At 52.8% G+C, this 115,343-nt stretch carries 120 protein-coding genes, 7 tRNA genes, 1 pseudogene and 1 riboswitch (1 of these 129 running past the window's edge); of the genes and pseudogenes, 99 read left to right on the plus strand and 29 right to left on the minus strand.

Translation table 11 applies throughout. The features are described from left to right. Positions 1–81: 81 nt before the first annotated feature. Entirely contained in the window at positions 82–1,098 is a 1,017-nt protein-coding gene (locus AYW79_RS02460; RefSeq protein ID WP_067561185.1) for a YaaC family protein, read from the minus strand. Between the two features lie 90 nt (positions 1,099–1,188). Here AYW79_RS02460 and guaB point away from each other — a divergent pair, with 90 nt between their 5' ends. The 7 genes from guaB (at position 1,189) to AYW79_RS02495 (ending at position 7,493) form a co-directional block, all read left to right on the plus strand. Continuing rightward, complete coding sequence (gene guaB, locus AYW79_RS02465; RefSeq protein WP_067561187.1) at positions 1,189–2,652, plus strand: IMP dehydrogenase; 1,464 nt, start codon at positions 1,189–1,191, stop codon at positions 2,650–2,652. Between the two features lie 67 nt (positions 2,653–2,719). Continuing rightward, a complete protein-coding gene (locus tag AYW79_RS02470; RefSeq protein WP_067561189.1) occupies positions 2,720–3,448 on the plus strand; it encodes a glycerophosphodiester phosphodiesterase family protein in 729 nt (242 codons plus the stop codon). A 79-nt stretch (positions 3,449–3,527) separates the two neighbouring features. Further along, the gene (gene pdxS / locus AYW79_RS02475; protein ID WP_067561191.1) at positions 3,528–4,412 is read left to right on the plus strand and encodes a pyridoxal 5'-phosphate synthase lyase subunit PdxS; all 885 of its coding nucleotides are present in this window, start codon (positions 3,528–3,530) and stop codon (positions 4,410–4,412) included. Positions 4,413–4,419: 7 nt separating this feature from the next. After that, the gene (gene pdxT, locus AYW79_RS02480; RefSeq protein WP_067561386.1) at positions 4,420–5,007 is read left to right on the plus strand and encodes a pyridoxal 5'-phosphate synthase glutaminase subunit PdxT; all 588 of its coding nucleotides are present in this window, start codon (positions 4,420–4,422) and stop codon (positions 5,005–5,007) included. A 131-nt stretch (positions 5,008–5,138) separates the two neighbouring features. Beyond that, positions 5,139–6,437 carry a serine--tRNA ligase gene (gene serS, locus AYW79_RS02485; RefSeq protein WP_067561193.1) on the plus strand — a complete coding sequence of 433 codons (1,299 nt, stop codon included), beginning with the start codon at positions 5,139–5,141 and terminating at the stop codon, positions 6,435–6,437. Beyond that, positions 6,438–6,737: a hypothetical protein gene (locus AYW79_RS02490; protein ID WP_067561195.1), complete on the plus strand. Its 300-nt coding sequence runs from the start codon at positions 6,438–6,440 to the stop codon at positions 6,735–6,737. It abuts the gene before it with no gap. A 93-nt stretch (positions 6,738–6,830) separates the two neighbouring features. Further along, positions 6,831–7,493, plus strand: coding sequence for a GNAT family N-acetyltransferase (locus tag AYW79_RS02495; protein ID WP_067561197.1), 663 nt, complete (start codon positions 6,831–6,833; stop codon positions 7,491–7,493). A 51-nt stretch (positions 7,494–7,544) separates the two neighbouring features. On the opposite strand, the gene AYW79_RS02500 is transcribed toward AYW79_RS02495, so the two are convergent. Next, positions 7,545–7,850 (minus strand): hypothetical protein, encoded by a 306-nt coding sequence (locus tag AYW79_RS02500; protein ID WP_067561199.1) that lies wholly within the window; start codon positions 7,848–7,850, stop codon positions 7,545–7,547. A gap of 197 nt (positions 7,851–8,047) precedes the next feature. On the opposite strand from AYW79_RS02500, the gene AYW79_RS02505 reads away from it, so the two are divergent. Continuing rightward, positions 8,048–8,126 (plus strand) — tRNA-Arg (locus tag AYW79_RS02505). Between the two features lie 72 nt (positions 8,127–8,198). Here the strand turns inward: AYW79_RS02505 and AYW79_RS02510 are convergent. Next, positions 8,199–8,864: a class II aldolase/adducin family protein gene (locus tag AYW79_RS02510; protein ID WP_067561201.1), complete on the minus strand. Its 666-nt coding sequence runs from the start codon at positions 8,862–8,864 to the stop codon at positions 8,199–8,201. Between the two features lie 235 nt (positions 8,865–9,099). Here AYW79_RS02510 and AYW79_RS02515 point away from each other — a divergent pair, with 235 nt between their 5' ends. Further along, positions 9,100–10,815: a methyl-accepting chemotaxis protein gene (locus AYW79_RS02515; protein ID WP_067561203.1), complete on the plus strand. Its 1,716-nt coding sequence runs from the start codon at positions 9,100–9,102 to the stop codon at positions 10,813–10,815. A gap of 22 nt (positions 10,816–10,837) precedes the next feature. Then, entirely contained in the window at positions 10,838–11,278 is a 441-nt protein-coding gene (locus AYW79_RS02520; protein ID WP_067561205.1) for a DinB family protein, read from the plus strand. 52 nt (positions 11,279–11,330) lie between these two features. Here the strand turns inward: AYW79_RS02520 and AYW79_RS02525 are convergent, their stop codons facing one another. Next, entirely contained in the window at positions 11,331–11,591 is a 261-nt protein-coding gene (locus AYW79_RS02525) for a metal-sensitive transcriptional regulator (RefSeq protein ID WP_067561207.1), read from the minus strand. A gap of 176 nt (positions 11,592–11,767) precedes the next feature. Between AYW79_RS02525 and AYW79_RS02530 the strand changes: the two genes are divergently transcribed. The 7 genes from AYW79_RS02530 (at position 11,768) to AYW79_RS02560 (ending at position 15,369) form a co-directional block, all read left to right on the plus strand. Next, positions 11,768–12,148: a rhodanese-like domain-containing protein gene (locus AYW79_RS02530; RefSeq protein WP_197460882.1), complete on the plus strand. Its 381-nt coding sequence runs from the start codon at positions 11,768–11,770 to the stop codon at positions 12,146–12,148. Between the two features lie 48 nt (positions 12,149–12,196). After that, the gene (locus tag AYW79_RS02535) at positions 12,197–13,000 is read left to right on the plus strand and encodes a sulfite exporter TauE/SafE family protein (RefSeq protein WP_156481738.1); all 804 of its coding nucleotides are present in this window, start codon (positions 12,197–12,199) and stop codon (positions 12,998–13,000) included. A 149-nt stretch (positions 13,001–13,149) separates the two neighbouring features. Beyond that, positions 13,150–13,545, plus strand: a complete 396-nt coding sequence (locus AYW79_RS02540) for a DsrE/DsrF/DrsH-like family protein (protein WP_067561209.1) — start codon at positions 13,150–13,152, stop codon at positions 13,543–13,545. A 22-nt stretch (positions 13,546–13,567) separates the two neighbouring features. Continuing rightward, the gene (locus AYW79_RS02545) at positions 13,568–14,146 is read left to right on the plus strand and encodes a sulfurtransferase TusA family protein (RefSeq protein WP_269449011.1); all 579 of its coding nucleotides are present in this window, start codon (positions 13,568–13,570) and stop codon (positions 14,144–14,146) included. Positions 14,147–14,255: 109 nt separating this feature from the next. Continuing rightward, positions 14,256–14,573, plus strand: a complete 318-nt coding sequence (gene trxA / locus AYW79_RS02550) for a thioredoxin (protein ID WP_067561211.1) — start codon at positions 14,256–14,258, stop codon at positions 14,571–14,573. A 69-nt stretch (positions 14,574–14,642) separates the two neighbouring features. Next, complete coding sequence (locus AYW79_RS02555) at positions 14,643–14,987, plus strand: DsrE/DsrF/DrsH-like family protein (RefSeq protein WP_067561213.1); 345 nt, start codon at positions 14,643–14,645, stop codon at positions 14,985–14,987. Position 14,988: 1 nt separating this feature from the next. Then, on the plus strand, positions 14,989–15,369 hold the full coding sequence (locus AYW79_RS02560) for a DsrE/DsrF/DrsH-like family protein (RefSeq protein WP_231877727.1): 381 nt from the start codon (positions 14,989–14,991) through the stop codon (positions 15,367–15,369). On the opposite strand, the gene AYW79_RS02565 is transcribed toward AYW79_RS02560, so the two are convergent. The 4 genes from AYW79_RS02565 to AYW79_RS02580 form a co-directional block, all read right to left on the minus strand. Continuing rightward, entirely contained in the window at positions 15,366–15,734 is a 369-nt protein-coding gene (locus AYW79_RS02565; protein ID WP_156481739.1) for a hypothetical protein, read from the minus strand. The genes AYW79_RS02560 and AYW79_RS02565 overlap by 4 nt on opposite strands. Before the next feature lie 101 nt (positions 15,735–15,835). Beyond that, positions 15,836–16,243 carry a penicillin acylase family protein gene (locus tag AYW79_RS16345; protein WP_067561219.1) on the minus strand — a complete coding sequence of 136 codons (408 nt, stop codon included), beginning with the start codon at positions 16,241–16,243 and terminating at the stop codon, positions 15,836–15,838. Beyond that, entirely contained in the window at positions 16,240–18,315 is a 2,076-nt protein-coding gene (locus tag AYW79_RS02575) for a penicillin acylase family protein (protein WP_082806567.1), read from the minus strand. The genes AYW79_RS16345 and AYW79_RS02575 overlap by 4 nt, the downstream gene beginning before the upstream one ends. Before the next feature lie 75 nt (positions 18,316–18,390). Then, the gene (locus AYW79_RS02580) at positions 18,391–18,975 is read right to left on the minus strand and encodes a GNAT family N-acetyltransferase (protein ID WP_156481740.1); all 585 of its coding nucleotides are present in this window, start codon (positions 18,973–18,975) and stop codon (positions 18,391–18,393) included. 322 nt (positions 18,976–19,297) lie between these two features. Here AYW79_RS02580 and AYW79_RS02585 point away from each other — a divergent pair, with 322 nt between their 5' ends. The 15 genes from AYW79_RS02585 to rlmH all read left to right on the plus strand — a co-directional run bounded on the left by AYW79_RS02585 (position 19,298) and on the right by rlmH (position 35,040). Further along, complete coding sequence (locus AYW79_RS02585) at positions 19,298–20,959, plus strand: ABC transporter substrate-binding protein (protein ID WP_067561225.1); 1,662 nt, start codon at positions 19,298–19,300, stop codon at positions 20,957–20,959. A gap of 116 nt (positions 20,960–21,075) precedes the next feature. Next, positions 21,076–22,065 (plus strand): ABC transporter permease, encoded by a 990-nt coding sequence (locus AYW79_RS02590; protein WP_067561227.1) that lies wholly within the window; start codon positions 21,076–21,078, stop codon positions 22,063–22,065. Continuing rightward, positions 22,062–22,988 (plus strand): ABC transporter permease, encoded by a 927-nt coding sequence (locus AYW79_RS02595; protein ID WP_231877722.1) that lies wholly within the window; start codon positions 22,062–22,064, stop codon positions 22,986–22,988. The genes AYW79_RS02590 and AYW79_RS02595 overlap by 4 nt, the downstream gene beginning before the upstream one ends. Next, positions 22,975–23,967: an ABC transporter ATP-binding protein gene (locus tag AYW79_RS02600; protein ID WP_067561229.1), complete on the plus strand. Its 993-nt coding sequence runs from the start codon at positions 22,975–22,977 to the stop codon at positions 23,965–23,967. Before AYW79_RS02595 ends, AYW79_RS02600 begins: the two co-directional genes overlap by 14 nt. Beyond that, positions 23,960–24,925 carry an ABC transporter ATP-binding protein gene (locus AYW79_RS02605; RefSeq protein ID WP_067561231.1) on the plus strand — a complete coding sequence of 322 codons (966 nt, stop codon included), beginning with the start codon at positions 23,960–23,962 and terminating at the stop codon, positions 24,923–24,925. Before AYW79_RS02600 ends, AYW79_RS02605 begins: the two co-directional genes overlap by 8 nt. Positions 24,926–24,967: 42 nt before the next feature. Further along, a complete protein-coding gene (locus AYW79_RS02610; RefSeq protein ID WP_067561233.1) occupies positions 24,968–25,978 on the plus strand; it encodes a LacI family DNA-binding transcriptional regulator in 1,011 nt (336 codons plus the stop codon). A gap of 56 nt (positions 25,979–26,034) precedes the next feature. After that, positions 26,035–27,390 (plus strand): GH1 family beta-glucosidase, encoded by a 1,356-nt coding sequence (locus tag AYW79_RS02615; RefSeq protein ID WP_231877723.1) that lies wholly within the window; start codon positions 26,035–26,037, stop codon positions 27,388–27,390. A gap of 69 nt (positions 27,391–27,459) precedes the next feature. Next, positions 27,460–27,536 (plus strand) — tRNA-Asp (locus AYW79_RS02620). Between the two features lie 63 nt (positions 27,537–27,599). Next, positions 27,600–28,295, plus strand: a complete 696-nt coding sequence (locus AYW79_RS02625) for a response regulator (RefSeq protein ID WP_067561235.1) — start codon at positions 27,600–27,602, stop codon at positions 28,293–28,295. 17 nt (positions 28,296–28,312) lie between these two features. Continuing rightward, a complete protein-coding gene (locus tag AYW79_RS02630) occupies positions 28,313–30,142 on the plus strand; it encodes an ATP-binding protein (RefSeq protein WP_197460884.1) in 1,830 nt (609 codons plus the stop codon). Beyond that, positions 30,129–31,475, plus strand: a complete 1,347-nt coding sequence (locus AYW79_RS02635; RefSeq protein ID WP_067561237.1) for a two-component system activity regulator YycH — start codon at positions 30,129–30,131, stop codon at positions 31,473–31,475. Before AYW79_RS02630 ends, AYW79_RS02635 begins: the two co-directional genes overlap by 14 nt. After that, positions 31,457–32,311 (plus strand): two-component system regulatory protein YycI, encoded by an 855-nt coding sequence (gene yycI / locus AYW79_RS02640; protein WP_067561239.1) that lies wholly within the window; start codon positions 31,457–31,459, stop codon positions 32,309–32,311. Before AYW79_RS02635 ends, yycI begins: the two co-directional genes overlap by 19 nt. Next, positions 32,308–33,105 (plus strand): MBL fold metallo-hydrolase, encoded by a 798-nt coding sequence (locus tag AYW79_RS02645; RefSeq protein ID WP_067561241.1) that lies wholly within the window; start codon positions 32,308–32,310, stop codon positions 33,103–33,105. The genes yycI and AYW79_RS02645 overlap by 4 nt, the downstream gene beginning before the upstream one ends. Positions 33,106–33,200: 95 nt before the next feature. After that, on the plus strand, positions 33,201–34,502 hold the full coding sequence (locus AYW79_RS02650; RefSeq protein WP_067561243.1) for a S1C family serine protease: 1,302 nt from the start codon (positions 33,201–33,203) through the stop codon (positions 34,500–34,502). Between the two features lie 73 nt (positions 34,503–34,575). After that, positions 34,576–35,040, plus strand: coding sequence for a 23S rRNA (pseudouridine(1915)-N(3))-methyltransferase RlmH (gene rlmH, locus AYW79_RS02655; RefSeq protein WP_067561245.1), 465 nt, complete (start codon positions 34,576–34,578; stop codon positions 35,038–35,040). A 22-nt stretch (positions 35,041–35,062) separates the two neighbouring features. On the opposite strand, the gene AYW79_RS02660 is transcribed toward rlmH, so the two are convergent. Then, the gene (locus tag AYW79_RS02660) at positions 35,063–36,016 is read right to left on the minus strand and encodes an alpha/beta fold hydrolase (RefSeq protein ID WP_067561247.1); all 954 of its coding nucleotides are present in this window, start codon (positions 36,014–36,016) and stop codon (positions 35,063–35,065) included. Between the two features lie 13 nt (positions 36,017–36,029). Further along, on the minus strand, positions 36,030–36,614 hold the full coding sequence (locus AYW79_RS02665; RefSeq protein WP_231877724.1) for a Uma2 family endonuclease: 585 nt from the start codon (positions 36,612–36,614) through the stop codon (positions 36,030–36,032). Positions 36,615–37,018: 404 nt separating this feature from the next. Here AYW79_RS02665 and AYW79_RS02670 point away from each other — a divergent pair, with 404 nt between their 5' ends. The 11 genes from AYW79_RS02670 to AYW79_RS02720 all read left to right on the plus strand — a co-directional run bounded on the left by AYW79_RS02670 (position 37,019) and on the right by AYW79_RS02720 (position 45,589). Beyond that, complete coding sequence (locus AYW79_RS02670; RefSeq protein ID WP_067561249.1) at positions 37,019–37,873, plus strand: DMT family transporter; 855 nt, start codon at positions 37,019–37,021, stop codon at positions 37,871–37,873. A 78-nt stretch (positions 37,874–37,951) separates the two neighbouring features. Continuing rightward, positions 37,952–38,320 (plus strand): VOC family protein, encoded by a 369-nt coding sequence (locus AYW79_RS02675; protein WP_067561251.1) that lies wholly within the window; start codon positions 37,952–37,954, stop codon positions 38,318–38,320. A gap of 15 nt (positions 38,321–38,335) precedes the next feature. Beyond that, positions 38,336–39,838 carry a carboxypeptidase M32 gene (locus AYW79_RS02680; RefSeq protein WP_067561253.1) on the plus strand — a complete coding sequence of 501 codons (1,503 nt, stop codon included), beginning with the start codon at positions 38,336–38,338 and terminating at the stop codon, positions 39,836–39,838. A 79-nt stretch (positions 39,839–39,917) separates the two neighbouring features. Next, a complete protein-coding gene (locus tag AYW79_RS02685; protein ID WP_067561256.1) occupies positions 39,918–41,579 on the plus strand; it encodes a putative polysaccharide biosynthesis protein in 1,662 nt (553 codons plus the stop codon). A gap of 20 nt (positions 41,580–41,599) precedes the next feature. Further along, the gene (gene yabN / locus AYW79_RS02690) at positions 41,600–43,093 is read left to right on the plus strand and encodes a bifunctional methyltransferase/pyrophosphohydrolase YabN (protein ID WP_067952583.1); all 1,494 of its coding nucleotides are present in this window, start codon (positions 41,600–41,602) and stop codon (positions 43,091–43,093) included. Positions 43,094–43,135: 42 nt separating this feature from the next. Then, positions 43,136–43,411, plus strand: a complete 276-nt coding sequence (locus AYW79_RS02695; RefSeq protein WP_067561260.1) for an HU family DNA-binding protein — start codon at positions 43,136–43,138, stop codon at positions 43,409–43,411. After that, positions 43,408–43,692, plus strand: a complete 285-nt coding sequence (locus tag AYW79_RS02700; protein ID WP_067561262.1) for an RNA-binding S4 domain-containing protein — start codon at positions 43,408–43,410, stop codon at positions 43,690–43,692. Before AYW79_RS02695 ends, AYW79_RS02700 begins: the two co-directional genes overlap by 4 nt. A 118-nt stretch (positions 43,693–43,810) precedes the next feature. Then, on the plus strand, positions 43,811–44,107 hold the full coding sequence (gene yabP / locus AYW79_RS02705; RefSeq protein ID WP_067561264.1) for a sporulation protein YabP: 297 nt from the start codon (positions 43,811–43,813) through the stop codon (positions 44,105–44,107). A 6-nt stretch (positions 44,108–44,113) separates the two neighbouring features. Continuing rightward, a complete protein-coding gene (gene yabQ, locus AYW79_RS02710) occupies positions 44,114–44,749 on the plus strand; it encodes a spore cortex biosynthesis protein YabQ (protein ID WP_067561266.1) in 636 nt (211 codons plus the stop codon). Between the two features lie 11 nt (positions 44,750–44,760). Continuing rightward, entirely contained in the window at positions 44,761–45,096 is a 336-nt protein-coding gene (locus tag AYW79_RS15750) for an FtsB family cell division protein (RefSeq protein WP_067561267.1), read from the plus strand. Positions 45,097–45,181: 85 nt separating this feature from the next. After that, positions 45,182–45,589, plus strand: a complete 408-nt coding sequence (locus AYW79_RS02720; RefSeq protein WP_067561269.1) for a S1 domain-containing RNA-binding protein — start codon at positions 45,182–45,184, stop codon at positions 45,587–45,589. Positions 45,590–45,654: 65 nt separating this feature from the next. Here AYW79_RS02720 and cmpA read toward each other — a convergent pair whose 3' ends face one another. Further along, entirely contained in the window at positions 45,655–45,783 is a 129-nt protein-coding gene (gene cmpA / locus AYW79_RS15430; RefSeq protein ID WP_143216269.1) for a cortex morphogenetic protein CmpA, read from the minus strand. Between the two features lie 31 nt (positions 45,784–45,814). Continuing rightward, a complete protein-coding gene (locus AYW79_RS02725; protein WP_335339609.1) occupies positions 45,815–46,258 on the minus strand; it encodes a deoxycytidylate deaminase in 444 nt (147 codons plus the stop codon). Between the two features lie 178 nt (positions 46,259–46,436). Between AYW79_RS02725 and spoIIE the strand changes: the two genes are divergently transcribed. The 22 genes and pseudogenes from spoIIE to AYW79_RS02835 form a co-directional block, all read left to right on the plus strand. Beyond that, positions 46,437–49,013, plus strand: coding sequence for a stage II sporulation protein E (spoIIE, locus tag AYW79_RS02730; RefSeq protein WP_067561273.1), 2,577 nt, complete (start codon positions 46,437–46,439; stop codon positions 49,011–49,013). Between the two features lie 62 nt (positions 49,014–49,075). Continuing rightward, complete coding sequence (locus AYW79_RS02735) at positions 49,076–49,810, plus strand: vWA domain-containing protein (protein WP_067561275.1); 735 nt, start codon at positions 49,076–49,078, stop codon at positions 49,808–49,810. After that, positions 49,800–50,780, plus strand: a complete 981-nt coding sequence (locus tag AYW79_RS02740; RefSeq protein WP_067561277.1) for a protein kinase domain-containing protein — start codon at positions 49,800–49,802, stop codon at positions 50,778–50,780. Before AYW79_RS02735 ends, AYW79_RS02740 begins: the two co-directional genes overlap by 11 nt. Positions 50,781–50,879: 99 nt before the next feature. Continuing rightward, the gene (locus AYW79_RS02745; protein ID WP_067561278.1) at positions 50,880–51,644 is read left to right on the plus strand and encodes a threonine/serine exporter family protein; all 765 of its coding nucleotides are present in this window, start codon (positions 50,880–50,882) and stop codon (positions 51,642–51,644) included. 56 nt (positions 51,645–51,700) lie between these two features. Continuing rightward, positions 51,701–52,135, plus strand: coding sequence for a threonine/serine exporter family protein (locus AYW79_RS15755; protein WP_067561280.1), 435 nt, complete (start codon positions 51,701–51,703; stop codon positions 52,133–52,135). After that, on the plus strand, positions 52,119–53,501 hold the full coding sequence (tilS, locus tag AYW79_RS02755) for a tRNA lysidine(34) synthetase TilS (RefSeq protein WP_067561282.1): 1,383 nt from the start codon (positions 52,119–52,121) through the stop codon (positions 53,499–53,501). Before AYW79_RS15755 ends, tilS begins: the two co-directional genes overlap by 17 nt. Positions 53,502–53,542: 41 nt before the next feature. Further along, positions 53,543–54,091 (plus strand): hypoxanthine phosphoribosyltransferase, encoded by a 549-nt coding sequence (hpt, locus tag AYW79_RS02760; RefSeq protein WP_067561408.1) that lies wholly within the window; start codon positions 53,543–53,545, stop codon positions 54,089–54,091. Positions 54,092–54,189: 98 nt separating this feature from the next. After that, complete coding sequence (gene ftsH / locus AYW79_RS02765) at positions 54,190–56,073, plus strand: ATP-dependent zinc metalloprotease FtsH (protein ID WP_067561284.1); 1,884 nt, start codon at positions 54,190–54,192, stop codon at positions 56,071–56,073. A 97-nt stretch (positions 56,074–56,170) separates the two neighbouring features. Then, a complete protein-coding gene (locus AYW79_RS02770; protein WP_067561415.1) occupies positions 56,171–56,959 on the plus strand; it encodes a type III pantothenate kinase in 789 nt (262 codons plus the stop codon). Then, the gene (hslO, locus tag AYW79_RS02775) at positions 56,959–57,843 is read left to right on the plus strand and encodes an Hsp33 family molecular chaperone HslO (protein ID WP_231877725.1); all 885 of its coding nucleotides are present in this window, start codon (positions 56,959–56,961) and stop codon (positions 57,841–57,843) included. The genes AYW79_RS02770 and hslO overlap by 1 nt, the downstream gene beginning before the upstream one ends. Before the next feature lie 76 nt (positions 57,844–57,919). Continuing rightward, positions 57,920–58,885 (plus strand): cysteine synthase A, encoded by a 966-nt coding sequence (gene cysK, locus AYW79_RS02780; RefSeq protein ID WP_067561419.1) that lies wholly within the window; start codon positions 57,920–57,922, stop codon positions 58,883–58,885. Between the two features lie 16 nt (positions 58,886–58,901). Then, positions 58,902–59,735: a dihydropteroate synthase gene (folP, locus tag AYW79_RS02785; protein ID WP_231877726.1), complete on the plus strand. Its 834-nt coding sequence runs from the start codon at positions 58,902–58,904 to the stop codon at positions 59,733–59,735. Next, positions 59,735–60,244 (plus strand): 2-amino-4-hydroxy-6-hydroxymethyldihydropteridine diphosphokinase, encoded by a 510-nt coding sequence (gene folK, locus AYW79_RS02790; protein ID WP_067561288.1) that lies wholly within the window; start codon positions 59,735–59,737, stop codon positions 60,242–60,244. Before folP ends, folK begins: the two co-directional genes overlap by 1 nt. 82 nt (positions 60,245–60,326) lie before the next feature. Continuing rightward, on the plus strand, positions 60,327–61,334 hold the full coding sequence (gene dusB / locus AYW79_RS02795; protein ID WP_067561290.1) for a tRNA dihydrouridine synthase DusB: 1,008 nt from the start codon (positions 60,327–60,329) through the stop codon (positions 61,332–61,334). Between the two features lie 335 nt (positions 61,335–61,669). Then, positions 61,670–62,146: a transcription elongation factor GreA gene (gene greA / locus AYW79_RS02800; protein WP_067561292.1), complete on the plus strand. Its 477-nt coding sequence runs from the start codon at positions 61,670–61,672 to the stop codon at positions 62,144–62,146. 137 nt (positions 62,147–62,283) lie between these two features. Continuing rightward, positions 62,284–63,789, plus strand: a complete 1,506-nt coding sequence (lysS, locus tag AYW79_RS02805) for a lysine--tRNA ligase (protein ID WP_067561426.1) — start codon at positions 62,284–62,286, stop codon at positions 63,787–63,789. Positions 63,790–63,798: 9 nt separating this feature from the next. Then, complete coding sequence (locus AYW79_RS02810) at positions 63,799–65,127, plus strand: hypothetical protein (RefSeq protein ID WP_067561293.1); 1,329 nt, start codon at positions 63,799–63,801, stop codon at positions 65,125–65,127. Positions 65,128–65,222: 95 nt separating this feature from the next. Then, a tRNA-Gly gene (locus AYW79_RS02815) sits at positions 65,223–65,297 on the plus strand. A gap of 5 nt (positions 65,298–65,302) precedes the next feature. Further along, positions 65,303–65,379: transfer RNA gene (locus tag AYW79_RS02820), tRNA-Ile, on the plus strand. Positions 65,380–65,388: 9 nt separating this feature from the next. Next, a tRNA-Arg gene (locus AYW79_RS02825) sits at positions 65,389–65,465 on the plus strand. 9 nt (positions 65,466–65,474) lie between these two features. Beyond that, positions 65,475–65,548, plus strand: a tRNA-Gly gene (locus AYW79_RS02830). A gap of 163 nt (positions 65,549–65,711) precedes the next feature. Next, positions 65,712–66,002, plus strand: a pseudogene (locus AYW79_RS02835) (nucleotidyltransferase domain-containing protein); the annotation flags it as partial. A gap of 88 nt (positions 66,003–66,090) precedes the next feature. Here AYW79_RS02835 and AYW79_RS02840 read toward each other — a convergent pair. Then, on the minus strand, positions 66,091–66,303 hold the full coding sequence (locus AYW79_RS02840; RefSeq protein WP_079291778.1) for a glycine zipper domain-containing protein: 213 nt from the start codon (positions 66,301–66,303) through the stop codon (positions 66,091–66,093). Between the two features lie 699 nt (positions 66,304–67,002). On the opposite strand from AYW79_RS02840, the gene AYW79_RS02845 reads away from it, so the two are divergent. The 3 genes from AYW79_RS02845 (at position 67,003) to AYW79_RS02855 (ending at position 70,495) form a co-directional block, all read left to right on the plus strand. Beyond that, positions 67,003–67,743, plus strand: a complete 741-nt coding sequence (locus AYW79_RS02845; protein WP_067561301.1) for an SDR family oxidoreductase — start codon at positions 67,003–67,005, stop codon at positions 67,741–67,743. A gap of 72 nt (positions 67,744–67,815) precedes the next feature. After that, complete coding sequence (locus tag AYW79_RS02850; protein WP_067561303.1) at positions 67,816–68,535, plus strand: 3-ketoacyl-ACP reductase; 720 nt, start codon at positions 67,816–67,818, stop codon at positions 68,533–68,535. 295 nt (positions 68,536–68,830) lie between these two features. Further along, a complete protein-coding gene (locus tag AYW79_RS02855) occupies positions 68,831–70,495 on the plus strand; it encodes a long-chain fatty acid--CoA ligase (RefSeq protein ID WP_067561305.1) in 1,665 nt (554 codons plus the stop codon). A 97-nt stretch (positions 70,496–70,592) separates the two neighbouring features. Here AYW79_RS02855 and AYW79_RS02860 read toward each other — a convergent pair whose 3' ends face one another. The 5 genes from AYW79_RS02860 to AYW79_RS02880 form a co-directional block, all read right to left on the minus strand. Further along, the gene (locus tag AYW79_RS02860) at positions 70,593–71,336 is read right to left on the minus strand and encodes an ABC transporter permease (RefSeq protein WP_067561306.1); all 744 of its coding nucleotides are present in this window, start codon (positions 71,334–71,336) and stop codon (positions 70,593–70,595) included. Further along, positions 71,333–72,232, minus strand: coding sequence for an ABC transporter ATP-binding protein (locus AYW79_RS02865; RefSeq protein WP_067561310.1), 900 nt, complete (start codon positions 72,230–72,232; stop codon positions 71,333–71,335). Before AYW79_RS02865 ends, AYW79_RS02860 begins: the two co-directional genes overlap by 4 nt. 142 nt (positions 72,233–72,374) lie before the next feature. Next, the gene (locus tag AYW79_RS02870; protein ID WP_067561312.1) at positions 72,375–73,103 is read right to left on the minus strand and encodes a response regulator transcription factor; all 729 of its coding nucleotides are present in this window, start codon (positions 73,101–73,103) and stop codon (positions 72,375–72,377) included. Further along, on the minus strand, positions 73,066–74,298 hold the full coding sequence (locus AYW79_RS02875) for a sensor histidine kinase (protein ID WP_156481774.1): 1,233 nt from the start codon (positions 74,296–74,298) through the stop codon (positions 73,066–73,068). The genes AYW79_RS02870 and AYW79_RS02875 overlap by 38 nt, the downstream gene beginning before the upstream one ends. A gap of 196 nt (positions 74,299–74,494) precedes the next feature. After that, positions 74,495–75,475 carry an aldo/keto reductase gene (locus tag AYW79_RS02880; RefSeq protein ID WP_067561316.1) on the minus strand — a complete coding sequence of 327 codons (981 nt, stop codon included), beginning with the start codon at positions 75,473–75,475 and terminating at the stop codon, positions 74,495–74,497. A 118-nt stretch (positions 75,476–75,593) separates the two neighbouring features. On the opposite strand from AYW79_RS02880, the gene AYW79_RS02885 reads away from it, so the two are divergent. From AYW79_RS02885 to AYW79_RS02915, 7 genes are all read left to right on the plus strand, one after another. Further along, on the plus strand, positions 75,594–77,648 hold the full coding sequence (locus tag AYW79_RS02885) for a S9 family peptidase (RefSeq protein ID WP_067561317.1): 2,055 nt from the start codon (positions 75,594–75,596) through the stop codon (positions 77,646–77,648). Positions 77,649–77,854: 206 nt separating this feature from the next. Next, positions 77,855–79,063, plus strand: a complete 1,209-nt coding sequence (locus AYW79_RS02890) for an MFS transporter (protein ID WP_067561319.1) — start codon at positions 77,855–77,857, stop codon at positions 79,061–79,063. A 94-nt stretch (positions 79,064–79,157) separates the two neighbouring features. Next, complete coding sequence (locus tag AYW79_RS02895; RefSeq protein ID WP_067561322.1) at positions 79,158–80,402, plus strand: aminopeptidase; 1,245 nt, start codon at positions 79,158–79,160, stop codon at positions 80,400–80,402. A 173-nt stretch (positions 80,403–80,575) separates the two neighbouring features. Then, entirely contained in the window at positions 80,576–81,181 is a 606-nt protein-coding gene (gene cysC, locus AYW79_RS02900; protein WP_067561326.1) for an adenylyl-sulfate kinase, read from the plus strand. An 88-nt stretch (positions 81,182–81,269) separates the two neighbouring features. Beyond that, entirely contained in the window at positions 81,270–82,292 is a 1,023-nt protein-coding gene (locus tag AYW79_RS02905; protein ID WP_067561328.1) for a DHH family phosphoesterase, read from the plus strand. Next, complete coding sequence (locus AYW79_RS02910) at positions 82,289–83,185, plus strand: sulfotransferase family protein (protein WP_067561332.1); 897 nt, start codon at positions 82,289–82,291, stop codon at positions 83,183–83,185. Before AYW79_RS02905 ends, AYW79_RS02910 begins: the two co-directional genes overlap by 4 nt. Positions 83,186–83,221: 36 nt before the next feature. Continuing rightward, on the plus strand, positions 83,222–84,409 hold the full coding sequence (locus tag AYW79_RS02915; RefSeq protein ID WP_067952738.1) for a glycosyltransferase family protein: 1,188 nt from the start codon (positions 83,222–83,224) through the stop codon (positions 84,407–84,409). A gap of 67 nt (positions 84,410–84,476) precedes the next feature. Here the strand turns inward: AYW79_RS02915 and AYW79_RS02920 are convergent, their stop codons facing one another. Genes AYW79_RS02920 through AYW79_RS02930 form a run of 3 tightly spaced genes read right to left on the minus strand, consistent with a single transcriptional unit; the run spans position 84,477 to position 86,425 of the window. Continuing rightward, entirely contained in the window at positions 84,477–84,701 is a 225-nt protein-coding gene (locus AYW79_RS02920) for a hypothetical protein (RefSeq protein ID WP_067561334.1), read from the minus strand. 27 nt (positions 84,702–84,728) lie between these two features. After that, positions 84,729–85,814 (minus strand): hypothetical protein, encoded by a 1,086-nt coding sequence (locus AYW79_RS02925; protein WP_067561336.1) that lies wholly within the window; start codon positions 85,812–85,814, stop codon positions 84,729–84,731. Beyond that, positions 85,811–86,425, minus strand: a complete 615-nt coding sequence (locus AYW79_RS02930; protein ID WP_067561338.1) for a cytochrome b N-terminal domain-containing protein — start codon at positions 86,423–86,425, stop codon at positions 85,811–85,813. The genes AYW79_RS02925 and AYW79_RS02930 overlap by 4 nt, the downstream gene beginning before the upstream one ends. A gap of 368 nt (positions 86,426–86,793) precedes the next feature. Between AYW79_RS02930 and AYW79_RS02935 the strand changes: the two genes are divergently transcribed. From AYW79_RS02935 to AYW79_RS02945, 3 genes are all read left to right on the plus strand, one after another. Continuing rightward, on the plus strand, positions 86,794–87,924 hold the full coding sequence (locus AYW79_RS02935) for a glycosyltransferase (protein WP_231877753.1): 1,131 nt from the start codon (positions 86,794–86,796) through the stop codon (positions 87,922–87,924). An 11-nt stretch (positions 87,925–87,935) separates the two neighbouring features. Continuing rightward, positions 87,936–89,303, plus strand: a complete 1,368-nt coding sequence (locus AYW79_RS02940) for a sugar phosphate nucleotidyltransferase (protein WP_067561340.1) — start codon at positions 87,936–87,938, stop codon at positions 89,301–89,303. A 137-nt stretch (positions 89,304–89,440) separates the two neighbouring features. Then, positions 89,441–90,865, plus strand: a complete 1,425-nt coding sequence (locus AYW79_RS02945) for an NAD(P)/FAD-dependent oxidoreductase (protein WP_067561343.1) — start codon at positions 89,441–89,443, stop codon at positions 90,863–90,865. 60 nt (positions 90,866–90,925) lie between these two features. Here the strand turns inward: AYW79_RS02945 and AYW79_RS02950 are convergent, their stop codons facing one another. Continuing rightward, complete coding sequence (locus AYW79_RS02950) at positions 90,926–91,372, minus strand: hypothetical protein (protein WP_067561344.1); 447 nt, start codon at positions 91,370–91,372, stop codon at positions 90,926–90,928. A gap of 41 nt (positions 91,373–91,413) precedes the next feature. Between AYW79_RS02950 and AYW79_RS02955 the strand changes: the two genes are divergently transcribed. After that, positions 91,414–91,737: a thioredoxin family protein gene (locus AYW79_RS02955; protein WP_067561347.1), complete on the plus strand. Its 324-nt coding sequence runs from the start codon at positions 91,414–91,416 to the stop codon at positions 91,735–91,737. Positions 91,738–91,869: 132 nt separating this feature from the next. Here the strand turns inward: AYW79_RS02955 and AYW79_RS15760 are convergent, their stop codons facing one another. The 3 genes from AYW79_RS15760 to AYW79_RS02965 all read right to left on the minus strand — a co-directional run bounded on the left by AYW79_RS15760 (position 91,870) and on the right by AYW79_RS02965 (position 95,119). Continuing rightward, positions 91,870–92,043 carry a hypothetical protein gene (locus tag AYW79_RS15760; protein ID WP_179123200.1) on the minus strand — a complete coding sequence of 58 codons (174 nt, stop codon included), beginning with the start codon at positions 92,041–92,043 and terminating at the stop codon, positions 91,870–91,872. Between the two features lie 30 nt (positions 92,044–92,073). After that, complete coding sequence (locus AYW79_RS02960; RefSeq protein WP_082806609.1) at positions 92,074–93,420, minus strand: NRAMP family divalent metal transporter; 1,347 nt, start codon at positions 93,418–93,420, stop codon at positions 92,074–92,076. Positions 93,421–93,624: 204 nt separating this feature from the next. Next, a riboswitch (M-box (ykoK) riboswitch) is annotated at positions 93,625–93,790 on the minus strand. Between the two features lie 135 nt (positions 93,791–93,925). Continuing rightward, on the minus strand, positions 93,926–95,119 hold the full coding sequence (locus AYW79_RS02965; protein WP_067561348.1) for an MFS transporter: 1,194 nt from the start codon (positions 95,117–95,119) through the stop codon (positions 93,926–93,928). 97 nt (positions 95,120–95,216) lie between these two features. On the opposite strand from AYW79_RS02965, the gene AYW79_RS02970 reads away from it, so the two are divergent. The 6 genes from AYW79_RS02970 (at position 95,217) to pepF (ending at position 102,385) form a co-directional block, all read left to right on the plus strand. Beyond that, positions 95,217–96,293, plus strand: a complete 1,077-nt coding sequence (locus AYW79_RS02970; RefSeq protein ID WP_067561349.1) for a M42 family metallopeptidase — start codon at positions 95,217–95,219, stop codon at positions 96,291–96,293. 29 nt (positions 96,294–96,322) lie between these two features. After that, positions 96,323–97,546, plus strand: coding sequence for a CCA tRNA nucleotidyltransferase (locus tag AYW79_RS02975; RefSeq protein ID WP_067561350.1), 1,224 nt, complete (start codon positions 96,323–96,325; stop codon positions 97,544–97,546). A 126-nt stretch (positions 97,547–97,672) separates the two neighbouring features. Then, entirely contained in the window at positions 97,673–99,334 is a 1,662-nt protein-coding gene (locus AYW79_RS02980) for an ABC1 kinase family protein (protein WP_067561351.1), read from the plus strand. A gap of 2 nt (positions 99,335–99,336) precedes the next feature. Beyond that, positions 99,337–99,600 carry a hypothetical protein gene (locus AYW79_RS02985; protein ID WP_067561352.1) on the plus strand — a complete coding sequence of 88 codons (264 nt, stop codon included), beginning with the start codon at positions 99,337–99,339 and terminating at the stop codon, positions 99,598–99,600. 68 nt (positions 99,601–99,668) lie between these two features. Then, positions 99,669–100,490 carry a Cof-type HAD-IIB family hydrolase gene (locus AYW79_RS02990; RefSeq protein WP_067561354.1) on the plus strand — a complete coding sequence of 274 codons (822 nt, stop codon included), beginning with the start codon at positions 99,669–99,671 and terminating at the stop codon, positions 100,488–100,490. 86 nt (positions 100,491–100,576) lie between these two features. Continuing rightward, positions 100,577–102,385, plus strand: coding sequence for an oligoendopeptidase F (gene pepF, locus AYW79_RS02995; RefSeq protein WP_067561356.1), 1,809 nt, complete (start codon positions 100,577–100,579; stop codon positions 102,383–102,385). Here pepF and AYW79_RS03000 read toward each other — a convergent pair. The 3 genes from AYW79_RS03000 to AYW79_RS03010 all read right to left on the minus strand — a co-directional run bounded on the left by AYW79_RS03000 (position 102,371) and on the right by AYW79_RS03010 (position 105,039). Next, positions 102,371–102,799, minus strand: coding sequence for a helix-turn-helix domain-containing protein (locus AYW79_RS03000; protein ID WP_067561358.1), 429 nt, complete (start codon positions 102,797–102,799; stop codon positions 102,371–102,373). The genes pepF and AYW79_RS03000 overlap by 15 nt on opposite strands. Before the next feature lie 142 nt (positions 102,800–102,941). After that, on the minus strand, positions 102,942–104,390 hold the full coding sequence (proS, locus tag AYW79_RS03005; RefSeq protein ID WP_067561359.1) for a proline--tRNA ligase: 1,449 nt from the start codon (positions 104,388–104,390) through the stop codon (positions 102,942–102,944). 61 nt (positions 104,391–104,451) lie between these two features. Then, a complete protein-coding gene (locus tag AYW79_RS03010) occupies positions 104,452–105,039 on the minus strand; it encodes a GNAT family N-acetyltransferase (protein WP_067561360.1) in 588 nt (195 codons plus the stop codon). 103 nt (positions 105,040–105,142) lie between these two features. On the opposite strand from AYW79_RS03010, the gene AYW79_RS03015 reads away from it, so the two are divergent. From AYW79_RS03015 to AYW79_RS03035, 5 genes are all read left to right on the plus strand, one after another. Then, positions 105,143–105,352 carry a helix-turn-helix domain-containing protein gene (locus tag AYW79_RS03015; RefSeq protein ID WP_231877754.1) on the plus strand — a complete coding sequence of 70 codons (210 nt, stop codon included), beginning with the start codon at positions 105,143–105,145 and terminating at the stop codon, positions 105,350–105,352. Between the two features lie 102 nt (positions 105,353–105,454). Further along, on the plus strand, positions 105,455–105,898 hold the full coding sequence (locus tag AYW79_RS03020) for a Fur family transcriptional regulator (protein WP_067561361.1): 444 nt from the start codon (positions 105,455–105,457) through the stop codon (positions 105,896–105,898). Positions 105,899–105,918: 20 nt separating this feature from the next. Beyond that, positions 105,919–106,209 carry a YerC/YecD family TrpR-related protein gene (locus tag AYW79_RS03025; protein ID WP_067561362.1) on the plus strand — a complete coding sequence of 97 codons (291 nt, stop codon included), beginning with the start codon at positions 105,919–105,921 and terminating at the stop codon, positions 106,207–106,209. Between the two features lie 29 nt (positions 106,210–106,238). Beyond that, positions 106,239–106,919, plus strand: coding sequence for a geranylgeranylglyceryl/heptaprenylglyceryl phosphate synthase (locus tag AYW79_RS03030; protein WP_067561432.1), 681 nt, complete (start codon positions 106,239–106,241; stop codon positions 106,917–106,919). A 143-nt stretch (positions 106,920–107,062) separates the two neighbouring features. Beyond that, positions 107,063–107,833 carry an SIMPL domain-containing protein gene (locus AYW79_RS03035; RefSeq protein ID WP_067561367.1) on the plus strand — a complete coding sequence of 257 codons (771 nt, stop codon included), beginning with the start codon at positions 107,063–107,065 and terminating at the stop codon, positions 107,831–107,833. 87 nt (positions 107,834–107,920) lie between these two features. On the opposite strand, the gene AYW79_RS03040 is transcribed toward AYW79_RS03035, so the two are convergent. Further along, the gene (locus AYW79_RS03040) at positions 107,921–108,742 is read right to left on the minus strand and encodes an ABC transporter permease subunit (RefSeq protein WP_067952744.1); all 822 of its coding nucleotides are present in this window, start codon (positions 108,740–108,742) and stop codon (positions 107,921–107,923) included. A 239-nt stretch (positions 108,743–108,981) separates the two neighbouring features. Between AYW79_RS03040 and AYW79_RS03045 the strand changes: the two genes are divergently transcribed. The 9 genes from AYW79_RS03045 to pcrA all read left to right on the plus strand — a co-directional run. Further along, positions 108,982–109,623, plus strand: coding sequence for an alpha/beta family hydrolase (locus AYW79_RS03045; protein ID WP_067561369.1), 642 nt, complete (start codon positions 108,982–108,984; stop codon positions 109,621–109,623). Between the two features lie 3 nt (positions 109,624–109,626). Then, entirely contained in the window at positions 109,627–110,241 is a 615-nt protein-coding gene (locus AYW79_RS03050; RefSeq protein ID WP_067561370.1) for a class I SAM-dependent methyltransferase, read from the plus strand. Positions 110,242–110,304: 63 nt separating this feature from the next. Next, a complete protein-coding gene (locus AYW79_RS03055) occupies positions 110,305–110,847 on the plus strand; it encodes a GNAT family N-acetyltransferase (protein WP_067561374.1) in 543 nt (180 codons plus the stop codon). Positions 110,848–110,955: 108 nt separating this feature from the next. Continuing rightward, the gene (locus AYW79_RS03060) at positions 110,956–112,209 is read left to right on the plus strand and encodes an MFS transporter (RefSeq protein WP_067561436.1); all 1,254 of its coding nucleotides are present in this window, start codon (positions 110,956–110,958) and stop codon (positions 112,207–112,209) included. A 56-nt stretch (positions 112,210–112,265) separates the two neighbouring features. Continuing rightward, a tRNA-Pro gene (locus tag AYW79_RS03065) sits at positions 112,266–112,342 on the plus strand. 84 nt (positions 112,343–112,426) lie between these two features. After that, positions 112,427–112,948 carry a 5-(carboxyamino)imidazole ribonucleotide mutase gene (gene purE / locus AYW79_RS03070; protein WP_269449031.1) on the plus strand — a complete coding sequence of 174 codons (522 nt, stop codon included), beginning with the start codon at positions 112,427–112,429 and terminating at the stop codon, positions 112,946–112,948. Continuing rightward, positions 112,945–114,135, plus strand: a complete 1,191-nt coding sequence (locus AYW79_RS03075; protein ID WP_067561379.1) for a 5-(carboxyamino)imidazole ribonucleotide synthase — start codon at positions 112,945–112,947, stop codon at positions 114,133–114,135. The genes purE and AYW79_RS03075 overlap by 4 nt, the downstream gene beginning before the upstream one ends. Next, on the plus strand, positions 114,132–114,593 hold the full coding sequence (locus AYW79_RS03080) for a hypothetical protein (protein WP_067561380.1): 462 nt from the start codon (positions 114,132–114,134) through the stop codon (positions 114,591–114,593). The genes AYW79_RS03075 and AYW79_RS03080 overlap by 4 nt, the downstream gene beginning before the upstream one ends. Before the next feature lie 5 nt (positions 114,594–114,598). After that, positions 114,599–115,343: the 5' end (the start) of a DNA helicase PcrA gene (gene pcrA, locus AYW79_RS03085; RefSeq protein ID WP_067561447.1), read on the plus strand. The gene runs 1,469 nt beyond the window's last position; the window shows 745 of its 2,214 coding nt (coding positions 1–745); it begins with the start codon at positions 114,599–114,601; the stop codon falls past the right edge of the window.

A 115,343-nucleotide genomic window follows, 5' to 3' on the forward strand; every position in this document is an offset into this window, starting at 1 on the left:
CAGTTAAGCCCTCCAGCGCCGATGGTACTTGGACCGCAGGGTCCTGGGAGAGTAGGACGTTGCCAGACAACGCGCGACACCTCACGGTGTCGCTTTTTTCATATGGATGCACCCAAGGATCTGGTTAGCCAGATAATTTGGAAACTCGTGCAGGACTAATGTACATAATCGCTTCATCATCAGAGTTTCAACTGATGATTCTTCTCCGACGAGAGAAATCCATTCTTCTGCTTCATAGCGAGCGATCATGCTTGCGTGAAAAAGTAAACACGTCCAGATGAATGGTTCTGGTAGAAGGGGAATTTCATGGTGAATTGCCGGTGGGATAAATACGAAGTTGATCGTTTTTGTATCCCCGTCTGTTCGCTTACAACGTAGCGGGTGATCCATCATCCGTAACGTGGGCTCTCCCGTCATCCATACGTTTTGCACGAACTGAACTTCTGTCTGAGGCGTTTCACATCGTTCGCTGGTTCGGTCTTGTGTAAAAAGTATCTTAATTTCCTCGTGAGTCATCTGGCACCGTCTAGGCAAATCTGCGGCGAGGTTTAACTTGGTTTGAGAGACAGTACACTTCGATGTTCGCCGAGAACGGTTCATGATTAGTTGTAAATCGTCCACCTCTGGAATACAACCCCACAATTCATCGATTTTAAAGGAGTAATCTTGGTCAAATCTTGAGAGATGTTTCAGATTTTCCGGATTAAAGGTCATCAGCCAATCAAGCATGGCTCCTCTGCGCTTTAAATAAATGCGATCACGCCAATACTCATGGTTTGTTGATTTCTTTCGCGCTGTACTTAAACCGTGTTGCGTGGAGTTTGTTGTTTTCGTTGTTCTGTGATGGAGTAGAACAAGGACTTTTGTATAGTTGAGAATTCCGTAGTAGAGAAGCAGTGGCCGAAGCGCGAGTGTCCCCCTCTCTGCTTGGACAAAATAGGTTCTGCCCATCCTTAGCAAAGAGGACAGACGATAAGATACATCCATGCGCTCTTCAGGTTTAATACGTTCATTATCTTTTAAAAATGCACGGGCGCCTGCAGGCAACTCCAAGGTAGAAAGCAGATCGGGAAGCTCGTAAGGAACATTTGAATTCATACGGTTGACACCACTCCATACGCTCGTTAGACTTACTCGTAATATCCGCCAGTGTACGCGTGTGGTATACAAAGAATAGGGGGGTTTCGTGTGCCATTTGACGCACAAAAGTTTGCCATAGAAGGACTGACGTTCGATGACGTGTTACTTCGACCTGCTAAGTCGGATGTTCTTCCGCGAGATGTCGATACATCCACACAGTTGACACGCAAGATTCGTTTAAATATTCCTCTCATGAGTGCCAGTATGGATACTGTCACAGAATCAAAATTGGCGATTGCCATTGCGCGCGAAGGCGGAATTGGCATCATCCATAAGAACCTGACGATTGAGCAGCAGGCTGAAGAAATTGACAGAGTGAAGCGTTCAGAGAGTGGCGTGATTACGGATCCGATCTATCTAACGGCTGATCATCAGATTCACGACGCTGAAGAGATTATGGCGAAATATCGGATTTCTGGGGTTCCTATTGTCGATGAGAAGATGAAACTGGTGGGGATTCTCACCAACCGCGATTTAAGATTTGAAAAGAACTTTTCCCGGCTCATTGGAGATGTGATGACGCGAGATCGTCTCGTAACCGCTTCAGTAGGGACTACGCTTGAGCAGGCAAAAGATATTCTCCAACTCCACAAAGTTGAAAAACTCCCTATTGTTGATGAACATAACACCTTAAAAGGACTTATTACGATCAAGGACATTGAAAAGGCAAAACAGTTCCCGCTCGCGGCGAAAGACGGTCATGGACGATTGTTGGTTGGTGCAGCCGTCTCAACCGGGTCTGACACGTTTGAGCGCGTGAGGGCGCTACTGAAGGCGGGCGCGGATGTCATTATTGTGGACACAGCTCACGGACACTCCACAGGTGTTCTGGAACTTGTTCGCAAGATGCGAGCAGAGTTTCCAGAGATGAATTTGATTGCGGGAAATGTAGCGACTGCTGACGCAACGCGCGATTTAATTGAGGCAGGGGCGGATGCGATCAAAGTCGGTATTGGTCCGGGATCAATCTGCACCACACGTGTTGTGGCGGGAATCGGCGTTCCACAAGTCACTGCAATTTATGAGTGTGCACAAGTTGCTCGCTCGTATCACATTCCGGTCATCGCAGACGGTGGTATAAAGTACTCGGGAGACATTACAAAGGCGATTGCTGCAGGAGCGAGTGTCGTGATGCTCGGGAGTCTCTTTGCAGGAACTGAAGAGAGCCCTGGCGACCTGGAAATCTTTCAGGGACGGAGTTTTAAAGTTTACCGTGGCATGGGCTCAATCGGTGCGATGAAATCTGGTAGCTCAGATCGCTATTTCCAGGATCAGCAAAAGAAGCTCGTTCCCGAAGGAATCGAAGGTCGTGTTCCTTATCGCGGTCCGCTCACGGATACGGTATATCAATTAGTCGGTGGATTACGAGCAGGGATGGGCTATTGCGGAACGCGCACCATTGAAGAGTTGCAAACAAATACTCAGTTTATTCGTATCACCAGTGCGGCTTTGCGCGAGAGTCACCCGCACGATGTGCATATTACAAAAGAGGCTCCAAATTACAGCGTTTAGTCATCTGAGGAGCAGATCGGCGTATTCTACATTATTGTTATGATGAAACGTAACAGGGGCGTGTAGAATGGAGATCTTTGCACACCGAGGGGCGAGCGCGCATGCGCCTGAAAATACGATGGCCGCATTTGTGGCAGCCTATGATCAACGCGCAGATGCTATCGAACTGGATGTTCACGTTGCGGCGGATGGGACAATCGTTGTCATTCACGATGACACGGTTCAGCGTACGACGCAAGGAACAGGCGCTGTTGCGCAACTCACCTATGATCAGTTAAGGCGATTGGATGCAGGTTCTATCTTTGGAGCGTCCTTTCGCGGTGAACGCATTCCGACACTCGCAGAAGTACTTGACTTTGTCAGGAGCACCTCGATGCGAGTAAATATTGAAGTAAAGGGAGCGAATTTGTCAGAGGAGCGGTTGCTTCAACTGATTCGCGATCACGATATGATAGAGCGCACGATCGTCTCATCGTTTTCCTGGAATGTGTTGCGAAAGATGCAGGCTGTTGATTCGGGTGTACAGGTTGCGCCTCTTTGTACCGAGTTTCACGTTTTGACGCCAGATGAGGCGTATGCGCGAGGTTTTCAGGCGATTCATCCCCATCTCCGCAGTCTGTCTCCTATGTACATTCGCAGGGCCATTGATCTGGGAGTATCGCTTCGTCCGTATACGGTCAATCGCACAGAAGATGTGTCTGCACTGTTTCGCCTGGGGACGCATGCGATTATTACGGATGATCCGTTGAGGGCGCGCCGTATCGTTCAACAGATGCGCTCCGGAGACCGTAGATGATGTGCTATACTCTAGTCAATGGGTTGCACCAAAGAGATAATGGAAGAAATAAAAGTTGACGGAGAGGTAGGAATTACTTATGACTGTAATTGGATCAGATCGCGTCAAGCGAGGAATGGCGCAAATGCAAAAAAACGGCGTCATTATGGACGTCATCAACGCGGAACAGGCGCGCATTGCTGAGGCGGCGGGGGCAGTTGCCGTCATGGCGTTGGAGCGGGTTCCGAGTGACATTCGCGCTGCAGGTGGAGTCGCTCGCATGGCGGATCCGACCATCGTTGAAGAGGTCATGAAGTCAGTTTCGATTCCCGTCATGGCAAAGTGTCGCATTGGGCATATCGTCGAGGCGCGCATTCTTGAAGCGATGGCCGTTGACTACATTGACGAGAGTGAAGTTTTGACACCGGCTGATGACAAATTTCATATCAATAAGCGAGATTTCACGGTTCCATTTGTCTGTGGCGCGCGCGATCTTGGTGAAGCGTTACGACGAATTGCAGAAGGGGCCTCGATGCTTCGTACAAAAGGCGAACCCGGTACGGGGAATATCATTGAAGCAGTGAAACACATTCGCACGATGCGCGCTCAAATTCGCAAAGTAACCGCGATGTCAGAAGATGAACTCGTTGCCGAATCTAAAGCGATCGGTGCACCTTATGAACTCTTGCTTGAGATTCATCAAACGGGTGAGCTCCCTGTCGTGAATTTTGCGGCGGGCGGCGTTGCAACACCGGCAGATGCAGCGCTCATGATGGAGCTTGGGTCGGATGGCGTATTTGTCGGTTCCGGAATTTTCAAATCGGAGAACCCCGAGAAATTTGCGCGTGCCGTGGTTGAGGCGACGATGAATTTCCAGGATTACGACCTTCTTGTGCGTCTCTCAAAGGATCTTGGAACACCGATGAAGGGGATCGAATTGTCTACGCTTGCTAATAATGAGCGTATGGCTGAACGCGGTTGGTGATTGCCTGATGGAACGTGTAGGAGTACTAAACGTGCAAGGAGCGGTTCGCGAACACGCGGATCATCTACGACGTGTAGGCAGTGAGGTTGTGCTTGTCAAACATCCAGAAGACCTTCAGGTGATTGATGGGCTGATTATTCCGGGTGGAGAAAGCACGACGATTGGTAAGCTGATTCGCAAATATGAGCTCTATGACGGCATTCGGGAACGCATCGAAGATGGGATGCCGGTCTTTGGGACATGTGCGGGATTGATTCTTCTAGCAAAGAAGATTGAGGGCAGCGATGAAGCGCATCTCGCCGTGATGGACACGGTGGTTGATCGCAATAGTTTCGGGCGGCAGCGAGAGTCGTTTGAGGCGAATCTGCCGATTTCTGAGATTGATGGGGAGGCGTTTCCATGCGTCTTCATTCGGGCACCTCATATTGTTTCGGCAGGATCTGACGTGAGCGTGCTGGCCACATACGGAGAAAAAATCGTGGCGGCACGCCAAGGCAATCGACTGGCAACTGCGTTTCACCCGGAACTCTCCGATGATTTGCGCATGCACGCGTATTTTCTAGATATGGTTCGGGGATCAAGCCAACCTGATTAAGCTATAAAGAAGAGTAGAGAATAGCGATGAAGAGGCAGCCGTGAGGCTGCCTCTTTGGCGGGAATTGCCCGTCACCCGGGAGTATGGTATCTTTTGGGCATTGGATATTGATAAACATGGGAGTGGTTTTTGTGTTGGATGCGAAGCTTTTGCGACAAAACCCGGATCGAATGCGACAGGCATTGTCAAGAAGGCGCGAGTCACAGGAAACCATCGATATGTTTGAGCAATTTTTAGATGAAGATCGAAAATGGCGAGAATATGTTGCGGAAACAGAACAGCTAAAGGCAAATCGAAATGCGGTTACTCAACAGGTGGCACAAGCAAAAAGAAATGGTGAAGATGCACAGTCGTTGATTGAAAAGATGCGTTTGGTGGGCGATCAAATTCAGGCGTTGGATGCGCAAATTCGGGAATCAGAGCAAGTCATTGAGGACTGTCTCTTGAGATTGCCCAATCTCCCCCATGACAGTGTCCCAGAAGGCGCAAGTGAAGAGGAGAATCCCGAACTTCGTCGACACGGTGAGGCTCCAGTTTTTTCATTTGAACCAAAGAACCACTGGGATCTTGGTCAACTTTTAGGCATTCTCGACTTTGAGCGTGCGGCAAAGGTGAGTGGTTCTCGTTTCGTTATCTATAAAGGATTGGGAGCGCGTTTAGAGCGTGCTCTGATGAATTTCATGATTGACATGCAGGCGGGGCGCGGTTATGAAGAAGTGTGGCCGCCTTATCTGGTCAATCGTGCAAGCATGGTTGGGACGGGAAATTTGCCGAAGTTTGAAGACGATGTTTTTCGCGTCGCGGATGAGGACTTTTACCTCATTCCAACAGCCGAAGTTCCTGTGACGAACCTCCACCGGGATGAGATTCTTGCGCTGGAAATGCTGCCGATTAACTATGCTGGATTCAGTTCGAGCTTTCGCTCAGAGGCAGGTTCATCTGGTCGCGACACACGTGGGCTTATTCGGCTGCACCAATTTCAAAAAGTCGAACTGGTGAAATTTACGACCCCTGAGAGCTCTTATGATGCGCTTGAGGCGATCGTAGAGGATGCAGAAGCCGTGCTGCGCGCGCTTCGACTCCCTTATCGCGTGATCGAAATTTGCACAGGTGATCTAGGTTTTAAAGAGACAAAAAAGTACGATCTTGAGGTGTGGCTCCCTGGAGCAAAGATGTATCGCGAAATTTCTTCCTGTAGTAATTTCGAAGATTTTCAGGCGCGAAGAGCAAACATTCGCTTTCGCCGAACGGAGAAGAGCAAGCCTGAGTTTGTTCACACGTTAAACGGATCAGCGCTAGCGCTTGGGCGAACCATGGCGGCGATTCTTGAGAACTATCAGGAAGCAGATGGAACGATCCGCGTACCAGAGGTATTGATTCCTTATATGGGCGGCGTGACGCGTATGGGCTACGCCAATGAGCGTATCTAGATGAATACGGCGTTCGCGCTCTGGGTGGCGGCTGATGGGGTGCTTCTCGTGTGTTTGTGGATACAGCACCAGGTGATGGCTGTGTCCGCCTTTCAACGTTCGGCAATCATCAGCGGTTTTTTTTTCCTCGTTTCTATGATTGGATTGCTCGCTATGCCTGCTCGTTCAGGTATAGCGATCGCAGTTGTCTTCCAGTCACTGGGATGGATCTTTACGTTTGCCATCACGTTGCGTGCACTAAAGCAGCGGCGTAAAGGATCAGGTTCATCTGTCAAGACAGGAAAAGGTTTGAATAGGTAGGCGCGGATTCTTTCCTTGAGTCATATAGTGTCGTATCGAGACGGATTCGCTTTGTGCTGACCGTCTACGCACAGATCAAGGGGAGACGCAACCGTGCCAGAAGATCGCAAGCTCCGCGTTAATTCAACAAAATCCTCTCAAAAACAACCTGTGACGCTGGCGGCTGGCACCAAGAAACAGCCAGCCAAAAAACGTCGCCCGCGCCCACACGCGACGCGTGCGGATCACGTTACAGCAGCGTCTACGGATGTGGCCGAACCGATGCAAATGGAATCTCCTGCCGCAACCCGCTTGACGCTTCGCATGATGTTGCCGGAGGATGAAGCTGTCGTCACGCGTGTCACTCAGGAAGAACTAAGCGGCATTTATCGAGAGAGTTATGGAAACGATCTCGATATGAGCATGGTGATGCAATACATCCAAAGCGCGCAGACGCGCATGATTTTGGTGAATGACCAGGTCGCGGGCTATGTAAGCTACGTCGCGGATGATTTTGGGCGCATGAATGTTGGCTCACTTGTCATTGGCAAAGGGCACCAAGGCCACGGGTACGGTACGCGCATCATGAAATATTTGGAGCAAGAGGCGCGCGCGATGGGGATGAATGAGATCGAAGTGTTCATCCAAGGAACGAACACGCGCAGTCAAGCGTTTGTGCAACGATTGGGTTATGTACAAGTTCAGTCGAATCAACCGCAGACGATTGTAATGATAAAGACATTACGTACTACGGGTGAAGCACAACCACCACAGTGAAAATGTGCGTTGGGTAAAGGTTAGGCACGTTAAGGTGCCTAACCTTTATTTTTACCAGTACCACCAAGGGCTGAGAGCTGAGATTGCGAGGAATGGCAGGAAGAAAAACGGCCAGAAGACTTGCTCAAATGATTCTGACTCACCGTGATGGATTGCGCTTACAGCGTCTGCGGATGGTAAATTATCCTGATCATTTTGACGGATTGAAACGGTGCGAGCGCCGTTTGTATTCATCTGACGTAGGTGGATACCGTCTGCCGTCACATGATGGATGACCCCATAATGAGCCCGTCCGTAGGCGTGAACGCAAACGGGTTGGCCGTAGAGTGAACGCGCTTGATGATACAGCGGATGCATGCGTATAACACCTCCCCATGCGAATTGAACGTCTTACACCGTCAATCAATGCGACATTCGGGGCAAATGGAAGGTACAAACGCTGATTCATTGCGAACTCGATGTTGATTTGCAAGTGCATGGGCTGTGAGTGGGACTGGTTGAAAGTGTATTTTGAGGTTGAATTGAACTGTGGTATTCTAAGATTTATGGAACATGCACCCGTAGCTCAGGTGGATAGAGCGGTGGTTTCCTAAACCACGTCTTGCGGGGGTTCGAGTCCCTCCGGGTGCGCCAAAAAGTACAATAAAAGCGGCTTCCAGAGATCTGGGTAGCCGCTTTTATTAATTTTACTCCCGAAAAAAGTGATTAAGCTTTGGCAGATGCAAATTCACGTTTGCGCTCTTCGATTTGTCTGAAGGCTTGCTCTGGCAAAGGCTTCTCGCCACCAATAAGGCGAGCGTGAAGAATCAACTCTGCCGCTTCATCGAGCGTAGCTAGCAATTGCGCAGTTTCTGAAGGCGTGTTGCTAAAGGCGAGTACGCCGTGGTTGGCTAGAAGAACGGCTGAAACGCCAGAATTTTTTTCGACGGCGTTGACAATTCCTTGTACAGAGGCGTCAGAACCCCGCGGAGCCCAGGCGATGACAGGTGTAGGTTCGGTCACGCCAAAGCGCATGAGTGGTTCGTAGACCACGGGAATGGGTTCGTGTGCGATCGCAAATGCGGTAGCGTGCGGTGCGTGGGTGTGGATGATTCCGCCCACAGTTGGACGGGCTCGATAAACAGCGGCATGCATTTGAATGATTTCCGCCTGTGTGGGCATAACTTCGCCTTCGAGAACCGTACCGTCTGTTCGAATGACAGCAAAACTATCCTCATCGAGACTGGCAACATTACCGCCGCGTGTCATCAACATGGTATCTTCACTTAGACGAGCAGACAGATTGGCGTGGTGACCGCGAAACATCAGCCCAGCATCCCTCAACGAAATGGCCGCTTGAATAATCGCTTGTTTTGCTTCTTTGACATCCATCGTTAAACACCCCCGTAGGTATTGTGGATCTATACTGTATTATACAGCATAATGCGTTTGACGCAAGAGGTTGGAAAACCGCGGGCGGGAACATTCGGGATTTTGGAATAGAGCACAGGGTATAGTTTATGAGTGTGCCTTTGTCGTATTATGTCGAAATTGGTTGTATCACATACAACCGTATGCTATGTTAACTTTATATCTATTTTAAATATAAAGTAAGGGGTTACATAGTGTGAATCGAATCCGTCATAGTTTCGTGGGCAAGCTCATGTTGTTGCTGGGCATCATTGTCACTGCCGTAATTATCATGATTATTGTATCGTTTCAACATTCGCAGAGGGTAATCCAGGCAACCAACCTCCTTCGCAATACGGGTATTCGCATCAATCAATATTCACATCAAGCTTATACTTCCTTTTTAACTATGGATGATCAATCGAACATGTGGGTCGGGCTAAACGGTTTTGGAAATCAGACACTTAGACAAGCCACCTTTAATCAAATCAAGGTGGCAGAAGCCAGCCTCAATCAATCCCTACAGAATCTCGCGCCGCTCATGGCAAGTGCAACTGACCAATCCTTGTTACGTCGCGCGATGCGCGATGCGACAGGTTATGAAGGTTACTTTTCGCAAGTTGAGAAACTGAACGTGACGGATCACAAAGCGGCCCAACAGATTATGTATATTACCAATAGTGCAGTTTCAAACGCCCTTACCACGGATTTGATCAATCTTGAGGATATTGGAAAAGTGATTGTTGAACAAAACGCGAAGAGCACCTTGATGGATGCAAAGAGTCAGGAACAAATTGTTCTATTCGGCGGCGTGATCATCGTCCTCTTTGCGCTTAGCATCATGTTTTTTGTGTACATCCTCTTAAAGCCACTCACCCTCATTGTGAAAAGAGTACATCAGATCGCGGACGGAGACTTTAGTGTCGAGGCGCTTCGTGTGAAAAATAAAGACGAGATCGGCGTTCTTGCTGAATCTTATAATGAAATGGTCAACCGTTTGCGTGGGATTTTAATGAGTGTGAGCGATAGCGCGCAGCACGTCGTTGCAGCCTCTCAGGAACTGATGGCAAACGCTTCGCAAACGAGTGTCGCCACGGAACGCATTGCAGAAAATATTCAAGAGGTTGCGTCAGGCGCTGAACTGCAATCGTCGAGCACAAACGCGGCAGTTACCACCATCTCTGAGATTGGCGCTTCCGCACAAGAGATTTCCAAGCGCACAAAGAGTGTCGCCGCGACTTCGGTTGATGCAACCGCACTCTCCAATCAAGGGTTAATTGCGATTCAACAGGTTTATGATGCGATGGTTGGAATTCAATCTCAGGTTCGCATCCTTGCGTCAAATGTTAGCGCATTAGAAAATCACTCACAGCACATAGGCGAAATTGTCAATGTGATCAGCGAAATCTCGGGGCAAACGAACCTGCTCGCGTTAAACGCAGCGATCGAAGCGGCGCGGGCTGGGGAGTATGGAAGGGGCTTTGCGGTTGTTGCAGAAGAAGTGAGGAAGTTGGCAGAAGAGTCGGCTGCGTCATCAAAACAAATTGCCGATCGCATTCACTCGATTCAAACAGAAATGTCTGCCACCGTGGATCTGACATCCTCTGTGCAGCAGAAAGTAGAAAATGGGATGAATGATGTTCAAACGGCAGGCTCTGCGTTTACAAACATTCAACGCGGGATTCAAGAAGTGTCGCAACAAATCGCCGAGGTCTCATCTGTTGTAGAGCGAATGTCTGAGGGTACGGTTGACGCTAACCAATCCATGCAAAACGTGTCGAATCTAACCTCCGGGGCGTTCACGAGCACAAGAAATGTGTCGGAGGCAGCTCAAGAGCAGTTGGCATCCATGGAAGACATTGCGGCGTCGGCGACAGAACTCTCAAGTATGGCGGAAGCATTGCAAGAAAAACTGTCACACTTTAAAGTATAGGTAAAATCGGGGAGGTAATGACATGATTCAAGAGGTATCCGATCTTTATGCGCTCCTTACGGCAGTCCATGAAAGTATTGACAACATGCTGAACGATTTGACGGATGGACAGTGGTTAAAAAAACCGTTTCCCAATTTCAACAATGTCGCGTCCGTGGTGGATCATATTACTCGCGTTGAGAAAAAATTTCTCTCGGGTATTGAAGGGGCGTTACTTGAAACCAATCCGGGAGAGCCGTTTAAGGTTGAGCAGTGGGACTTGTTTGCCATTCGTCAGGCGTGGGCTGCGTCACTTCCCTATGCGAGGCAGGTTTTGACAAAGGTCACCTTGGAGGACTTGACCGACCCGGGAATGAAACTAGGCATTGGCGAGTTAAACAAGCGCCAGCTCATCAGTTACACAATTGCGCACGCCACCCATCACCGAGGACAGATTCCACTTATTAAGAAGTTACTCGGTTGATCGCCGATCGGATAGAGCTTCGCTCACGAAAGCGGTGACGGAGCTTTATCCGTTATCTGCTTTTTAACAGAAGATTCATTGCTTGTTGCACTGCGTCGTGTGTAGAAATCTCGTTCTCCATATCCATGCGAATGCACTTCTCTAAATTGTCAACGACAATCGCAGCAATCGCTTTATCCACTGCGCTGCGAATCGCAGAGAGTTGAGTCACGACATCTTTACAATCCCTTTCTTTTTCCATCATTTCCAAAACACCGCGAATTTGACCTTCTACACGCTTAAGCCGATTGAACATTTTATCTGTATACTCCATGCATCTCGCTCCTTTATAAAGGATATTCTATACCTTTAAGGGTATTATAATCTTGTCCTGTTTGGCGTCAATACGAAAAGATTGGAGAGAGGGGAGCACGCGTCTCACTTGACATATATACCCCGATAGGTATATAAATACCCTATCTCGTAGATGTGATAGAGGGGGTACGTTCATTGAATTATACATGGTTGATCTTGGTTTTGGTGATTGTGGCCTATTTTTTTTGGAGCCGTAAACGTGGTTCCGGAGTTTCACAAATCAGTTCTGCAACCTTGCAGGAAAGATTAAAGAGTGATGCTTCATCTCTGGAGATCGTGGATGTGCGTGAGCCTTCTGAGTTTAAAAGTGGGCACATTGCAAAGGCGAGAAATATCCCTCTTGGAACATTGGATCGGATGCTAGCTGAAATCCCGAAGGATAAAGATGTCGTATTTGTATGCAGGAGTGGTGCGCGCAGTTCCATGGCGGCGCGTAAAGCACAAAAGGGTGGATTGAAAGCGATTTATAATCTGACCGGCGGTATGTCCAGTTGGAGCGGTCCTGTAAAAAAATAGTGTAAGCAAAGACAAGTCTTTCATCTTGAATGTCTTGAGTGAATCTGAATGGATGGGGTGATGGCCATACTTACGGTCTCGCAGACAATTCTCGCTATTGTATCCGGCGGTGTGGTCGGTTTTACATTAGGCTTACTTGGTGGCGGTGGCTCCATTCTTGCGGTTCCACTGCTACTCTACGTCGTTGGGTTACGTGACCCGCACGTGGTGATTGGAAGCACTGCGCTCGCAGTCTCTGTAAATGCATATATCAACCTGATTTCGCACGCACGCAAGAAGAATGTATGGTGGAAGCCGGCGATCGTCTTTTCGCTTCCCGGGATTGCCGGTGCATATCTAGGGACAGTTTTGGGAAAATTGGTTCCAGATAAGCAGCTTCTTTTTTTGTTTGCAATTCTCATGATAGTGATAGCGGTCCTTATGCTTCGTCCTAAAAAAGCAACATCTGGACAAACGTTTGACAGAAGCAACATTCGCTGGCTGAGAATTATCATCGCAGGGCTGTTGGTCGGACTTTTGTCAGGGTTCTTTGGCATTGGCGGCGGGTTCTTGATTGTTCCTGGATTGATCTTTAGTACCGGGATGCCCATGATTCTGGCGATTGGCAGTTCACTCTTCTCTGTCGGGACGTTCGGATTAACGACAGCGATCAGTTATGCAGTATCTGGGTTGATCGATTGGTGGGTCGTGCTCATGTATGTTGTCGGGGGAATCGTTGGTGGCGTATTTGGGTCGTGGGCAGCTACAAAATTGAGTGCAAAACGCAAGACCCTAAATTATATCTTCTCGTCGATTATCATCGTTGTGGCAATCTACATGCTAATCATCAACTTCCAAGCCATGCATTTATAGAAAACAATGGTTGTTTCTCGGTTGACATGGAGGATGACATCATCGTACTATACCCTCTATGGTATACGCCGTTGGCGTAGCTCAGGAGAAGGCGTAAGGGTTGAACTCTGCGCCATCTCAAACTTAATTCATTTATTGGAGGGAAATCGATGGCGAAGCGCGTGGCGATTATCGCATCAAACGGTGGGCTAGAGGCTGCCTACAAAGTCTTAAACATTGCTACGGCGGCAGCGGCCACCGATGCGGAAGTTGGAATTTTTTTTACGTTTGAAGGATTGTCGATCATTCACAAACAATCCGAAACAATGCTCAAGCTTCGTCCTGAGAATGAGCACTTTTCGGAAGGGTTTAAACGCGCGAATGTCCCGACGGTAAGCGAATTACTCGAAATTGCGCAGGACAGCGGTGTAAAAATGATTGCTTGTCAGATGACCGTAGATGTTATGGGTTTAAGTAAAGACGATTTTATCGATGGAATTGAAGTGGGCGGAGCGGTCGCCTTTTTGGATTTCGCCTACGATGCAGACGTGTCAGTGACATTTTAAGGTTAAAGGGGGAGCATCGAAAGTGACGCAGCAACTTGTTAATTTGACAATTGATTGCAAAGGGCTTTCGTGCCCAATGCCCATAGTAAAAACGAAAAAGGCGATTGATCAAGTGAGTCCTGGCCAAGTGTTGGAAGTGCTCGCAACTGATCCAGGTTCGGTTGCTGATATCAAGAGTTGGGCGACGCGCACGGGACATCAGTTTATTGGAACAACGAAAGATGGAAATGTTTTCAAACACTACATCCGTCGGACCGATCCGAACGAGGTGAGGCCAGAGAGTCGGCACGCGGACGTGATCAGCAATGAGGAACTCCAAGCATTGCTATCTCAAAATCCGGTGATTCTGGACGTTCGTGAACCCATGGAGTATACTTTTGGACATATTCCTGGAGCGAAACATGTGCCTCTGGGACAACTCGAAGAGGAACTTGAATCACTTCGCAACTTTGCCGATCAAGTGATCCATGTTGTGTGTCGAAGCGGCAATCGTAGTGATACGGCGTGTCAAATTCTATCCGAGCACGGCTTTCCACATGTGAAAAATGTAGTGCCTGGCATGTCTGAGTGGACTTTTGATCTCGAACAAAGTCAGTCGTAATTTGGATGATGTAGAAAACCTGCCTGTTGTGCGAGTTTTCTACATCGTGCATCGCTGTGCTGGGAACGATAGGATTGAGATCAGACGGTTTGAGAGAGAGGGTATGAAGATGGCGACGACTGCAATTACAGACGCAACGTTTCGTGATTTTATCAATTCGGATAAACCTGTCTTGGTTGATTTTTGGGCAACGTGGTGTGGTCCCTGCAAGATGATGGCTCCTGTTCTTGAAGAGGTGTCCCATGAGTATGCCGCTAAACTCAAAGTTGGTAAGCTCGATGTTGACCAGAACCCACAGATGTCACAGCAATACCGTATTATGAGCATTCCAACGATCATCGTGTTTCAACAAGGTAAGCCGGTAAAGCAAATCGTAGGATTTGTACCCAAAGCTCAATTGATCTCTCAATTGACTGGGATCATTTGATCTCGGAAAAATCGTTGCGGGTGCGCGCCGAGCGAATGCGAGAAAATACGTCGCAATGGAGAGTGCTCCGTGAAGACAAGACACATCGTCTATTTTATCGCGCGCAGCGAGCGCGTCCCGCAAGTTTTAAAGGATGCGCTGCAGAGAATCTCAACACACGAGATTGACCTTTTCTTTGATTTGGATGGAACGCATGCGCTGGATAAGCGGTATGCGAATCATCTTTCCAAGGAACTGGGCATTGATCTTTTGGCACTGTTCGAACAGGCGATTCAAGCGGGCATCCATTTATACGCATGCCAAATGAATGTCATGAATTCTTGTCACCTTCACTGTATCGATGGTGTTGAACCGGCTGGTGTGGTCACATTTCTTGAATGCGCATACCGAGCTGACGCTGTCTTCAGCTATTGAGGTGATCGCGTTGGAATCTAAAAAAGTGGTACTCTTCGTTTTACATAGTGAATTAGAGTCTGCGTATCCACCGTTGAATATTGCGGTCGGCGCTGTTTCGTCGGGTGCTGAAGTGATTTTGGCATTTGGGCGAGACGGAGTCGATATCTTGCGCTCTGACTATATACCGATTCCCTCGAAAGGAGGCGCCTATCTCGCGAATGGTCTTTATGATTTTGGCGCGCCGAGCATTATGGAGCTCTTAGAGATTGCGTCAGAGATGGGCGTTCGTTTTGTTGTCATTGATGAAGACCACGTTCCGACGAAGTGGTTGATTGAGCGAAAGGAACTCCGCTGGATCCTCAATGAATCGGCAGATGCGGATCTTTTTGTCCACTTTTAGGATGAACGTGACGTCCGAAACTGCTGTCCAATCGAGCTCCCAAACCAAGCCCCAAACAAGCCGAGAAAAATTCCCCACACAACGGTTATCGCGAGGAGAATGAATCCCGCGGCACTGCCAATTCCCATGATGTCTGTAATGGTGTTCGCGGCCTTCATTAGCGGTCCCGTGATCGCGTCAAATGCAAGTTGCCCGCCCCATGAACAAGCTCCTATTAAAAGCCCTGAGAGTAATGCGTCCCGTCGATAAACGGTAACGAATCCGAGCATTGCGCTAATCACCCAGGTACCGTACCATAATCCGGTTCGGAGTGTGACGAGGCTAAGAATCATTCCGATAAGTGTGAGAATGACAATACGACGCATCTGCTTCGTTCGCAACGCACGTTGCGAGGAATAGGAATCGATATAAGCGTGTGAATATTTTATACGTGTCAAACCCTTCCGTTTAGGATATTAAACGAAAATCAGGTTGTGGGTATCAACTTCCACGTCATTGTCGCAGGAGAATGGATGACTTGGTTTCGTGAAAGCATAGGTTCATACAATCCATTCCACCACGGAGGAAGGAAGTTTTCATACCAAGGAGAGAGTGGATTTTCACTCTGTCCACCGGGATAAATACCATATCCTTGGTCACTCGCCAGATTCATCACGAATCGCCAACTCGGGCCAGCTGTTGCATTTGGAAATCCATCAGCTGCGTCAACGGTCCAGCTGTCGCCGCTACCGGGGCGTGGCCCATAGCCTAATGAGGCTACCTGTGTTAACGAGGGGACTGCGCGAAAATGTATGCGACCCCACGTCCAAGAAGAAACGGGTCCTGCCAAGTGGCTGTGGAGTGTGGAGACCGCTTGTAAAAACGAGATTTTCATAACCTGTGCGGAATCCCTTTTCGTACTTCCCGGAGGTGAGAACGCTGCGTTGGTTGGTTCATCGTCCAGAATTGCAGATCCTCGTCTAATGGAGCATTCCCGGGAGTTATCGCCAGATTGGCATCGGCATTCACGTTGACGTGATCCACTTTCCACCAAGGGGAAAACGTGTTTTTCAGATAATCTGTCCAAAATGTCCACCAGAGTGTTGCGGCCGCGGAGTTCACACTCATGTGATCATTCCAGCGCGACAAGATCATTCGCGCTTGAGCAGGTTGTGACGGGAGATTGGTTCCGTTTAGGGTATGAAGCAGAATCGGTACAATCTGTTCTGCCAGAATGTCTCTCGTGTCATTTTGGAGGGTTTCCATGTCTTTGACGGTGAGATGCTTCGCGTTATGTAGTGTTTTATAGATTTCGTCTGCCCGATACCCATTCGAGAAAAAATCGGCGGACGTACCGATATAGTAGGGATAGTTTGCACTGACGACGCGTTGATTGGCTGAAAAGACGATTCCGCTTGGCGGGTTGTAAACGTGGGGGATATCTTGATAAGGAATTGTTCCAACAATCTTTGCAGTTCCGTTCCCAGGGAGGGGTAGCCAAGGATCTGGAGTGTTTACAATTGGATAGTATCCGGCAGAAATCATGCCGATGTTTCCGGCACGGTCTGCATAGACGAAATTTTGGGTGGGGGCATGCCAGTTGCGCAAGGCGGATTGGAAATCGGGAAAATTTTTGGCGCGCACCACATCAAGCATACTTTGAAGATCAGGGCTTGGGAGATTACCCATCCAATCGACAGCTAGAGTCATTCCGGATTGTGTAAGCACAGGCCCTTGTTTTGCAATTTGCACGATGAGCGATACGGGTGCTTTTCCTTTGACGGGTATTTGATAGCGCACGCGCTGAAATGGAATGTATCGATTTTTATAAAGATATTGGCCAGGATACTTTGGATTGGTGTACTCGTGGTAAAAAAATGTTGATTGATTCTGTACATCGGTCAGGCTCCAGCTTATGGAGCGATTGTGACCAATGAGAATGATTGGAAGGCCGGGAACACTCACCCCGCTAAAATGAAAACTTGGTGATGACCCGCTAACTTGGTACCAAATGGAGGGGAGTGTCAGATTGAGGTGAGGATCGCCCGCCATGAGTGGCTTTCCGGAAGCTGTACGGAATCCCGAGACTGCCCAATTGTTGCTGTTTGAGTAAGTGTGAATAAGCCCTTTTGGTAATTGTTCGAATTCATGCGCCAAAACGTTTGCGGCGTGCGCCTCGCCCACTGTGACAGACTGCTCAAAGGATATGGGAACGGCGGCGGCGTGCGTGTAGGGACCTGGATCGTATGGGTGTTGCACTGTTTTTGCGATAACAGGAAACCAATCCATCGCGCGTTTGTATCCTAATGCGTGAACAAGGATCGCATAATCGATCGGCGTTGTCGAAAAATCGAGTGTTTGAGTCATATCTCCCTGAATGACCAAGGAGTCAACGGGCGTCCACGGCGCAGGTGTGTAATTGAGCAGTTTGAACATCGTGGGAAGTTGATGTGTCTTCTCGTCAAATGATATTCGTGCATTGACACCTTTAGAGAATGCGGTCAACGCTTGATGCGCAGTACTGGAAGCCGGCGTCGTGAGCCATTCTTTGACGGCTGTACGACTGATTCCTAACGTGTCTTCAAATTGATCGGAAGGAAGTGTGTCTTGCCCAACAACTTGAGAGAGTAACCCCTCACCTTGCCGTCTCATCAGATCCATTTGAAAGAGTCGAAATGTAGCCTGAAGGTAGCCCATTGCAAAAAAAAGATCCGCGTTCGTTTTCGCATCGATGTATGCGCTTCCGTTTGCGGTAAACGAGATTTGTGCGGGTTGCTGTAAGCCGGCAAGAGCAATGGAGCGATTTCGAGGCAGTAAGGCGCCGGCAACTATGGTAAAAACACCGGTGGAGGGGTTTAATAAAGTGCCTAGAGGAGGCAATGACCCCATTCCTGTTGCGCTAACATCAAGAATGGCTAAGCTAAAGAGAGAAGAAAGGGTAAGATTAAGAGTTTTACGCCATTTCATCAAAAGTAGCGCACCTCCATGGTGCGGATCGCATCACACGGGGTGCAATCCAACACGTTTCTTGAATGGTTATTGTCAATATGCACTCATCATTGCCTCAAGGTGGCGTTTTCGATCAGGCCACTCCTCATCAATGATGCTGTAATAAACGGTGTCCCGTATATATCCGTCGTGTAAGATGCGATGCTTGCGAAGAATGCCCTCTTTTGTTGCGCCAATTCGCGCAATCGCCTGCTGAGAGCGCACATTGCGCGCGTCCGTTTTCAGTTGGACCCGAACCATCCCTAATGTCTCAAAACCGTGTCTGAGGAGGAGGTATTTACACTCTGTATTAATCGCGGTGCGCCAAACGCGCGGAGCGAGCCATGTCCAGCCGATCTCGACGTGACGATTTGCTGCGGAGTAGTCCAAATAACGCGTACTACCGATCAGTTGATTTGTGGCATGCTCCCGTATCGCGTAGGGAAAATCAATGCCCTCGCGTTTGTCAATCAACGCACGTTCTACAATTTCGGCCATGTCTTCCTTTGTGTGAACAGACGAAGGGAGATAAGTCCAAATTTGTTCATCTTGGCATGTGAGAAAAAGTTCATCTATGTGTTCTTCACGGAGTGGGATGAGCGTCACTTGGCGTCCGGTTAATTCGGGTAGGTTAAGCATGTTCATCTTCCTTTTGAAATTCTCTATAAGGTTAATGAGTGGATAAGAAGAGCTTGCGTACCCATCATACTAGAATTCACAGATGAAACATAGCTGTCACATTTCCGAAAATGTTTTCGGAACGTTAAATAGATGAAAAAAGTTTTTTGTTCAATCTATTGAAACATGTAAGCGATTACTTTATGATGATCGCATAGGAAACTTCTATATTTTCACGGGATAGTGTTAGGTTTGTTCACGATTCCTAAAATATAGAGGTAGAAACGTTGGTGGAACCGAAATCCTTTTCGGTCGATTGTCAATTCACAAGGGGGGTCAAAGAATGAAACATCGTAAAAAAATAGGACTTGTCAGCGCAGCGGTTCTCGTCGGGACGCTCGCTGGTTTCACGCAACCGTCGCACGCTGTCGCGCGACTCGGCCAGCATGCAGCGAAACACGCAAGCGCAAACACGACACCGCTTACCATTGTTCCGGGACCAAACGGGGATTTTCAAAATGATTTCAACCCATTCTCACCTGCTGCGAATTACGGAACGATCGGACTGATTTACCAACCGCTTTTCTATTTTGACAACATCAGTGGAAAAACCTATCCGCTCATGGGCATGTCGTATTCGTGGACGAACGCGAACAAAACGTTAATCGTACATTTACGCAATGCGAAGTGGTCGAATGGAACCGCATTCACGTCGAGTGACGTTGTTTTTACATTTGATCTGCTGAAAAAGTATCCTGCGGCAGACGCGAACGGTGTGTGGTCACAGCTTTCCTCGGTGCAGGCGAGAGGTCCTCACGAAGTGGTCTTTCAGTTCAAACAGGCGAATGTTCCATTTGCCTCTTACGTTCTAGAGCAATTCATTGTACCGCAACGCGTCTGGGCGAAACTTGGCGACCCGACAAAGGTCGGCGCGATGCAACCGATGGGTACTGGACCTTACATTCTGTCCTCTTTTAACGCTCAAGATTATAAATTCTACTCTAATCTTCAATATTGGGGCGGTCCTCCGGTCGTCCGCAATCTCGACTTTCCTGCGTATTCTGGTAACCAGAGTGCAGACTTGGCGCTCGCAACCGGGCAAATCGCGTGGGCAGGGATTTTTATTCCGAGCATTCAGTCGATCTATGCGTCAAAGAATCCGCACAATAAGTACTGGTTTCCGCCGTCAAACGTTGTCATGCTCTATACGAATCTGCAAGATCCACTGTTGAGCCAACTCCCTGTGCGTCAGGCCATGAGTCTTGCGATCAACCGCAATCAACTCTATTTGCAAGGGGAGTACGGTTATGAGCCGCCAGCGAGCCCCACGGGACTCGTGCTTCCGAACAATAAGGCGTGGGTGGATCACGCTCTTCCGAAGCAGGATCTCGCCTTCTCATACAACCCGGCCAAAGCGATACAAATTCTTGAAAAGGCCGGATTTAAGAAAAATGCGCAAGGCATTTTTTCCAAAAACGGGAAACCGCTCTCCTTTACGCTACAAGTTGTCTCTGGTTGGACCGACTGGGATACGGATGCTTCCCTCATAGCCAACCAACTCGGGAAAATTGGCATCAAGGTGAACGTACAAGAGGAGCAGTTTGGAGCATACTTCAGCAACATCAACAGTGCCAAGAAAAACTATCAACTGGCCATTTCCTGGACGAATACGGGACCGTCCCCTTACTTCCTGTATCAGAACATGTTAAACAGTAAGGGATCCTTCAACGTCGAACAGTTGCGCAATGCGACGGTCGATCACGCGCTCCAGATGTTCTCTCAAACCTCATCGTCAGCGGTTCAACACCAGGCGATCAATACGCTTGAAAAGTACATGGCAGAGCAGCTTCCGAGCATTCCACTCGTGTTTGGTGCTACATGGAATGAGTATAACGACACGAACTATACAGGGTGGCCAACGGCGAGCAATCCGTATGTGAACCCAGCGCCCTTTACTCCAATTTCAGTAGGCATTGTCTTGACCCACTTGAAACCTGTCAACTAAGGTTGATTCACCTATTGACACGTTGGGAAAAGCGTGACTTGTTCCGGAAGATGCATCGAAGTTCGATGGATCTTCCGGGCGCCTATTTGAGAGTCTTTGTGTAAGGGGGAAATGCAATGCGTTATTTTTTTAATCGCTTAGGGTTCCTGCTCATCTCACTCTGGGCAGCCGTCACACTCAACTTTGTCCTGCCGCGGCTCATGCCCGGCAACCCGGCGGAGATCATGTTTGCCAAGTTTCAGGGACGCATGCTTCCGCAGGAACTGCACGCACTTGAGTTGCAGTTTGGATTCAGCAATCAACCGTGGCCAATTCAATACTTCCAATATCTTGGTAATATGATCACAGGGCATTTTGGCCTATCCTTTACGTATTATCCTGTACCTGTTGCGACGGTAATCGCCACCAGTTTACCTTGGACGATCGGTGCAGTGGGATTTGCGACGCTGCTCTCGGTGATTGTGGGTTCTTTTGGTGGAATTCTGATCGCTTGGCGACGCGGTGGAATGCTCGATCGCACCCTTCCAATCGCCACGATGTTTTTTCAAGCGATTCCCTATAACTGGAGTGCCTTTATGTTGCTTTTCGTTTTCGGGTTTACGTTGAATTGGTTTCCGATGTACCACAGTTATGGAACGAATCAGACACCAGGTTTTAATTGGCCATTTCTTTCTAGCGTTTTACGGCACGGCGTTCTCCCTGTCGCCACGATTTTTATCAGTGGCGTCAGCGGCTGGATTATCGGAATGCGCAACAACATGATCAACACGCTCGGCGAAGACTACGTTGTCTTTGCAGAAGCGAAAGGAGTCTCTGCGCGGCGTTTGATGTTTTCGTACGCGGCGCGAAACGCATTGCTCCCTCAGGTGACGGGTTTGGCGATTGCGCTCAGTTCGATTGTCGGCGGCTCGATTCTCATGGAGCAGGTTTTTTCGTACCCCGGTATCGGCTTTCAACTCAACACGGCAGTATCCAATGAAGATTATCCGCTGATTCAAGGCATGTTTCTCATCATCGCGCTGTGCGTTTTGATCGCGAACTTTATCGTCGACATGGTCTATGCGAGGCTTGATCCACGCGTGCGCACAGGGGGTGCATCGTCGTGATCGCGGAAGCTACACTGCCTAAATCACAGCCGCCTGCCGTGGTTAAAAAGAAACGATGGAGGAATTTGCGCGCCTTTGTTCGCAATCCGCGCGCGATTGCGGGCATGAGCATTCTCGGGATCTTTGTCTTTATCGCCGTATTTGCTCCGTGGATTGCTCGCTACAATCCACAAGCCACGGAATTTCTGCCGTCGCAGGGACCGAGCGCAGCGCACTGGTTCGGCACGACCAACACGGGTCAGGATCTTTTTTCACAGTTTGTGTGGGGGACGCAAACGACACTCTTGGTCGGGTTTGGCGGAGGGACCATTCAATTGATTCTAGGTCTCACCATCGGCATGTATGGCGGCTATAAGGGCGGCGTTATTGATGCGATCTTAAACGTCCTATCGAACATTTTCCTCGTGTTGCCCGCATTGGCGCTGCTTATCGTTATTGAATCCTACATTCGTAACACGACACCGCTTATCAACGGACTAATCATCGGGCTTACCGGGTGGGCGTGGGGCGCGCGCGTCTTTCGAGCGCAGACGATGTCTTTGGTGGGTCGCGACTTTGTGGTCGCCGCGAAGCTCTCTGGTCAGTCTGATTGGCGAATCATGTTTACCGAAATTCTCCCTAACATGTACTCAATTGCCGCATCCAGCTTTATGTACTCGTGTCTCGGTGCCATTCTCGCCGAGGCGGGACTCGCCTATCTCGGGCTTGAAAACCTGAATTCTAACAGTTGGGGAACGATTCTCTACTGGGCGTTTAACGGTGACGCAATGTTAACCGGCGCCTGGTACTGGTTTGTGCCGCCAGGTCTCGCGATTGCGCTTGTTGGCATGAGCTTTGCCTTGATGAATTTTGCAATGGATCAGATCACGAATCCGCGACTCAACGTGGCGAAGCGAAGGGGGAGCCAACGTGACAGAGCGTAAACCTGTCCTCGAAATCGAGCATCTCTCTGTTGCGTATGACTCACCGCGCGGCCCCGTCCAGGCAGTTAACGACGTTTCGCTCGCGATCTATGAAGAGGAGATCGTCGGGCTGGTCGGGGAATCAGGTTCTGGGAAATCGACCATGGCGTACGCGATCATGCGGTTATTAAAAGGTGTGGCGTATGTTACAGGCGGAAGCATCAAAATCAACGGTAAAGATGTTTACGGTTTATCCAAGCAGGAGTTACGGGCGTTTCGCTGGGCTGAGATGGCAATGGTGTTTCAAAGTGCGATGAGCGCGCTCAATCCAGTGATGACCGTCGAACAGCAGATTGCAGATACGATCCGCAGTCATCAGAAAAATGCGTCGTCTGCGGAGATTCGCAAGCGCGCGGAAGAGCTTCTCGACCTTGTGCGCATTGATCGCAAGCATCTCAAAAGCTATCCGCATCAACTCTCGGGTGGGATGAAACAGCGTGTCGTTATCGCGATTGCGATTTGTCTCAAGCCGTCGCTTGTGATCATGGATGAGCCGACGACTGCGCTCGACGTGGTGGTGCAGCGCTCGATTCTGGATCAGATTCAGGAGATTCAACGCGAGGTAAAGTTCGCCATTCTCTTCATCAGCCATGATTTCAGTCTCGTCTCCGAACTCGCTTCACGCGTGGCAATCATGTACGCGGGGCGCGTGGTTGAGTTGGCGGGCAGTCGCCGACTCCGCGTCGCCGGTGAGCATCACCCGTATACAGAGGGCTTGTTACGGGCGATTCCGCGTTTGACGGCGGATGATGTTGTGATTGAGGGAATTCCCGGCAATCCGCCGAATCTCGTGGAACTCCCGAGTGGATGTGCGTTTCATCCGCGCTGCGCACACGCGACAGAGCGCTGTGCCGTGGAGGAACCGCGGCTGCAAAAGACGGGACAGGCGGAAATTGCGTGCCACTTGTTCCAGGGTCGGGAGGTTCCCCAACATGTCTGATGATCCACTTTTACGTGTAGATGAGCTTGTCGTGCGTTTTCCCATAAAGGCAAACGGTCAGAAAACGTTTATCCGCCCGGTTGATCGGGTGTCATTTTTCATACGCGAGGGTGAGGTTCTCGCGTTGGTTGGTGAGTCGGGAAGCGGAAAAACGACAATTGGGAAAGCCATGATGCGCATTCTTGAACCGACGAGCGGCTCGATTCTTTTTGATCAAAAAGAAGTAGGGCATGTGCGGGGGAGGAAACTGATCGATTATCGCACGAGTGTTCAAATGATCTTTCAGGACCCGTTTGGTTCACTGAATCCTGTGCGAACGATCGAGCAACACCTTCAGTTTCCGCTGCAAAAGCATCAGCAGTTGCGTGGGCAGGCGCTTGATGAGCGAATCACCAGCTTGCTTGAGCAGGTGGGATTGACTCCTGTCGCGGAAACGCGGATCAAGTACCCGCACGAGTTATCCGGAGGCCAACGCCAGCGTGTCGCGATTGCGCGCGCTCTCGCGGTGGGTCCGCGCTTTCTCGTGGCGGACGAACCCATTTCGATGCTGGATGTATCCATTCGCGCGGGTATCCTGCGACTTATGAATGAGTTGAAGGAGCAGTATCGGCTGGCATTTCTCTATATTACTCATGATCTTGCGTCTGCGCGTTACTTTGGGGATCGCATTATGGTAATGTATGGCGGTAAAATTATGGAGAGTGCTGATTCGCGTGAATTGTTGCGCAGACCGCTCCATCCCTACACGCAACTGCTGCTTGCGGCGACTCCTGGTCACGAAGAGAAGCAGGCATTGCCGGAAACGAGCAATCTGCCTCCGAATTTGGCGGAGTCGCGCAAAGGCTGTCCGTTTGCTTCGCGGTGTCCGCATGTCACGGCACAGTGTGAGCAAGAAGAACCGAAGCTTGAAGAGATTACTGATTCACACGCTGTCGCCTGTCATCTTGTGTCAACGTGACGTGTGTTTGAGGATGATGTGTAGGAAGGAGGAAGCCATTCTATGCCTTCCATTCGGGATGTGGCAGAAAGAGCCGGTGTATCGATTACAGCGGTTTCGCGTGCACTGAATGACTACCCAGACATTAATGCGGATACAAAGGCGCGCATTCTGCGCGTTGTGGAAGAGATGCGCTATTATCCAAAAGCGTCTGCCCGCAGTTTGGTTATGAATAAATCGAACATCATTGGCGTGTATTATCCAACCCGTGACGGGATTGGATTTCAACAGCCGTTTATCGGGACGATGCTCGATATCTTTAAAGATGAGATTGGGAAACTGGGCTATGACTTGATGATCCTTGGCAATTCGACAGCTCCTTTTGATAGTTTCAGCCTGTTTGAACGGGTGAAACATCGAGAGGTTGATGGCGTTGTTCTGCTGGGGAAAACAGATGAGACGATTAAACAGCTGGCTGAGTCAAATGTTCCTCTGGTAGGCATTGATCATTTTGTTACAGGGCCACGCTGTGGCTCCGTGACCTCGGAGAATCGACGCGCCGTGCATGACGCAGTGGAGCGGCTTGTGCGGGGGGGATACCAGAGGATTGCATTTGCTCACGGGCCGCTTGATTTGCCTGTCGCGGTGGAACGATTGCAAGGGTTTTACAGTGGGATGGCGGCGATGGGGCGTGCGGTGGAGCGTGCATGGGTTGTAGACGGGTCTTTCTCACTCGAAGGTGGGGTCGCATCTGCTAAGGCGCTTCTCGCATGCGCCTCGATGCCGGACGTTGTTCTTTGTGCGGCGGATATTACTGCGATCGGGATCATGCAGGAGTTTTTTCGATCAGGCATCTCGATTCCAGATGATGTGAGCTTGGTCGGATTTGACGACATAGCGGCAGCGAGTTATGTCTATCCTCCGTTGACGACAATTCGCCAAGATGTAAATGGGCTTGGAAAACGCGCTGCACAAATGATGGTGGATTTGATTGAGGGTGGAAGCGATGCATTTCCGATGCACTATGTATTGCCAACCGAGTTTATCGTACGCAATAGCACAAGGAACATGTGATGTGCCGGTGCGATGCAAGTTGTGCGATTTAATAGATACGGAATGGGGGATTGTCCTTGGGAATTACGCTTTGGGATGACATGATGAAGGTGAATTTTCCAAAGGATTTTGTGTGGGGGGTCGCATCGTCTTCCTATCAGATTGAAGGTGGGGTTAACAAGGATGGTCGCGGTTCGACGATCTGGGACGACTTTTGCGCGATGCCAGGCGTGATTGCGGATGGTTCTGACGGAGCGGTTGCGTGTGATCACTACCATCGCTATCGCGAAGATTTTGCGTTGATGCAATCGATGGGGATTAAGCATTATCGTTTCTCGCTTGCGTGGTCGCGCTTGTACCCGGACGGGGACGGTGAGTTGAACCAGGCAGGACTGACTTTTTACACGAGACTTTTGGATGCGCTGGACGAGTACGGCATCGAACCGATGGTGACACTTTACCACTGGGATTTGCCTTCGGCGCTACAGGCGCGGGGTGGGTGGGCCAATCGGGAGACTGCCTATGCGTTTGCGCGTTATGCAAAAGCGGTCTTCGCGTTTTTTGGACATCGCGTGCGAAGGTTCATCACCCACAATGAGCCGTGGTGCACCGCGTATCTCGGTCACGGGATTGGCATTCACGCGCCCGGAATTCGCAACCACGCGCAAATGCTCGATGTTGCGCACCATCTGATGCTCTCCCACGGACTCGCTGTGCAGGCATATCGAGCGGCGGGCTTTGCAGGGGAGATCGGTATTACACTCAATCTAAACCAAGTATATCCTGAAACAGAACGCGCGGAGGACATTTTGGCGGCCGAGCGAATCGGTGTCTTTCACAACGGTTGGTTTCTCGATCCCATTCTTAAGGGAAGCTATTCGAGTTTGTTTGGTGAGGTCTTTGGGAAGATGCCTGCTGCAATACAAGAAGGCGATCTTGAAGTGATTGCACAGCCGATCGATTTCTTGGGGATTAACTATTACTCCTATAGCGTAGTGGCGCATGATGAGAACAGCGCGCACGCCAAAACGCGCAATGTCACACCTCACGATCGCGTGACCGACATGGATTGGCCCATTCTGGGTCAGGGATTGCGTGATTTATTGATTGATTTGCATCAAACGTACGGAAAGGTGCCGCTCTATATCACGGAGAATGGCTGTGCGCAGATCGATCGTCTTGAAGGGGATCGCGTTCATGACATTTCGCGAATCAACTATTTGAGCGAACATTTTGCGGCGCTCAGCGATGCACTTCTTCAGGGTGTTCCGCTGCTTGGCTATTACGCATGGACGTTTATGGATAATTTTGAGTGGGGTTACGGATACACGAAAACGTTTGGTCTTGTGTATGTCGATTGGGCGACACAGACCAGAATTCCCAAAGACAGCGCATTTTGGTACGCTGAGTTGCTTCGCTCGTTCGACCATTAGCCTGTGTCGCCGAGGTAGCGGAATGATTTGCTTTCTCTTTGAAGGGGATGTATAATCATGAAGTTACTTGGAGCTGTGGTGTAGTGGCCTAACATGCCTGCCTGTCACGCAGGAGATCGCGGGTTCGAATCCCGTCAGCTCCGCCATAGTGCGGTGATTGCGTTCTTCGGCGCGATCGCCGCATTATTTTATGTTCTGGAGGTGACCGCGTGTATCACATTCTGGTCGTTGAAGACGAAGAAGCGATTTCAGATATTCTCCAGTTTCATCTTGAAAAGGCTGGGTATCAAGTGATTACGGCAGCCGATGGAGAAGAGGCCCTTCGCGTGGCGCGCGAACAGTCGATGGATCTCGTACTCCTCGATGTGATGCTCCCGAAAAAAGACGGCTACGAGGTTTGCAAAGAGATACGCCAGTTTTCACAAGTTCCGGTCATCATGTTGACAGCGAGGGACTCCGAAGTGGATAAAGTATTGGGGCTCGAGCTTGGCGCGGATGATTATGTGACGAAGCCTTTTAGTTCACGCGAATTGATGGCGCGTGTCAAAGCGAACTTGCGTAGAACAGCGCAACCTGACGAGAGTTCGGTTTTGACGCAGCGCGAGCATATCGTCCACGGCGATTTGCGCATTGATATGAATCTCATTCAAGTGTTTCGCGACGGCGTGGAGATTCCACTGACGCATCGCGAATTTGAGCTATTGTTATTTCTCGTCAGGCACCCAGGTGTCGTGTTTAGCCGAACGCAATTGCTTCAGGATGTTTGGGGGTATGACTATCTCGGGGATGAGCGAACCGTCGATGTGACCGTTCGCCGCATGCGTGAGAAATTGGAGCTCGATCCAAGCAATCCAGTCTATCTTCTCACGCGACGCGGGACAGGCTATTTCTTTCGTAAGCCATGATGCGACGCAGGCTTGTGATGCAAAATGAGACCGCCAAGCCTGCCGTGCGCCGTTTCCCATTTTTTTCAAGCGTGCGCTGGAAATTGCTCGTCGTGTATCTGCTTTTGATTCTTTTTGCCATGCAGTTGATTGGCGCCTATTTTGTGCAGTCGCTGCACCACTATTTTGTGGATGCGTTTGAACGTTCGATTTCTCAAGAAGCTACCTTTTTATCGAGCACACTCCAACCTACGCTCGGCGCAAATCGGCCGCTTGGTTTCTACAGTCGCGACCTCGTACACGCGATTGCCCACATCTCAAATGCCACCATCTATGTTCTCGACAAGGATGGCAATGTTCTGGCGACGTCTGGCAATCCGTATCTGGTTGGACTCAAACGCGTGGACCCTGAAGTGACCAGCGCGTTGCTTGGCTTACAGGATACGCAAATTGCGCTCGATCCATCCACATCGCAACGGCAACTCTACTTTTCTCAACCCCTCCACTTTCACGGTCAGATCGTCGGCGCTGTCGAATTTGTCGCACCGATGCAATCGGTTGATCATTCCATCTCGATTATCACGTTGCTGTTTGCCACAGGCACTCTACTCGCTTTGGCGCTCACTGCGTTTTTGGCGGTGATCATTGCGCAAACGATCACGGGCCCTATCTCGGCGATCACGCAACGCACGCGTGAATTGGCGGCAGGAAATTTTGACTCAACAGTGCAAGTTCGCTCCAATGATGAAATTGGTGAACTCGCATCGACGTTTAATATGTTGACGCGCAGGCTACAGCAGTCGATCGCCAATACCGAGCAGGAAAAGGGACGTTTGCAAGCCGTGATGTCGAACATGAGTGAAGGCGTGATTGCCGTTGATCGAAAGTTTCGGGTGCTGTTACTGAACCCTGCAGCAGGCAGGCTTTTGGGACGGGCTCCTGAACAATTGGTGGGAGAATTTATCACGTCTCACCTCGATGTGGACGGTGATCGCACGGAACCGATGATTATCGATTTATTGGGACGTTTTGTGGAGGTTTCGCTGACAGCGCTTCAGCGAAGGTCAAGCCGCACGGAATCGGTAGAGATGCGAGAAGACTTTGGCGGTTATCTGATCGTGCTTCGCGACGTCACGGCGGAGACGCGTCTAGAAGAGTCCCGCAAGCGGTTTGTCGCTGACGTTTCCCACGAACTCCGCACGCCGATTACGTCGCTGAAGAGTTATTTGGAGGCGTTATTAGAAGGAGCGCGCGAAGACCCTGTGACCGAGGATAAATTTCTTCGCGTAATGGAAAGAGAGACGGATCGCATGGCCCGGTTGATACGGGATCTGCTCCAACTCTCGCGCTTTGACAGTGGTTACGAAGCACTCCACTGTGAGCCTGTTCCTGTAGAAGTATTGCTCCATCGCGTGACAGAGCGCTTCTCGCTACTCGCGTTTCAGTCAAATATTCAATTCATCACGAAGTTGAGCGACACGGGTGTGTGGATTCAGATTGATCGCGATCGCATTGAACAGGCGATCGACAACATCATTTCTAATGCGCTGAAGTACACGCCATCAGGAGGCAAGATCACAGTTGATGCGCGCATGGATGAGTCGAAAGAGTGGGTAATGCTCACCATCTCAGACACAGGGTCGGGAATCGATCCGCGAGAGTTGCCACACATTTTTGAGCGGTTTTATCGCGTCGATCTCTCGCGGGCGCGCCAGTTGGGCGGAAGTGGATTGGGACTGTCGATTGCAAAAGAAATCATCGAGGCGCATGGAGGAACGATTCGTGCAACAAGTGCACGGAATGAAGGAACAGCCTTTGTGATTGGACTTCCGGTTTGTGAAGGGGAGATCGAGGATGAGCATGCGTAAGCGATTCAACGTCTCTCCTGCACGCCGCTTCTGGCACTTTATCTCGACACCTCTTTTAATCCTTGCGGTTCTCGCGAGCATCCTCTTTACATTTCTCATATGGTTTGGTTCACCGATTCCTGTTCAGAGTGCGCGCAACGGTTTTTACACAAGCCCGAAACTGGGGGCGCCAAGCACCTTGACGCGTTTGTTTTTGCCCCACCAAGTGTGGCTTTGGACGGGCCATCAGCAATTGTATTCGTATCCTGTACAAAGCAGTTTTGTGTCAAAACTTTTGTCTGCGTTGCACGGCGCAACTACAGTTACCGTCACACCAGCGAAAACGGCAAAAGCGCGCGGGGGGGAGAGTTATCTTGAACTTGATTACGCCACGTATGGTGAGGTAGGCTCCCCGATTCAGGAATTGTTTCCTTCTTTGACGCAGGCGCTGTCTGTTCGAAATGTGTACATAAAGCCAGGCGCCAAGCGTGACACGGTGAATCTCGTCGTGGTTGACCAGCAAGGCGCTGTATTTAATATGCGCGCGTCAGGGGTTCGACTAAACGGCCTATCGCTTACAGAACCGGACGCATCCGCTGTCCCTTACGCCCAGATTCCGATCAATGGGCGAGAGCTTCGCCTTCCTTACACCAATTCGGTCATGCCGATTGAAATCTGGTCACTCAAACAGCAGGATATTAGCGGGGTCATCGATTCCTACTTTGCAGACCCTAGCGCCGTGATTCCGATCGTCGACAGTATTCATAAAACGCTTTACACCGATGGACTGCGTGCAGTGTGGTTATCGTCGGCAAGTTTTGGACCCACAATCGCATATCGCAATCCGCAAACGGGGAATGTGATACCTCGTACAGGGCACTCGCCGCTCGACACCGCCGTTCAGTTTATCAATGACCACGGTGGCTTCCTCAGCAATCAAACATCTCAGGGAATTTCCGCCATCAAACGCTCGCCGGACATGACGGAGATCATCTTTTCACTCTCGGAAGACGGGTTTCCTGTGTTTGGTCAGTTTGGATCTATGCAGTGCATCGTAAACAATGGGTGGGTGGTGACATTTCGGCGCGCACTCGTTGAGCCTTCCATCCTTGAGGAAACACAACCGCTGCACATTCTTTCTGGCGTTCAACTCATTAGCCGCCTCAGTCCGCGTGAACTCAACAAGATTCGCAGCATCAAACTCGGGTATGGAACGACGCTTTTTAGTTCAGCTGCGATAGAGTTTTTCCCTGTGTACCAGATTACATTTACATCTGGAACAATTTATGTCAAAGCGACAGATGGACAGGTCTTTCACGGAACGGGGATGACTTCATGGACTTCGGTCGAGTAAAAGCCATTCTCACGGTCGTCTTTCTTCTCCTCAATGCTTTTCTCATCCCGCAATGGCTGTATCAACAAATGGACGTGGGAGTGTATGCACAGCAATATGCCGATCAACTCGCGAGCATTCGCGCAGATCTCGCGCAACACAACGTTCAGCTACACGCGGTGGTTCCTTTGACGGATCCGCAGATGTCACAGTTGCGCGTGATTCCTGATCACACCAGTGTTTCTGTGCTCGCTCAGTCGATTTTTGGGGTTCATGATCACATTCGAACGCTAAAGAGCGGAGTGATATCGGGAACAGGAGGAAAGCTGCAAATGATGAGCGCCGGACTTTTTCGCGTAACGTTTAAGCCGCCTCAGGGGATTGAACAGGGTTTTCTAAAAGGGGATTTGGCGAAACGCGTCAAAAGTATTATTGACAAACACGGCTACAATACGGGAGATTACCAGTTGCTTCGCGTTGAGGGCGGAAAGGTGCAACATAATCTGCTTTTTGCGCAGATGTTTGGAGGCTATCCTGATTTCTCGAATTTGTTGAGAGCGCAGGTGGATCGCACTGCGTTGACAGATTACCTACAATCCATGGTAGATGTCCAGCAAACGTATCCGCCACGTACGGTGATGAGTGCGCTCAGTGCACTTTTGTCGATGGTCTCGTACATGGACAAGATGAATTATCACGAGGATAATAGCATTATCGACATGCGTCTGGGATATGTGAGTTTTATTACGTCGAATCAAGGGTATGTTTTGGCGCCTGTTTGGCGCATTGCCACGTTGAAACAGGTATTTTATGTTCACGCGTTTTCGGGTGAAGTCGGGGTGGGAAACATTTCATGAGATGTAGTGTATTGGCGAGTGGAAGTACTGGAAATGCTATTTATGTTGAAACAGATCATACGAGAATTCTCTTGGATGCGGGAATTGGCTTGCGCCAATTACAGCAAGCCTTTGCAGCGATCGAGGTTGACCCGGCAACGCTTGATGCGATTTTGGTCACGCATGAACACTCCGATCACATCAAGGGGTTGGCAGCGCTACTTCGGAAATACGATACGCCGATTTATACATCTGACGGAACATGGGCTCACATTGCTCGCCTGTTTTCGGAAAAGCAGGAGGTGAAGCCGCGCAGCATCAAGGCGGGGATACCCTTTTCACTCGGAGAATTTGTGATTGAACCATTTGCACTGCCTCACGACGCGGAAGAACCTCTGGGGTTTTGTGTGTATGCACAAGGAGAAAAATTGGTTCTGGCCACGGATCTTGGCTATGCGAGTGAACGGATATGCACGGTCGCGCGTGGCGCGCACACCCTCATTCTCGAATCGAACCACGATATCGATATGCTGCGAACGGGCACCTATCCGTGGCATCTAAAGCGACGAATCCTCGGCGATAAGGGGCATCTCTCTAATGCGGCCGCTGGGGAATGCCTGCTTGACATTGTCACGGAGGATACACAGACGGTCTATTTAGCGCATCTCAGTCAAGAAAACAATCGTCCTGAAATCGCGAAAGAAACGGTTGCGACGATGCTCTCGCGCGACGTCTCGCGCACGGAGGCGATTGTGCTGCGCTCGACGAGTCCGACTGCACCAACCGCGCTGGCACCTGTGTGCGTTGCGCGATGAGGCGTTCGCTACATGGGGTGTGGGCGATCGCTTGTTTGTATGTGCGTGACTTTTTATAATTTATGGAGCGAAACGGCTGTAAAGGAGGTTAAGCCATGGGCTATTACGATGACGGTGAGTTTCGCAGTGAGCGGAGGGCGCGGTCTGGCGCTGGAAAGTGGGTTGCAGTTGTAGTCGTTTCGGCGTTGATCGGGTCGGGATCGACGCTTGCGGTGGGCGACTATCTCCTCAACAATTCGGGTGCGCTGGCTGCTGCGACCGATGCTAATTTACAACCGGTCTCAGCGCGTGCGGCTCAGACGATCTCGGTCAATGTAAATGATGGAATTGTCACCGCTGTACGCAAAGTCACGCCCGCGGTCGTCGGTGTGATCAACATGCAATATGCGCCGAATGCGGCGGGAACTGCAAATGTTCTTCAAGAGGCGGGTGTTGGTTCGGGCGTCATTTTTGACCTGCACGGATACATTGTCACCAACAATCACGTTGTTGAAGGCGCGACGAAGGTCGAAGTGGTGTTACACGACGGGCGGCACGTCTATGCGACGGTCGTCGGTACGGATCCATATACAGATCTCGCGGTTTTAAAGATTCCCGGGAGTGATATCAAGCCGCGCAATGTCGCTGTTTTTGGCAACTCGGCGCTGCTTGAGCCAGGGGATCCTGCCATTGCGATCGGGAATCCGGCTGGACTTGATTTTAGTGACAGTGTGACAGTTGGCGTGATTAGCGCGACGCAGCGCACGATGCCTGTTCAGGATGAGGCGACAGGTCAGGTGATTGGCGAGGAGACGGTGCTGCAGACGGATGCGGCGATCAACCCGGGTAATTCTGGCGGTCCTCTTTGTAACATTGATGGGCAGATCATTGGGATTAACAGTTCAAAGATTGTCGCCAAGGGATTTGAGGGGATGGGCTTCTCTATCCCGATCAATGAGGTGCGAACGATTGCGACGGAGATTGTTCAGACGGGGCATGCATCCCACCCGGCGCTCGGCATCGAAGGAGAGTCACTCGCTGCCGTGCCGCAAGAGTATCAGCCGAATGTTCCTGTGAATTATGGGGTTTGGGTATACAAGGTTGACAGCAACTCGGCGAAGGCTTCTGGCATTGAGCACGGCGACGTCATCGTTGGGATCAATCAGTATAAAATTACTGGGTTCTCTGATTTGCGCGCAGTCCTTTGGGATCACTTCAAAGCGGGGGATAAGGTTCAGGTTACGTATTATCGCGGTCAGCAAAAGTATACCTCACCGCTTGTGTTAGGCCAACTGCCACCATATCAGCCACCAACGGCGTCAAGCAGTATTGGCGGGGGATCGTTTGTGATCCCCAATCCATTCTCAGGTGGCGGCGGGAGTGGAAGCGGCAGCGGCAGTGGATTCTCGTTCCCGTAAAGCACTCTCCTGGATTGCACCTCAAGCCTTGAATTCAATGTGGGCATGATGGGATGGAGAGGGGATCACTCGCATGCAGATCGTGATCGTGGCTGTCGGTAAGGTGAAAGAGCGTTACTGGCGGGATGCCGAGGCTGAGTATCGAAAGCGTTTGTCCCCTTACGCGACGGTTCAAGTCGTCGAGGTTGCGGACGAGGCGGATGGAAAAGACATGAATCGGGTGCTTGACGAGGAAGGTGCACGGATTCTCTCACAACTGCGCGAACGCGACTATGTGGTCGCGCTCGCCATTGACGGTGAAGTGGTTACGTCGCCTCAACTGGCGGCTCGATTGGAGCGTATGAGCGCGCGCGGATCGGGTCGCTATGTGTTTATCATTGGTGGATCCAATGGTCTCTCCCCCGCTGTGTTGCAGCGGTCGGATTGGCATTTGAGTTTCTCGGCGTTAACGTTTCCTCACCAGATGATGCGGACGATGCTGCTGGAGCAGATCTATCGCGCGTTTCGAATTAAGCAGGGTGCGTCGTACCACAAGTGATTCACGGCGCCCGCAGTTAGGTTCAAGCGTTCGTAGCTTCTACGTCAGCCAGAAACTCCCTTAAGACGCGCGCGAATTCCTCTGGTTCCTCCTGGATGGTCATGTGTGCACTGTGTTCAAAAACGTGAAAACGCGCTCCGGCTACCAAGCTGGCGTAATAGGCTGTGGTCTCAGGTGTGGCTTCGTCATACCTTCCACATGTGAAAAGACTCGGTAGCGTCAACTCGCCCATGCGCCCTGTCACGTCGAAGGTTTTCAATGTCCCTGTCACCGTAAACTCAGACGCGCCCCACATCGTTTCATAGACTTGGTGATTGGTGACGGCAAATGCGTCAAGAATCTTTTGCGGCCACGGGTCGAGCCGACAAACGTGGCGTCGATAAAACAGCATCATTGCTTCTTGATACGCTTCTGTGTCGGTTGATCCGTCACGCTCGCAGCGTTCGATCACATCCTGAACACGTTGAGGAAATGCCTTTAGGTATGCGCGTTGATCGCGTTCCCACATCGGTGCGCTGAGTGCTGGACTCGAAAAGGTGACGCTGTGAACACCCACCGGTTTTGTGGGCATCGCGAGTGTGCTTTCGCTGTGCTCGCGATCCGCTTTGCCATCGACCAAGCTGCCACTTGCAAAGCCCAGGAGATACGCTGCTGCGAGCATGGTGCCCCACGAGTGGCCGAGAAGATGCACCTCATCGAGGCCGAGCGCTGACCTTACTTGTCCGAGTTCTTCAACGAAGCGCTCCACCTTCCAAAGGGAGGGATCGGTCGGACGGTCCGACTTGCCACTCCCCAGCTGATCATAGTGAATGACGGCGCGGCTATCGCCTAATGTTTGAATGATGTCTGACTCCATGGTCGAGCTTCCAGGACCGCCGTGCATTACGAGCAATGGGATTTTATTGCCGTCCCCAGTTTTTCGGTACCACACATTACCGCCTGTCACTGGAATGAATCCCTCGGTAATTTTTGTCATGAATTGAGCTCCTTTATTCGGTCAATTTCGGAAGGGTTAGAAGAATCGAGGACATCGTGAAACTCACACACGGAAGCCGCACGGAGTAAATCGGTTGATGCGCCTCATACACTGCGCAAAGGTGAAGTTGGCCATTTGTGTACTCATACTGCTCAACGGTTCCGTTCAATGAATCGACCAGCCAGTATTCTGGCACTTGATAGGCTTCGTAGGTCTTCCATTTCTCTTTGCGGTCTCGCTCAAAACTGCCTGGCGACAAGACTTCCACAATCAAATCGGGTACTCCAAAAATTCCCTTTACGTGAACGATTCCCATTCGCTCCCGGTGCACCATGACCAAGTCGGGTTGGCGCACGTCACGGCTTGAAAAGACCACGTCAACAGGACTCAGCACGATAAGATACTCTGCTTCGCATGTTTTTAATAATACATCCCTCATCGCAGAAACCACGAGTTGATGAAGTACGGAGGGGGTGGGGCTCATCACATCAAGCTGTTGCCCAACGAGCTCGTACCGAAATCCGTCATCTGGCAATCCTGCGTATTCTTCATATGTCATAGGTTGATCATGAGCGCGTGAATTCTTCTGATCCTTCAATAGGAATTCCTCCGACACACATCACGATATACTTATGCTAACAAAATTGGGATTGCAGTAAAACGGCTTTTTTGTATGACTTGCCTCATGGATGAGACTATTTCGTGCCGCACAGCACTCCCCTTTGACTTCTGTAGCTCATAAAGACTTCATTACTTTCAGTTGAATGCTAGAACTCTATATCGATGACCCATCTCCAACAATACCATACTACACGCGTCCCACTTTACTTACGACAAATGTTAGCTGTTCATGGCAATGCGCATGGGCAGATTGCGATGTGAATCGGGTTACGCCATGCTTCAGTTCGTCGTGATAGAATGCGGTAAGAACGGATGATCCGATCATCCGTTATCTCGAGGATATCGATCAAGAAAAGGATTTTCGAGAGGGTCAGGGGACAAATGAAACGTGGAATCATGTTGCTTGTCACTGCCACCATTCTTTGGGGTGGCAATTACATCTGTGGGCGCTATTTGGCGCCTGCACTGCCGTCAAACTTGCTGAATACGGTTCGCTGGGCAATTTCCAGCCTGCTCCTTTTTGGCATGTTGTCCATGAATCACAAAAAGCTTCCGCTCTTCTCGCAGTGGAAAAAATTTGCCCTGCTCGGTTTTGTGGGGATTTTTGCGTTCTCTACGCTCACTTATCTGGGATTGCGCAGCATCAGCGCCGCACAGGCGGGAATGATTTCGGCGGGGATTCCGATTGCCATTCTTCTATTTACGCCGCTCATTCTAAAAGAGCGTGTCAAAGCTAAGGCGTGGCTGGGGGCGCTTCTTTCCATCATGGGGGTGGTGATCTTAATCCAAGGCGAGCACGCGGCAAACGGTCAATCGTCGATTGTCGGAGAGACGGAGATTGTCTTCTCCTGCATCGCGTGGGGGATCTATACGGTACTTGGGAAACGTTTTGGAAAGACGATGGATCCGCTGACCATGACCGCAGGCGCCGCCGTTTATGGAACGCTTTTCAGCGCACTGAGTTGCATCGGCACGGTGCGTCTGAACATGATTCACATGACGCCTTTGGCATGGCTCTCTGTCCTCTATGTGAGCACGTTTGCATCCGTGGGGGCATACCTCGCGTGGAACACGGGAGTGAAGATCGTGGGCGCAGGTCGCGCAGCGCCGTATATCAATTTGTTACCGGTTTGGACCGTAATTTTTGGCATTCTGTTGCTCCGCGAAACGGTGTCGATTCTGTCGATCGGCGGCGGCGTTGTCACCATTTTCGGTGCGGTTCTCGCCAGTCTGTAGGGTCTTGAACAACAAAATTAAAAGATCTTGCGCTATAATGTAAAGTGTTGGGAACGGAAGAAGGATGGTGAACGGATCGTGAAAAATGTAAGTCCTTATGTCATTGTCGAAGACGTGGCATCGTCGGTTGAATATTACCAAAAGATTTTTGGTGGAGATGTAAAAATCCTGAATAAACAAGACGGTGTCGTCATGCATGCGGAACTGCATCTGGGCGATAGTCTGATTCATTTTTCGGCAACGTATGGCCGACAACCTGTGAGTGAGAATGTGAAACTGATTGTGCAATGCGAGAGTGAAGAAGAGATTCGAAATACATACGAAACGCTAAAGGCAGACGGAGAAGTCACGGTCGAGTTGCAGGATACGTTCTTTGGCGCGCTACACGGACAAGTGGTGGATCGCCGCAACCGAATTTGCTTTATTCTTAACTATTTTAAACGGTAAGGAGAGAATCTTCTCTTGGGAAAAAACTACGTTCAAGAATTTCAAGATTTGCTGCAGAAAATTTCTGATTACGACAGCGCCATCGCGTTGCTTTCTTGGGATTCACGCACGAAGCTTCCGAAAAAAGGGGTCGAAGGCCGCGCACAAGTTCTCTCGACACTCGCGGGAGAGCGGTTTCGTTTGCTGCTCGGGGCACCGATGCAAAGTCTTATGGAAACGCTTGCGGCGCGCGCGTCGTCGCTTGACGAGGTGACGCGCCGTTCTTTTTTGCGCACGCAAAAGCAGCTTGAGCGGATCGAGCGCATCCCGCTCGCTCGATTAGAGGCATTTGCCCGATTGACCTCAAAGGCTGAGGCGGTGTGGGTGGATGCGCGCGAAGCAAATGATTTTGCGTCGTTTGCCCCTTATTTGACAGAGATCGTCGAGATGAAGCGTGAGTTTATCCAGTATCGGGACTGGAAAGGCCAGGCGTATGACGCACTGCTCGATGAGTATGAACCTGATTTGACGATGGCGACTGTCGACCCGCTTTTTGCCAAACTGCGCGAGGAGACGCTGCGCTTACTTGATAAGATTCGCGAAGCAAAGCAGCCGGACACATCGATTCTTGAGCGCTTCTATGATCCGCAAAAACAGCGCGTATTTAGCCTGGCTATTCTTGAAAAGATCGGGTATGACCTACAGGCGGGACGCCTCGATGAGACAGCGCATCCGTTTCAAACGACGATTTCATTGGGCGATGCGCGCGTGACCACGCGTTATCTGCCGTATTTCTTCAATGCGGCGATTTTCGGCACGATTCACGAAGGAGGCCACGCGCTCTACGAGCAAGGGGTTGACCCTGCGCTCTTTGGAACGCCGCTTTTTGGTGGAACATCGATGGGCATTCACGAGTCGCAATCGCGGTTTTGGGAGAACATTCTCGGGCGCAGTATGCCATTTTGGGAGCGTTTTTACGGAGATTTACAAGTGGTGTTTCCAGATGCGCTGGGGGACACGTCACGGGATGCGTTTTACGCGGCAATCAACGCAGTTAAGCCTAGTCTGATCCGTGTCGAGGCGGACGAACTGACCTACAATCTGCATATCATGGTGCGCTATGAGATCGAGAAAGCGCTGATTTCCGGTGACGCGCGCGTCACCGATCTGCCTGAACTGTGGCGTTCGCGAATGAAGGAGTACGTAGGGGTTGTACCAGATACGGATGCGGACGGCGTTTTGCAGGATGTGCACTGGTCAGGCGGCGACTTCGGCTATTTCCCATCGTACGCGCTCGGGAATCTCTACAGTGCTCAGTTCGCAGAGAAACTTGAGGAGGAAATGCCCAATCTGTGGGATGATGTACGGCGGGGCGAGCTAATGCCCATACGGGAGTGGTTCCGCGAGCGTATTCATCGCTTTGGTGGAATGCGCGAGCCGAGTGAACTCGTGCTGGAAATCACAGGTCAGCCATTGCAAGCGGACGCGCTGATTCGCTATTTTGAGAAGAAGTACGTGCCACTCTACGGCTTGTCGTAAACCGACTGCGCGCGGGAGTGCTACAATCTCGCACTTGTCCATATACTCCCATGAGAATGATGGACAGGGGTGCGTGGCTGTGCCTTCAAGTCGTGCAATGGTTAAAGGTGCGGCCATCCTCACGTTGGCTGCGATTCTCTCTAAAGTGATGGGCTCGATTTATACGGTATTTTTGCAGAATGTCATCGGTGATAGCGGGATGGGCCTCTATCAGATGGCTTATCCCATCTATGCGACGTTGCTCATCATCTCGACGGCTGGGTTTCCCGTCGCGGTGTCCAAGTTTGTGAGTGAGCATGCGGCATTTGGGGACGTAGAATCGGCGCGCCGCGTCTATCGCGTCTCCTCTGTACTACTCGGTGTGCTGGGCATGGTCACGGCCGTCGGGCTCTACCTTTTTGCCGCGCAGTTTGCGCGCATCTCCGGTGATCCGCGCTCGGTGTACGCGATTCGCGCAATTGCCCCGGCGCTCTTTATCGTGCCGATGGTGAGCAGCCTGCGCGGATACTTCCAGGGCTGGCAGCAAATGAAACCGACGGCGATCTCGCAATTGATTGAACAGTTGATCCGCGTCACAACCATTCTCTGCGGCGCGTACATTGCGATTCGTCTTGGCATGGGCAACCCGATTGCGGCGGCTGTGGCTGCGTTTGGGGCGGTGACAGGCGGCCTCGCTGCGTGGGGCGTTCTCGCAGGATACGCCCTGAGGGCGCGCAAGCATGGACGTATGGAACGTGCGAGCGGCGCTCACCAAGGCAGCGCAGGCAAGGGAGCGTCACACCGCGATCACGCGCCGCGTGAAGGACGAAGAAGCACGCGTTCGCTTGTGTGGCAATTGATCTACTATGCGGTGCCTGTTAGTTTGGGCGCGCTGGTTATTCCGATCATCAGCAACGTTGACGCGCTGACGGTGACGAATCTGCTGAAGCATCAAGGCTTCACCCAGGAGGCGGCGACGCGCGCCTTTGGGCTGCTGTCGGGGCGCGCTTTCAAACTGGCGATGCTCCCGGCAACGCTTGCGAGCTCCGTTGGCGCGGCGCTGCTTCCCTCCGTCTCGGAGGCGCACACGCTGCGCAATGCGGACGGAATCGCAGAGCGCGTGCAAACTGGGCTGCGCATGACGGCGCTCTTCTCGATCCCTGCGGCCGTTGGCTTGACTGTGCTGGCGCGCCCGATTGATATCATGCTGTTTCGCAACGCAGCCGGGTATCACAGCATCCAGATTTTGGCGATTGCCACGGTGTTTAGTACGCTTCAGATTGCACTGGCGGCAAGTTTGCAGGGGATTGGCCGCGTCTTTATTCCGTTTCACAGCCTCCTGCTCGGAACAGCGGTCAAAATAGGGTTGAACCTGCTGTTGGTTCCGCGCTATGGCATTGACGGAGCGGCGATGGCGACGGCTGTCAGCTATGGATTGGCCGCACTCTATAACCTTATGGCGCTGCGCCGCATCGTCTCGCTCGGCTCCTCAGCGCGCGACTGGCTCTTGCGCCCCCTTGTGGCATCTGGCATTATGGGGGCATTCACGTTTGCGGTCTATCGCCAATGGGAGAGAATCCACGTGATCTTGTCGACGCGGCTTGATGCGACAGTAGTCACGATGCTCGGGGTAGGCATTGGCATCGTCGTCTACCTCATCGCGCTGCTCGTCTCAGGCGGGCTCACAGATCGTGAACTCTCGGCGGTTCCAAAGGTAGGGAGGCCACTCGCTCGCACGTTTAAGCGAATAGGTATCCTCTGATTAAGAAAGGGTGGATGCTTGTGGGCCGCCTTACGGTCATTGGGTTAGGTGCGGGAGCGCTCGATGCGCTCCCGCTTGGCGCGTATCGGAGGTTGCTTTCCTCAAGCGCGGTGTATTTGCGAACGGATCGCCATCCTGTTGTCGACGACTTGCGAAAAGAGGGTGTCTTGTTTCAGAGCTTTGACGCCATCTATGACCAAGCGGACGATTTCGATGAGGTGTATACGCGGATTGTCGAAGAACTTCTCGCCGCCACCGCGAAGTATGGCGATGTACTCTACGCCGTTCCGGGTCACCCGGCGGTCGCGGAAAAAACGGTGCGCCTGTTGCGCGAACGCATCCCGAGCGCGGGTCATGAGTTGGTATTCGGGCCAGGGCAGAGTTTTCTTGACGATCTGTTTCTGCGTATCGACGTGGATCCAGTCGAGGGCGTGCTCCTGCTTGACGCGACAGACCTCGCGGCACATCAGCTCAACCCGCGGCAGCACACCGTTCTTCTCCAGATGTATAATCCGATGATCGCGAATGAGGTCAAGATCGCGCTCGCAGAAATTTACGGGGACGAATACGAAGTGCTTCTTGCGCAATCGGTTGGCGTAGCAGGGCAAGAGCGCGTACAACGCGTGCCTGTCTACCAACTGGATCGCCTGGAGACGATCGATCACCTTACGACGCTGTACGTTCCACCAAGTGCTGACGCGCATCTCTTGCGCCGCCAATTTCACGAGTTGCGCGCGATCGTCTCCCGCTTGCGCGGTCCAGACGGGTGCCCATGGGACCAAGAGCAGACGCATCTCTCGCTGCGGCGATACGCGATCGAAGAGGCGTATGAAGTGGTGCATGCCATTGAGCAAGAGGATACGGATGCGCTCGTGGACGAGCTTGGCGACCTTCTCTTGCAAGTGGCGCTACACGCAGAGATAGGCGCCGAAGACGGGGAATTCACCATGGATGATATCATCGGCCATTTGAGCGAGAAATTGATTCGTCGGCATCCTCACGTTTTTACGGAGCAGGCAGTGCTCACGTCAGACGAGGTCATCTCAAACTGGCAAACGATTAAAGCGGAGGAGCGGCGCAGGAAAGGGACAGAGCACGCGACGTTTATGGATCGCGTCAGTCGAGCGCTTCCTCCTTTTGCGCAGAGTGTCAAACTGCAGAGGCGCGCGGCAGAAGTCGGATTCGATTTCACAGACGTAGTGCAAATCTACGCCAAAGTGGACGAGGAGTTGCGCGAGTTTGCAGATGCTATCGGGATCGACGAACGCGAAGATGAGTTTGGCGACGTTCTCTTCTCACTGCTTAATTTGGCACGCTTTTATGAGATTGATCCAGAATCTGCCCTGAAACGTGCAAATTTGAAGTTTCGCGCGCGATTTGACCACATGGAACGGGTTGCGAGTGAAAAAAACCTTGAAATTCACGGGTTGAGTCTTGATCTTTTAGAGAAACTTTGGCAAAATGCGAAAGAAAACATGAGAAAAGCAGGAAATACGTTAACTGACAACGAATAGTCAGTTTTGGAGATTCTCCCATATCGGAAGGGGTACAGGCCCATGAACAAAATTGATCTCGTCAATAAGATTTCCGAGAAAAGCGGTCTCAAGAAAAAAGATGTCGAACTGACGGTCAACACACTGCTCGATTCGATCTCAGAAGCCTTGGCAGCTGGCGACAAAGTTCAACTGATCGGGTTTGGCACGTTTGAAACGCGTAAGCGCAAGGCGCGCAGCGGTCGCAATCCTCAGACAGGTGAGTCAATCGAGATCCCAGAGTCGTCCATCCCCGCCTTTAAACCAGGCAACAAGCTGCGGGAATTCACCAAAGCGTGAGGCTGGATAAGTACCTCAAAGTCTCTCGTTTGATCAAGCGTCGCACCCTCGCCAAAGAGGTGTGCGACAGCGGCCGCGTGAATGTGGGCGGCCGCGTGGCGAAAGCGGGGACAGAGGTTGCTGTGGGCGATGTGATCGAGTTGCGCTTTGGCTCGCGCACGATGGCGGTGCGCGTGGAGAAAATCGCGGAGAATGCGCGAAAAGAAGTGGCGCACGAGATGTATACGGTGCTCTCCGACAATCGATTGCCCGATGACCTTGAGAATGAAGAGGACGACTAAGTGAGCTCGTCCTCTTTTTCGCCTTCCTCGCGGTTCTAACCTTCCGCGATTCGCCATAGAGTAGTACCGAAACAGCGCGACATCTGAGCGGTGTCGCAAAGGTTCGGGGGGATGTGCTGTGGCGGATGAGCGAACGCGTCGGGAGTTTGACAAGCACCAGGTACTCAGTGTCAATCGCCAATACACCGAAGTGACAGGCGTGCAAAATATCGAGTCATTCGACACGAAAGAGTTTGTGCTCCAGACGAGCAGTGGAATGTTATCCATTCGCGGTGAAAACTTACACATCAAAGCGCTGAGTCTGGAAACGGGACTCGTCAGTATTGAGGGCGTCGTCTTTGACTTGACGTACCTCGATGACGGATACCATGGTGCGGAAAAGGGCAAAAAACTGTTATCACGATTGTTTCGCTGATTCGCGATGGATATCACGGTTCAATACGCGACAGCGACACTGATGACGATGACGGGCGCACTCCTGGGAGTGATTCACGACGTGTACCGCACGGCCCAGCGCGAGTGGAGATTTTTGCGGAGGTTCTCTGCACTTTTTGATCTCTCTTTCTGGCTTTTTGGCATCATCTTTGTTTTCACTCTGTTGCTGGGCGTCAACCACGGTGAGGTGCGTATCGTTATTTTTGCGCTCTTGCTCGTGGGGTACGCGCTCTACCATTTTATTGCAAGACCGCTCGTCATCGCGAGCACAGCGTTTATTCTGCGTCTTATCTATCGCGCAATTCTGTGGATTGGACAAGCGATCTATGCGACGATCATTCGACCGATTCTCACGGTGTTGCGAGGTGTGCGCCTGCTTGCGCGATCGATTGACCGCGGATTAGGGGCGGTGGAACCGCTTGTTTTATGGCCCGTTGTCACTTCGGCCAGAGGGCTAAAACACTTTGGAACTCGTCTGGCTCTGTTTGGGCTAAAAAAAATGCGGCCAAGCATCGTTACCGTGAAGGAAAAGTGGGATACTGTGCAGAAAAGAATTACAAAATGGATTCATCCTTTGAAAGACAAAGGCAATCAGGATGCGCCGGAAGATCAAGAGGAGTAAAGGAAGATAGAATGAAACAGCCCTCAAACGTGGTGCAAATCGCATCAGGATCACGTCTGCGCAGTCGCTTTAAACTGAGGTACTTGGTGGTTGCTACGTTTCTCGTTTGGGGAGGATACGTCTACTTCTTTGTGCAGCGACCGCTGCTTTTGCAACAGGCGTTCGCCAAGCAACAGGTGATCAGTCAGTTGCAAAACGCAAGAATTCTTGCGGATTCGCTGTCTCGCCAAGTCAAGAATCTCTCTACAGATTCGTATATCGCCCAGTTGGCTGAACAGAAATACAATCTCATTCAACCAGGCGAGATTCTTTTTACTACGGGAAATGCAAATAACAGCCCGAAGTAAGTCTACAAATTCTTGACACCTTTTTTCAAGCATGAGTATAATCTGTAGTGATGAAGTGATGATCAGAGGGGGACCTATCTCTTTTATGGCAATTGAAGTGGGCAACAAACTTGAAGGAAAAGTCACGGGTATCACCCATTTTGGGGCTTTTGTGTTATTGCCAGGAGGAGAGACGGGCCTCGTACACATCTCTGAGATTGCTGACTCCTATGTGCGAGACATAAACGAACACCTGAAGGTAAACGACCCAGTTACGGTGAAAGTGATTAATCTCGATAATAATAAAATAGGTCTATCGATCCGCCAGGCGCAAGATCGCCCACCGGTTGCGGCACGCCCTCCGAGACGTCCACACGGTGGTGGCGGTGGCGGCATGAACCGACAGACGTTTGAAGACAAAATGAGCCGATTCATGAGAGATAGTGAAGATCGCTTACAGGCACTGCGGCGCAGTGACTCGAAGCGTGGTGGGCGCGGCGGTCGTCGCGGTTAGTTTGTGATAGAAAACGCAGCAAGCAGAAGGACTGGCTTGCTGCGTTTTCTTTTTAAACATCCCTCTTAAGGGGTGGATTCAACGGAGTGAGTGTTTCTTCGATATTTGTAGTACACGCGATTCAGCATAATCACCGACCGCTTATCTCCATCTCGAAATGCGCGCGTTAACTGGTTTTTAAGCCATGTCGGCATAAAAGACAGCTCCTTGTTCAGGGATGCTACACTATACGCCCAACACCTCGTTTTGGTCCGAAAGTTTTAGAACCGTGACTTTAGCGCGTTTCAATAACTCTAATGCATACGCGTCGACTCGATACGCTTCCCCATAGATGACACTTGTGATTCCTGATTGAATGATTTGTTTGGTGCACTGAAGGCACGGGAAATGCGTCACATACATCGTAGCGCCTTCTGTGCTGACGCCGAATTTGGCGCATTGCAAAATCGCATTGCTTTCTGCGTGAATGGTGCGTATGCAGTGATCATCAACCACGTTGCATCCGACATCCTCGCAATGTTCATCGCCCGACACACTACCGTTGTAACCTGAGGCGATCGTTCGTCGATCTCTGACAAGGACTGCGCCCACTTGTCGGCGCGGGCACGTCGCGCGTGTCGAAACCATCGCGGCAACTTCCATAAAATAGTGATCCCAGGGTTTGCGCACGTCCGTGGTTCCCCTTTGTTTTTGCCTCATTATGGGGTTTTCTCACGGCGTGCGCAACCCGCGTCGCGACGTAAAAACTTTGTCGTAAAATTTGCTGGTTTTTCATACAAATTGTGACAACCTTCGTACTGCGGCGTGAGTAGAATAAAAACTATTCTATGCGCGGGTGGTGCAATTCATGAATCCAAATCGGATGTCGATAAAAACAAAACGTCGCGGCACGCATATTCATCTCGTACGCGCCTCGTCACAGTCTGAAGCTGCACCGGAACCGGCCGTAAAAAAACAACAGTCGCCGCGCGCGAAGCAGGTGTCGATGAATGTGTGGCAGCGGCTGCTATTGATGTTAGGTGTGCTTGTCGTCGGTGTTTTGTTTGGACGAGCCGTCATCGTTGGATCGCTCACGCCGTTCCCTGTCGCCGCGTTTGCAGTCGCCCTACAGATGCGCCGAGGCACGGCGTTATGGCTTGCGACAGGTCTGCTCATCGGCAGTGTTACGCATATGTCCGCAGGAACTCAGCCGCTCATGCTCGCGAGCATGCTGATCTCTTTTGCCATCATCCAACGCGTGATGAAAATGACAAAGTCGTTTGACGCATCTTCGCTTCCGTTTATCGCGGCAGCCGTGGATTTTGGGTTTCGCATTGGTTTCTCCGCACCGCTTAATGGGCTTAACACCTATACGGTTGCTTTTTCAATGGTCGACGCGCTGCTCTGTGGACTGTTGGCTTATATGTTCATGCAGTTGCCGCAAACCATTCAGTGGAATCGCTCTACCGAGCGCACACTGGGCATGGAAGAGTGGGTCGGAATTCTGATCATTCTCGCGTCGTGTTTGACAGGTCTGCACGGGATTGCCATCGGTAGGGTCCATCTTGAGCCGCTGGTAGCAGGTTTCCTCGTCCTCTCGCTCGCCTCCGTGGGGGGCGCCGGGATCGGCGCTGCGTCCGGCGTCATCTGCGGGCTGATCATTGCGCTTGGCGGTGGACAGAGTGGCGCAGATGTGGCCTATCTCGGATTTGCGGGACTCCTGGCTGGCGTATTTCGCGATACTTCACGCTACGTGATGGGCATCGGCTATTGGATCGCCTCCTCGGCGCTCGCCGTCGATTTGCTCGGCATGCGCGGCGCAGAGGGGGCGATGTTTGCGGCGGCAGGGGCGACACTCCTCTTCCTATTGACGCCAAAGCGTATGCTCCACCAGTTGGCGCGCTACGTTCCTGGGACGACGCACTTTCACAACCGCCAGCTTGATCAGGCGCGGCGCATCAAAGACCTGATGACATCGCGGATGGATGAGATTGCTCACGTCTTTCAGGACCTTTCCTCTACGTTTCACGAGACCTCCAGTGAACCCCCAGGACTCGATCCTGAGAACGTCACGCTGCGCACGATTGATACGGTTCATTTTGATCTTTGCTCGCACTGTCGCCGCCAGCGCGATTGCTTTGAACTAAAGTGGCCAGAAACGCACAAGGCGATGGCGCAAACGCTCGCGGGTATCGCAACCAATCCGCGCATGACGGTCGCCGAGATGCCCGACGTGATGGCGCGGATGTGCATCAAGAACGATCAGTTGCTAACGACCATGAAACAGGCGCGTCACATGACGGCGCTGGAACACGCTGTGCAGGTTCGCATCGCCGACGCGCGAAGCCTTGTCGCATCTCAACTCGACGGCGTCGCCTCCATGATGAAAGGGTTCTCTCAGCAGTTGCAACGCGAAAATGGAGATAGTGTGCGCCAAGAGAAACAAATCATCGACGCGCTCTCTTCGATTGGTTATCAGGTGCAGGGGATCGAGATCATGTCGCTAGAAGAAGGGCAGGTAGAGATTCAAATCTTGGAGCAACACCCGACGGGACATGATGAATGCGCAAAATTGGTGGCGCCGCTTCTCTCTGACCTGCTGCGCGAGACAATTGCCGTGCGCAAAACGGAGGCGTCACGCGATGGCTCCTATCAGGTGGTCACGCTAGGATCCGCACGCAAATATGACGTGATCGCGGGGTGCGCGAGCGCGTCAAAAAACGGCGCACTACACAGCGGCGACTCCTATACGACGGTGGATCTCGGAACAGGGCGCTTTGCGATTGCGCTGAGCGATGGAATGGGCAACGGTGAACGCGCCCACAGGGAATCGAATGCAGCGGTGCGCATGGTGCAGCAATTGCTGCGGGCCGGGTTTGATGAGACGACAGCCGTCAAGACGGTCAACTCGGCGCTCGCACTCCGCTCACAGGAGGAAATCTACGCCACGCTCGACCTTGCCATCATCGATCTCTACACCTTGCAAACGGAATTTCTCAAAGTGGGTTCCGTGGCGACGTTTGTGAAGCAAGGGCGAGCGGTGCGTTCACTCACTGGAAATAGCGTGCCAATTGGCATTTTGAACGAGATTGACGTGCAGACCATCACCGTTCGTCTCGCCGAGGGGAGTTTCTTGACGTTCATGTCAGACGGGGTGCTGGACGCTGTGTCTCACATGAAAGACCCGGAGGAGTGGGTGCGCTTCCAGCTTGAGCGACTGGACTACAGCGACCCACAGGTGATCGCCGATCTCCTGCTCGAATCGGCGGTGCGCGCCGCGGGCGGTGTCATTCGCGATGACATGACAGTGGTTTGCGCACGCATTGGCCCGCATCGCCCGCAGTGGGCGACGATACCAATTCCGGAGGTTCCAAAGCTCAGAAATCCGCGGAGAAAGCGTGTTCCTACGCACCCTGCCAACGCTGAACGCCTCGTAAAGCTTTGAGAGGATGAAATGGCCCGCCTGGGGGCAAACTAGGAAGTAAAACATTGATGGAGTGGAAGCCAATGCGTGAAGAACCAGGAATTCGCCAAATCCTTTTGATTACAGACGGGTGCTCCAATGTGGGAACGGATCCCGTCTATGTCGCACAGTGCGCGCGGGCGCGTGGAATGACGACAAGTGTCATCGGAATTTTGGACGAGGGATCGCTCGGCGAGCAGGGCAGGCGCGAGGCGCAAAACATCGCGGAGGCGGGTGGGGGCATCTGCCGCTTGGTACAGGCGCATGACCTATCGCAGACGATGCAGATGGTGACGCGACAAACGATGCAACTGACACTCCATCACGTCGTAAACGCTGAACTTCGGCAATTGGTCGGGGAAACGTCAGACGGACTCCCGCCTGAAACGCGGACGAAAGTGGCGCGATTTGTTGAAACGATGACCGATGAGATTGAGTTGACCATCGCGCTTGTGCTTGATGCGTCAGCCAGTATGCAGAGCAAGATGGCGGCGGTTCGCGAATCCGTTCGGGATTTGGAGTTCGGGCTATCCGCCAGGCGCGGCGCGTACGAACTGATCGTCGTGACCTATCCAGGCGCCCGCGGTGAGGCTGTCGATCTTGTCAGACAGCGCGATTTTGCAGGTGGTCTGGCAGACTATATTGGCAGCTTGAGGCCATCCGGGAACACGCCGACGGGACCGGCGCTGGAGGCTGCGATGAGTGAATTGCTGCGCGATCGCAGGATGGATGCACTCAATGATGGACGATCTGGAGATGTGAGGAACCATGTCGTATAAAATTGCAGACGCCACAGACATCCCTAGCCTTGCAGAAGGAACCGTGTTGACGGGGCGCTTCTCAAAACGTGCGTATCGCGTGGAGCATCTGATTGGAATCGGTGCAAACGGCGCGGTCTATCTCGTGACGGATGATGAGGCAAAGCGCTATGCGCTAAAGGTGAGCGCACAGGCTTCAGCGCTGGCCGTCGAGTGCGACCGGCTACGCACAATGGCGAGTATTTCTCGGGATCTAAACGTCTCTCCAGATGTGGTGGCGCTTGACGACGTCTATTTTGCGAATGCGTTCTGGCCCGTTCTCGTGATGACCTACATCGACGGTGTGGCGCTTGACGAGTGGATGAAAACGAGGGAGAATCTACAGCAGTTTCCGATGGTGCTTGAACAGTTGGTGACGATGCTCACGCGACTGCACGACGCAGGCTTCGCGTACTGTGATGTCAAACCAGCAAATTTTCTGATCGAAAAGACGTCTAGGCGCTTGACGATGATCGATTTTGGCGGTGTTACGGTCATCGGGCAGGCTGTCAAGGAATTCACGGAACCGTTTGACCGCGCGTGGTGGGGATTCGGTTCACGCAAAGCGGATGTTCACTACGACTTGTTTGCCGTGTGCATGTTGGCGCTGCACCTTCTTCGGCCCATTCCAAAGCATGATCTAAAGCGTCTTGCCACCGCTCACCCTCGCGAGCGGCGCGCCTATGTCACGAACCAAATGAGCGTGCCAGGGCCACACCTCGAGTTGCTTGACCGACTCTCTCGCGTACTCACAGACGCCTGCCCGAGTCGAGACGTTCTCCTCATGATTCAGGCTTACCTTCGCTCCATCCAGAGTGCGACGCCCTCCTATGCGCATGCCGGTTCTGTGCGATCCGCACGGCGGCGCTGGGATTCCACTGACTATGGTCTCCTGGCGGCGGTCATCGTGTTTGCTTCGAGTCTTGTCGGCATCCTCGTTGTGAGTCGCTAAACGCTACCCCGTCGCGCGCGAGTCGTGTACAATTCAGGTAATCTGATGTGCGGGACGCAATTTGCCGCGCAAGCGGAAAATCGAGCGGAGTGATGGCGTTTGGATGAACACGCACTTCTCGATCTATTGATTCAGGCCGCTCGTCTGCTGCTTTCGAATGGGGGCGAGACGTCACGCGTTGAAACGATGATCGATCATCTGGCACGCGGTGCAGGTCTTTCGGATGATCAAGTGCAAAGCTTTGTGACACCAACCGGAATCTTCATATCGCTGACAACGGAAAACGGGACGACGACGCGCTTGTACCGCATGCGTGAGCCCGGACAGATGGATCTTGGTCGTGTGACTGCGATCAATGATCTCTCACGTCGCTTTGCGTCAGGCTCATGCACGCTTGACGATGCGATCGGCTCGCTGAAGCGAATCGAGGCGGCGCCACCGCGTTATTCGCGCGTTTTACAACTGCTTGCCGCGATGATCTCAAGTGGCAGCTTTGCGGTTGTGCTCGGCGGTACGCTGATCGACTTTGTCGTGGCGGCGGTCGCAGGATTGACGGCACAATCGACGGTCTCTTGGCTCAACCGCTTTGTTCCGCGCTTTTTTGGCGTACTCCTCGCCGCGCTGATTGCCACTCTTCTCGCGGAGGGTCTTGGTGTTCTTATTCACTCGACCTCACAGGGCGCGATCACGATTGGCGCGATTCTGCCGCTGCTGCCTGGACTCGCAATTACCAATGCCATTCGCGACCTGCTCGCAGGCGATTTGCTTGCAGGGGTGGCGCGTGGCGCGGAGGGACTGTTTACGGCGGTTGCGCTCGCGGTTGCAGTCACGCTTTCCATTGGGGTGTTCGCACATGTTTTATAACGATTTCACATGGTTTATTTTTTTTCTATCATGATCATTGCGGTGGAGGGTCATTCGTGATTGCGAGTCTGTTTAGCATCTTGGCGACGATTGCGGTCGGCGTTTTGTATCAGATCCCGCCTAAATCGATCCTGCCGATCGGCTTTTTGGGACTCATTGCGCACCTGCTCTATATCGGTGCGCTTGATCACGGACTAAACATTGTCGTCGCGGCTTTTTTGGCCAGCGTCTGCGTAAGCTTAATCAGTGAAGGGTTTGCGCGTCAATTTCGAATGCCTGTCACCGTTTTTGCGGTACCGGGTGTCGTGAGTCTCGTTCCCGGATCGAGCGCCTATATGGCCATGAGGGACTTTGTGATTCACGAGAATGTCACGGGGATCTCGATGCTTTTGGAAGCGGCATTTATTGCGGGCGCGATCGCTTCAGGTCTTGTGATGGCAGGCGTTGTGGCGCGCGCCGCGTGGGGGTGGCGCATTGGATCCCGTCACTGATGCGCTTGCGCAATTCATCCACCTTCATCCGAACGCTCGCATTCTGTTTGCGGTAAGCGGCGGGCGCGATTCGATGGTGATGCTGCACGCCGCGATCGCATGCCGTGAAAACCTTGAATTGGAGATCCACGTCGGGCACGTCCATCACGGTTTGCGCGAAGAGACGGCAGATCGCGATGCATCGTTTGTGAGAGCATGGTGCGAAAACGCGGGAATTCCGTTTCATTTTTGCCAGGTTGACGCGCCAGAGCGCATGACGCGAACGGGCGAAGGAGCGGAAGAAGCGGCGCGAGCGCTTCGCTACGATGCGCTACTTGGGATGTGCGCGGTGTATGAACTTCACATGATCGCAACCGCGCACCACGCGCAGGATCAGACGGAGACAATCCTCCATCACGTCTTTCGTGGGACGGGCATGCGCGGCATGCGCGGTATGAAGCGTGTTTCGGCGCGCGGGGCGCATCTGATCGTACGGCCGCTGCTTCACGTACGGCCAGATGCGTTGGCGGCATACCAACGCGCGTGGTCAGTGCCTTTTGTCCATGATGAGACGAACGATTCTCATGAATATCGGAGAAATCGTATTCGGCACACGATCCTCCCGCTGTTGCGCGCGGAGTTTGGCGACCATCTCGATGAAACGGTAGGACGAATGGCCGAAGTTGTGCGTGAAGAAGATGACGTCTTACAGCAAATGGCACAGTCGATCGCGCGCCAGTGCGTGGTGCCTTCTGATGAAGTTGTTACGATCGTGAAACAAACGCTTTTAAGTCATCACGTCGCTTTACAACGGCGAGTGGTTAAACTAGTATTAGAACGTTTACTGCCGTTTGAATCGTGGGAATATCGTGATGTCGAACGAATTCGCGAGCTTGCGGCAGGCGGTGAAGTGGGACGACAAGAATTGTCGCGCGAGTGGCATTTATCGGCGACAAGCCGCTTGGTGCGACTGGAGCGGCGCGTGGACGTCTCGCACTGTGAGTTTGCACCGCAACATCTTGCGCAGGGCACTCGCTTGCGTTTTTCTTGGTTTCGCCTCGCGGTTTCACCCGGGGCAAACGCGTCGAAAAATGTGTGGCATATGCGGTTTGCAGCGCTTGGTGAGTTGATGCTCCGTCCTTGGCAATCTGGAGATCGGATTCAGGTGCACGCATCGCGTGAGCGACTCGTGTCGGATTTGTTCAATACATATCGCGTGCCTGCGTCACTGCGCCGACTTTACCCCGTCTTCGTGTATCGCGGGCGCATTCTTTGGGTTCCGGGACTCACCGATCCGCCTGAAGGTGGATTGCAAAAATTGGGCGAAATGGTGTACACCATTTCTGTGCACCCTATCTTTTCACACAATTCGACAGAACGAATGTAGGCATTGTGTGCAGGACACCATGGCGTGAAGGAGTCAAGATGTTGCATCCAGATATAGAATCGATTCTCTGTTCGAGAGAACAAATTGACCATCGCGTTCAGGAGATGGCAAAGGAAATTTCATCCATCCAAACAGAACAGCCGCTCATCGTCGTCGGCGTTCTCAAAGGCGCATTTTTGTTTATGGCAGACCTTGTACGGAACCTGACGCTGCCACTTGAGATGGATTTTATCGCCACATCGAGCTATGGCGCATCCACCAAATCGTCTGGCGTCGTCCAAATTTTAAAGGATCTTGAGCGACCCGTGGAGGGACGTGATGTCCTGCTGGTGGAGGACATCGTCGATAGTGGGTTGACCCTCAGTTATCTGCGGGATTCCCTCTTGCGGCGCGGCGCCAACTCGGTGCGCATTGCGTCCGCGTTTGACAAACCGAGCGGACGAACCGTTAAAATATCGCCAGATTTTGCGGGATTCACCGTTCCCGGACACTTTTTGGTCGGTTATGGGTTAGACTATGCGGAGCGTTATCGCGAACTGCCGTATGTCGGCGTGTTAAAACCCTCAGTTTATGCGGGCGCGCAAGATTGATTGCTTCACGCGTAAAAACTCGGGAACGCTTGAGGCTCGTGCCATTTTCTTCCGCGTTGTGTTACAATATCTGAGCCTTGACCGAGAGGAGGTAGGGAATGAGACGTTTCTATCAGAGTGCGATTTTTTATCTACTCATTCTACTTATCATCATTGGTGTGCTCCAGTTTCTGGTGCCTGGATCGAGTTCGAGCCAGCCGCTTTCATGGAGTCAATTTAGAACCGCCATGCAAAACCATGAGATTCAATCGCTTCAGGTCACGGCGGATGGGACAACGCTTCAACTTCAGGGCCAGTTTGTGAATAAAACGCAATTCACCTCTCGGGCACTCTATTCAGAAGCGCTTGTGAACCAGTTGAGCAGCTTGCCTGCGGATGTGACGATTTATCCCCAACCCAAGGAATCGTCATGGCTAACGTTCTTGAGCACGATTGTTCCGTTTCTCTTGTTTTTTGTGTTGTTCTTTTTCCTTTTCAATCAGGGACAAGGCGGCGGCAATCGCGTCATGAATTTTGGCAAGAGCCGAGCGCGTCTCTACACGGAAGAAAAGAAACGCGTCACGTTTGAAGATGTAGCGGGCGCAGATGAAGAAAAAACAGAGCTTGTCGAAGTTGTGGAATTTCTAAAAGACCCGCGACGTTTCTCTGCCGTTGGTGCGCGCATCCCGAAAGGCGTACTGCTCGTCGGACCGCCTGGCACAGGTAAGACGCTGCTTGCGCGAGCGGTGGCAGGCGAGGCGGGTGTGCCGTTCTTTAGCATAAGCGGTTCCGACTTCGTCGAGATGTTTGTCGGTGTCGGTGCATCGCGCGTGCGTGATTTGTTTGAACAGGCGAAAAAGAATTCGCCGTGCATCATTTTTATCGATGAGATTGACGCGGTAGGACGGCAGCGCGGCGCAGGGCTCGGCGGTGGACATGATGAGCGTGAGCAGACCTTGAACCAATTGCTCGTCGAGATGGACGGGTTTGGCGCGAATGAAGGAATCATCATCGTCGCCGCCACCAATCGTCCAGACATTCTCGATCCAGCGCTCTTGCGGCCAGGACGCTTTGACCGACAGATCACCGTCGATCGACCGGACGTGCGCGGACGCGAGCAGATTCTTAAAGTTCACTCGCGAAACAAGCCGATTTCAAAAGATATCAACCTTGAAGTGATCGCCAAACGGACGCCCGGCTTTACAGGTGCAGACCTCGAGAATGTGCTCAACGAAGCGGCACTGCTCACAGCCCGCCGAAACAAGCCGGTGATCGAGATGAATGAGCTTGATGATGCGATTGACCGCGTGATCGCTGGCCCGGAAAAGCGCAGCAAGGTGATCAGCGACCGCGAGAAGCGCCTCGTGGCGTTCCACGAAGGTGGGCATGCAGTGTGTGGCTACTACCTGAAGACTGGGAATATCGTTCACAAGGTGACGATCATTCCGCGCGGAATGGCAGGAGGCTATACCGTAAGTTTGCCGAAAGAAGAGCGCAGTTACATGACGCGTGAAGACATTATGGAGCGCGTGATCGAACTCCTGGGTGGACGTGTCGCTGAAGAGATTGTACTTGGCGAAATCAGCACGGGCGCTTCCAACGACCTTGAACGCATTACCGATATTGTTCGCCGGATGATCATGGAGTTTGGCATGAGTACCCGCTTGGGACCCATGCAGTTCGGACATCGCCAAGGACAGGTATTTCTCGGACGTGATATCGGGTCAGAGCAGAACTACAGTGACGCGATTGCGTACGAAATTGACAAGGAGATGCGCTCCGTCATTGACGAGTGCTATGAACGGACGCGCGCGCTGCTCACAGAACATCGCGACAAATTGGATCTGGTCGCCACGACCCTGCTTGAGATCGAAACGCTTGACGGTGAACAGATTCGCCAGTTGATGGAGTATGGGCGGCTCGTTGAACAGGATGACGGTCCGAAGGTGACCATCAATGGGCGGAACGCCTTTGGTGACGGTCCAACTCCCACGTTGACCTGATGGCTAGAACAGAGTAAGAATGCCGGGTGCCTCTTGAGGCACCCGGTTCGCTATGGGTGAGCGTTTAAATCTAGAATCAAAAATTGGGGTGAGCGCACTGTTACTTGTGATTGATGTTGGGAATACAAACATTGTTGTAGGCGTCTATCGCGAGGAGGTGCTGGAACACCATTGGCGCCTGCGCACATTGCGCGATGAGACAGAGGATGAAATTGGATTACATATCAAATCGCTTTTGGCGGACGGCGGATTGCGTTTGGACGACATTGACGATGTGATCATCTCATCCGTCGTACCGCCGCTTATGCCTGCGTTTGAGCGAATGTGTCAGCGTTATTTTGGTCAACCTCCCATGATTGTGTCGGCCGATCTCGTACCGTCTCTACCCATACTGTATGATACACCGCGCGATGTTGGCGCGGACCGCCTGGTTGACGCTGTCGCGGCGATCGAGGAGTACGGCTATCCGCTCATCATTGTGGACCTTGGAACAGCAAACACGTTTAGTGTCATCGATGAAAAAGGTCAGTATCTCGGTGGAGTCATCATGCCGGGCATACAAATCTCGACAGAGGCGCTGTTTCAACGCGCAGCTAAACTGCCGCGCATCGAACTGGTGAAACCACCTTCCGTGATCGGGCAGAATACGGTGCACGCCATGCAATCCGGCATGATTTTCGGGAGCATCGGACAAGTGGACGGAATCATCAAACGCATCCGCGAAGAATTGCCTCTTCCTTATCGCGTCGTGGCGACAGGCGGTATTTCTGAGCTTGTCTGTTCAGAGTCAGAATGGATTGACGTTGTGGATCCATTGCTCACGCTAAAGGGCCTTCGTCATATTTGGAAAATGAATTCTGGTAATAATCGCGAGGGAGAGAAATGATGACGGACGATTATGTGGCGACAGGAACAACGCGTAGCGGTCATATTGTCGGCTATGCGGCGCGCAGTACAAGTCTTGTGCGAACGCTTCAAGTGCGACACAACACTTGGCCTGTTGCGTCGGCGGCGCTTGGGCGCGTTGCGACGATGGGCGCGATCATGACGGTGGGGCTCAAGCGAGACGACCACCAGGTGACGATTCAGGTGCGCGGGGATGGACCATTGGGCAATATCCTCGTCGTTGCAACGGGGCGCGGCGACGTTCGCGGGATGGTGGACGAACCGCGCGTTGAATTAGAACTGAACGCCTTTGGCAAATTGAATGTCGGGATGGCAGTCGGTCGCGAGGGTTCGCTCTATGTGACAAAGGATCTCGGATTAAAAGAGCCTTATCGTGGATCAGTCCCACTTGTATCTGGCGAGATTGGTGAAGATTTTACGTATTACTATGCTGTGTCTGAGCAAACCCCTTCTGCGGTATCGGTGGGCGTACTCGTCGACCGCGATTATACGGTGATCTCAGCGGGCGGCATTTTAGTACAAGCCTTGCCGGACGCGGAAGAAGATGAACTGCGCGCGCTCGAAGACGCGATGGCGCGTATGCCGAATGTGAGCAGTCTCATTCGCGATGGCGCAACGCCGGAAGACCTCTTGAAGATGGCGTGCGGATCAGATTTGCAGGTGCTTGATCAAAAACCGATTCAATTTCAGTGTACGTGTAGCAAAGAGCGATTGAGTCGCGTGCTTCTTTCGCTTGGACGAGAAGAGCTCAAGAAGTTGGCGGTTGAGCAAGATTCGACTGAACTGGTCTGCCACTTCTGTGTGACTGCGTATCATTTTTCACGAGAAGAAATTGTGTCGCTGCACGAACTTGCGAAATACTGATCGGTAAAGTCGGATTGACGCGCCCCTGTCTGCATTGTACAGTTAGAAAGAACGTTAAAAGTGACTTTGATTGCGCATGGTTGCGCAAATATCAAAGGTGTGGAGGGAACGCATTGTGAATACGGAGGATCGCGTCACATCCCTAATTGGTAAGACACCCGCAGTAAAGTTGCGCACACTCGTACCCGCAGAGGCGGCAGATGTGTATGTGAAACTCGAATGGTTTAATCCGGGGGGAAGTGTGAAAGACCGGATTGCTCTCGCGATGGTGGAAGATGCAGAACGTTCAGGGAAACTGCGCGCAGGGGATACGATCGTTGAACCGACGAGCGGCAATACAGGGATTGGTTTGGCCATGGTGGCGGCGGCCAAAGGGTACAAGGCGATTCTTGTCATGCCGGACACGATGAGCGTGGAGCGTCGCAGCCTGCTTCGCGCATATGGGGCGGAAGTGGTTTTGACACCAGGCGCGCAAGGGATGCGCGGAGCGATTGCGAAAGCGGAAGAGATTGCGGCAACGGATTCGGAAAAATTCTTTATCCCTCAGCAGTTCGACAATCCTGCCAACTCCCGCGTTCATGAAGAGACGACGGGTCCTGAGATCGTCGAACAAATGGGCGGACAGTTGGATGCGTTTATCGCAGGTGTCGGCACAGGCGGCACAGTGACTGGCGTGGGGCGCGTGTTGAAACGTGAAATTCCAAACTGTAAAATCATTGCGGTTGAACCGACAGACTCCCCCGTGCTTTCTGGAGGGAATCCAGGGCCTCATAAAATTCAGGGGATTGGAGCGGGTTTCATTCCGTCCATTCTTGATGTAAAATTACTCGACCGCGTGATTCAGGTACGCAATGAAGACGCGTTTGAAATGGCGCGCGCTGCGGCGAAGCAAGAGGGCATTCTCGTTGGAATCAGTACAGGGGCGGCGATTTTTGCTTCGATCCAAGTCGCCAAAGAACTGGGGCGAGGAAAACGCGTTTTAACCGTTTCGCCTTCGAACGGCGAACGATATCTGAGTACGGCATTATTTCAATTTGACTGAGTAAGGAGGGGAGACGTTGAAACTTACCATGCGACCGCGTGAGCGACGCTCGATCCTTACGTCTCTGGGACAGCGTACGCTTGTCATGGGGATTCTCAACGTCACTCCTGATTCATTCTCGGACGGGGGGCACTATATCGATCCCGCTCGCGCGATTGAGCATGCGCTCGATATGGTGGCGCTGGGCGCAGATTTGATCGATCTAGGGGCAGAGTCGACGCGTCCTGGCCATGCGCCTCTCAGCGCTGATGAAGAGTGGCGGCGGATCGAGACGATTCTCGAACCGTTGCGTGAAGCGATTGATGTACCGATTTCGATTGATACGTATAAAGGTGAAGTGGCAAGCAAGGCGCTTGCCGCCGGGATTGATCTGGTGAATGACGTCTGGGGCGGGAAACGCGACGAAGGAACGCTTCTCGCGGCCGCAGCGTACGACGCGCCGCTGATCTTGATGCATAATTCAACGGATGAACCGGAATTGCGAGGGGACGTCGTGGAGATCGTTTGTGAGGCATTGCAGACGCTTGTTGATCAGGCGATCCAGGCGGGCGTTTCGCGGGATAAGATCATCCTTGATCCGGGGATCGGATTTGGGAAGACGATGCAGCAAAATTTGCGTCTGATCAATGAGACGAATGCGATCAAGCGATTGGGGTATCCTGTTTTAGTTGGCACGTCTCGCAAATCGGTGATCGGCCATGTGTTGAATTTGCCCGTTCAAGAACGTGTCGAAGGAACAGCGGCTACGGTTGCACTGGCGATTGCGCGTGGTGCCGATATCGTTCGCGTGCATGATGTGGGAGCGATGGCGCGCGTTGTGCGTATGACGGATGCGATGGTGCGGGCATAATGTATCGCGACTATCTGGTCTCGCTTGGTTCAAACGTGGGGAAGAGGGAAGATCATTTAACACAGGCGGTCAAACACCTCTCGCATATGCCAGGAACGCGTGTGCGAGAGGTTTCCAGCGTGTATGAAACAAATCCGATGGAACTTCTGGATCAACCTCAGTTTCTCAACGCAGTGGTTCGCTTGGAATCATCGGCCAATCCATATGCCATGTTGCAGTCACTCTTGGAAATTGAACAGGCGATGGGGCGCGTTCGCACTGTGCGCTATGGGCCGCGCGTGATTGATTTGGACATTTTGCTGTGTGGGGAAACGGTGATTGTCGACCCACCAGAACTGATGATCCCCCATGAACACCTGGTCAAGCGTGCGTTTGTCCTGGTGCCGCTCGAAGAACTCGTCCCCGAGGCGGTGCATCCGCTAACGGGTCAAACCATTCACGCCCTGTGTTCGACTGTGGACGGACGCGACGGTGTGCGACGGGCTTGTGCGCTGGGATTTTGGGGTTGATACAGAAGTGAGGATCGGGATACAGAGGGCGCGCGATTCGCCTTTCTGCCGATTCGTTTTTTCTTTTAAGGAGATGGTTTGAATGTCTGCACTTGAATCGCTTCGTAAGCCGCTTCAAATTGGCAACGTGACGCTCGATAATCCGGTGATCTTGGCGCCGATGGCAGGGGTTTGTAATCCGCCGTTTCGCAATCTGGCAAAGCGACTGGGCGCGGGGATGGTTTGTGCAGAGATGGTCAGTGACAAGGCGCTTGTGCACAAAAATGAACGCACACAGCATATGTTGACCATCGTGCCGGATGAACATCCTGTCAGTTTGCAATTGGTTGGGTATGATATCGAAACGATGGTCATGGCGGCGGAGATGGTCGGTAGCGCGACTAACGCGGATATCATTGATATCAATATGGGCTGCCCTGTATTAAAAATCTACAAAAACGGATCGGGTGCCGCACTCGCGAGGGATCCGAATTATGCGGCAAAGATCGTGGAGGCTGTCGTCAAACGCGTCAATAAGCCGGTTACCGTCAAGTTTCGCAAAGGGTGGGACGATGAGCATGTGAATGCGGTCGAAGTGGCTAAAGCGGTTGAAGCGGCGGGCGCCCGAGCGGTCACTGTCCACGGTCGAACGGCGCGTCAACTCTATTCCGGGAGAGCGGATTGGTCGATCATTCGCGAGGTGAAGGAAGCTGTATCGATTCCGGTCGTTGGCAATGGGGATGTGGATTCACCGGATGTTGCGCTGCAAATGCTTCAAGAGACAGGCTGCGATGCGGTGATGGTGGGTAGGGCTGCGCTTGGTTATCCGTGGATCTTTCGGGAGATCGCACACTTTCTCGAGACGGGGGATAAGCTTGCTCCCCCCGGTGTGCAGGAGCGAATTGCCGTGGCGATTGAGCATCTTCACTTGCTTGTTGAGGATAAAGGGGAACACACGGGTGTGCGCGAGATGAGAAAACACGCCGGTTGGTACGTCAAGGGAATCCCTGGTGCCACTGCTTTGCGTGATCGCGTCAACCTCCAGGAAACGATGGCAGGCATGGAGGAAACGTTGTTGGAGATTCTCGACACATCTCGCGTGATCGCGTGACGGTGAGAGGATGGATGAGTGAGTCGAAATTTAACCAGGATTGCATTGCAAGCGATAGATCCTAGACATGAGGGAGAGCGCGCATGCGTAGGATGAAAAGGAACCCATTCTGGCGTGTGATGCTGAGTTTGAGTGAAATAGGCCATTATCATCTCGTAAAATGGGGCATTGAACATTCATTGACACTCCACAGTCCATACCCTATAATTACCGCAGATTCTGAGTGAGAGTGTTTGTGACGCTTTGGCAGATGGAGCAGCGTTTATGGCTCATGGGTGCGATGAATTCATTTTATAGGGATTGTTGTGTGGCAGAGGTGCAAAGGAGCGAAACACATGTCTGAAAAAGAAGTCCTTGTAACACCGGCTGGATTGAAAAAACTAGAAGATGAACTGGAACAACTAAAGTCAGTCAAACGACGCGAAGTTGCGGAACGAATTAAAGTTGCGATCAGCTATGGGGATATCAGCGAGAACTCAGAGTACGAGGACGCGAAGAATGAGCAGGCCTTCGTTGAAGGGCGTATCATTACGCTGGAAAAGATGTTGCGCAATGCGCGCATTATCCATGACGAAGAGATCGACACGGGCGTTGTGAGCATCGGATCGACGGTAACGCTTCGGGATATTGAGTATAAAGAAGATGTTGAGTATCACATCGTTGGATCGGCAGAGTCTGACCCGGCAGAAAACAAGATCTCCAATGAGAGTCCAGTTGGGCGGGCGCTCCTTGGAAAATCGGTCGGGTCGACGGTTGAAGTCACCGTACCCGCGGGAACCATTCAGTACGAGGTTCTCGATATTCGGAAGTGACCGTGAGGACGCCGATTCGTCGGCGTCTCTTTTTCGATGAATTGATTGGAACATTTTGACATTGTCTATCGATGAATGAAAGGCGGACGTTGGTTTTGGAAACACACTCAGGGGATACTCATGGACAAGCCGATGCGATAGACTGCGAATCGAACAACCGCAGTGAGCGTGAAGTGCGTCTCGAAAAGCTTTCAACATGGCGACAACTTGGCATCGATCCGTTTGGTCACAAATTTGATGTGACACATCACGCGCGAGATGTACAGCAGATCGGTGATGAACAGACGCGCGAAACACTTGAACAGGAGCGGATTCGCGTACACGTTGCAGGACGGATCACCGCGCGGCGCGGTCACGGAAAAGCACAGTTTGTCCGACTCTTGGATCAGGAAGGACAGATGCAGATCTATGCGCGCGTCGATACACTCGGCGTCGATGGGTATGCGCGCTTTGAAATGCTTGACATCGGAGATATCCTCGGTGTCTCTGGCTACCTGTTTAAGACGCAGCGGGGTGAGACGACGATCCATGTGGAATCCTTTGAACTGCTGAGTAAGGCTGTTCGTCCGCTTCCTGAGAAATGGCATGGGTTGAAGGATGTGGAGACACGTTATCGCAGACGTTACGTCGATTTGATTGTCAATCCAGAGGTGCGCAATACCTTTATCAGCCGCAGCAAGATTATTCAGTCGATGCGTAAACATTTGGAGGCGCAGGGGTTCCTCGAAGTCGAGACGCCTACTCTTCACGCAATTGCCGGAGGCGCCGCTGCGCGACCATTTCACACGCATCACAATGCGCTGGAGATGCCTCTTGTCATGCGAATTGCACTGGAGCTTCACTTGAAGCGACTGATCGTAGGCGGATTGAACCGCGTGTTTGAGATTGGCCGCGTCTATCGGAATGAGGGTGTGTCGACAAGGCATAATCCGGAGTTTACGATGATGGAGCTATACGCGGCGTATATGGATTATGAGGATATGATGCGGCTCACGGAGCGTTTGATTGAGCAGATCGCGCTTGACGTTTGCCAGACGACGGAGATCACGTATGCGGAGCGGCCCATTTCTCTTAAGACGCCGTGGAAGCGCGCGCATATGGTGGATCTGATCGCAAAGACGTGCGATGTAAACTTTTTTGCGATTACGGAACTGGAAGAGGCGCGCGAACTGGCCCGAATGCACGGTGTCTCGTACGGGGAAAATGATCGGATTGGGCATATCATTAACGCCTTTTTTGAGCAGAAGGTTGAAGAGACACTTTTACAACCGACATTTGTTTATGGGCACCCTGTGGAAATCTCGCCACTCGCGAAAAAAAATGAAAAGGATCCGCGGTTCACGGACCGCTTTGAATTGTTCATTTCTGCGCGTGAGTATGCAAATGCGTTTTCTGAACTGAACGACCCGATCGATCAAAGGGAGCGCTTTGAGGCGCAGTTGCAGGAGCGCGAGCAGGGAAATGACGAGGCACATGAGATGGATGAGGACTACATCACAGCATTGGAGTATGGCATGCCACCGACGGGGGGGCTCGGGATTGGCATTGATCGACTGGTGATGCTTTTGACCGATCAGCCTTCGATTCGCGATGTGTTGCTCTTTCCTCTGATGAAGCAGCAGGACGAAACTTCAAAGCGCTAGAGGTGTCACATGACGTTATCGAGGATTGGGCATCGCAGAGAAATGAAAAAGGGGCGAGAAAAGCTCCCGTCACTTGCGCAGTTTTTTCGAACCTCAGAGGGTAAACCGATCGGCAGCTTGCGTTCGCGCCACTCGACTCAATACGTGCTCTCTTCGCAGGAAGTTCCAGTCAGTGGACTCGCGTTTACGTATTGGCTTACTGCCGTTTGGCAGAGGCAGTTAGGCAAGCGTGTGGAACACGGATTTCCGTTTCGCACGGTAGGTGAACTTCCGATGGACCTCGATCCACAAGGATTGTCTCTGGTGGAGCTTCCCGGTCTTCGCACACAGTACCGACGTACGCTTGATGCGTATCGTCGCACCTATGAAAGTGTGGGTGTGTCAGGATTGAAACGGCGTTCTGGCGCACGCCGCGCAGATGATCACAAGGATGTGCTCGACGCGTATCTGGCGATTCATTTTGGGGATCGACTGGCTCGTCGCTACGATTACATTCGCGGTTTGAAACGTCCGATCTTAGAAGACTGTGCAGCGTTTGCCTGGTACGGCGCGGTTTCTGTAGAGGGAATTGCGCGAGAAGAAGTGGCGCGCGGCGATTTGCTAGAGCGGATTAAGCAGGATATCACGCGCCTTGCAGGAGAATACGTTGCGGATGTAAAGGATGTGCGTGAACTTGCTGTCCATCACGCCATCCCTTTTGGCGCGGCTCTCGGACAGCCAGGGGCGGCTGTGGATGCTGTGATGGATGGGCGAATGCTAGAAGTGAAGACAGCGCGTCATCTCGCGGTGGAGGGGGCGTGTGATCAACTTTTTTCCTATTATCTACTCGAGCAACTTGAGCGCGATGATCGCTCCGTGGAAACGCTCTCCTTCTATTTGGCGCGCCACGGTTGCTACGTGACAGCAAGTGTAGCGGAGATTCGCGAATCGTTTCCAGTGGATGCATTTTTTAGACTTCTGCTGGAAGCGGAACGTGCACATGTTGATCGGGTGCTCGAGCAATCCTTCACTGCCTTCTGTGAGCATCAGCGGGTGGCTGCCGGCGTGCGCGCCTGGGAGAAGGAAGATGAGATTGTCAGCATTGGGAGGCGCTATGAGCGGGCGGGACGAATCGGGGTCACGGAGATTGCAGCCGTGCGTGCTGTGCCGGATGTTCTGAATGTATCGTTTGAGCAGGGGGACGATCGAGTGCTGGCGGGACGCATTCGCCAAATTGCGGAGGCGGATCGTCTCGAAGCGCAGTGGGAGATTGCGTATGAGATGCGCCGAGAAACGTATCTTCGCCAGTCTGCACAGTTGGCATTGCTCGAAGAAAAGGCACACGAGCGTGGAGTGTAAATTACATATTGCAACTTTCGGCGTTCTCTGATAAAATTTATTTCTATTCAATTCTTGCCTTTCTGGATTGGCTACGTTATAATACTTTTTGTTGCGCGGAAGTGGCTCAGGGGTAGAGCATCGCCTTGCCAAGGCGAGGGTCGCGGGTTCGAATCCCGTCTTCCGCTCCATTGATGGGCCTATAGCTCAGTTGGTTAGAGCGGCCGGCTCATAACCGGTTGGTCCCAGGTTCGAGTCCTGGTGGGCCCACCAGGAAATTGTGTGCCCGTAGCTCAGCTGGATAGAGTACTTGACTACGAATCAAGGGGTCGGGAGTTCGAATCTCTCCGGGCACGCCATATTTATGTGCGGGTGTAGTTCAATGGTAGAACTTCAGCCTTCCAAGCTGATAGCACGGGTTCGATTCCCGTCACCCGCTCCAAACGAAAGAAATAGGCCGTCTTAGACTAAAAGAGATCTAAGGCGGCTTTTTGCTGTACGGGGGTGATACTGTGACTTCTGATGAGCAGCAAGTTGTAGAACAGGTCGTTCGTCAATTGGTTGATACATTCCCGATAGAACGAATCGTATGATTTGGTTCCCGTGCACGGGGCGATGCGGATATTGATAACGATTATGACTTTCTGATAATCATGGACACCGACGTTAAACCTTCAAGGCGTGCATTAATGGTTCGCCAAAAAGAACTTGTCACTGGAGTGCCAATGGATTTTATGGTGCGTACACCTGATGAATGGCAGCGTGGGTTTCCCTTGAAAAAGGAGATTGTTGCCGAAGGGAAGATCATCTATTGCCCTAACCGGGGGGCTTTTTTGCTTGCCTACGCGACAACAGCCCCCACGCTGGGTAGATTGCGCATAATTATTTGTGCTTGACGTTATATGATTGAAAAAATAAAGGCGCGAGAGAAATCATCGTTCTCGCGCCGCACACAGCTCTAGTCTATACCATGTGATGCCGCAGCTACTTGTTGCGCTCGTCCTGAGTCGCTGTCGCTTCCCCAACGCGTTCTCCGACTTTGTTGCCCAAAGCTCCGCCTGCTACGGCGCCAGCAATTGTGCCTAACGGTCCAAGGACGGATCCTACTGCAGCTCCGGTCGCAACACCGCCTACTGTACCTACGGCTTCACCAGTCCTATGGGAACCTTTTCGATTTCGCTCGTTGTTTTCGGTCACCATCTCACCCCCTGTTATGATTTAGATGCAAGCATAGGATTCCCAACCGACTCGCGGTTATCCTTTCTTATTCATTCGGCCAGATCTCCCCGATCTCCATGTTTAGCACCTTTGCAATCTTCCTCGCGTGATCTAAAGTGGGTGAACGCTTTTGCTGCACGATCTCATTCACTGTCCCTTGAGTCGATCGAGAAGATTGATAGCATCGCAAAAGTGGATAGCTCGTCCAGGACGGTGCTGGTCGCTCCTCTGCGCTGGAATCCCAACCTACAACAAACTTAGAAATCGTGGAGCACGGTAAGCTGCTCATTGCAGCAGCATCGGGTGAACCTCTTGATGTATCTCCGCTGCAGCTTCTGCTTTTCGGGCGTTCTGTCGAAGGCTGGCATAGCGGTACTGGTAAAGACTCGGAGGATACATTAAACTTAAGTGTGTTAACTGGTGTCCACCCACGCATTGAAACCTTCCATCTCGAACAAGTGAACGAAGCATACGAAGATAGGATGTCAGGACAGGCTAGGTTTCGAGTCGTCTTGAAAATGTCGTAACCCAGATGCAGATCTCGTTTCCCCGAGTGAGTTTTCTGCTCGGGGAAACTGGATTCAGATCGCAAAGACATCGGGGGATGAGGATATCCGTTATCAATACCTCATTGATTTGTTGATTCAATTTTTCCAATGAAATGGGGAGGAAATCACCATGGTTGAAAATAAGGTTGTCGTTATCACGGGAGCCAGTAGCGGTATTGGACAGGCTACGGCAGCGCGTCTGGCACAAGGTGGAGCGAAGGTTGTTTTATCCGCACGAAGAGCGGAACGCTTGGCAGAGACGGTGCACAAAATTACACAAGCTGGTGGGATGGCCAGCTATTTTAGTGCAGATGTTACATCGATGGAGGACGTTCAAGCTTTGGCGGAGTTTGCCTTGAAGACGTACGGAACAATTGATGTCTGGGTAAATAATGCGGGGCTCATGCCTCTCTCGTTTTTAAATAAACGTAAGATTGACGAGTGGGATCAAATGGTAGACGTAAATATTAAAGGCGTTCTTTATGGTATTGCAGCTGCAATACCCATCATGGAGAGGCATCAAAGTGGCCATATCATCAATGTCTCTTCTGTCGCAGGCCATCGAGTTGGGATGGCAGGGGCAGTATACAGTGGAACGAAGTTTGCAGTTCGAGCCATTACAGAGGGTCTCCGTATGGAGTTGTCACCAACCTCTAATATTCGCGCGACCATTATCTCGCCCGGATTGGTAGAAACGGAGTTGCTGACGACGATTACCGATGAAGATGCGTTATCTGCATTGAAGTCTCGAGGTGCGGCACAGGCATTGCAATCAGGTGACATTGCAAACGCAATCTTCTATGCGATTGACCAACCGGAACGGGTGTCCGTCAATGAAATTCTCGTTCGACCGACCACTCAACCGTCGTAATTGCTTTGTTTCCCAAAACCGACCATCACAATTGAGGGCAGGGAAAGACAAATTCAAATCTGAGGTGACGAAATGAGTTTGCATGGGAAAATTGCATTAATAACAGGAGCAGGAAAAGGGATTGGCAAAGCCATCGCTGTGAAACTTGCGTCTGAAGGTGTTCATCTTGGACTCCTTGCAAGGACACGTACAGATATTGAGTCCTTAGCAAATACGCTTCAGAAGTCATATGACGTTCGTGTTAGTGTGGCTACTGCTGACGTGTCGAATCGCACAGAGGTGGAATCAGCTATTGAAGTATTGAGCAAGGATTTGGGGCCGATTGACATTCTCATAAACAACGCTGGGACTGCGAAGTTTGGTTCCGTTGCTGAAATGAATCCGGATGATTGGGAACACATCGTCAAAGTAAACTTGTTTGGGACCTACTATGTGACACGTACTGTACTGCCGGACATGATGAGGCGGAATACAGGAAATATTATCAATGTCAGTTCTACGGCGGGTCAGCGAGGAAACGCAACAACATCAGCATATTCCGCATCCAAATTCGGCGTTATCGGATTTACAGAATCACTGATGCAGGAAGCGCGTAAATCCAATATTCGTGTGACGGCACTGACCCCGAGTACCGTGAATACAGAACTTGCTTCGAACATTGGACTGAAGGTTGGCGATGAAGACCGCATGATGCAACCAGAGGATGTGGCGGATCTTGTGCTTTCCATCTTGAAACTTCCACAACGGGTGTTCGTCAATCAAGCTGGAATTTGGACTACGAATCCACAGTGATTCCTTGGTTTCGCGTGCTTCTAGTGTATCTGATTGGTGGCGGAAATCCACCCTGGGTTAGACGGCGCTCTTCCTATCGAAGGGGCAGGCGAAGGTATCCTCGGCTATAAAAAATAAAAAAGGCACTCCTCGAAAGAGGAGTGCAAGGATCTAGAGGGGGTAATCATCAACGAGATTTAGCTTAGCAGTGAATGCTTGAAAGTACCTTTAACCTATTATTTTGTGCGATCAAATAGAATACGGCGTTTTTCATCTGAATATTATTCATAATATTCAACCTAAACGGAGGAACGCCATGCTGACAAACCATTTTCGCCATTGGCCTAACCGGGTTCCGTTCAAGCTCACAGTCCCCGAGACAACGCTTTATGACAATCTCGCGGTGTCAGCCCGACGCTATCCAAACAAAGCGGCCATTCATTACTATGGCGCGACCCTCACGTATCGGCAACTGAAAGAGCAGGTTGACCATCTGGCTGGTTACTTGCGACACGTGTGCCAAGTCAGAAGAGAGGATCGCGTGGTTCTTTACATGCAGAATTCACCGCAGTATGTCATCGCATTTCATGCGATTCTGCGCGCGGGCGGGGTTGTCGTGCCTGTGAATCCGATGAACCTTACAGACGAATTGGCCTTTTACTTCGAAGACAGCCGCGCGTCCACCGCTGTTGTTGGACAAGAATTATACCCTCGCATCGCGCCACTTCACAACGCAGGAGATTTAGCTTATGTGATTTGTGTGGCCTATTCAGATGTTCTTCCCGCTTCATCTGCGTACGAGTTACCGGAGGAGGTAAAGGCGGACGCTCAGCGCGAATTCACGGCATCCGTTGCACTGTGGAGACAAGTGCTTGAACAAAAGTTGGATCCCGGGCCAGAGATCGGGGCAGCAGATGATCTCGCGGTGCTTCCTTACACATCAGGAACCACTGGACGTCCCAAAGGATGCATGCATACGCATCGCACGGTGCAGGCCAACGTGTTGGGTGCAGCTCATTGGTTTGGCGCAACGGCAGACGGTGTCATCTTGACGACACTGCCGCTGTTTCACGTAACTGGGATGGTTCACAGCATGCTCCTATCCGTTTATACGGGTGCGACCATGGTGATCATGACACGCTGGAATCGAGAAGTGGCGGCGCAGCTTATCGAGCGCTTAGGGTGTACACACTGGACCAACATCGCAACGATGGTCATTGACTTTTTAGGGAATCAGAACCTGGATCAATTCAACCTGTCCTCTCTTGCGGTCATCGGCGGAGGCGGCGCTACGCTCCCTGAAGCCGTCGGTGAACAACTGCTCAAACGCACTGGGCTTCGCTATGTGGAAGGGTATGGTCTGTCCGAGACGATTTCGCAAACCCACTTTAATCCACCTGACCGTCCGAAGATGCAGTGTATGGGCGTACCGTCGTTTGCGGTCGATGCGCGTGTGATCGACCCTGAGACAATGCGTGAGTGTGGGCCTCATGAAGAAGGAGAAGTCATCGTTTGCGGGCCGCAGGTTTTCCTCGGTTATTGGCAGCGCCCGGACGAGAATCAAAAGGCCTTTATAGAATGGGATGGGAAGCGGTTTTTTTGCACAGGCGATATCGCAAGGTATGACGATGAAGGTTACTTTTTTATGGTAGATCGCGTGAAACGAATGATCAATGCCTCTGGGTTTAAAGTGTGGCCGACAGAAGTGGAGGCACTTCTCTACGGGCATTCGGCGATTGAACAGGCTTGTGTGATCGGCATTCCTGACGAGCGAAGGGGAGAGACCGTAAAAGCGTTCGTTGTTCTAAAGCGGGATTCAAGTTCTTCCGTTACAGCAGAAAGCATCATGGAATGGGCAAAGGATCATATGGCCGTGTACAAATGTCCAAGGGTCATCGAGTTTGTCGAACGATTGCCTGTATCGGGCAGCGGCAAGGTTTTGTGGAGAGTGCTTCAGGAGCAAGAGCAAGCAAAGCGATGAAAAGCCTAGGAGAATGGGTGAGCGCTGTGGCGAAGATTCAAACCTAGACAGGTGCGATCCGGTTAAACGCCGCACGGCTATCAACCGGATCATTTTTTCACATTTGGACTTTTGTGTCGATCCGGCGTTGCAACGCGACGGAACCGATAAGAAATAAGAGCGTCCACCCCAGCAGGACAAGGATGTCCGACGCTTGGATCGATTGGCCTGCGAGGATACGCCACGCGGGATGGGCATAATGGTAGGTAGGCGTCCATTTTGCGATGGTTTGCATGACGCTTGGCAACGCCTGAATGGGTGTCCACAGCCCGCCTAGCATGGAGGCCACCAAGTACATCAGTGTTCCAAGCGGTTGCGCCGCGTTGCCGGTCAGTCCGATGAATACGCCGAGCGCGGCAAACGGCAGGGAACCGATCCAGAGCCACAGCGTAATCGTAAGCCACTCGCCGCCAGAGAGCGAGACGTTCTGAGAGAAGTGCGCGACGAGAAAGATGCAGAGAATGATAAGAAGAGAGAGTGTCAATTGCGTCAAGATTTTCGCGATCGCGTATCCAAAAGATGAGAGCGGAGTCGTTCGCAAATAGCGGACCCAGCCGCTCTGCCGTTCTGCGGCTAAGCGTACGCCGAGCGTATTGATCGAAGAGCCGACGACGCCAAACGATGCCATGGAGACCATAAAGTAGTGACTCCAAAATGTCCCCGCAATTCGCAGCGCGCCACCCTGTTGATTGATAAAGACGAAATAGAAGATGACAGGCATTCCGAGTGTGAGGAGAAAAAAGCGGCGATCACGCAATGTGCGTATGAGCTCGTATTTCCAGTAGGTCAAGGTTGCTCTCACTGCGATTCGCCCCCTTCCGCGGTCAAGCGCACAAACGCGTCTTCCAAGCCCCCACCGTGCACCTGAATATCCCGGATATCCCACGCCTCGAGGATGAGTGTTTTTAGCAACGCGTCCGAATTCTGCGTGCGCACGGTCACCTGCCGACCCACCGTCTGCACGTCCGTCACATCAGGAAGCATCCTGAGTCGCTCGAAATCGATGTCCGGACCCGCGACAAAGGAGACGGTGCGTCCGCCGAATTGCATCTTGATCGACTCAGGCGGTGCGTCCGCAATCACAGCGCCATTCTGCATGACGACGATGCGGTCAGCGAGCATGTCAGCCTCTTGCAGATCGTGCGTGGTCAGCATCAATGTTTTGCCTGCGCGTAAAAATGAGCGTACCTCATCCCAGAACGTCCTGCGGGATGCCACATCCATGCCGACCGTCGGCTCATCAAGAAAGAGTACGTCTGGGTCGCCAGCTAAGGCAAGCGCGAACTGAAGTCGCCTCATCTTGCCGCCAGAGAGCTTTTGCGCCATCGTTTTTTGATCTTCTGTGAGCCCGCTCACCTGCAGCAGGCGATCTGTCGGCAGTGGCTTTGGATAGAATCCGCGAAACATATCGATCGTCTCGCGCACGCTGAGGCGCGGTGGGACACTGACTTCCTGTAGCATCACACCGATACGCTCGTGGGACGTCGCGCTTTTGGGATCACCGCTAAACAGGCATACACGACCTGATGTGGGCTTTGTCAAACCGAGCATCATCGCGATGCTTGTTGTTTTTCCGGCGCCGTTTGGCCCGAGCAGCGCTACAGAATGTCCGCGCTCCATCGCAAAGCTCATCGAATGAACGGCGCGCTTCTTACCAAACACTTTTGATACGTTTTCCATCTCGATGACCGTCGACACGCACATTCACTCCCGCGTTCTCAGACTTCCATTATGGTACAAGTGTAGCGTGCGCGCATGGATCGCGCATCCATCTGCAGCGTGAAGAGGGTCCTCTATCTGCAGATAGAGGACCCTCGCTGCGGGAGTATTAGCAGGGCTATCAGCGGACGAGTCCGCAGCGCAGGGCGTAAACGACCGCCTGTGTTCGATCTTCTACATTCATTTTTTGCAGGATGCGGTGCACATGCGTTTTGACCGTCCCCTCGGAGATATAAAGCGTTGTGGCGATCTCTACGTTTCGTTTCCCGTAGGCCATCTGCTGCAAGACGTCGACCTCGCGCTCGGTCAAAGGCTCGGTAAGCGTCTCCTGCTGCGAATACACGGGTAGATTAACATCGTCCTTCCGTACAGATTCAGGCACAACGTCCTGCGCGGTATCGTGGAAAGATTGCCGAGAATGGGCCACCGCTTGCGAGATCATCTTCGCCGCAAAACAGGTGCGATATACGGCCTGACCGCTGTGTACTGCGCGAATCGCGTCAAACAGGTCGCTCGTACTCGCGTCTTTGAGGAGATAGCCGACGGCGCCAGCCCGAATGCCTTCAAAAACGTACGCTTCATCGTCAAATGTGGTGAGCAGAATGATCTTGATTGCAGGGGCGCTGTGCAGGATCGAGCGCGTGGCTTCGATTCCGGTCGCATTTGGCATCCGAATGTCCATCAAGATCACGTCGGGGCGCGTTTTTGCGGAGAGTGTGGCCGCCTCCTGCCCATCACACGCTTGCGCGACCACCTGGAAATCGGGTTGCGTGCTAAGGATATAGACAAATCCTTGGCGAATCAGCGCCTGGTCATCGGCGACAAGGATATGGATCGGACGGGTCGTCATAGCGATCTCCTTTCAAGCCAAGGGGATGGAGGGGGAGCGTTGCCTCAATGATCATGCCGTGCGGCTCATTTGCGCGAATGATAAGCGTACCACCCGCCTCTCGACTGCGTTCGCGCATCTGGGAGATGCCGTAACCGACGGGTGGATCGGCGTGCCGTGTGAAGATTCCGTCATCGACAACGCGCAGCGTTACTTGTTCATCTGCTTCTTCAACGCATACGGTCAATGTGGAGGTCTTTGCGTGTCGAACCGCATTCGTGAGCGCCTCTTGCAGGATGCGGTACAACGTTACACTGACCGAGTTTGGCCATTCAACCTGTTTTGCGTCTGCGTGGAAGGTACTGGGGATGCCAGCGCGCGCTTCTGTCTGATGAACCAATCCGCGCAGCGCAGAGAGTCCTAGCTTTGTCTCATCCTTCGACCACGCAATCACTGCGCTCCGCACATCAGACATGGATTCGCGCGCGACACTCAGAAGTTCGGGAATCCGCGTTTTTGCGCCGTGCGGATCATCAGGCAGCATGAGATCGATTGCCTGAAGCGAGACGATCAGTGAGGTGAGCTGGTGACCGACACCGTCGTGAATGTCACGCGCGATGTGCGCCCGCTCTGCGAGTGCGGCGGACTGCATCGCTTCGGCGGTTGCCGCTTGAAGCTCGTCGTGCGCGCGCTGCAGTTGTTGATGTGCCACTTCAAGCTCGGCGAGTCGGCGACGATCAAGTGTCCGCGCTTCGCGGCGCACGCGTCCGGCGTAGACACCAGCGTACGTCCCGATGAGCGGAAAGAGTACCTGCGGAGCGCTTTGCAGATCACGGCCAAGGCTGATGATACTCGCGGCGATCAGGCTGAGCAGAACTTGAATGGATTGGCGGCGAGAGAGGCGCGGAATGGCTGCGACGGAGCCGGCCGGGATAATGAGCAGGTTTGAAAGAATCGGTTGCAGATGAAACAGGTTGACGGCGACAAGGCAGTAGACGGCTGAACCGTAGAGAAAGCCTAGGATGACGGGCATTGGTTTATAGCGTAGGGGGAGCCAAAGGAAAATTGCCCAGAGGATGATGTACGTATAGACCCACGGTCGCGCCGTAAGGGAACCCCAGTATTGAAGCCCGTAAATGGCGAAGATGATCAACATCGTTAGGGTGAGGCGCCTGAAGCGGCGTAGTTCGCTATTCGAAGGGGTAGGATGGCTCAAGGGCTCCGTCTCCCGGTCTTAGATCGTCTCGTGTCGTCGTCATCGTACGCGATCGGAAAAGGAGTTGCAAGGGGAGCGGTTTGTTGTCGCCCTGCGCAAAAGGGAGGCTTCCTAAAGGAGCCTCCGAGAAGCGCGTTTTTCTTGTCTCGCGTCATGCGTGGCGAAGGGTCGGAAATGCGCGATGAAGGGGGGGCGATCAGCGGAATCCGAGCACAGGGTGTGGCACGTAAGGCTCTTCCATGCGCGCAATCTCATCTGCTGTGAGTACGACGGAGAGCGCGGCGACTGCATCGTCCAGATGGTGCATTTTGGTCGCTCCGACGATCGGCGCGCTGACCGCTGACGTTTGCAGTACCCAGGCGAGCGCGACTTGCGCGCGGGGAATCTCCCGCTTTGCGGCGACTTCGGCGACGCGCTCGACGACCTTTTTGTCGGCGTCAGCCGTGTCCGCATAGAGTGTCTTCCCAAACTCGTCAGTCTCTGAGCGCGCACTTTTTTCATCCCAGTCACGGGTGAGACGTCCACGCGCGAGCGGACTCCAGGGAATCACGCCGATGGATTCACTCTCGCAGAGCGGGAGCATCTCGCGCTCCTCTTCGCGGTAAAGCAGATTCACATAGTTTTGCATCGAGGCAAAGCGCGTCCAACCGTGTTTCTCAGACGTATGTAAGGCTTTGAGAAACTGCCACGCATACATGCTGGAGGCGCCGATATAGCGCGCTTTTCCCGCTTTGACTACATCGTGAAGCGCCTCCAGCGTCTCTTCGATCGGCGTTTGGTAATCCCAGCGGTGGATTTGATAGAGGTCGACATAATCGGTACCCAAGCGTGTTAAACTCTGATCGATCTCGCTCATGATCGCTTTGCGGGAAAGTCCCGCGCCATTCGGTCCCACGTGCATGCGCCCGTGCACTTTCGTCGCGATCACCACTTCGTCGCGTGTTGCAAAATCGCGGAGGGCGCGTCCAACAATCTCTTCGCTGGTGCCATCAGAGTAAACGTTTGCCGTATCGAAAAAGTTGATGCCGAGTTCTAAGGCGCGTTTGATAAAAGGGCGACTCTGCACTTCGTCGAGCACCCAGCGATGGTTGCCGCGTTCAGGGACGCCGTAACTCATGCAACCGAGGCAGATGCGGGAAACCTCAAGTCCTGTACGGCCAAGTTTCGTATACTCCACGTCGTGACGCCTTCTTTCCTTTGGTCTCCTCTCATTTTAACGCTTTCTCCAAAATGCGGATAGGCGTTTTAGAGACATGGTGCTATGATGAGAGTGATACGTTTTAAGGGGGAGTTTCATGCAGAGCCCGATGGCGAAACGCATTCCACATGTACATACATTGCATGACGATCAACGCGTCGATGATTACTACTGGTTGCGGGAAAAGACGAACTCTGAGGTACTTGAATATCTTGAGGAAGAAAACCGCTATTATGACGAAAAGATGAAACCGCTTCAATCGCTGAAAGACCGCATTTTTGAAGCGATGAAAGCGCGTGTCCCAGAGGTAGAGATGCAAGTTCCGGTGCAAAATGGGGACTACTTTTATTATGCGCGTCAGGAGAAGGCGCTGCAGTATCCGATCTATGCGCGAAAGTGCGCGAAAAATCGCGATGAACTGCGTGATGCGCGCGAGGAGATCGTGCTCGATCTGAATGAGCTGGCGCGCGCTGGCGGCTATCTGAGTGTGACCGTTCAGCGCATCAGCCCGGATCAACAAAAACTTGCCTATCTTGAGAATCGGGATGGTACGGATCAGTACACGGCGTATGTCAAAGACTTGGCGACAGGGGAACTCCTCTCGGATCAGATTCCGAACGTGTTTATCGCGGGGAGTCTTGAGTGGGATGGTACGGGGCGCTATCTGTTTTATGTCACAGTTGATGAAACGCAGCGTCCGTATCGGCTTTATCGGCACGAGCTAGGGAGCACGCAAGAAGATGAGCTGATCTACGAAGAGCGCGACACGGCGTTTACGATCGATGTGTATAAAGCTCGATCGGGAAGATTTCTCTTCCTGCAATGTTCGACAAAGGCCACGAGCGAAGTTCATTTTTTAGAGGCGGACAGGCCACGCGAATCCTTCCAATGCTTTGAAGCGCGCAGAGACGGCATTCTATATGAACTGGAACATTGGCGTGATGACTTTTTGCTTCTCACAAATGAGAATGCGGCGAACTTTACGGTGTTTACATGTTCGATCCGTGGTGACGACCCCGCGCGAAAAAAAGAATTGGTTCCGTATGACGCGGCGCGCTATCTTCAGGCGCTGCATCCGTTTGCGGATCACTTGTTGCTTGAAGGGCGAGCGGGCGGATCGACGCAGATCTGGCGCTATGAGGATCGGCGGTTGGAGCCGCTCACTTGGGATGAGTCGGTGTACACGGTGAACGTTGGCAGAAATCCGGAGTATCGGGCCAGCGAAGTGTTGATTGAGTATCAATCCTTTTTGACACCGCGCACGACGATCGCGCTCAGGCTGAGTGATGGTCAAAAGACGGTACTGCAAGAGAGTCCGGTGGCGGGCGAGTATGTACGCGACGCCTATCGCCAAGAGCGACGATTTGCGATCGCTGAAGATGGGACGCGCGTGCCTTATCTTTTGGTGTATCATCGCGACGCCATGACGAAAGGACCAGCCCCGCTCCTTCTGTATGCGTACGGGAGTTACGGCATCAACATGGACGCCCATTTTGATCCGCAGCACATTCCGCTCCTTGACGCGGGATTGGTCATGGCGATTGCGCAGATCCGCGGTGGATCGGAGATGGGGCGCACATGGTATGAGGATGGGAAACTGTTTCGCAAGCGCAACACCTTTACGGACTACATTGCGGTCGCGAAGGATTTGCTTGCGCGCAACGACACGAGTAAAAAGCTGCTTGCCGCGCGTGGGGGAAGCGCAGGCGGTCTCTTGATGGGGGCTGTTGCGAACCTCGCGCCGGAGCTTTTTCAAGTCGTCATCGCAGATGTTCCGTTTGTGGACGTTGTCACGACGATGCTTGATACGTCGATTCCGCTGACGAGTCTTGAGTGGGATGAGTGGGGAAACCCACAGGATGCAGCGTACTATGCGTATATGAAGTCGTACAGTCCGTATGATCAGGTGGAGGCAAAAGCGTATCCAAACATGCTCGTCACAACCGGGTTAAACGATCCGCGCGTCGGCTACTTTGAACCGGCGAAGTGGGTGGCGCGCCTGCGTGCGACGAAGACGGATGATCACACACTGCTACTCAAAACGCATATGGGGGCGGGCCATTTTGGTTCCTCCGGGCGATTCAGCCATATGGAAGAGATGGCGGAGCGGTACGCATTTTTATTTCACCATCTCGGGCTATCGTTTGCTTGATGGGTGTGCAGGGGCGGATGTTGATGGAGCCGTCCCTGCACAATCAGAAACCAAAAATCTCGAAAACCTGAATTGGGTTGCACAATTTGTATTTTCTATGCATAATATTTCGGTACACGTAATAGATTGCTGGGATTTTAGCAGTGCTATTAAATCGCACTATACTTCCATAAATCAGGGATCTATTAAGAATTGGAGTGAATGCAGTGACATCTCGCACAACCGACGTAACCGACGCGCATAGGCAAACGCACAATTCGTTTTCGCTCTCCTACTTTCGTCAACCGCTCGCCGTCTATGCCGTCGCGTTCGCGTGCGTCATCGCGTTTATGGGGCTAGGGCTGGTCGATCCGATTCTTCCGGCGATTTCGAAGCAACTGCACGCGACACCGAGTCAGGTCGAGCTTCTTTTTAGCAGCTACAATCTTGTCACAGGGCTTGCGATGATCATCACAGGCGCGGTTTCTTCGCGTATCGGCTTTAAGTCCACCCTCTTAACCGGACTTTTAATCATCGTCATCTTCTCCGCACTGGGTGGGAGTGCGCACTCGATTGCGCAGATCGTCTGGTTTCGCGCAGGCTGGGGGCTTGGCAATGCGCTCTTTATCGCGACAGCGCTCGCCGTCATCGTAGGCGTGGCGAACGGTGGCACGGCAGGGGCGATTATCCTGTATGAGGCGGCGCTTGGCCTTGGCATCTCGGTCGGGCCGCTGCTTGGCGGCGAACTTGGAAGCATTTCCTGGCGCGGACCCTTTTATGGCGTTGCGACACTCATGGCGCTCGCCTTCATTCTCGTTTCGGTGCTACTGAAAAAAGTCCCACGCTCTGCGCGCCGGTCAAGCGTCACGGAGCCATTTCGCGCGCTGCGCCACAAGGGACTCTTGACGATGGGGATTACCGCGTTTCTCTACAATTTTGGTTTCTTCACGCTGCTCGCGTATACCCCGTTTGTCTTAAACATGGATGCGCACCATCTGGGGTACGTGTTTTTCGGGTGGGGCGTGATGCTCGCGATCACGTCCGTGTTCGTCGCGCCGAGCCTGCGTGTTCGCTTTGGAACGCGCACGACACTCTACGGAGTGCTCGGATTGATCGCGCTCGATCTTTTCGTCATGGGAATCGGATTAGCCTCCATCCCACTCCTTGTGACGTGCGTCATTGTGGCGGGCGCGTTTCTCGGAATAAACAACACCGTCATCACCACCGCAGTGATGGACGTTTCGCCTTTTGAACGGCCGATTGCGTCAGCGGCATACAGTTTTGTGCGTTTCATGGGAGGGGCGATTGCGCCGTGGCTTTCCGGCAAGCTGGCCGTCTGGTTCAATCCGCACGTTCCTTTCTATGTCGGCGCGTTTGGTGTCTTCCTTGCGATTGTCACACTGGTTATCGGTCGCAGACATCTCGCCAACGTGTAATCATGCGTGGGCTTCTTGCCGTTTTGTGGTAGGCTAGTGACGAACGAAACGTGGCAGTGCAGTCCATCCAAAGATGAAGTGGGGGCGCAATACAATGGATGATCTCATCCGTAAATATGCCGAACTCGCCGTGCGTGTCGGCGTCAATGTACAACCTGGACAACCGCTGGTCATCGGCTTTGGCCTGCGTCAGGTTCTTCCCGAACATATCGCGTTTGCGCGTCAACTCACAGAGGCGGCCTACGCGGCGGGGAGTTCGTATGTCCATGTGGAGTGGGGTGATGAGGCGTGGAGCCGTGAGACGCTTAAGCACGGCTCACTCGCACTGCTTGATCAACGCGCCGCGTGGCATGCGCAGTGGATTGAGAAGCTCGCGGCAGAACAGGCGGCGTTCATCGCGATCTCGGCGACGGACCCGAGCTTGTACGACGGAATCGCGAGTGATCGTGTCCATCAATACAACTCGGCGGTGGCGAATGAACTGCGCGCGTTCAATCAAAAGCGCACAAATGACGAATACGCGTGGACGATCCTTGCGGCACCGACGCAGGCATGGGCAAACTGGGTCGAGCGTCACCTCCCAGAGCGTGAGCGCGTCGCGGCGCTGTGGGATGACATTCTCTTTTGCACGCGCGCAACGGCTGACGATCCGGTCGCGGAATGGAAGGCGCATCTTCACGCTCTGTCCGCGCGAAGCGCGTGGTTAAACGAGTTAAATATCACGAAATTTCACTACCGTTCGGCAGGAACCGATCTTGAAATCGCCATGCCAAACGGATACTATTTCACGGCAGCGCAGCACAAGACGCCGTCTGGCGTTCCGTTCACAGCGAATATCCCGACCGAAGAGGTCTACTCCGTGCCAAAGCGCACGGGTGTAAACGGCTACGTGACGAGCACAATGCCGCTCAATCATCAGGGGAGCCTCATCGAAGGCATCTTTTTGCGCTTCGTGAATGGACGCATCGTGGAGTATCGCGCCAGTAAAGGGCAGGATGCGCTGGCAAAGATCGTCGAGTCGGACGAAGGCAGCCACTACCTCGGCGAGATTGCGCTTGTGCCGAAATCTTCGCCGATCGCCAAACGCGGGCGGCTGTTTTACAATACACTGTTTGACGAAAACGCGTCGTGTCACCTTGCGATCGGCGAATCGTATCCACTGATCGAGGGTGGCCATTTACTCTCAAGAAGCGAGTGGGCGGCAAACGATCTGAATGAGAGCGTCAAGCATGTCGACTTTATGATCGGGTCGAATGATTTGAGCATTGACGGTGTGGATCGCGAAGGACGCGTCATCCCAATCTTTCGCGATGGTACCTGGGCGAATGAACTGCGTTAAACGCAGTTGAAGCAAGCCCTCCTTGACTCGAGTGAAAAACCCAGCGGCGTATCCTGAACGTGGGATGCGCGTTGGGTTTTGCGGTAAGGGGTCGAATCCCCCTTAAAAATCATCTATACTATCGGTATAGCTTGTGAGAAAATCCAGCATGGCGAGAGGTGCGTACATCGTTCGTGGATCACACATCGAATTTGACCGAAGTGAAGTTAACCGTTACAAAAGAAGATTTTCATAAACAAAATGGCCATCGGAGCACGGCGATCTGGTTGACGGGGTTGTCAGGGGCAGGCAAATCGACCATCGCAACGGCGCTTGAGACAGAGCTATTTCGTCGCGGTATTCATACGTATCTATTAGACGGAGATAATGTGCGACTGGGGTTAAATCGAGACTTGGGTTTCTCAGAAGAAGATCGTCGCGAGAACATTCGACGTGTCGCCGAAGTATCGAAACTGTTTGTCGAGGCAGGGACGGTAGTGATCGTTGCGTTCATCTCACCGTATCGCAACGACCGGGATGAGGCGCGCGCGCGGTTTGAAGAAGGTGAGTTTCTTGAAGTGTTTGTCGACTGCCCAATTGATGTGTGTGAAGAGCGAGATCCTAAAGGTCTGTATAAAAAGGCCAAGGCGGGAACCATTCCGCAGTTTACGGGAATTTCTTCTCCTTATGAGCCGCCACTCCAACCGGAATTTCACTTGAGAACGGACTTGCACTCCCCCGAAGCGTGTGTCGCGTTGTTGGTCGAGGGGTTGCTTGAGCGCATCACGCCCCGCGCGTAGCAAAAGGGTCTCCGCGTGACGATCAAAAAAGTGGATCGCATCGCTGTCGCGCGATGGTGGCGTGCGATCCCAACCTAGGAGCTTCATGATGACAGCCAATCTGGATTATGAGACCGTCAAGTCAGTCCTTCGCTCGGAAAATCAGTTTATTCTCGTGACCCATCGTCGAGGAGATGCGGATTCGGCGAGCGCATTCGCGCTTGCTGAAGCGCTTCAGATCATGGGGAAGCGCGTGGGGGTTCTCCATGATGTGCCAGGCTATCTTGAATGGCTCTTTGCACCGTATCGCGTGCAATCGCTGGATCGGACTCAACCGATCTGCTTTGTCGCACTCGATACGGGAAACTATGCGCGCCTTGCGCTGCCAGAAGAGATTCGCGCTAAGATAGAACAAATGATTCGCGAGGCAGGGCGAGAAGACAAGGTGGAACGAGGCGCACTCCACGCGCTGCTTCCGTTTGATCTTGTCATTGATCACCACGCGTCCAATCCGGGGTACGGCCGCTGTAACTGGATTGATCCAACAGCGAGCAGCACGTCTGAGTTGTTGACGATGCTCCTGCTCGATCTGGAACAAGAGACGAACCATACGCTCTTCACTGAAGCGATCTGTCAGAGTCTATTTGCGGGAATTGTATCTGATACGCAGTGGTTTTTGCGCGACACGACTGCGCGCACGTACGAGATGGCAGGCGTGCTTGAACAGCGCGCGACACTCGACAAAGCGGATATCGCCGCGAATCTCTTGCAGCGTTCCCCTGCCTACGTGGAACTCGGCACCGTGCTTCGCAAAAACATGCGCGTGACAGGCGCTGTCGCGTGGTCATTTCTAGATTACGCCTCGATTCGCACGCTCGGCGCAGATGCAGAAGAAGCTGCGTTGCTGATTGAAGAGTTGGAGAAGATCCCATGTAAGATCGCCGTGCTCTTTGTCGAAGAGACCGTTGGCACGATTCGCGTTCGCCTGCGCGGCAAAGGAATACCTATTCTTGAACTGGCAAAACGTCACGGAGGCGGTGGACATTTGCGACGGGCCGGCGTAATGCTGAAAAATCGTCAAGAGGTCGCCCGCTTCATTGAAGACGCAGTAAAGGAGTCGAATCGCACGTGATTCCAAATTTTTTGATCGTCGGTGCCGCCAAATCAGGAACGAGTTCCCTTGATCGCTACTTGGCGCAACACCCTGAGGTATACATCCCAACGAAAAAAGAAGCGCATTTTTATTCCATCCAAGATTTCCCGAAAAGGTTTACGGGGCCTGGCGATGAAGGCATGAATGAAGAGACGATTCGCAATCGCGCTGATTACGAGGCGCTGTTTAAAGCGCGCACGGATGAACCTGCGGTGGGTGAGTCGTCCGTTTTTTATCTCTACTATAAAGGAACGGCTGCACGAATCTATGCGGATAATCCAGACATGAAGATCATCATGGTGCTGCGCGAGCCTGTTGCGCGAGCGTACTCAGCATATATGCATTTGATTCGCGATGCGCGTGAGACGCTTACATTTGAGGAGAGTCTTGCCGCTGAAGAAGAGCGAAAGAAAAATGGGTTTGAGCCGATGTGGCTGTATCGAGATCTCGGCCGCTACAGCGAACAGGTTGAGCGCTATGTGGACGTGTTTGGCGCAGAGCGAGTTCACGTCATGCTTTTTGATGAGTTTACAAAACGGAGCGAGCACTTCGTACGCGGTGCGTTCCGTTTCTTAGGTGTCGATGAGCAAGCAACGGTTGACACGCAACTCCATCACAATGAGTCGGGTGTGCCGCGGTCACGCGCCGCGTTTGACTTTATATCAAAGCCGCACCCTCTCAAAGAGTTGGTCAAGCCATTCATTCCATCGAGTGTTCGCGAGCGGTTAGGAAATCGTGCGAAATCCATGTTGCTCGAACGCACCTCCATGCTGCCGGAGACGCGTAGAGAACTGGCTGCGTACTTCGCACCAGATCTCGTGAAACTTGAGAAGATTCTTCATCGCGATCTCTCTCACTGGAAGAAATCGTAGCGTAGAGACGGCCAATTGGAGCGGTGGAGGGTAAACGTGAAACGAGTCCTGATGGTTTCTTATTTTGCGCCTCCGACCCTAAACGCGGAAGCGATCCTCGTCTGGAAAACGCTGCGCGTGTTGTCGCAGCTTCACCGGATTACACTTGTCACAAACGCGCCGCAGTGTAAGCAGGGGGACCCTGATATGCGCATACCACCGGGTGTGGACGTGCGTGCGCATGGCGGTGTGACATTCCGCTCGGCGTTTGCAAACAAAGTGGCAGAGCGGTTGACGGGAAAACTCGACGATGAAAATCTGCTGTGGGCGCTGCGCGTCCCCCAGGTTAAAAAAGGCGATTTTGACGTACTCTACAGTCGCTCGCATCCAGGTGCAAGCCACATTCTGGCGGCCTCGCTCTGGAAGCGCACGCAGTTGCCGTGGATCGCTCAGTTCAGTGATCCGTGGTCGGCGAATCCCTACCATTCCCACCACACCATCATTCGGAAGCTGCGCGACCAGGAGCACGAACGATTTGTCATCGCGCATGCGGATCAACTCATCTTTCCGACCGTTGAAATCCAGGAAATCTACGAAAAGGCGTATCCTTTGCAAGCGATCAACGCCCGGTCGGTGGTCTTGCCCCATCACGTCTCAGAAGAGCTCTACAGCGTGAGAAATGCGAGCGTTCCGACGGAAGCCGGCAAGATGCTCCTGTCCTATTTTGGCGATTTCTATGGCTTGCGCTCACCCGCGCCGCTGTTTGACGCGTTGCGGCACATTCACGCGCGAAACCCGGACAAGCTTGCGCGTGTCGAGATTGGCCTTTTTGGAAACCTCGAGAAAAAGTTTGTCCCTCTTCTGGAGCAGGTGCCCGTCCGCATTCATCGCGGCCGCTATACGTATCTTGAGAGCCTGTCTGCAATGAGAAAGAGCCACGGTCTGTTGCTGATTGATGCGCCAAACGACACAGGAGTAAACCCGTTTCTCGCCTCAAAGTTGATCGACTACATTGGCGCTAAACGACCGATTCTTGGCGTCACCGAGGAACGCGGCACGGCGGCAAATTTCTTGCGTCAGGGTGGGCAGTATGTCGCGGCGCCCCGCGCGGTGGACAAAATTGCGTACGGGCTGGAACAATTGATCGATTCAGCAAAGGTGACAGCAAGAATGGAGCGTCTGGCCGCAGCGTTTACATCAGAGAGGATCGTGGGTGAACTCGCGCAATGGTTGGACAAGCAATAGACAGCGCGACGATGCGCCTGGCGAAAACCTCCAGGCGCATCGTTTTGTGCAGGATAGCATGCTCGATTCAGGAGATGCGTTGGGCTTTTGTGATGCGGTTTTTCCGGTAGAATTGCCGAGCGGACGCCCACAGATTGCCAGTCATCCAGATGCCGACGAGCAGCGTTGGCAAGCCGTAGATGAGTGTGTAAGGTTTGTCGCTTGTGATGCCGCTGTATACAAGTGATGTTCCGTAAACGCCGGCGATCAGTGACAAGAGCCAAATGAACCACAACCGAATACCCATGTTCATATCAACTTCCCCCTCATTGGTTTACCCTCACGCATTCCCATTTCGAGACTGATAGCAGTTGGGCAATTCGCCCGCGAGCACGCCGCCCTTTTTCCCGCGAAACTCTTGACTGCACGAATCTCTGAGCGGGCAATTTGCACACGCATTTTGTTTTGACAGACCGCGATACCAGTCACGCCAGATCAACCGATGAACTGGGAGCACTTTCGGGAGCTTATTAAGCCCCGGAACCCAAGGTACAAGCACTAAGAGCGTAAAGAGAATGCCAATGGTGTAGGCGGCCATCTCATCGCCAGATGCGGACGTTGAGTACGGTGGAATCTGATACAAGAAGGTGTACGGTGTCAGCCACCATGGGCCGGGAAGCGCTGTCTCATCGTGATTGATGCCCCACTGATTGCCCTGCATATTGATCGTGTTGGCAATGTTGTGCAGGGTTGTACCTTGCAGGAACAACAGGTCGCCGCTTACGTCATAGCGGTAGACGCCGCCGTTCGTTTGGCGGTCGAGCGCACCTGAGAGAAGCCCAGATTTGGCGAGTTGCAACTCAGAATTCATCATGAGTGCCACGGGGCCATAATTGCCGAATGGCGTGACGACGGCACCTTTAGAAACGGTCGCTTTATTGAGTGCATTGCTGTAATTTGTATCCCACTTTTGTTGCTGTGCGTAGGATGCGTTCTGATACTGTTGCAGCGCTTGGCTCAGTTTGTTGTTGGAAGAAGCTGTTGCCAGCATCTGCAGGGGTGCCATGATGTCGTTTTGTGCGGTATTCCAGTGATAGGGGGTCCCCCACCAGGTCTGAGGCGAGAAGCCCATGATCGATTGAATGGATTGCGCCTGACCGTGCCAACCGTGATTGTAAGGAGGGCCATAGCTTGCAATGGAACCTGTACCTGACAGATCGCCGATGGCCGTCTGCTCGATGATTAAGGGAGAACCTAGTGCAATCTGTTGATTTGTGACGGCCGGGCGATACGGCGCGCCGAAGATGGCAGAAGCGCCAACAATCAGGACACCGATGATCCCGAGGCTGATGACACCCTCCTTGACCATGTCAAAGTCGCGTTGTGGAAAGCGCAAGGTGTCGCGTGTGAATCGATCTTTTTTCATGCGTGCTCATCTCGCTTCTTTGCAGAAATCGAATAGGGTGGAACCACACCTTTGCTTCGCACGGCTAAGAGATGGATGCTGACGAGCCCGATAAGAATGGCAGGAAACACCGCGATGTGGAGGCCATAGACCTGCCCGTTGTTTAAGATGTTGAGAAATCCGTCGAGCCCTGCACCGTTAAACGCGTCCTTACTTTGAACCTGATTCCATTGTGAGAAAAAATCGCCCCTTGAGAGATACCCGGTGAACGCTTCAATAACCGATACGGCGAAGGAGAGCGCGCCAACAACCCATGTGAGCGCGCGACCTTCGCGCCAGGATCCCATAAAGAACTGTCCAACGAGGTGCATCGTAGTAAAGAAGAAGAATGCCTGAACGCTCCAGTAGTGAACGCTTCGCAGAAACTCGCCGAGGCTTGAGGTCTGGTACCAGAGTGGACCTTTAGCCGACATGATGATTCCGCTTGCGATGCAAAAGACAAGACTGCTGAGTGTGAAGACGCCGAAGCTGTAGACGAGAGAGTTCACGTAGACGGGTTGTTCAGACGGCAACAAGTTATCCCAGGTAAGCTTTTCCGTTGCGGATTTGCGAAGTGATTTTGTCCAGTTCACGAACGATCACCGCGTTTCCCGTGTGGATACGTAAAGAGTGCGAAACTCGCAAACACGATGAGCCAGATGACACCGACATAGATGTTCGGCCATGCATTCGATGTGTTAATCACCGTCAACCGCCTGCCTTTCTCTTATGGCTCTAGCATACGATCTGCGGCGAAAGGTGTTGAGACCCGATCGAGTGTTCTTTTCCGCGAATTGGAGCTATTTGTGCATAGTCGGAATGGACCAGGGGAAACGACATTCTACCATTGACATGCTAGAATCTCAGGACTAGCATGAGGGTACATCATCCTCCATCGCGAATGCCCCAAAAATTTCCCGTGCTTGATTGGCGAACGCATTCGTCTTTGGATGACATGGAGGTGAGTCAAGTCACGCTATCGATTATTGTTCCGACTTATAATGAGTTAGATAATCCAAAACGCTTAATAAATGAAATAATGCGTTATCTTCCTGATGGAACGTTTGAAGTGATCTTTGTCGATGACAGTTCAGATGAGCGATCGATCGAGTGGCTTAATGCTTTGTGTAAAACGTATCCTTTCGTGCGTCTGTTTCATCGCGTGCAGGAGCGCGGTCTCGGCAGTGCGGTCGTGCGCGGATTGGAACTTGCTTGCGGTGAATGGATCGCAGTGATGGATGCCGATCTGCAGCATCCGGCGAGTGTGCTCCCCGAGATGATGCGTGCGCTTTCAGCCGGATATGACGTGGTTATCCCGAGCCGCTTTGTCCCTGGAGGAAGTGACGGAGGGCTCTCGCTCCCGCGCAAGTGGATTTCTTTTACGGCGCGGTTGATCGGTCGTTTGGCGCTCAAGCGGCTGCGCAAGGTGTCCGATCCGACGAGTGGCTTTTTTATGATGAAGCGCGCCGTGATCGAAGGTGTTGCGCTGCGCCCCGTCGGGTGGAAGATTCTCATCGAAATTCTCGCGCGAGGGTCATACACGCGCATCCTAGAGATTCCGTACACGTTTGAGGCGCGCGCGTTTTGTGAGTCGAAAATGTCGCTCTACGAGCAGTGGAACTATCTCCGTCATCTCGGGCGCTTGATTCTTGACAGCCCTGAGGAAAGAAGAGTCTACCTCTTTGCGCTCGTTGGCGCATCAGGCGTTTTTGTCAATGAACTGTTCTATGACGTGCTGATTCATCTCCAAGTAGCGCTTTGGATAGCAGGCATGCTATCTGGCTTTATCGCGATGGTAACCAATTTTGTTCTCAATGATCGATTAACGTGGGTGGACGCGCGCGCGGGACAAGCGCATCGTCGTTTTCTCAAATATGTGATCACATCCTTGATTGGCATCGCGATCAGCACCGTAGTGCTCTCCTTTCTTGCGTATGGGGAGCGGGTGAACTCGCTCTATGCTAACGGGGCGGGAATCGCCGTCGCGACGGTCTGGAACTTCTACATCAACAATTTTTGGACGTGGAGAAAAAAGCATCGCGTTGTCGATATCGTCATTTCTTCGGTAGGCACGAGTACAGAGATTCGTTAGGGGGATAGGTCGTGCAACTGATTCTTTTATCTGGTGGTTCAGGAAAGCGTTTGTGGCCGCTCTCCAATGACGTCCGCTCAAAGCAATTTCTGCGCGTGTTAGAGGGGCATGATCAGAATCTCGTGTCGATGGTTGAACGCGTTTGGGGGCAACTCTCTGCGCTTAGGATGGACGGTTCGACCTATTTGTGCGCATCAAAGCTGCAGAAGGATCTGATCCACGCTCAACTGGGGGATGTCAGCGTCATCGTTGAACCGATGCGCATGGATACATTTCCGGCGATTGCCCTCGCGACAACCTATTTGGCGGATCAGGTTGAGGAAGATGACATCCTCGTCGTGGCGCCTGTGGATCAGTTTGTTGAAACGGGTTATTTTGAGCACTTAAAACGTCTTCCAGAGGTGCTCGTCGCATCTGGCTCGGAGATGGCCTTACTCGGTGTCAAGCCAACGCATCCATCGACACAATATGGGTACATATGTGTGGAACAGGAACGTGCGGCGGGATCATCCTATGCGCGTGTATCGTCGTTTCGCGAAAAACCGGAGCGAGCGCGTGCACTGGAGTGGATCGAACAGGGTGCGCTGTGGAATTGCGGGGTATTCTGCTTTCGTAAATCGTATCTGATGCGCTTGCTTTCGGAGCGCGGTCTTCCGATTCACTATCGCGAGATGGTTGCGACGTTTCACGAAATGCCAAAGCGCAGCTTTGATTATGAAGTGGTCGAACAGACGGAAAAAATTGTCGTCGTACCGTACGATGGCGCATGGAAAGATCTTGGGACATGGGAGACGCTTGCGCCGGAGATGCGCTCTTCCTTTCTTGGAATTGGTGTGGCGGACGATTGCGAAAACTCCCATGTTGTCAACGAGCTCTCCATTCCGATTGTCGCAAAAGGGTTAAAGAATTTGATGGTTGTGGCGAGTCCAGATGGGATCCTGGTGGCCGCGAAAGACCAGAGTGGTGGGATCAAAGATCTCGTTGCCCCTTATTGCATCCGTCCCATGTTTGAGGAGCGGCGATGGGGATCTTACAAAGTGCTGGATTATCAGAAACTCCCTGACGGGAATGAGGTTTTAACAAAACAGGTCACGCTGCGCGCCGGCGCGAATATTAGTTACCATCGACACCATCTCCGAGAAGAGGTGTGGACGATGGTAGCTGGGGATGCTGTTCTAGCGCTGGACGGTAGAATGGTCAGCATTACGGCGGGGGATGTCTTTCGCGTTTGTCGCGGTCAGTGGCATGGCATCATGGCGAAGACGCAGGTTATTTTTGTCGAAGTGCAACGCGGGGAGACAATCACGGAAGAGGATTGTGACCGTCGCTTTATGGAGTGGGAGCATGTCATTGAACACTGTGAAGTTCTCGAACGGTAGACGGTGTGGAGGACGGATGGGCATGTCTTTGCGAATTTCGCCTGAATTGGAACAGGTTGCCCCTTGACGTTTTCTCTTAGACTGGTATTCTGTTCTGCGGACCTTATGTCTATGCAGGAACAGAAAAGAGGCATGCCATGAGTGCGAATTATGATGTGATCATCGTGGGAGCAGGTCCTGCAGGGCTGTACGCCGCGTATGAATTTACGAGAAAAGCGCCGCACGCGAAGGTGCTCCTGATCGATAAAGGCGTCGAAGCGAAGTATCGGCATTGTCCAATCATGGAATTGAAGATTGATAAGTGTCCGCCTGCGAACAAAATCAAAACGTATGCGAGTTGCTGGCCTGCGTGTGGTGTGATCAACGGCGCCGGTGGCGCTGGGAGCTTCAGCGACGGGAAGTTCAATATCACCTCAGAGTTTGGCGGGTATCTGACGGAGTATCTCTCGTCGTCAACCGTTCTGGAACTGATTCGCTATGTCGATGCGATCAATCTGGGGCACGGCGCGCCCGGTGCGATTACCGACCCTACAACGCCCGCAGTGGCGATGATCGAGCGACGAGCGGTTGCGGCGGGCTTGAAGCTCTTGCGCGCGCAGGTTCGGCACATCGGCACTGACAACAATCTGCGTCTGATGAACGAGATTTTTGCGTATTTGGAAAAGCATATCGAGATGCGCTTTCGCTCGTTTGTAGAAGATATTTTGGTAGATGAAAATCACATAAAAGGGGTTGTGCTTCGCGACGGAACGGAGTTGCGTGCGCCAAACGTCTTGCTGGCGCCAGGGAGAGATGGCTCCACCTGGCTCTCCGAATTATTGCGTCGTCACCATGTCAAAATGACGAACAATCAGGTCGACATCGGGGTTCGCGTCGAGACGACCAACGTCGTGATGCAAGAAATCAATGAACACCTCTATGAGGGCAAGTTTATCTATCACTCCCCGTCGACAGGACTGCGCGTTCGCACTTTTTGCAGCAATCCGTCTGGACATGTGGTCGTTGAGAATCACACAGGAATTATGGCAGCCAACGGGCATGCATATAAGGAACCATCGATGGGTTCGTCCAATACAAACTTTGCGCTGCTTGTGAGCCATCGGTTTACAGAACCGTTCAATCGTCCGAATGAGTTTGCGCGGCAAATCTGCACGCACGCAAATGAATTGTCGGATGGCTCGATCATTGTGCAGCGCTATGGCGATCTCCTGAAAGGACGACGCAGCACGCGTGAGCGATTGGCGGAGGGGTTTGTCGAGCCGACGTTAAAAGAAGCGGTACCAGGCGACCTCGGTCTTGTTCTCCCTTATAAAACGATGCTTGCTTTACACGAGATGATCAGGGCGCTTGACCACGTCACGCCGGGGATTGCTCAAGAGCACACACTCTTTTACGGGGTAGAGGCAAAATTCTATGCGGCGCGCGCAGAGGTAAATGCGCATCTGCAAACGAAGATTGAGGGACTGTACTGCGCGGGGGACGGGCCTGGACTAACGCGCGGCATTGCGCAGGCGGCGAGTAGCGGCGTGTATGTCGCGCGCCACATCACCGCTTCGCTCTGAAGCTGCCGAACAGCATGCTGACGTGCTAGCACAAGCGTGCGACCTTGCGCGAAGTGCTTGTCACTTTTTCTTTCCGCCGTGAAACACCAAGCGGACGTGATCAAGGCCGTGACGCTGAAATTCTTGTTCATACTGTTCCTTGCGACGCCAAAGACGCATCTCTTGCTCCTTGGTGATTTCCTCACCCGATGCTGACTGTACAAGCGTGTCGCGATACGCCAAATGGTGAGATAATACATCCCAGAAGGTCTCCTCGTCGTATGCGTCAATGATTGGGGTGAGCGCTTCTTCGAGCAAGGGAGTCGGGTGGTGGCCGCCGCATCCGTCACAGTATTGCACAAGATCTTCTGCGCCGTATTCGGGCGCCGCGGCATAGAGCGCGTCTGCTGTCTCAAGCAGGTCTTTATACATTTCTCCACCTTCTGGCGCGCCGTTTACGACCCACTCGCCAAGAAAGACGAGCGACAACATCTTTTTGTATTGTTCTTCACTGATTTCCAGCTTCATTGGACACCTCGTTTGTAAGAAGAAAGGATTGACATGCGAAAATGAAAGAATTGAAATCGATTGAAGCGTTTCACGACATGGTTCAATCGGGTAAAACCGTGATTGAATTTTACGCGGATTGGTGCACAGACTGCAAGCGTATCGAGCCTAACCTTGACACATGGGCTGATCAGTTTGCGGGGCAATTCGCGATGGCGCGCATCAACTGTGAAGAGGTGCCGGAGATCGCTGAGCAGTTTGAGGTCGTTGGTATTCCATCTTTTCTCGCCTTTGATCACGCAAAGCTCGTCAATCGCTTGTACAGCCGCGACGCAAAATCAAAGCAACAAGTGGAATCTTATTTGCAATCCGCATTTGACGTGTAACGGCCGGAGGCTATGTCCACGCCGCGCCTTTCATCGTAACGTACACGGTGTAGAGCGGGTGTGACACATGAAGTGTGGCGTGAGGATCCACGCTTCATGTGTCACACCCGCTCTCCTTTTGAACGCTCATCATTAGATATAGCCGCGTGAAAAGCCGATGACGACGAGAACAAGCATGATGAGAATGTAAACTCGCAGCCCCCAAAATACGCTGCTCACCCACCCTTTTACCTGTGCGCGCTCGAGCGGCGGAAGTTGCTCCAGATCGTTTTCTGGATAAAATGTCTCAAATGTTTTTTCACGCATGGTACATACCTCCCGATTGCGATTTGGATTTTAGAAGAGTTTTGGCATGACGACCGATAGTCCGTACACAGCGTTCAATCCAACCAAAAGTGCCACAATCACGACGGCCGAAACGTTTTGCCACTTGCGGTTGACGTGAGCCCCCATAATGTGTCGATCGTTCAGCAGGAGCACTAAGAAGAGCAGCGCGGCTGGCATAAAGATCGACGCGATCACCTGCACTGTCAGGTTGAGAAAACCGAGCGGCGCATTCGGAATCAAAACGATGCTTGCGGCAAGAACTGCGCTGAGGATGCCCGGCAAATAAAACTTCCACGCGCGCCGCGCCGGCATGTTGATGCTTTTTGGCCAGTGAAACGCTTCGCCCATCGCCCACGATGTGCTTGCCGTCAGCGCGATCATCGAGATGGTGCCCGCTTCGACCATTCCCAGTGCAAAGAGGGTTTCTCCCGTATTCCCCAAACGCTGTCCGATCACAGTGAGAATTTGTTGGATGCTCAGATTGGAAGCACCGTTCATTCCGTGGACAACCGTTCCTGTCAGGATTACGAGCGCGAGTGCAACGGCGACCATGGCGACGGTTCCTACTGCAGTATCCATCTGGCCGTGGCGGATATCCTTCACGGTCAATCCCTTGTCGACGACCGCTGACTGTTGGAAAAACAGCATCCACGGAGCAATCGTCGTTCCGAAGTTTGCGAGGATGATAAAAACGAACGCCGGCGTGAAGCCGCCAGGAACCTGCCAGTGGGCAAACGCGTCGGCGACCACCGACCAGTGTGGGTGCGCCATGAACGCCAGTGGAATAAAAATGAGGTTGCCTGCCGCGATCCAGAGCGAGACGCGCTCCCAAGTGTAGTAGCGCAGTACAAGCAGCACCACGGCGTCAAGCGAAATGGCAAGCAGGGCGCTCAGCCAGTGCGGTACGCCAAACACGGAGAGTCCGAGCGTAATGCCGATAAATTCAGTAATCAGCGTGAGAATGTTGGCAAGGACAAGATCGACGAGTGAGAACCAACCCCAGAAAGCGCCGTAGCGTCCCCAGATCAGTTCAGCGTGACCGCGGCGTGTCACTGCGCCGAGGCGAACGGTCATCTCTTGCACGATGTACGCGATGATGCCTGACAGAATGAGTGCGGGGATGAAGAATCCGATGCCGTAGGTTGCGCCGGTTTGGGAATAGGTGATCACACCGCCGGCGTCGTTGTCTGCGATCATCACGAGGACGCCGGGGCCAATCAAGACGTAACCAAGTAAAATTCTTGAGAGCCATCCACGTTTTTGGCGGAGTGTGTCAATTCGAGCTTGGTCTTTCGCGCGGATCGCTGCATCTTCGGAGTCAATGGAACGTACGTAAACAGCTTGTTGTTGGATCATGGCAGAGATCCTCCTTTCTGGGTTAACGGGCATGGCAAAACGATGCAAAGCATTGTTGCTGAATTTGAAGCTGATTTTGTAAATCGCCTATACTAGGACCGCTTTCCATGCCCATCACCTCCCAGAAAGAGTGTTCCCTACGGATACTCAAAGAAAATCCCCCTGTAGAATGAACAGGGGGATTTTCTTACACGGGAATATACCGCGCATCCCCCTTGTTGAGCTTTAGCACTATGCGTCGTAGAGTTTTCACTCAGCCACATTAAGTAAAGCCTTAGTCCGGCAATACCTGTTCAACCCATTGGCGTCTCTCGACGTTTCCGGGCAGTGGCGTGTTTCCGCATAGAAGCCTCGCCTAACGAGGATTCGACTCTCAATTGTAGCGTATCGAATGTATTGTGGTTCGTAAACTCTTTGTATTCATACCATGCATAAACGCACTCGTCAATCCTTTTTTGCCCTACTGCGTGTTAAGGAATTGTGAATATAGAGATGCGTGACGCTTTCACGAAGAAGTTCGCGGATAAGGCTTCGTTTCATAGATGCGCAGCGTGATAAAACTCGCGAGCGCACCGAGTAGGCTGATGAGAGAGATCGCGACAAATCCTCCGCGGAGCCCGCTTGTGCGGCTGATGAGCCCGACGAGAACAGGTCCGCCGAACATGCCAATCGAGTAGACAGCTTGAAAGAAGCCCATCGCCGTTGCGCGGAGATCTTCGCGTACGTGGCGGATGGATAGCCCCATCAATTGAGGCATGCAGATGCCCTGGCCAAGTCCGTTAAACGCTTGTGTGATAAACAGCCAAATCATGGAGGTCGAATACGGAATTGCAAGCGTTGCGACTGCCGAGAGAAGAAATCCAAACGTCACGAGTTTGCGCGGCCCAAAGCGCTGCATAAACGGGCGGCTGCTCAGATAGCCGGCGAGCGCGTTTGGAAGCGTTGACAGCACCGTGAGCTCGCCGAGTTGGGCGTGGGTTGCATGTAGGTGAGCCGCCTTTATGGGCGTAAACCCAAACAGGGTGGTAAACGTGACGGCCTGTGCCAGCGCAGCGAGCAACGATGCGCGTAGCGTGCGTGGATCGGCGGCCATGCGCAAGAGGGAAGGGGGCTTTTCCGTCGCGCGTTTTGGCGTTTCTTGAAGCCAGAGCGCGATGAAGAGTCCGATGACCCCGCCGCACGCGGCGATGACAAAAACGAAATGGATGCCGAATTGACCTGCGAGAATGCCGCCGAGCAGCATCGCGATCATTTGTCCTAGGCTCGCGTAATAGCTGAGCAGACTCATGGCGCGCGGCGCCTCGTCGGACGAGAAGAAGCGTGCGAACATGACAGTGTATGCGACCCACGCGCCAGCTGCCACACCGGCAAGGCTGCGCCAGAGCAGGGCGAGTGCGGGTGCTGGAAAGAGGGCGAAACCAGCGCTTGACAGTGTGCCAACGAGCAAACCGGCGATGACGTATGGTTTGCGGCGACCCGTTCGATCGGCGGCGATGCCAATCGGAATGCGCACGATCATCTGGGTGAGGCCATAGCTGCCGAGCACGAGGCCGACCGCCGTGAGACTGAGGCCCATCTGATTTAAGTAGGGTGGAAAAATGGGGACATAGGTATAGACGCTGAACCAGTAGAACATGGTGACAATCGGGAGCAGAATCGGGTTGAGGCGCTGCATGGTTCGCTCCTCTCGGTTAGGCATTGCGATTCACCCATCGTACACAATATCTTCGAAATGAGAAAGGCTCATGGTATGATCTAACGAGATTATTTGAACATTCATTAAAGGGGTTGTCGCAATGGAAAAATTAGAACTGAACCTCTTTAAACTGCTCAGTCTCTCAGGGCCGTGTGGGTTTGAACATGAAGTGGCGCGCGCGATTTATGAACACGCAACGTTGTTTGCGGACGAGTGTCGCATCGATGGGCTAGGCAACGTGTGGGTGGGTGTCAGGGGCGCAAAGGATGGCCCGACACTGCTCGTCGCTGCACACATGGATGAAGTAGGGTTCATGGTCAAGACGATTGATGCGAATGGATTTTTGCGACTTGAACAGTTGGGCGGGCACGATCCGCGTACGGTGCTCGGCCAGGATGTGGTCGTGCTGACCGAACATGGACAAGTTCCTGGCGTTGTCGGGACGTTGTCTGTCCATTTTTTGCGCTATGACGATCCAGCGCGGGCGCCTAAGTTTCACGAGCTTTATGTGGATTGCGGCGCGACATCGCGCGAGCACGCGCACGCGATGGGAATTCGCGTCGGTCAGGCGGTGGCGTATGAACCGTCTGTGAGGCGCATTGGGGAGACGCGCATCGCCTCTAAATCCCTTGACGATCGCGCCGGGTGCGCGGTCTTGCTCACAGCGCTTGAAACGATTGACCGCGCGCAACTGCACGGCACGGTGTGGGGGTTGTTCTCCGTGCAAGAAGAGGTAGGGCTGCGCGGCGCCAAAGCGGCGGCGGCGGCGCTTCGCGCAGATGTGGCGCTCGCTGTCGACACGACGGCCGTTTCGGATACGCCCTATCCACACGCGCCAGTGGATCACGGTCTCGCGTTAGGGCAGGGTGCCGCGATTAAAGCGATGGATTTCAGTCTCATCGGAAGCCTGAGCGTTCGCCGTTTGCTCGAGCGGGTTGCGCGGGAGCGCGCGATTCCTGTGCAGACTGAAGTGTTTGCGGGCATTGGAACCGACGCGGGCGCACTTCACATGGAGGGCGGGGCGGTTCCCTCTGGCGTCATCTCCATCCCGTCGCGTTACACGCATTCTCCGATTGAGATGATCGATTTGAACGATCTGAACGGATGTTATCGATTGTTGCGCGGATTCATGGAAACCATGAGTTCGGTTGAGGAATTTTCGTTTTTGCATACGTGAGTCGGGATGTGCAGAGAGGAAGTGTGCCGATGTGCGAACAGACAGGGGACGAGCTTCGCGGCATCGCGCGGCGCATCGCACAAGCGGGTGGACGGATGTATCGCGTTGGCGGCGGGGTGCGCGACGCGTACCTCGGATTGCCTGCAAAAGACGAGGATTTCTGCATCGTCGGATTCGATGATGAGCTGATTTCGCGCGTGCTTCCGGAAGCGTTTGCGGTGGGCAAATCGTTTCCCGTCTATCGGCTGCGCAGCGGCGGCAGGGTCTATGAATTGGCATTAGCGCGACGCGAGCGTAAAGCGGGAAGCGGGCATCGCGGCTTTGCCGTAGAGTTCGGGCAAGAAGTGACACTGACGGAAGATCTGGTGCGCCGGGATCTCACGGTGAATGCGATGGCAATCGATGTGTTGACGGATGAACACTACGATCCGTATGGTGGACTCGACGATCTCAAGCGGCGCGTTTTGCGCGCTGTATCGGATGCGTTTGCTGAGGATCCACTACGTGTATACCGCACGGCGCGCTTTGCGGCGCAACTTTCTTTTTCTGTTGAGCCGCGCACGAGCGCGATGATGCAGAGGCTCACGGGTGAGCTTGAGACGCTGAGTGTCGAGCGGGTGTTTGACGAGTTTCGTAAGGCCTTGCGCACAGCTCAGCCGCTGCGGTTTTTTCAGGCGCTGCGCGACGCGTCTGCGCTATTCCCGCACTTCGGGGCGTTTGGCGAGGAAGAGACGTTTCAGCGCCTCAAAAATCTGTTGGCGGCGGACGCGACCGCGACGAAGGCGCTTCAAGAACCGCTTTCTGACGAGGCGATCTTTGCGATGGTCTTGCTGAGCCTCGCACGTGACGAGGATGCGCACGCCTTCTGCCAACGAATGCGTGTGCCAGAATTGTGGAAGACCGCAGCCACCCTTTTACGGCAACCACTTTTTGAAGAGAATCTCTCTTTGCATCAGCGCGCGGAGCGTGTAGTGCAACGCATTCGCAAGCTTGAGCGATGTGGCCTGACGATACGCGAATACGCGCACATCCGCGCAGTCGCCGAAGGAATCGCGCAAGGATGGACGGCGTATGCGTGGCTACTCGATGTGGCAGAAGGGTTGCGCGCGATTCGCGGGGAGGATGTCATGCGTGAAAACCCGGCGCTTTCAGGCCCGGCCGTGGGCAGGGGGATTGGGCAGCGGCGGGTAGCCTACGCAATGAACGTTATGGGAATACGCTATGGGCGCGACGGATCAGTCGACGTTTTATGAACGCTTACGGAGATGGACGAATGCACCGTTCCTTTTTAAAGCTTTCTTCAAGTCGGGGTTTGTTCATACTTCGATTCGCCCTTTTTCGCTATGATAGGTGTATCGTAGAATTGAGGGATGGCATCTATGGTTAATGTTTCACTCTATCGCATTGTTGCCATCGTCTGGATGTCCGTGTCGTTCTTTCTCCAAATCTGGTGGTTTCAGAAGCGCCATCGACAACCGTGGTCTGCAGAGACGTCCGCTCATTTCGAGAGATTGATCGTCAAACAGGCGGCGACGTACCGGGAGACCGCGATTCGCTTGCAGGGGTTGCTGATTAAATTCGGACAGTTTTTGAGTACGCGAGCAGACCTGCTCCCAGACGTATTTCTGCGTGAATTGTCCACACTTGTCGACCAAGTTCCGACGGTGCCGTGGGAACAGGTTCGCCCGCTGCTTGACGCGGCGTGGGGTGGAGCCTACGGGGAAGTTCTTGAACGCATCAGCGCGGCGCCTGTCGCATCCGCTTCGATTGGCGTGGTGTATAAAGGCTATCTGCACAGCGGTGAAGCGGTTGCCGTGAAGGTTCGGCGTCCGGGGATTGAACGGATCATTCGCGCGGATTTTCAGGCGTTGCGCATCGTGACGTTTCTGACGAAACGGTTTACAAAGCTCGGCAAAATGGCCGATTTGCCCGCGCTTTATCAGCAAGTGGTCAGCATTATCGGCGATGAGATGGATTTTCAGAAAGAGCTTGCAAATGGGGAGTATTTTGCGACGCGCTTTCACGATTTTGAAGGCATCGAGATCCCCACGTATTATGCGCGATACTCGACGCGCTCCGTGCTTGTCATGTCTTGGATGGAGTCGGCAAGGGTGACGGACCTCGTTTTTATCGAGGAGCACGGGCTCGATCGGCACGTCATTGCTGAGCGGCTCGTTCGCAGCTTTGCCATCCAGTTGTTTCAGGGTGGACGTTTCCACGCCGATCCGCACCCTGGTAACATTTTGCTGCGCGAAGACGGCACAATCGTTCTGATTGATTTTGGCATGATCGGAACCATTCGCGATGAGGACGCGCGCGCCATTCGCGTGTTTGTCGAGGCGTTGATTTTTGGAAACGCGGATCAGATTGTCGAATCCCTCGAACGCTTGCGTTTTTTATTGCCGCATGCAGATAAGGCGGCGCTGCGCGATGTGGTGATGACGCTGTTTCGCGCGTATACTTCAAAAAACACACCGCTATTTGATGACGTTGCATTTGAACGGGTTTTAATCGATGTACAGAATACAATCAAAAAGCAACCGATCCAACTGCCGAGCGAGTTTGCCTTTTTGGGGCGCACACTCTCGACGCTGGTAGGCGTCTTGCACATTCTTGATCCTGGCATCGACCTGGTGGCAGTTGCGCGACCGGTGGTGACGGATTGGCTGAATGCGCAAGGCGACGCGAAGAAGGAGCAGGAAGACGGCCTGAATTGGCTGAAGATGGTTCGCGATTGGGCGTCTCCACTCGTGCAACTGCCGGTGCTCTTGACCGATTCGCTGCGCGCAGTTGAACGGAATCGCGAAGCAGACAGGCGTCAGCACTATGAGCGCTTGACACAGCAGGCGTATTTGCGCAATCACCTCTTTTCCTTCATCGTGTTTGCTTTGACTGGTGTCGGCGCCTACCTCGCGTGGGATTTGAAGCAGTGGAGCCTTTTTGACGGCACTGGATTGATTTGCGTGATCTCACTTGTGATCATGTGGCAGATTCGACGAAAGCATCACCGCTTTTTACAGCGACTGAGAAAGGGGATTTGATGATGTCTGACAAACGGGAAAAAGTAATGCGGGAAGCGGATGGATCGTGCGGTCCTTTTGATTTTCGGGTAGAAGGGTTTGAAGATGGGTATCGTCTCACGTTTCACGGTGATCGCGAGCGCATTCGAGACGGTCGCCGCGTGTCGGGCGCATTTCTCAACTTTTTGCAGCAAGCTGATCGTGTAGGGCTGCGCCTGCCGTTTCCGTTTCGCATGTTGTTGCGATTTTGGAAGAGATACAACCGACGTCCTCACGATGACGATTGAGCGCGCAATGCGTAGAATAGCATGAATTTCGTGTGCCACGCCACGCCATCACGCGTTAGGAGGATGACATGACCAAACTCTTTTTTGCGTCGGACATCGACGGAACGCTTCTGACGACAGACGGACGCTTGACGGAACGCACCTTGAAAATCCTTTCGCAAACGCGCGAAAGGGGTCACTATGTCACACTGGCGACTGGACGTTCTCTTCAAGCGACATTGCCGATTGCAAAGCAGGTTGGGGTCAATGCACACGTGATCACGCTAAACGGCGCACAGGTGGTCGACGGGACAGGTCGCACCGTCATGCAGCAGGCACTCTTTGAAGAGCCGCTAAAAGAACTGTGTGCACTGTTAGAGGCGCGGCGCTACCCGTACTGCCTGATGACGGCCGACTGGTTTGTGGTGAGTGAAAAGGCGCTCTCAGCGCATTCGAATCCTGCCTTCGCAAAGCGCAAAGACGTGACATCTCGCCCTGTTCTCGCGAATTTTTTATTGGATGCGCCACAGCCCGTGCTGAAATTGTCGCTGCGCTGTCCTGATCAGGCAGCGTTTGATTCCCTTCTTCAAATGCTTGTGGAGACGGATGCGTATGAAATTAGTTGTGGTGAACTGTTTTCCATCAATCTCACAGCAAAAGGGGTTACCAAATGGACGGGAATTGAGTATGTCATCAAGGAACTCTCCGTTGCGCCAAGCCATGTGGTTGCTTTCGGAAATGGCGACAATGATCTTGAGATGTTACGCCGCGCTGGGCGAGGATACGCGGTGGCGAATGCAGAAGAGCGTGTTTTGCGCGCATATGATTGCTTTATCGGCACGAATGATGAGGATGGGGTGGCCATAGAGATGGAGCGGATTGTCGAAAACCTATCGGGGCAAACCGCGTGAAAATGGACAAAAATGTTCCGAAAACCGTAGCGTTTTGTTTTGGGAAAGATTAGCATAGGAAGGTGAACAATAAAGGAGGGGTTTTAATGGCCGTGCGGGATCGTGAGTTGATTGAAGAGGCCTTCAAGTGGTCGATTGAAGCGATGTACGAATCGGATGAGGCATGGGAGAAGGAGTACCAGGCGCTGCGGGCGCTTTTGCAAGATGACCCATTTGTCGACTTTCGCGCCCATTTGGCTGACGGCGCAGAGCGCGTAAGCGAGTTTTTGAAAATCAATCTTGAAGTGACTGAACGGCTACAGCGGTTGCACGTGTATGCACACATGAAATCGGATCAGGACACACGGGTCGCGTCTGCGCAATCGATGAATAGCCGCGCGTCCACCTTGTTCGCGCACTACGGCGAGCGCGTGAGTTTCTTCATTCCTGAGATGCTCGCTCTTTCGGAGGAGACGTGGGCGACGTACCTCGCGGATGAGCGCCTCGCGGAAGAACGGCATGCACTCGATGATCTGCTCAGACAAAAGGCGCACACACGATCCGCCGAGACGGAAGGGGTTCTCGCGAGTCTTTCGGATGCGCTCTCAGGACCGGGGCAAGCGTTTCGGCAATTCTCAAATGCAGATTTTGATTTTGGGTCGTTTGAAGTGGATGGCGCCGTCTATCCCGTTTCCGAAGGTAGTTATGGTGTGTATGTGCGCAATAAGGATCGTCGGGTGCGCTATGAGGCGTACGCGAAACTGTTCGATACATACATGGCGCATAAAAACGGAATTGCGACACTCTATGCGGCGAATGTGAAACGGAACGTTACGATGGCCAATGTGCGCGACTTCGCGTCGGCAAGGCATGCTTCGCTCCATCGCAATAACATTCCGGTCAGTGTGTACGATTCGCTGCTTGAAGGGGTTCATCACGGGCTTCCTCATCTTCATCGCTACACTGATTTGCGCGCGCGCGTCCTTGGACTCGAGAAGATGGCGCACTACGACCGCACGGTGTCTCTCGCCGAGGCGGATCTCAGCGGGTACGATTATGAGAAAGGTTATGAGATGATTCTCACAGGCCTGGCGCCGCTTGGCGCCGCGTATCAGGAGATTCTTCAACGCGCCAGAGCGGAGCGCTGGGTGGATGTTTATGAGAACAAGGGAAAACGTAGCGGCGCTTACTCGACAGGATTTTACGGCACGCGACCCTATATTCTCATGAATTATCAGGATGACTACAACAGCGTCTCGACGCTCGCGCATGAACTCGGTCACAGTGTCCATACGTACCTCTCTTCGCGCCATCAGTTGCCGCAGTACAGTGACTACTCGATTTTTCTCGCCGAGATTGCGAGCACGGTCAATGAGACGCTGCTCGTTAATCACCTCTTGCGTGAATCGACTGACCCGCAAGTGAAAGCGGCGCTGCTTGACCAACAGATTGAGACGATCATGGGGACGATCTTTCGGCAGACGCAGTTTGCGGAGTACGAACTAAAGGCACATCAGGCAGTGGAATCTGGTGAGGCGTTGACGCATGAGTCGCTGTCAAAGATCTTTGGCGAACTGGCACAACAGTACTATGGACCGCGCTATGACTTGGATGAGCGTGCGGCGTATGAGTGGGCGCGGATTCCTCATTTCTACAATGAGTTTTACGTGTTCCAATACGCGACGGGTCTGAGCGCGGCGCTCGTCTTCGCGGATCGCATTCTCAAAGGGGAGCCAGGAGCGGTTGACGCGTATCTTGGCTTCTTAAAGAGTGGATCGAGCGCGTATCCGCTTGATGTGTTAAAAAGGGCTGGGCTTGATATGACCGATCCGTCCATCGTGCAACGCGCCATGGAAATTTTCGGTGGGCTTGTCGGGGAACTCGAGAATGCGCTTGAAGCGTCAAAGGTTCTCTGATTCAAGGAATTCATGGACGGCGCGCAAGAGCATCTTTGGAGATTTGCGCACCTCGCGCAGACGCATGGCAAACGCGATATAGGTTGGGCCTTCTGGGCTCAGAATAAATTCAAGCGTGTCAGGTCGCAGGGTTTGGGAGAATCGATCCCAAGCCTTTTCGGCGCTTTCACTCGCAATCGAGATCGTGTCGCGCAATTCCGGGAACGGAGAGTCGTGTTGCTGCAAAAGATCATAGATAGAGACGGAGAGTGCCTCGGCGAGTCGATAGACATAATCGATCGAAGGGCTCTTGCGGCCACCTTTTTCAAGTTGTGAGATATGGCTCAGAGAGACTCCGCTGCGCAGCGAAAGGTCGGCCAGCGTGTATCCGTGTTTATGCCGCAACGCTTTGAGGCGGCTTCCGTCAAATTGCACCGTCGATTTGATGACATTTCCTCCTTTTCGGGGGATCTTTCGCTATTATACAAATGTGTAATGATGAAGTGCAACTGCATGAAAAAGCGAGGGGCGCACAAGCGCATCCCTCGCATCTCGTTCTGTCTTTGATTCGGGTTTGTCAGTAGGCCCGCCCAAACCACACCGTGTGGGTTGCCGGCTTTTGACAATGCACGCATGTCTTTTGATGAACGGGCGGATCAAAAGGTATGTTGCGGCTTGTCGCTCCGGTTTGCTCTTTGACGGCGGCCTCACAAGCTTCGTCACCACACCATCCTGCCAAGGCGAATCCGCGCGCCTCGCGCACGCGCTCTTGCAACGCCTCCATCGTTTCGACAGGACTGCTGTGTTCCTCGCGAAACGCGCGCGCGCGATCAAACAGGGAGCGCTGAATCACATCGAGCAGTTCGCGCACGCGTTCCACCAGTTCCTGAACAGGGACGAGTATCTTTTCGCCAGTATCGCGGCGCACCACAACGACTTGGTCGGCGGCGAGATCGCGCGGCCCGAGTTCAATGCGCAGCGGGATGCCGCGCATCTCATACTCGTTAAACTTCCAGCCAGGACTCACGTCCTCACGGTCATCGATGCCTACGCGGTAACCGACCTGGCGAAGCGTCGCGACAAGCTCGTGCGCGGCAGGCACAACGTGTTCACGCATTTTCGCAGGTCCAATCGGTATTACCATCATCTGCGTTGGTGCGATGCGCGGAGGTAACTGCAGCCCGCGGTCGTCGCCGTGCACCATGATCAGCGCGCCAAGAATGCGGGTGCTCATGCCCCACGATGTGGTGTACGCCAGTTTTCGCTCGTTATCTTTGTCGAGGAATTCAATTTTGAAACTGCTTGCAAAGTTTTGACCAAGATTGTGTGACGTACCTGCTTGAATCGCTTTTCCGTCGCGCATCATCGCTTCGATCGAATAGGTGGCAACGGCGCCGGGAAATTTTTCTGACGGTGTCTTTTGCCCGCGGATAACAGGCACGCTCAAGACTTCCTCCATAAACTCGGTGTAGACGTCGAGCATCCGGAGGGTTTCTTCCTGTGCCTCTTGCGCTGTCGCGTGAGCGGTGTGCCCCTCTTGCCACAGAAACTCGCTTGTCCGTATGAAAGGCAGTGTGCGCTTTTCCCAGCGCACGACGTTCGCCCACTGGTTGAGAAGGAGTGGGAGATCGCGATAGGACTGAATCCACTGGCTGTACATGTGTCCGATGATCGTTTCGGATGTAGGGCGAACGGCGAGCCGCTCTTCCAGTTTGTCATCGCCCACCTGAGTGACCCACGGCAGTTCAGGATTGAATCCCTCGATGTGTTCCTTCTCTTTCTCAAAAAAACTTTCTGGGATAAACAGGGGAAAATACGCGTTGCGATGACCCGTCGCCTTAAAACGCTGATCGAGTTCTCGCTGACAGGCTTCCCACAGTTCAAAGCCGTCTGGTCGAAATACGATACATCCACGCACAGGCGAATAATCCATCAACTGCGCTTTCGTGATGACTTCGATATACCATTTGGAGAAATCCTCCCCTTGTGGCGTGATTTCTTTTACAAATTCCTTTTCCTTAGCCATCGTGTCCTCCTGATCGCTGTCCTACAATAAAGCGGTTTCCAAACAGTATATCAGATTCTGGTTATTTCGCAGAGCAATCCGTCCATTGACGAGGCTCGAGACGAAAGAGCGCGGCGGGCTGTTGCAACGCGTGTTCAAGCTGTATTCGCAAAGGAATGGCGCAGATTACTGCTTGTTCGGAGATTTGTTCGGCGGCCATCTGCAAAAGGGCGCGAATGGCATATGGATTGGCCGCGCTGACGATGCAGTAATACGTGTCCACATGCTCTGCGAGTTGCGTGAAAAGGGCTGTCTTGACCGTCCGATGGAACCCTTTTTGGCGAATGCGTTGGGTCAGGTAGGTACCGAGTAGCACGCTGCGATCCCTTCGCTCGTAAAAGCTCACACTGACGAGTGCAATGCAGTGGTCATCGTCGTCGACGTAAGCGTACGCCCCAGGCAGATCATCGACGGTGTTCGCGAGAAGACTCACGCCGTAGTCAAGCGCTGCGAATTCATCGCAAAATGGCCATTCATAGCGTCGAACAGAGTCAGGAATGACCCCCCCATAAAAATCGACGCATTGTTGATAGAGCGCGCGCGCGTCATGCAGTTGAAAGGGACGCAGGTGACGTGAAATGGCGTGTGATTTCTTAGTGATTTTTATCAATCCCCGATTGTATAATTGAATTATGCAATTGTATAATCTGGGTGGAGTACAAGAAGAATGCAATCCACAGTGAATTGGGGTTGTGCCGTTCAGGAGGTGTCCCTTGAAAAGCGGGCTAGGCGCACGAATGAAGGAACGACGAAAACAGATTGGCATGTCTGTCCAGGAGTTGGCGCTTCGCTCCCGCGTCTCTGTGAGCTACATCTACGCCATTGAAGCGGGGTCTCGTGGGTCGCATATCGATAAATTGACGCGAATTGCCCAGGCGCTTGACATGACCATCGATGAATTGTGGACGGATTCCTCTTCGTGATGAGTCCGCACACCTCCTTCTTATGCTGCACGTTTCCCAACGTCCCGCATCCATTGCCATCCCGAAAGGGATGAGGGTACAATAGGATCGGGAGGGCTTCCCATGCAAACAGATGTGTACATGACAACGTTAAAAGATCGCGGGTATCGCTTGACGGGTAAACGTCGAGAGATCCTCGATTTTTTGTTGCGAAACAATCGCTATGTGACGGCGCGCGAATTGATTGACCATCTTCGCGAATCGTACCCGACACTCAGTCTTGAAACGGTCTATCGCAATCTAAAGACGTTGCGCGACGAAGGCATCATTGAAGAATCCCGTTTTGATGAGTTGGAAGCGCACTACCGAATGGCTTGCCAAAATGGCCATCACCATCATTATATCTGTGTCATGTGCGGAAAAACCATCATGCTCGATCACTGCCCGATGCCAGCGGTCGGATGTGCGCCCTCAGGGTTCACCGTCTTGCAACACCGCTTTGAGGTGTTGGGCTACTGTTCTGACTGTCAGTCGACGTCTGAATCGTCCAAAGAGAAGAGAGACTGAACAGAAGGGGGATGGGTGTGATGCAACTCGACCGCATACGGGATCGTTCGACGGATCAACTCTTTGAGGCGATCCTTCTCTTAGAAAACCTGGACGAGTGTTATCGCTTTTTTGAAGACATCTGCACAATCGGCGAGGTGCAATCACTCGCACAGCGGCTTGAGGTTGCCCGCATGTTGCGGGGTGGGCTTACGTACAGTCACATTGAGGCGGAGACGGGCGCGAGCACCGCGACGATTAGCCGCGTCAAACGATGTCTACACTATGGATCAGACGGATATCATTTGGTGCTCGATCGCATGAAAGAGTAGACGGTTTCGTGCGTGACACGGAGGAAGATATGGATTCATGGGAAAGACTGCTAAAGCTCGACCCGGATCGCGCACACACGGAGGCGATGCTCGATCAAGCGTGCAAGGCGCCCGTTGATGCGCTGATCCTTGGCGGGACATGGGGCGTGACGACGCGAAACGCCACAGATCTCGCGCTTGCACTTCGCGCGCGAAAGGTGCGAAGGCCAATCTGGCAAGAGGTGTCGTCAGACAATGGCATTGCGTTTGGGGTGGACGGGTACCTGTTCCCGATCGTTTTAAACGCACTCGACATCGACGTTTTCGCGCGAAGCTATGTGAAGGCGTTACGCTTGTATCGCTCCGTCATCCCGTGGGACAAATGTGAATCGATTGGGTACGTGGTGATGAATGAGGCGTGCGCTGTGGCGAGGCGTGCGCGAGCGGAGATACCGAGAGATCTTGAGGATGTTCTCGCGTACGCTGCATATGGGACGAGACTTTGTGGAATGAAAGCGCTTTACCTTGAATACAGCGGGACGCTCGGCGATGTGCGCGTGCTACAGAGTGTGAAGCGCGCGTTTCCGCATATCCATCTCGTCTATGGCGGCGGAATCGAAACCTTAGAGCAAATGGAGATCATGAAGCGCTTTGCAGATACGGTGGTCGTTGGCAATGTACTCTATGAGAAAGGGCTTACTCGATTTTTGAAGGCAACCTGCACAACGTGATTTGTGCGTAAATTCAGGCCATCGCGTGAAACCTTGAGAGCGCTCTACCGTCTATAGGATGAATGCTTGAAACGTTCGGCCGTATTGCAGGCTGAATGTGTGAGTCTAGTGATTCTATAAGCGGATCAAAGGGGAGATCACGTGTGGCAAAACGCAATTGGATGGTTGGCGGGGCGATTACGGTGGCACTCTTGGTGGGTGGCGTCACGAGCCCACTGGTGCTCGGGGCGCACGCAATGGGAATGGGCAATACGCCTTCGAGTACGACAACGACTGCGACGCAGACGCCGAATACAATTACGGTGACAGGCATCGCCGGTGTGTACTCCACAGACAATGTTGCCACAGTGAATATGAGTATGAACATCAATGATCAAACGGTGCTTGCGGTCACCCGCGACGAGGCGCATATCGCGGGGCAGTTGACGCAGGAATTCCGTCACTTGGGCATTCCACAAGGGGATATCTCGACACTGTTTCAAGGGATCAATAACAATGGAAATATGTCGAATGAATCAGGGAATTTGAATGTCAACGTGACGGTTGCATCGGCGAGTCTCCTTCCCAAAGTGATGAACTGTCTGTCGACGCTTACAGAAGGATACGTGAGCAACGTGTATTCCAATGTTCAATACGCACCGATGAATCTCCCGACGATTCGCACGCAGCTCTTTGCCAAGGCGCTGGCTGACGCGAAGAGTCAGGCGCAGACACTGGCGAGTGACGTTGGCGCAACGGTCGGATCTGTCGTTAGCGTGACGTCTCCGGCGCCTGTCAATACAAATGTTATGAACGGTCCCGCACTGCCGAATCAATCGCTCGGCGGTATCAGCACGACGTATGGCTATGGCGGAAATTCGCAAAACTATGTCAGCTCGCAAGTCACGGTGACGTACCAGTTGATTCAGGGTTAAATGGTGCATATGATACCATGAAAAATCGAGTGGCCGTTCGCGCGCCTTCTCGGCTTTTTCATGGAATTGGGAAAGCGGCGTACGCAATTAGAGGGACATTTGTCGCTTGCGAAACCCGACGATTGCGATTGCAAAACAGGCAATGGATGCGCCAGCGAGGCCGCTTGCGATAGCAGAAAAGTCTCCGCTTCCATGGATGAGATTTTGCGCGTTAAAGGCGGCGAAGATTGTGACGTGATTTAGCCACGAAAACATATGGCTCAGTTTGGCAACCGTGTTTAGCAGATAGAAGGCGAGCGTGAGGATCACTGACGCACGGAGTGCGGTTCGTTCGTCTTTGGCGAGACACGAAAAAATGAAGCTGTAGCCGCCAATCACGAGAAACAAGAGTGCGCCAACGACGTTCAGTTCGATAAAATGAAGCGGATTCAGGTGTGTGTCGTGAAGAAATAAGTGAACACCGAGCAGTCCTCCGAGGGTAGAGAGCGCTCCGATGAACAGGATCCCGAGTCCCAAAAGCGCAGCCTGTGTTCGTGCAATGTTTCCGCGTGCGACAGGCGTCGCCAACAGATACGCAAGAGAACCGTTGTCGACCATGTGTGCGACGAGTTTAGTGGCGGTGACGACTGTGAAGATCGCCATGATGATGATATAGATGAGACCATAAAACTCCCCCGCCAAAAAGTCGCTCACATTTGTAACCCCGGATTGATAGCCGACGAGATTGACCCAGCCTTGAGGCAAACTTTTTAAAAGCGTGTTCAGCGCAGCGGATTTCGCGATCGAAGGGTAGATCCAGATGAAGATCAACTCGTAAAAAACGATCCCACACCCGTAACCCAGCACGGTTCTTAGATTGGATTTGAGCATCAAGTCCTTGCGCGATCCAGGTGACGGCGGAAATGACATGCTCCATCGTCAGTCCCGCTTGGGGCGAAGGCATTTGATTCACCTCGAATAGAACTGAATGACCTTCATTCGGAAGAGTGACCGCATGGTCACGATTGGCGTATTCTTCGCTCCAACGGGTGTCAAGTGTTGTGAATTCTTTTGTGCGCGCAAAGAGTAATGGAGTCTATAATAAGGCAAATGGGATAGGTTGTTTTAGGCTTTGGAAAATTGCGAAACTCGGTAAGGTGGTGGAGGAAGTGGCATTTGAAAGGCCCACACGTTGGGGTGAAATCCCGGTTAAGCATCTGTTTCAAAAGCACGCGAAGAAATCTTCAAAGCTCGCCGTGCTGTTTCCGGGCAGAGAGTATCCGCAATCTGCTCCGCTCATGTGGTATGCAGCAAAATCTGCTTTCTCTGCCGGTTATGATGTGCTTGGCATCGAGTATGGGTATCAGGCGAATCGCACGGATTTACGAATGGATGATCTTGATGTGTTGGTTTCGGAGGCGATTGACGCAATGGATCAAGTGATGCCAGATTCATATCGTGAGGTTACATTTATAGGGAAGAGTTTGGGGACGATGGTGCAAGCAAGTGTTGCTCAGAAGATTTCCTTTTCCGTGGGGAGTCATGTGTTTCTAACTCCGTTAAAACCTGTGATTCCGTTTATTCAAGAGACGCAACGTTCGCTTGTCATTGTGGGGGATTGCGATCCCCTGTTTGAAGCAACGGATATCCCCCACATTGCGAATCGCTCCAACGTGGACGTATCCGTCATTGCAGGTGCGAATCACGCGTTAGAAACGGAGGATGTCAGCGAATCGATTCGAATTTTGGGTCAGACGGCTACCTTATGCGAGGATTTTTTAAGAAACGCGAAGGATGGGAACGGGGGATGAGGGTTGGCAGAATCGGTGTGGAAACGTCGCTTAAAAGAAACCTATGACCACTATGCGAAGGAACGAGACCAAGTCGTCAAAGACGATTGGAAACTCGCGGAGCGCAACATGTTCCTTTCGCGTTTGCAGCGTGAGAATAGGGCGAAACTGCTAGAGATTGGCGCGGGGACGGGGCGCGACAGCATGTTTTTTGAAGAAAATGGATTGTTGGTCACAGCGACTGATCTGTCAGGCGAAATGGTTTTGCTCTGCCGTGAGAAAGGACTTTCGGCAGAGCAGATGGACGCGAGTGACCTGCAGTTTCCGGATGGGCACTTTGACGGGGTGTGGACGATCAATTGTCTGCTGCACGTGCCAAAGAGGGATTTGCCGGGTGTGCTGGCGGAAGTGCGGCGAGTTCTCAAACCGGGTGGACTCTTTTATTTTGGCGTGTATGGCGGGATGGATTTTGAGGGCGTCTGGGAGGCGGACCGCTATGATCCAAAACGCTTCTTCTCATTTCATACGGATGCGGCCATCCAGGAAACGGTCCGCCGCTTCTTTACGTTAGAATCGTTCAGGACGATCGACTATGGGAACGAAATCTTGCATTTTCAAGCGATGGTTTTAAGGCGTTGATAGAAAATGGTGGGTGAAACCGTGTATTCTGTTGGTTCGAGGTGAAAAGAGGGGAATGGGATCATGTTTAGCTACAGCGTCAATGCGGACACGCAAATGAGGTTGTTGGAAATCCGAGATGCGGATCCGCTCTTTGCCCTGTTAGACCAGTCGCGCAGTTATCTACGGGAATGGCTGCCTTTTGTGGACGGGACGCGCGCCGTCGAGGACACAAAAGATTTCATCCAGGGTGGGTTGCAACAATACGCATCCAACAACGGTGGTGAACTGGGAATATGGTATCGCGGCGAACTCGCGGGGGTCCTCGGTCTCCACTACATCCATGGGTCGAATCGACTGACGAGTATCGGGTATTGGATGGGTGAGAGGTTTCAAGGCAAAGGCATCATGACAAACGCTTGCCGTGCGCTTATTGACATCCTTTTCAAGGAGTACGGATTGAACCGTGTTGAAATACGGGTCGCTCCTCAAAACCTGAAGAGCAGGGCCATTCCTGAGCGGTTGGGATTTCAAAATGAAGGATGCAGACGGCAAGCCGAATGGTTGTATGACCATTATGTTGATCACGTGATCTACGGCATGCTTGCGCAGGATTGGAAGGCTTGAACGGATGGGTCGCATCATTTTGCCACATCGCTGCAACGCCGCATTTATGGAATGTGAAATGAGGAAATGAGCATCGAATCGTTAACCCCCGCACCATCAGCACCATCAATGCACAACGACGCAGCGCGCCACACCTCGGGGCTGTTCAGCCCGCTACGCCAATCCCGCAATTTTACAGCGTTGTGGCTCGGCCAATCGCTGTCTCAGTTTGGCGACTCAGTATTATGGGTCACGTTGCCATTGGCGGTGTTTCACACGTCGAATTCTACGGTACAACTCGGGATCATCATGGGTCTTTTTATGCTGCCGCAAGTTGTGCTGCTGCCGTTTACCGGAATTCTTGCAGACCGGATCTCTCGAATCAAGGCCATGATGGTCACGGACGTCGTGCGCTTGCTGCTTGTTGTTGTGCTCGCGATGCTCTATGTGGCGCGACTGATGGACACGCGCATCTTAGGCGTCTTTGTGCTGATGTATGGAGCGATGGAAGCGGTCTTTAATCCGGCTTATTCGGGCGCGCGTCAGCAGGTGTTCACGCCGGAGATCCGCAGTGCGGCCATCTCGCTCACGCAGATCACTATACAGAGCGCGCGCCTTCTCGGCCCTGCGCTCGGCGGAGCACTTGTTGGCCTGGCAACGCCTGCCGCCGGTTTCTTGCTTGACGCATTGATGTTGCTCGCGTCGGTCGTCAGTCTGCTCTTTTTGCGCATCCCTCCTCCGCAGAAAGATGCGGCGTCGCTACAAGGGACAGGGATGCGCGGCTACTTTCATGAACTGCTCGGTGGCTACCATGAACTCCGGAAGCATCCGTGGCTGTGGATCACGATTGTGGCGTTCGCCTTTTTAAGCATTGCGAGCGCGGGGCTGGCCACCATCCTCGTGCCGTGGCTTGTCAAAGTCCATCTGCATCTTTCAGATTTCACCTATGGTCTCGTGAGCAGCGCCTCGGGCGTCGGCGCCATCGCCGCGGCGTTCGTCTATAGCCGCAAAAGACAGTGGGGGCATCGGGCGTACCTTGCGTACGGCGGCTTGGCCGCCAACGCATTGGCGCTGTTTGGACTTACGTTCGCGCATACAACGTGGATGCTCATGGCAATCATGGCCGTGGCGAGTGCGGGTTCCATGATGTTTGGCGTGGTGTGGGAGGGAAGCATGCAAGAGTTGGTAGCCCCTGAGGCGTACGGACGCGCTGCAAGCCTTGATTATTTCGGCTCGTGGGTGCTTCTGCCCGTCGGCAATGTCCTGATCGGGTGGCTCGCCTCGCGCGTGGGCGGGATTCACACCGTCTGGGCTGCGTCTCTTTTTATGGTGATGATCACGGTCATCACCATGTCCGTACCGGCCGTCCGTCGATTCAATTAGAATTTCCCGCTCATTTGACGCCCCACTTTTTAAGGTGGTATAGTAGTCAACGTCGACGGAATGTAGCTCAGGTTGGTAGAGCGCACGGTTCGGGACCGTGAGGCCGCAGGTTCGAATCCTGTCATTCCGACCATTGTGCATGGCCCGCTCAGTAAACAGCTTCTTTGTTTACAGAAGCGGGCTTCTTCTTATTTTTAAGCGTGTGGAGAGATGAACGGTGAACGAACACATAGAGCATGAAACCGCACAAGTCGGCGTCATTATGGGGAGCGCGTCCGATTTTGAGACGATGAATCATGCTATTCAGATTCTAAAATCGTTTGGCGTCGCGTATGAAACGGAGATCGTATCGGCGCATCGCACGCCAGACAAGCTGTTCTCCTACGCAAAGACGGCGCGCGAGCGCGGGCTGCGCGTGATTATCGCCGGCGCGGGTGGCGCGGCGCATCTTCCTGGAATGACTGCCGCCATGACGACGCTTCCAGTTATCGGAGTGCCTGTGCAGTCAAAGGCACTTCAGGGACTCGACAGTCTGCTCTCCATCGTTCAGATGCCGGGCGGCATCCCCGTGGCGACGGTTGCGATCGGGGCAGCGGGCGCGAAGAACGCGGGCCTGCTTGCCGTGTCGATCCTCGCGTTGCAAGAGGTCGAACTCGCGATAAAGCTTGAAGCATACCGCGAAACCCAGCGCGACGCGGTGCTTGCGACGTCACTGCCAGAGGGAGGCGTGGAGTCGTGAAAAAGAGTGAGAAGCCGTTTGTTCTTGGTCTGCTTGGCGACGGGCAGCTCGCGCAAATGACTGCGCTTGCCGCGCGCTCGCTCGGCATGAAAACGCACGTTTTTGCATCGAGTCGCGAAAACCCAGCCGCGTTCGTGGCGGACGAGGTGACACTCGGCGATCTCGCGGATGAGGCAGCGCTCGTGTCGTTCGCAAAAAGCGTGGATGCGCTCACCTATGACACAGAGAATCTACCTTATGAGGCCATTTGCAAAGCGGCCGCGCAGACACCCGCCTTTCCCGACCCAAACATCCTGCACATTGCGCAGCATCGCATCCGCGAGCGCACCTTTTTGGCTACGTTAGGCATCCCCATCCCGGATGTCGCGGTCATCACCTCTGAAGCGGAATGTGAGCACGCGACGCGTGTGTTCACATTCCCAGCCGTGCTAAAAACGGCCGCGTTTGGATATGACGGCAAAGGGCAGCGCGTCGTGCGCGAGGCGAGCGAATTGCGCGACGCGTGGCGCGACCTCGGCGATCAGCCTTGCGTGCTTGAAGCGTTTGTCACTTTTGAGCGCGAGATGTCGGTGATCGTCGCCCGCGCGCAAACAGGTGAGATGCAGACCTTTGGCGTGATAGACAACGAGCATCGCAATCACATCCTGCACGCCTCTGTTTCTCCATCGTCACTATCCGCGACGATGCAGCAGGAGGCGCTGCGCATCGCGCAAACGATCGCGGTTTCGCTCAACCTTGTGGGATTGCTCGCCGTCGAGATGTTCGCCACAGAGGATGGGCGCGTTCTCGTGAATGAGCTCGCGCCGCGTCCCCACAACTCAGGGCACGTTACCCAATGCGCGAATGCGCTCAGCCAATTTCACAAGCTGTGCCTCGCTGTGAGTGGACAGGCACTCGGCGCGATTGACGCGCGCCCTGGCGTGATGGTCAATCTGCTCGGTGATCTCTTTCCCGATGGGGTCGAACCGATTTTCCGGCGAGTAGGGTTCGTCGAACCGCCGCTCGCAGCGACGCCTGGCACTGCGGTGACCGCTTACTTTTATGGAAAGCAAGAGGCGCGTCCGGGGCGCAAAATGGGTCATTTGATCGCCGTCGCCGACACAGTCGCCGACGCATACGAGATGGCGGAGCGCGCATATCAAGTGTACGTTCACGCAGCGGCTGTGGCAGGCGGGTCCCGCGTATGACCGATGAAGAGGCGCGCGTGATTCTGCGCGAAACACTCACCGACGATGTGATGCGCGAAGAGCGCTTGCGCGTGATGCGCGCGGTTCGTAACCAGGCGACAACGATGCTAGGGGCGCTCGGCATGCCCCAGCTTCTCGCCGAAGATCGACTCTCTGAGCAGCTTGCGCGCTACGAGACGGCGCATCACATTCCAGGGGATCATCTGTGGCAGGCGATGCAGTTTTTCTTTCGCGTGGCGCGTGAAGGCGGCGACGAGCAAGACCAAACGCTGATTGCGCACTATGCGGCGATTGTGCGCCAAACGCTGTTCACACCCGCGTATCGCCGCGCGCCGCAGATTCCCGATCCATTCTGGGAGACGCCGCTCGGACTGGCCATGCGTTTTGTGGAGCAGGGCGTGACAGCCTGTGCAGACGCGCTGCAAAAACTCGCGAAAGAAGGTGAATCATCATCATGAGCGCGATGCAACCGGAATCGTTTGATATCCTGGAGGGGTTGAATCCGCAACAGGTACAGGCGGTCATCCACAAGAACGGCCCGCTGCTTATCGTGGCAGGCGCCGGGAGTGGCAAGACAAGCGTTCTCACGCGCCGCGTCGCCTATCTGATCGAGCACGAGGAGGTTCTCCCGTGGAGCATCCTCGCCATCACGTTTACCAACAAGGCGGCGCGCGAGATGAAGTCGCGAATGGACAGGCTTGTCGGGCTTCGCGCGAATGACATCTGGGTGTCGACCTTTCACGCGATGTGCGTGCGCATACTGCGCCGGGAGATTGAGAAGTTGGGGTACACGTCGTCTTTTACGATTCTCGACGCGACCGATCAACTTTCTGCGGTCAGGCGGTGTTGTCAGGAACTCAACATCGACACCAAGAAGTTTGAACCGCGCAGTCTGCTCGCGGCGATGAGCAGCTACAAAAATGCGCGCATCTCGCCAGGGGCCGCGACGGTAAAGGCTGTCACGCTTTTTGAGCAGATGGCGGCAAGAGTTTACACGCTCTATCAGCGGCGCCTTAAAGAGCAGAATGCACTTGATTTTGACGATTTGATCGAAAAAACCGTGGAACTTTTTACCGAACACGACGATGTGCTCGCGTTTTATCAGCGCAAGTTTCAATATATTTTGGTGGATGAATATCAAGATACAAACCGCAGTCAATATGAACTGGTTACGCTCCTTGCCAAACGCCATCGCAACCTGTGTGTCG

Source organism: Ferroacidibacillus organovorans (assembly GCF_001642725.1).
Taxonomy (GTDB): Bacteria; Bacillota; Bacilli; order Alicyclobacillales; family SLC66; genus Ferroacidibacillus; species Ferroacidibacillus organovorans.

Excerpts from the sequence above, each read along its gene's own strand:
- AYW79_RS02510 (WP_067561201.1), bottom strand. The coding sequence starts at position 8,864 with ATGGATGTCAAAGAAGCAAAACAAGCGATTATTCAAGCGGCCATTTCG.
- AYW79_RS02980 (WP_067561351.1), top strand. The coding sequence starts at position 97,673 with ATGGTTAATGTTTCACTCTATCGCATTGTTGCCATCGTCTGGATGTCC.
- hslO (WP_231877725.1), top strand. The coding sequence starts at position 56,959 with ATGACGGACGATTATGTGGCGACAGGAACAACGCGTAGCGGTCATATT.
- trxA (WP_067561211.1), top strand. The coding sequence starts at position 14,256 with ATGGCGACGACTGCAATTACAGACGCAACGTTTCGTGATTTTATCAAT.
- AYW79_RS02460 (WP_067561185.1), bottom strand. The coding sequence starts at position 1,098 with ATGAATTCAAATGTTCCTTACGAGCTTCCCGATCTGCTTTCTACCTTG.
- AYW79_RS02870 (WP_067561312.1), bottom strand. The coding sequence starts at position 73,103 with ATGACGACCCGTCCGATCCATATCCTTGTCGCCGATGACCAGGCGCTG.
- AYW79_RS03020 (WP_067561361.1), top strand. The coding sequence starts at position 105,455 with ATGCAAACAGATGTGTACATGACAACGTTAAAAGATCGCGGGTATCGC.
- AYW79_RS02740 (WP_067561277.1), top strand. The coding sequence starts at position 49,800 with ATGTCGTATAAAATTGCAGACGCCACAGACATCCCTAGCCTTGCAGAA.
- AYW79_RS02855 (WP_067561305.1), top strand. The coding sequence starts at position 68,831 with ATGCTGACAAACCATTTTCGCCATTGGCCTAACCGGGTTCCGTTCAAG.
- AYW79_RS16345 (WP_067561219.1), bottom strand. The coding sequence starts at position 16,243 with ATGAAAATCTCGTTTTTACAAGCGGTCTCCACACTCCACAGCCACTTG.
- AYW79_RS02895 (WP_067561322.1), top strand. The coding sequence starts at position 79,158 with ATGGATGATCTCATCCGTAAATATGCCGAACTCGCCGTGCGTGTCGGC.
- AYW79_RS02470 (WP_067561189.1), top strand. The coding sequence starts at position 2,720 with ATGGAGATCTTTGCACACCGAGGGGCGAGCGCGCATGCGCCTGAAAAT.
- AYW79_RS02635 (WP_067561237.1), top strand. The coding sequence starts at position 30,129 with ATGAGCATGCGTAAGCGATTCAACGTCTCTCCTGCACGCCGCTTCTGG.
- AYW79_RS02630 (WP_197460884.1), top strand. The coding sequence starts at position 28,313 with ATGCAAAATGAGACCGCCAAGCCTGCCGTGCGCCGTTTCCCATTTTTT.
- AYW79_RS02920 (WP_067561334.1), bottom strand. The coding sequence starts at position 84,701 with ATGAACATGGGTATTCGGTTGTGGTTCATTTGGCTCTTGTCACTGATC.
- ftsH (WP_067561284.1), top strand. The coding sequence starts at position 54,190 with ATGAGACGTTTCTATCAGAGTGCGATTTTTTATCTACTCATTCTACTT.
- greA (WP_067561292.1), top strand. The coding sequence starts at position 61,670 with ATGTCTGAAAAAGAAGTCCTTGTAACACCGGCTGGATTGAAAAAACTA.
- AYW79_RS02905 (WP_067561328.1), top strand. The coding sequence starts at position 81,270 with ATGACAGCCAATCTGGATTATGAGACCGTCAAGTCAGTCCTTCGCTCG.
- AYW79_RS02670 (WP_067561249.1), top strand. The coding sequence starts at position 37,019 with ATGAAACGTGGAATCATGTTGCTTGTCACTGCCACCATTCTTTGGGGT.
- AYW79_RS02990 (WP_067561354.1), top strand. The coding sequence starts at position 99,669 with ATGACCAAACTCTTTTTTGCGTCGGACATCGACGGAACGCTTCTGACG.
- yabQ (WP_067561266.1), top strand. The coding sequence starts at position 44,114 with ATGGATATCACGGTTCAATACGCGACAGCGACACTGATGACGATGACG.
- AYW79_RS02610 (WP_067561233.1), top strand. The coding sequence starts at position 24,968 with ATGCCTTCCATTCGGGATGTGGCAGAAAGAGCCGGTGTATCGATTACA.
- AYW79_RS02955 (WP_067561347.1), top strand. The coding sequence starts at position 91,414 with ATGAAAGAATTGAAATCGATTGAAGCGTTTCACGACATGGTTCAATCG.
- AYW79_RS02575 (WP_082806567.1), bottom strand. The coding sequence starts at position 18,315 with ATGAAATGGCGTAAAACTCTTAATCTTACCCTTTCTTCTCTCTTTAGC.
- AYW79_RS02580 (WP_156481740.1), bottom strand. The coding sequence starts at position 18,975 with ATGCTTAACCTACCCGAATTAACCGGACGCCAAGTGACGCTCATCCCA.
- AYW79_RS02885 (WP_067561317.1), top strand. The coding sequence starts at position 75,594 with ATGCAGAGCCCGATGGCGAAACGCATTCCACATGTACATACATTGCAT.
- AYW79_RS02585 (WP_067561225.1), top strand. The coding sequence starts at position 19,298 with ATGAAACATCGTAAAAAAATAGGACTTGTCAGCGCAGCGGTTCTCGTC.
- AYW79_RS15750 (WP_067561267.1), top strand. The coding sequence starts at position 44,761 with ATGAAACAGCCCTCAAACGTGGTGCAAATCGCATCAGGATCACGTCTG.
- cmpA (WP_143216269.1), bottom strand. The coding sequence starts at position 45,783 with ATGCCGACATGGCTTAAAAACCAGTTAACGCGCGCATTTCGAGATGGA.
- AYW79_RS02605 (WP_067561231.1), top strand. The coding sequence starts at position 23,960 with ATGTCTGATGATCCACTTTTACGTGTAGATGAGCTTGTCGTGCGTTTT.
- AYW79_RS03080 (WP_067561380.1), top strand. The coding sequence starts at position 114,132 with ATGACCGATGAAGAGGCGCGCGTGATTCTGCGCGAAACACTCACCGAC.
- AYW79_RS02925 (WP_067561336.1), bottom strand. The coding sequence starts at position 85,814 with ATGAAAAAAGATCGATTCACACGCGACACCTTGCGCTTTCCACAACGC.
- AYW79_RS02650 (WP_067561243.1), top strand. The coding sequence starts at position 33,201 with ATGGGCTATTACGATGACGGTGAGTTTCGCAGTGAGCGGAGGGCGCGG.
- AYW79_RS02810 (WP_067561293.1), top strand. The coding sequence starts at position 63,799 with ATGACGTTATCGAGGATTGGGCATCGCAGAGAAATGAAAAAGGGGCGA.
- proS (WP_067561359.1), bottom strand. The coding sequence starts at position 104,390 with ATGGCTAAGGAAAAGGAATTTGTAAAAGAAATCACGCCACAAGGGGAG.
- spoIIE (WP_067561273.1), top strand. The coding sequence starts at position 46,437 with ATGAATCCAAATCGGATGTCGATAAAAACAAAACGTCGCGGCACGCAT.
- AYW79_RS02950 (WP_067561344.1), bottom strand. The coding sequence starts at position 91,372 with ATGAAGCTGGAAATCAGTGAAGAACAATACAAAAAGATGTTGTCGCTC.
- AYW79_RS02540 (WP_067561209.1), top strand. The coding sequence starts at position 13,150 with ATGGCGAAGCGCGTGGCGATTATCGCATCAAACGGTGGGCTAGAGGCT.
- AYW79_RS02945 (WP_067561343.1), top strand. The coding sequence starts at position 89,441 with ATGAGTGCGAATTATGATGTGATCATCGTGGGAGCAGGTCCTGCAGGG.
- AYW79_RS03055 (WP_067561374.1), top strand. The coding sequence starts at position 110,305 with ATGTTTAGCTACAGCGTCAATGCGGACACGCAAATGAGGTTGTTGGAA.
- AYW79_RS02590 (WP_067561227.1), top strand. The coding sequence starts at position 21,076 with ATGCGTTATTTTTTTAATCGCTTAGGGTTCCTGCTCATCTCACTCTGG.
- AYW79_RS02520 (WP_067561205.1), top strand. The coding sequence starts at position 10,838 with ATGATTCAAGAGGTATCCGATCTTTATGCGCTCCTTACGGCAGTCCAT.
- AYW79_RS02500 (WP_067561199.1), bottom strand. The coding sequence starts at position 7,850 with ATGCATCCGCTGTATCATCAAGCGCGTTCACTCTACGGCCAACCCGTT.
- AYW79_RS02645 (WP_067561241.1), top strand. The coding sequence starts at position 32,308 with ATGAGATGTAGTGTATTGGCGAGTGGAAGTACTGGAAATGCTATTTAT.
- AYW79_RS02525 (WP_067561207.1), bottom strand. The coding sequence starts at position 11,591 with ATGGAGTATACAGATAAAATGTTCAATCGGCTTAAGCGTGTAGAAGGT.
- AYW79_RS02735 (WP_067561275.1), top strand. The coding sequence starts at position 49,076 with ATGCGTGAAGAACCAGGAATTCGCCAAATCCTTTTGATTACAGACGGG.
- AYW79_RS02850 (WP_067561303.1), top strand. The coding sequence starts at position 67,816 with ATGAGTTTGCATGGGAAAATTGCATTAATAACAGGAGCAGGAAAAGGG.
- cysK (WP_067561419.1), top strand. The coding sequence starts at position 57,920 with ATGGTTGCGCAAATATCAAAGGTGTGGAGGGAACGCATTGTGAATACG.
- AYW79_RS03040 (WP_067952744.1), bottom strand. The coding sequence starts at position 108,742 with ATGTCATTTCCGCCGTCACCTGGATCGCGCAAGGACTTGATGCTCAAA.
- AYW79_RS02970 (WP_067561349.1), top strand. The coding sequence starts at position 95,217 with ATGGAAAAATTAGAACTGAACCTCTTTAAACTGCTCAGTCTCTCAGGG.
- folK (WP_067561288.1), top strand. The coding sequence starts at position 59,735 with ATGTATCGCGACTATCTGGTCTCGCTTGGTTCAAACGTGGGGAAGAGG.
- AYW79_RS02960 (WP_082806609.1), bottom strand. The coding sequence starts at position 93,420 with ATGATCCAACAACAAGCTGTTTACGTACGTTCCATTGACTCCGAAGAT.
- AYW79_RS15760 (WP_179123200.1), bottom strand. The coding sequence starts at position 92,043 with ATGCGTGAAAAAACATTTGAGACATTTTATCCAGAAAACGATCTGGAG.
- AYW79_RS02720 (WP_067561269.1), top strand. The coding sequence starts at position 45,182 with ATGGCAATTGAAGTGGGCAACAAACTTGAAGGAAAAGTCACGGGTATC.
- yycI (WP_067561239.1), top strand. The coding sequence starts at position 31,457 with ATGGACTTCGGTCGAGTAAAAGCCATTCTCACGGTCGTCTTTCTTCTC.
- AYW79_RS02965 (WP_067561348.1), bottom strand. The coding sequence starts at position 95,119 with ATGCCTAACCGAGAGGAGCGAACCATGCAGCGCCTCAACCCGATTCTG.
- AYW79_RS03060 (WP_067561436.1), top strand. The coding sequence starts at position 110,956 with ATGCACAACGACGCAGCGCGCCACACCTCGGGGCTGTTCAGCCCGCTA.
- rlmH (WP_067561245.1), top strand. The coding sequence starts at position 34,576 with ATGCAGATCGTGATCGTGGCTGTCGGTAAGGTGAAAGAGCGTTACTGG.
- AYW79_RS02695 (WP_067561260.1), top strand. The coding sequence starts at position 43,136 with ATGAACAAAATTGATCTCGTCAATAAGATTTCCGAGAAAAGCGGTCTC.
- AYW79_RS02845 (WP_067561301.1), top strand. The coding sequence starts at position 67,003 with ATGGTTGAAAATAAGGTTGTCGTTATCACGGGAGCCAGTAGCGGTATT.
- AYW79_RS02975 (WP_067561350.1), top strand. The coding sequence starts at position 96,323 with ATGTGCGAACAGACAGGGGACGAGCTTCGCGGCATCGCGCGGCGCATC.
- pdxT (WP_067561386.1), top strand. The coding sequence starts at position 4,420 with ATGGAACGTGTAGGAGTACTAAACGTGCAAGGAGCGGTTCGCGAACAC.
- AYW79_RS02565 (WP_156481739.1), bottom strand. The coding sequence starts at position 15,734 with ATGCGTCGTATTGTCATTCTCACACTTATCGGAATGATTCTTAGCCTC.
- AYW79_RS02985 (WP_067561352.1), top strand. The coding sequence starts at position 99,337 with ATGTCTGACAAACGGGAAAAAGTAATGCGGGAAGCGGATGGATCGTGC.
- AYW79_RS03025 (WP_067561362.1), top strand. The coding sequence starts at position 105,919 with ATGCAACTCGACCGCATACGGGATCGTTCGACGGATCAACTCTTTGAG.
- AYW79_RS02660 (WP_067561247.1), bottom strand. The coding sequence starts at position 36,016 with ATGACAAAAATTACCGAGGGATTCATTCCAGTGACAGGCGGTAATGTG.
- AYW79_RS02490 (WP_067561195.1), top strand. The coding sequence starts at position 6,438 with ATGAATACGGCGTTCGCGCTCTGGGTGGCGGCTGATGGGGTGCTTCTC.
- AYW79_RS02535 (WP_156481738.1), top strand. The coding sequence starts at position 12,197 with ATGGATGGGGTGATGGCCATACTTACGGTCTCGCAGACAATTCTCGCT.
- pepF (WP_067561356.1), top strand. The coding sequence starts at position 100,577 with ATGGCCGTGCGGGATCGTGAGTTGATTGAAGAGGCCTTCAAGTGGTCG.
- AYW79_RS03030 (WP_067561432.1), top strand. The coding sequence starts at position 106,239 with ATGGATTCATGGGAAAGACTGCTAAAGCTCGACCCGGATCGCGCACAC.
- pdxS (WP_067561191.1), top strand. The coding sequence starts at position 3,528 with ATGACTGTAATTGGATCAGATCGCGTCAAGCGAGGAATGGCGCAAATG.
- dusB (WP_067561290.1), top strand. The coding sequence starts at position 60,327 with ATGTCTGCACTTGAATCGCTTCGTAAGCCGCTTCAAATTGGCAACGTG.